At 67.4% G+C, this 115,343-nt stretch carries 101 protein-coding genes and 4 tRNA genes (2 of these 105 running past the window's edge); 51 read left to right on the top strand and 54 right to left on the bottom strand.

Annotated elements, in window-relative coordinates; all coding sequences use genetic code 11:
- Positions 1-1,861, bottom strand: the 5' portion of a protein-coding gene (locus tag OG921_RS06930) for an alpha-1,4-glucan--maltose-1-phosphate maltosyltransferase (protein WP_266111595.1). 137 nt of this gene lie to the left of the window's left edge; only the first 1,861 of its 1,998 coding nucleotides appear in the window; it begins with the start codon at positions 1,859-1,861; its stop codon lies off the left edge, out of view.
- Positions 1,862-2,072: 211 nt separating this feature from the next.
- Here OG921_RS06930 and glgP point away from each other — a divergent pair, with 211 nt between their 5' ends.
- The gene (glgP, locus tag OG921_RS06925; protein WP_266111661.1) at positions 2,073-4,655 is read left to right on the top strand and encodes an alpha-glucan family phosphorylase; all 2,583 of its coding nucleotides are present in this window, start codon (positions 2,073-2,075) and stop codon (positions 4,653-4,655) included.
- 346 nt (positions 4,656-5,001) lie between these two features.
- On the opposite strand, the gene OG921_RS06920 is transcribed toward glgP, so the two are convergent.
- A complete protein-coding gene (locus OG921_RS06920; protein ID WP_266111594.1) occupies positions 5,002-7,086 on the bottom strand; it encodes an ATP-dependent DNA helicase in 2,085 nt (694 codons plus the stop codon).
- 9 nt (positions 7,087-7,095) lie between these two features.
- Entirely contained in the window at positions 7,096-8,448 is a 1,353-nt protein-coding gene (locus tag OG921_RS06915; protein ID WP_266111593.1) for a nicotinate phosphoribosyltransferase, read from the bottom strand.
- 89 nt (positions 8,449-8,537) lie between these two features.
- On the opposite strand from OG921_RS06915, the gene clpS reads away from it, so the two are divergent.
- The 10 genes from clpS to rdgB all read left to right on the top strand — a co-directional run bounded on the left by clpS (position 8,538) and on the right by rdgB (position 15,531).
- Positions 8,538-8,840 carry an ATP-dependent Clp protease adapter ClpS gene (clpS, locus tag OG921_RS06910; RefSeq protein WP_266111660.1) on the top strand — a complete coding sequence of 101 codons (303 nt, stop codon included), beginning with the start codon at positions 8,538-8,540 and terminating at the stop codon, positions 8,838-8,840.
- Positions 8,841-8,937: 97 nt separating this feature from the next.
- Entirely contained in the window at positions 8,938-9,507 is a 570-nt protein-coding gene (locus OG921_RS06905) for a DUF2017 domain-containing protein (RefSeq protein WP_266111592.1), read from the top strand.
- Between the two features lie 9 nt (positions 9,508-9,516).
- Complete coding sequence (locus tag OG921_RS06900; RefSeq protein WP_266111591.1) at positions 9,517-10,662, top strand: P1 family peptidase; 1,146 nt, start codon at positions 9,517-9,519, stop codon at positions 10,660-10,662.
- A 41-nt stretch (positions 10,663-10,703) separates the two neighbouring features.
- Complete coding sequence (locus OG921_RS06895; protein ID WP_323182706.1) at positions 10,704-11,132, top strand: M67 family metallopeptidase; 429 nt, start codon at positions 10,704-10,706, stop codon at positions 11,130-11,132.
- 42 nt (positions 11,133-11,174) lie between these two features.
- Positions 11,175-11,453, top strand: coding sequence for a MoaD/ThiS family protein (locus tag OG921_RS06890; RefSeq protein ID WP_266111589.1), 279 nt, complete (start codon positions 11,175-11,177; stop codon positions 11,451-11,453).
- 2 nt (positions 11,454-11,455) lie between these two features.
- On the top strand, positions 11,456-12,418 hold the full coding sequence (locus OG921_RS06885) for a PLP-dependent cysteine synthase family protein (protein ID WP_266111588.1): 963 nt from the start codon (positions 11,456-11,458) through the stop codon (positions 12,416-12,418).
- Between the two features lie 255 nt (positions 12,419-12,673).
- Positions 12,674-13,249 carry a rhomboid family intramembrane serine protease gene (locus OG921_RS06880; RefSeq protein ID WP_266111659.1) on the top strand — a complete coding sequence of 192 codons (576 nt, stop codon included), beginning with the start codon at positions 12,674-12,676 and terminating at the stop codon, positions 13,247-13,249.
- 55 nt (positions 13,250-13,304) lie between these two features.
- Positions 13,305-14,066, top strand: a complete 762-nt coding sequence (locus OG921_RS06875; RefSeq protein ID WP_266111587.1) for a cyclic nucleotide-degrading phosphodiesterase — start codon at positions 13,305-13,307, stop codon at positions 14,064-14,066.
- A gap of 78 nt (positions 14,067-14,144) precedes the next feature.
- Positions 14,145-14,927 carry a ribonuclease PH gene (gene rph / locus OG921_RS06870; RefSeq protein ID WP_266111586.1) on the top strand — a complete coding sequence of 261 codons (783 nt, stop codon included), beginning with the start codon at positions 14,145-14,147 and terminating at the stop codon, positions 14,925-14,927.
- Positions 14,920-15,531, top strand: coding sequence for an RdgB/HAM1 family non-canonical purine NTP pyrophosphatase (rdgB, locus tag OG921_RS06865; RefSeq protein WP_266111585.1), 612 nt, complete (start codon positions 14,920-14,922; stop codon positions 15,529-15,531). The genes rph and rdgB overlap by 8 nt, the downstream gene beginning before the upstream one ends.
- Positions 15,532-15,541: 10 nt before the next feature.
- On the opposite strand, the gene OG921_RS06860 is transcribed toward rdgB, so the two are convergent.
- Both OG921_RS06860 and OG921_RS06855 read right to left on the bottom strand, forming a co-directional pair.
- Complete coding sequence (locus OG921_RS06860) at positions 15,542-15,895, bottom strand: DUF3817 domain-containing protein (protein WP_266111584.1); 354 nt, start codon at positions 15,893-15,895, stop codon at positions 15,542-15,544.
- Positions 15,892-16,305, bottom strand: coding sequence for a transcriptional regulator (locus tag OG921_RS06855; protein ID WP_266111583.1), 414 nt, complete (start codon positions 16,303-16,305; stop codon positions 15,892-15,894). Before OG921_RS06855 ends, OG921_RS06860 begins: the two co-directional genes overlap by 4 nt.
- Positions 16,306-16,411: 106 nt before the next feature.
- On the opposite strand from OG921_RS06855, the gene OG921_RS06850 reads away from it, so the two are divergent.
- Together OG921_RS06850 and OG921_RS06845 are read left to right on the top strand one after the other, a co-directional pair.
- Positions 16,412-16,765, top strand: coding sequence for a hypothetical protein (locus OG921_RS06850; protein WP_266111582.1), 354 nt, complete (start codon positions 16,412-16,414; stop codon positions 16,763-16,765).
- 64 nt (positions 16,766-16,829) lie between these two features.
- Positions 16,830-17,234, top strand: coding sequence for a nitroreductase family deazaflavin-dependent oxidoreductase (locus OG921_RS06845; protein WP_266111581.1), 405 nt, complete (start codon positions 16,830-16,832; stop codon positions 17,232-17,234).
- A 114-nt stretch (positions 17,235-17,348) separates the two neighbouring features.
- Here the strand turns inward: OG921_RS06845 and OG921_RS06840 are convergent, their stop codons facing one another.
- Together OG921_RS06840 and OG921_RS06835 are read right to left on the bottom strand one after the other, a co-directional pair.
- Positions 17,349-17,618 carry a hypothetical protein gene (locus tag OG921_RS06840; protein WP_266111580.1) on the bottom strand — a complete coding sequence of 90 codons (270 nt, stop codon included), beginning with the start codon at positions 17,616-17,618 and terminating at the stop codon, positions 17,349-17,351.
- Between the two features lie 577 nt (positions 17,619-18,195).
- Positions 18,196-18,277, bottom strand: a tRNA-Leu gene (locus OG921_RS06835).
- A 475-nt stretch (positions 18,278-18,752) separates the two neighbouring features.
- Here OG921_RS06835 and OG921_RS06830 point away from each other — a divergent pair.
- Positions 18,753-28,070 carry a polyketide synthase gene (locus OG921_RS06830; protein WP_323182709.1) on the top strand — a complete coding sequence of 3,106 codons (9,318 nt, stop codon included), beginning with the start codon at positions 18,753-18,755 and terminating at the stop codon, positions 28,068-28,070.
- Positions 28,067-28,498: a holo-ACP synthase gene (locus OG921_RS06825; protein ID WP_266111657.1), complete on the top strand. Its 432-nt coding sequence runs from the start codon at positions 28,067-28,069 to the stop codon at positions 28,496-28,498. Before OG921_RS06830 ends, OG921_RS06825 begins: the two co-directional genes overlap by 4 nt.
- Positions 28,499-28,656: 158 nt before the next feature.
- On the opposite strand, the gene OG921_RS06820 is transcribed toward OG921_RS06825, so the two are convergent.
- The 3 genes from OG921_RS06820 to OG921_RS06810 all read right to left on the bottom strand — a co-directional run bounded on the left by OG921_RS06820 (position 28,657) and on the right by OG921_RS06810 (position 31,191).
- Positions 28,657-29,268, bottom strand: a complete 612-nt coding sequence (locus tag OG921_RS06820; protein ID WP_266111656.1) for a TetR/AcrR family transcriptional regulator — start codon at positions 29,266-29,268, stop codon at positions 28,657-28,659.
- Between the two features lie 172 nt (positions 29,269-29,440).
- Positions 29,441-30,208 carry an ABC transporter permease gene (locus tag OG921_RS06815; RefSeq protein ID WP_266111579.1) on the bottom strand — a complete coding sequence of 256 codons (768 nt, stop codon included), beginning with the start codon at positions 30,206-30,208 and terminating at the stop codon, positions 29,441-29,443.
- Positions 30,205-31,191 (bottom strand): ATP-binding cassette domain-containing protein, encoded by a 987-nt coding sequence (locus OG921_RS06810; protein WP_266111578.1) that lies wholly within the window; start codon positions 31,189-31,191, stop codon positions 30,205-30,207. Before OG921_RS06810 ends, OG921_RS06815 begins: the two co-directional genes overlap by 4 nt.
- A gap of 108 nt (positions 31,192-31,299) precedes the next feature.
- Between OG921_RS06810 and OG921_RS06805 the strand changes: the two genes are divergently transcribed.
- Complete coding sequence (locus OG921_RS06805) at positions 31,300-32,055, top strand: TetR/AcrR family transcriptional regulator (RefSeq protein ID WP_266111577.1); 756 nt, start codon at positions 31,300-31,302, stop codon at positions 32,053-32,055.
- Positions 32,056-32,063: 8 nt separating this feature from the next.
- On the opposite strand, the gene OG921_RS06800 is transcribed toward OG921_RS06805, so the two are convergent.
- Together OG921_RS06800 and bcp are read right to left on the bottom strand one after the other, a co-directional pair.
- Positions 32,064-33,224 carry a crosslink repair DNA glycosylase YcaQ family protein gene (locus OG921_RS06800; RefSeq protein ID WP_266111576.1) on the bottom strand — a complete coding sequence of 387 codons (1,161 nt, stop codon included), beginning with the start codon at positions 33,222-33,224 and terminating at the stop codon, positions 32,064-32,066.
- An 11-nt stretch (positions 33,225-33,235) separates the two neighbouring features.
- Positions 33,236-33,706, bottom strand: a complete 471-nt coding sequence (gene bcp, locus OG921_RS06795; protein ID WP_266111575.1) for a thioredoxin-dependent thiol peroxidase — start codon at positions 33,704-33,706, stop codon at positions 33,236-33,238.
- 118 nt (positions 33,707-33,824) lie between these two features.
- Between bcp and OG921_RS06790 the strand changes: the two genes are divergently transcribed.
- Positions 33,825-34,046, top strand: a complete 222-nt coding sequence (locus OG921_RS06790; protein ID WP_266111574.1) for a DUF3618 domain-containing protein — start codon at positions 33,825-33,827, stop codon at positions 34,044-34,046.
- Positions 34,047-34,074: 28 nt separating this feature from the next.
- On the top strand, positions 34,075-35,022 hold the full coding sequence (locus OG921_RS06785; protein WP_323182705.1) for an L-lactate dehydrogenase: 948 nt from the start codon (positions 34,075-34,077) through the stop codon (positions 35,020-35,022).
- Here OG921_RS06785 and OG921_RS06780 read toward each other — a convergent pair.
- Positions 35,019-35,540, bottom strand: coding sequence for a MarR family winged helix-turn-helix transcriptional regulator (locus OG921_RS06780; RefSeq protein ID WP_266111572.1), 522 nt, complete (start codon positions 35,538-35,540; stop codon positions 35,019-35,021). The genes OG921_RS06785 and OG921_RS06780 overlap by 4 nt on opposite strands.
- A 71-nt stretch (positions 35,541-35,611) precedes the next feature.
- Here OG921_RS06780 and OG921_RS06775 point away from each other — a divergent pair, with 71 nt between their 5' ends.
- The gene (locus tag OG921_RS06775) at positions 35,612-36,766 is read left to right on the top strand and encodes an FUSC family protein (RefSeq protein ID WP_266111571.1); all 1,155 of its coding nucleotides are present in this window, start codon (positions 35,612-35,614) and stop codon (positions 36,764-36,766) included.
- Here the strand turns inward: OG921_RS06775 and nuoN are convergent.
- From nuoN to OG921_RS06690, 17 genes are all read right to left on the bottom strand, one after another.
- Positions 36,742-38,295: an NADH-quinone oxidoreductase subunit NuoN gene (gene nuoN / locus OG921_RS06770; RefSeq protein WP_266111655.1), complete on the bottom strand. Its 1,554-nt coding sequence runs from the start codon at positions 38,293-38,295 to the stop codon at positions 36,742-36,744. The genes OG921_RS06775 and nuoN overlap by 25 nt on opposite strands.
- A gap of 74 nt (positions 38,296-38,369) precedes the next feature.
- The gene (locus OG921_RS06765; RefSeq protein ID WP_266111570.1) at positions 38,370-39,926 is read right to left on the bottom strand and encodes an NADH-quinone oxidoreductase subunit M; all 1,557 of its coding nucleotides are present in this window, start codon (positions 39,924-39,926) and stop codon (positions 38,370-38,372) included.
- Positions 39,926-41,815 (bottom strand): NADH-quinone oxidoreductase subunit L, encoded by a 1,890-nt coding sequence (gene nuoL, locus OG921_RS06760; RefSeq protein ID WP_266111569.1) that lies wholly within the window; start codon positions 41,813-41,815, stop codon positions 39,926-39,928. Before nuoL ends, OG921_RS06765 begins: the two co-directional genes overlap by 1 nt.
- Positions 41,816-41,827: 12 nt before the next feature.
- Positions 41,828-42,127, bottom strand: coding sequence for an NADH-quinone oxidoreductase subunit NuoK (gene nuoK, locus OG921_RS06755; protein WP_266111568.1), 300 nt, complete (start codon positions 42,125-42,127; stop codon positions 41,828-41,830).
- Complete coding sequence (locus OG921_RS06750) at positions 42,124-43,026, bottom strand: NADH-quinone oxidoreductase subunit J (protein ID WP_266111567.1); 903 nt, start codon at positions 43,024-43,026, stop codon at positions 42,124-42,126. The genes nuoK and OG921_RS06750 overlap by 4 nt, the downstream gene beginning before the upstream one ends.
- Positions 43,023-43,553 (bottom strand): NADH-quinone oxidoreductase subunit NuoI, encoded by a 531-nt coding sequence (nuoI, locus tag OG921_RS06745; protein ID WP_266111654.1) that lies wholly within the window; start codon positions 43,551-43,553, stop codon positions 43,023-43,025. The genes OG921_RS06750 and nuoI overlap by 4 nt, the downstream gene beginning before the upstream one ends.
- A gap of 1 nt (position 43,554) precedes the next feature.
- Entirely contained in the window at positions 43,555-44,919 is a 1,365-nt protein-coding gene (nuoH, locus tag OG921_RS06740; RefSeq protein ID WP_266111566.1) for an NADH-quinone oxidoreductase subunit NuoH, read from the bottom strand.
- The gene (locus tag OG921_RS06735) at positions 44,916-47,264 is read right to left on the bottom strand and encodes an NADH-quinone oxidoreductase subunit G (RefSeq protein WP_266111653.1); all 2,349 of its coding nucleotides are present in this window, start codon (positions 47,262-47,264) and stop codon (positions 44,916-44,918) included. Before OG921_RS06735 ends, nuoH begins: the two co-directional genes overlap by 4 nt.
- Positions 47,265-47,311: 47 nt before the next feature.
- Positions 47,312-48,625, bottom strand: a complete 1,314-nt coding sequence (nuoF, locus tag OG921_RS06730) for an NADH-quinone oxidoreductase subunit NuoF (RefSeq protein ID WP_266111565.1) — start codon at positions 48,623-48,625, stop codon at positions 47,312-47,314.
- 1 nt (position 48,626) lies between these two features.
- Positions 48,627-49,418: an NADH-quinone oxidoreductase subunit NuoE gene (nuoE, locus tag OG921_RS06725; protein WP_266111564.1), complete on the bottom strand. Its 792-nt coding sequence runs from the start codon at positions 49,416-49,418 to the stop codon at positions 48,627-48,629.
- Entirely contained in the window at positions 49,415-50,725 is a 1,311-nt protein-coding gene (nuoD, locus tag OG921_RS06720) for an NADH dehydrogenase (quinone) subunit D (RefSeq protein ID WP_266111563.1), read from the bottom strand. The genes nuoE and nuoD overlap by 4 nt, the downstream gene beginning before the upstream one ends.
- A complete protein-coding gene (locus tag OG921_RS06715) occupies positions 50,725-51,435 on the bottom strand; it encodes an NADH-quinone oxidoreductase subunit C (protein WP_266111652.1) in 711 nt (236 codons plus the stop codon). The genes nuoD and OG921_RS06715 overlap by 1 nt, the downstream gene beginning before the upstream one ends.
- 47 nt (positions 51,436-51,482) lie before the next feature.
- A complete protein-coding gene (locus OG921_RS06710) occupies positions 51,483-52,037 on the bottom strand; it encodes an NADH-quinone oxidoreductase subunit B family protein (RefSeq protein ID WP_266111562.1) in 555 nt (184 codons plus the stop codon).
- 81 nt (positions 52,038-52,118) lie between these two features.
- Positions 52,119-52,478, bottom strand: coding sequence for an NADH-quinone oxidoreductase subunit A (locus OG921_RS06705; protein WP_266111561.1), 360 nt, complete (start codon positions 52,476-52,478; stop codon positions 52,119-52,121).
- 191 nt (positions 52,479-52,669) lie between these two features.
- Positions 52,670-53,107, bottom strand: a complete 438-nt coding sequence (locus tag OG921_RS06700; RefSeq protein ID WP_266111560.1) for a hypothetical protein — start codon at positions 53,105-53,107, stop codon at positions 52,670-52,672.
- A 77-nt stretch (positions 53,108-53,184) separates the two neighbouring features.
- Positions 53,185-54,417 (bottom strand): DUF445 domain-containing protein, encoded by a 1,233-nt coding sequence (locus tag OG921_RS06695; RefSeq protein ID WP_266111559.1) that lies wholly within the window; start codon positions 54,415-54,417, stop codon positions 53,185-53,187.
- Between the two features lie 56 nt (positions 54,418-54,473).
- Positions 54,474-54,546: transfer RNA gene (locus tag OG921_RS06690), tRNA-Lys, on the bottom strand.
- A gap of 372 nt (positions 54,547-54,918) precedes the next feature.
- On the opposite strand from OG921_RS06690, the gene OG921_RS06685 reads away from it, so the two are divergent.
- The gene (locus tag OG921_RS06685) at positions 54,919-56,067 is read left to right on the top strand and encodes an Ig-like domain-containing protein (protein WP_266111651.1); all 1,149 of its coding nucleotides are present in this window, start codon (positions 54,919-54,921) and stop codon (positions 56,065-56,067) included.
- Positions 56,068-56,230: 163 nt separating this feature from the next.
- Here OG921_RS06685 and OG921_RS06680 read toward each other — a convergent pair whose 3' ends face one another.
- Genes OG921_RS06680 through OG921_RS06670 form a run of 3 tightly spaced genes read right to left on the bottom strand, consistent with a single transcriptional unit; the run spans position 56,231 to position 59,239 of the window.
- The gene (locus OG921_RS06680; RefSeq protein WP_266111558.1) at positions 56,231-57,460 is read right to left on the bottom strand and encodes an MFS transporter; all 1,230 of its coding nucleotides are present in this window, start codon (positions 57,458-57,460) and stop codon (positions 56,231-56,233) included.
- A gap of 22 nt (positions 57,461-57,482) precedes the next feature.
- Positions 57,483-58,130, bottom strand: coding sequence for a response regulator transcription factor (locus tag OG921_RS06675; protein ID WP_266111557.1), 648 nt, complete (start codon positions 58,128-58,130; stop codon positions 57,483-57,485).
- A complete protein-coding gene (locus tag OG921_RS06670; protein ID WP_266111556.1) occupies positions 58,127-59,239 on the bottom strand; it encodes a sensor histidine kinase in 1,113 nt (370 codons plus the stop codon). Before OG921_RS06670 ends, OG921_RS06675 begins: the two co-directional genes overlap by 4 nt.
- 177 nt (positions 59,240-59,416) lie before the next feature.
- On the opposite strand from OG921_RS06670, the gene OG921_RS06665 reads away from it, so the two are divergent.
- A complete protein-coding gene (locus OG921_RS06665) occupies positions 59,417-60,127 on the top strand; it encodes a hypothetical protein (protein WP_266111555.1) in 711 nt (236 codons plus the stop codon).
- 28 nt (positions 60,128-60,155) lie between these two features.
- Complete coding sequence (locus tag OG921_RS06660; protein WP_266111554.1) at positions 60,156-60,878, top strand: hemerythrin domain-containing protein; 723 nt, start codon at positions 60,156-60,158, stop codon at positions 60,876-60,878.
- Between the two features lie 63 nt (positions 60,879-60,941).
- Here OG921_RS06660 and OG921_RS06655 read toward each other — a convergent pair.
- The 7 genes from OG921_RS06655 to OG921_RS06625 all read right to left on the bottom strand — a co-directional run bounded on the left by OG921_RS06655 (position 60,942) and on the right by OG921_RS06625 (position 66,489).
- Positions 60,942-61,017: transfer RNA gene (locus OG921_RS06655), tRNA-His, on the bottom strand.
- Between the two features lie 78 nt (positions 61,018-61,095).
- A complete protein-coding gene (gene orn / locus OG921_RS06650) occupies positions 61,096-61,746 on the bottom strand; it encodes an oligoribonuclease (RefSeq protein ID WP_266111553.1) in 651 nt (216 codons plus the stop codon).
- 57 nt (positions 61,747-61,803) lie between these two features.
- Positions 61,804-62,607: a mycolate reductase gene (gene cmrA, locus OG921_RS06645; RefSeq protein WP_266111552.1), complete on the bottom strand. Its 804-nt coding sequence runs from the start codon at positions 62,605-62,607 to the stop codon at positions 61,804-61,806.
- Between the two features lie 26 nt (positions 62,608-62,633).
- Positions 62,634-64,661, bottom strand: coding sequence for an NADPH-dependent 2,4-dienoyl-CoA reductase (locus tag OG921_RS06640; RefSeq protein WP_266111551.1), 2,028 nt, complete (start codon positions 64,659-64,661; stop codon positions 62,634-62,636).
- Entirely contained in the window at positions 64,658-65,218 is a 561-nt protein-coding gene (locus tag OG921_RS06635; RefSeq protein WP_266111550.1) for a PadR family transcriptional regulator, read from the bottom strand. Before OG921_RS06635 ends, OG921_RS06640 begins: the two co-directional genes overlap by 4 nt.
- A 28-nt stretch (positions 65,219-65,246) precedes the next feature.
- Positions 65,247-65,732, bottom strand: coding sequence for a hypothetical protein (locus tag OG921_RS06630; protein ID WP_266111549.1), 486 nt, complete (start codon positions 65,730-65,732; stop codon positions 65,247-65,249).
- Between the two features lie 82 nt (positions 65,733-65,814).
- Positions 65,815-66,489, bottom strand: coding sequence for a TetR family transcriptional regulator (locus OG921_RS06625; protein ID WP_266111548.1), 675 nt, complete (start codon positions 66,487-66,489; stop codon positions 65,815-65,817).
- Positions 66,490-66,659: 170 nt separating this feature from the next.
- Between OG921_RS06625 and OG921_RS06620 the strand changes: the two genes are divergently transcribed.
- Genes OG921_RS06620 through OG921_RS06610 form a run of 3 tightly spaced genes read left to right on the top strand, consistent with a single transcriptional unit; the run spans position 66,660 to position 69,273 of the window.
- Positions 66,660-67,766, top strand: a complete 1,107-nt coding sequence (locus OG921_RS06620; RefSeq protein ID WP_266111547.1) for a ferredoxin reductase — start codon at positions 66,660-66,662, stop codon at positions 67,764-67,766.
- Positions 67,767-67,810: 44 nt separating this feature from the next.
- The gene (locus OG921_RS06615; protein WP_266111546.1) at positions 67,811-68,989 is read left to right on the top strand and encodes an acyl-CoA desaturase; all 1,179 of its coding nucleotides are present in this window, start codon (positions 67,811-67,813) and stop codon (positions 68,987-68,989) included.
- 11 nt (positions 68,990-69,000) lie between these two features.
- Positions 69,001-69,273 (top strand): hypothetical protein, encoded by a 273-nt coding sequence (locus tag OG921_RS06610; protein WP_266111545.1) that lies wholly within the window; start codon positions 69,001-69,003, stop codon positions 69,271-69,273.
- 10 nt (positions 69,274-69,283) lie between these two features.
- Here the strand turns inward: OG921_RS06610 and OG921_RS06605 are convergent, their stop codons facing one another.
- Together OG921_RS06605 and OG921_RS06600 are read right to left on the bottom strand one after the other, a co-directional pair.
- On the bottom strand, positions 69,284-70,537 hold the full coding sequence (locus tag OG921_RS06605) for an APC family permease (protein ID WP_266111650.1): 1,254 nt from the start codon (positions 70,535-70,537) through the stop codon (positions 69,284-69,286).
- Between the two features lie 612 nt (positions 70,538-71,149).
- On the bottom strand, positions 71,150-72,172 hold the full coding sequence (locus OG921_RS06600; RefSeq protein WP_266111544.1) for a DUF1524 domain-containing protein: 1,023 nt from the start codon (positions 72,170-72,172) through the stop codon (positions 71,150-71,152).
- Between the two features lie 219 nt (positions 72,173-72,391).
- Between OG921_RS06600 and OG921_RS06595 the strand changes: the two genes are divergently transcribed.
- Entirely contained in the window at positions 72,392-73,594 is a 1,203-nt protein-coding gene (locus OG921_RS06595) for a cation:proton antiporter (RefSeq protein ID WP_266111543.1), read from the top strand.
- Between the two features lie 97 nt (positions 73,595-73,691).
- Entirely contained in the window at positions 73,692-76,886 is a 3,195-nt protein-coding gene (locus OG921_RS06590; RefSeq protein WP_266111542.1) for a hypothetical protein, read from the top strand.
- On the opposite strand, the gene OG921_RS06585 is transcribed toward OG921_RS06590, so the two are convergent.
- Positions 76,887-77,675, bottom strand: coding sequence for an alpha/beta fold hydrolase (locus OG921_RS06585; RefSeq protein WP_266111541.1), 789 nt, complete (start codon positions 77,673-77,675; stop codon positions 76,887-76,889).
- A gap of 86 nt (positions 77,676-77,761) precedes the next feature.
- Here OG921_RS06585 and OG921_RS06580 point away from each other — a divergent pair, with 86 nt between their 5' ends.
- Entirely contained in the window at positions 77,762-78,406 is a 645-nt protein-coding gene (locus OG921_RS06580; protein WP_266111540.1) for a PadR family transcriptional regulator, read from the top strand.
- Positions 78,407-78,561: 155 nt separating this feature from the next.
- The gene (locus OG921_RS06575; protein WP_266111539.1) at positions 78,562-80,181 is read left to right on the top strand and encodes an alpha/beta-hydrolase family protein; all 1,620 of its coding nucleotides are present in this window, start codon (positions 78,562-78,564) and stop codon (positions 80,179-80,181) included.
- Between the two features lie 108 nt (positions 80,182-80,289).
- Here the strand turns inward: OG921_RS06575 and OG921_RS06570 are convergent, their stop codons facing one another.
- A complete protein-coding gene (locus OG921_RS06570) occupies positions 80,290-81,087 on the bottom strand; it encodes a PIG-L deacetylase family protein (protein WP_266111538.1) in 798 nt (265 codons plus the stop codon).
- Positions 81,088-81,285: 198 nt separating this feature from the next.
- Between OG921_RS06570 and OG921_RS06565 the strand changes: the two genes are divergently transcribed.
- Entirely contained in the window at positions 81,286-81,681 is a 396-nt protein-coding gene (locus OG921_RS06565) for a hypothetical protein (protein ID WP_266111537.1), read from the top strand.
- Between the two features lie 42 nt (positions 81,682-81,723).
- Positions 81,724-82,155, top strand: coding sequence for a cupin domain-containing protein (locus OG921_RS06560; RefSeq protein WP_266111536.1), 432 nt, complete (start codon positions 81,724-81,726; stop codon positions 82,153-82,155).
- Positions 82,156-82,164: 9 nt separating this feature from the next.
- On the opposite strand, the gene OG921_RS06555 is transcribed toward OG921_RS06560, so the two are convergent.
- Positions 82,165-82,238 (bottom strand) — tRNA-Arg (locus OG921_RS06555).
- Positions 82,239-82,341: 103 nt separating this feature from the next.
- Between OG921_RS06555 and OG921_RS06550 the strand changes: the two genes are divergently transcribed.
- The 14 genes from OG921_RS06550 to OG921_RS06485 all read left to right on the top strand — a co-directional run bounded on the left by OG921_RS06550 (position 82,342) and on the right by OG921_RS06485 (position 101,458).
- Positions 82,342-83,493, top strand: a complete 1,152-nt coding sequence (locus OG921_RS06550) for an XdhC family protein (RefSeq protein ID WP_266111535.1) — start codon at positions 82,342-82,344, stop codon at positions 83,491-83,493.
- A gap of 105 nt (positions 83,494-83,598) precedes the next feature.
- Entirely contained in the window at positions 83,599-84,486 is an 888-nt protein-coding gene (locus OG921_RS06545; RefSeq protein WP_266111534.1) for a xanthine dehydrogenase family protein subunit M, read from the top strand.
- 4 nt (positions 84,487-84,490) lie between these two features.
- Positions 84,491-84,976, top strand: coding sequence for a (2Fe-2S)-binding protein (locus OG921_RS06540; RefSeq protein WP_266111533.1), 486 nt, complete (start codon positions 84,491-84,493; stop codon positions 84,974-84,976).
- A complete protein-coding gene (locus tag OG921_RS06535) occupies positions 84,973-87,381 on the top strand; it encodes an aerobic carbon-monoxide dehydrogenase large subunit (RefSeq protein ID WP_266111532.1) in 2,409 nt (802 codons plus the stop codon). The genes OG921_RS06540 and OG921_RS06535 overlap by 4 nt, the downstream gene beginning before the upstream one ends.
- Before the next feature lie 17 nt (positions 87,382-87,398).
- Complete coding sequence (locus OG921_RS06530) at positions 87,399-88,295, top strand: XdhC family protein (RefSeq protein WP_266111531.1); 897 nt, start codon at positions 87,399-87,401, stop codon at positions 88,293-88,295.
- A 14-nt stretch (positions 88,296-88,309) separates the two neighbouring features.
- Entirely contained in the window at positions 88,310-89,188 is an 879-nt protein-coding gene (locus OG921_RS06525) for a MoxR family ATPase (protein WP_266111649.1), read from the top strand.
- Between the two features lie 15 nt (positions 89,189-89,203).
- Entirely contained in the window at positions 89,204-90,382 is a 1,179-nt protein-coding gene (locus OG921_RS06520; RefSeq protein WP_266111530.1) for a VWA domain-containing protein, read from the top strand.
- A 48-nt stretch (positions 90,383-90,430) separates the two neighbouring features.
- On the top strand, positions 90,431-92,461 hold the full coding sequence (locus tag OG921_RS06515) for a cytochrome c oxidase assembly protein (protein WP_266111529.1): 2,031 nt from the start codon (positions 90,431-90,433) through the stop codon (positions 92,459-92,461).
- 295 nt (positions 92,462-92,756) lie between these two features.
- Complete coding sequence (locus tag OG921_RS06510; protein ID WP_266111528.1) at positions 92,757-93,206, top strand: single-stranded DNA-binding protein; 450 nt, start codon at positions 92,757-92,759, stop codon at positions 93,204-93,206.
- Between the two features lie 71 nt (positions 93,207-93,277).
- A complete protein-coding gene (ettA, locus tag OG921_RS06505; RefSeq protein WP_266111527.1) occupies positions 93,278-94,951 on the top strand; it encodes an energy-dependent translational throttle protein EttA in 1,674 nt (557 codons plus the stop codon).
- A gap of 26 nt (positions 94,952-94,977) precedes the next feature.
- Positions 94,978-95,400 carry a thioesterase family protein gene (locus OG921_RS06500; protein ID WP_266111526.1) on the top strand — a complete coding sequence of 141 codons (423 nt, stop codon included), beginning with the start codon at positions 94,978-94,980 and terminating at the stop codon, positions 95,398-95,400.
- Positions 95,401-95,446: 46 nt separating this feature from the next.
- Positions 95,447-100,330 (top strand): NAD-glutamate dehydrogenase, encoded by a 4,884-nt coding sequence (locus tag OG921_RS06495; protein ID WP_266111525.1) that lies wholly within the window; start codon positions 95,447-95,449, stop codon positions 100,328-100,330.
- Entirely contained in the window at positions 100,327-100,779 is a 453-nt protein-coding gene (locus tag OG921_RS06490) for a thioesterase family protein (protein WP_266111524.1), read from the top strand. Before OG921_RS06495 ends, OG921_RS06490 begins: the two co-directional genes overlap by 4 nt.
- Positions 100,772-101,458, top strand: coding sequence for a hypothetical protein (locus OG921_RS06485; protein WP_266111523.1), 687 nt, complete (start codon positions 100,772-100,774; stop codon positions 101,456-101,458). The genes OG921_RS06490 and OG921_RS06485 overlap by 8 nt, the downstream gene beginning before the upstream one ends.
- A gap of 22 nt (positions 101,459-101,480) precedes the next feature.
- Here the strand turns inward: OG921_RS06485 and OG921_RS06480 are convergent, their stop codons facing one another.
- The 3 genes from OG921_RS06480 to OG921_RS06470 are packed head-to-tail and all read right to left on the bottom strand — an operon-like array spanning position 101,481 to position 104,455.
- A complete protein-coding gene (locus OG921_RS06480; RefSeq protein ID WP_266111522.1) occupies positions 101,481-102,545 on the bottom strand; it encodes an ABC transporter substrate-binding protein in 1,065 nt (354 codons plus the stop codon).
- A gap of 6 nt (positions 102,546-102,551) precedes the next feature.
- On the bottom strand, positions 102,552-103,496 hold the full coding sequence (locus OG921_RS06475; protein WP_266111521.1) for a TauD/TfdA family dioxygenase: 945 nt from the start codon (positions 103,494-103,496) through the stop codon (positions 102,552-102,554).
- Between the two features lie 32 nt (positions 103,497-103,528).
- Entirely contained in the window at positions 103,529-104,455 is a 927-nt protein-coding gene (locus OG921_RS06470) for a TauD/TfdA family dioxygenase (RefSeq protein ID WP_266111520.1), read from the bottom strand.
- A gap of 327 nt (positions 104,456-104,782) precedes the next feature.
- Between OG921_RS06470 and OG921_RS06465 the strand changes: the two genes are divergently transcribed.
- Positions 104,783-105,358 (top strand): cysteine hydrolase, encoded by a 576-nt coding sequence (locus OG921_RS06465; protein ID WP_266111519.1) that lies wholly within the window; start codon positions 104,783-104,785, stop codon positions 105,356-105,358.
- 95 nt (positions 105,359-105,453) lie between these two features.
- On the opposite strand, the gene OG921_RS06460 is transcribed toward OG921_RS06465, so the two are convergent.
- Complete coding sequence (locus tag OG921_RS06460) at positions 105,454-107,058, bottom strand: glycoside hydrolase family 13 protein (protein WP_266111518.1); 1,605 nt, start codon at positions 107,056-107,058, stop codon at positions 105,454-105,456.
- 94 nt (positions 107,059-107,152) lie between these two features.
- Complete coding sequence (locus tag OG921_RS06455; RefSeq protein WP_266111517.1) at positions 107,153-107,545, bottom strand: globin; 393 nt, start codon at positions 107,543-107,545, stop codon at positions 107,153-107,155.
- A 222-nt stretch (positions 107,546-107,767) separates the two neighbouring features.
- Here OG921_RS06455 and OG921_RS06450 point away from each other — a divergent pair, with 222 nt between their 5' ends.
- The 3 genes from OG921_RS06450 to OG921_RS06440 all read left to right on the top strand — a co-directional run bounded on the left by OG921_RS06450 (position 107,768) and on the right by OG921_RS06440 (position 109,262).
- Positions 107,768-108,460 (top strand): HNH endonuclease, encoded by a 693-nt coding sequence (locus OG921_RS06450; RefSeq protein WP_266111516.1) that lies wholly within the window; start codon positions 107,768-107,770, stop codon positions 108,458-108,460.
- A gap of 84 nt (positions 108,461-108,544) precedes the next feature.
- A complete protein-coding gene (locus tag OG921_RS06445; RefSeq protein WP_266111515.1) occupies positions 108,545-108,805 on the top strand; it encodes a hypothetical protein in 261 nt (86 codons plus the stop codon).
- On the top strand, positions 108,792-109,262 hold the full coding sequence (locus OG921_RS06440) for a DUF5130 domain-containing protein (RefSeq protein WP_266111514.1): 471 nt from the start codon (positions 108,792-108,794) through the stop codon (positions 109,260-109,262). Before OG921_RS06445 ends, OG921_RS06440 begins: the two co-directional genes overlap by 14 nt.
- Before the next feature lie 72 nt (positions 109,263-109,334).
- Here OG921_RS06440 and pepN read toward each other — a convergent pair whose 3' ends face one another.
- From pepN to OG921_RS06425, 3 genes are all read right to left on the bottom strand, one after another.
- The gene (gene pepN, locus OG921_RS06435; protein ID WP_266111513.1) at positions 109,335-111,917 is read right to left on the bottom strand and encodes an aminopeptidase N; all 2,583 of its coding nucleotides are present in this window, start codon (positions 111,915-111,917) and stop codon (positions 109,335-109,337) included.
- A gap of 92 nt (positions 111,918-112,009) precedes the next feature.
- Positions 112,010-113,233, bottom strand: a complete 1,224-nt coding sequence (locus OG921_RS06430) for an NAD(P)/FAD-dependent oxidoreductase (protein ID WP_266111512.1) — start codon at positions 113,231-113,233, stop codon at positions 112,010-112,012.
- Between the two features lie 12 nt (positions 113,234-113,245).
- A complete protein-coding gene (locus OG921_RS06425) occupies positions 113,246-113,380 on the bottom strand; it encodes a hypothetical protein (protein ID WP_266111511.1) in 135 nt (44 codons plus the stop codon).
- Between the two features lie 87 nt (positions 113,381-113,467).
- On the opposite strand from OG921_RS06425, the gene OG921_RS06420 reads away from it, so the two are divergent.
- Positions 113,468-114,109, top strand: coding sequence for a DsbA family protein (locus tag OG921_RS06420; RefSeq protein WP_266111510.1), 642 nt, complete (start codon positions 113,468-113,470; stop codon positions 114,107-114,109).
- Between the two features lie 12 nt (positions 114,110-114,121).
- Here OG921_RS06420 and OG921_RS06415 read toward each other — a convergent pair whose 3' ends face one another.
- On the bottom strand, positions 114,122-115,075 hold the full coding sequence (locus tag OG921_RS06415) for a M48 family metallopeptidase (RefSeq protein ID WP_266111509.1): 954 nt from the start codon (positions 115,073-115,075) through the stop codon (positions 114,122-114,124).
- Between the two features lie 120 nt (positions 115,076-115,195).
- Here OG921_RS06415 and OG921_RS06410 point away from each other — a divergent pair, with 120 nt between their 5' ends.
- A protein-coding gene (locus OG921_RS06410) for a ribose-5-phosphate isomerase (protein WP_266111508.1) crosses the window boundary here: on the top strand, positions 115,196-115,343 show its start. 326 nt of this gene lie beyond the right edge of the window; only the first 148 of its 474 coding nucleotides appear in the window; the start codon lies at positions 115,196-115,198; the stop codon falls past the right edge of the window.

The following is a 115,343-nucleotide window of genomic DNA, read 5'->3' as shown; positions in this document are numbered from 1 at the left end:
CGTCACGCACGTCGATGCGTTCGTTCCAGTCGCGGCCGATCGCGGGCATGTCGAGCCAGACCGTGCTTTCCTCCGCGGCATAGGGGTTCAGATTCATCACCACGAGCACGGCGTCGCCGGTGCTCGGGTCGATCTTGGAATAGGCGATGATCGCGTCGTTGTCGACATGGTGGAACGCGATCATGCGCAATTGCTGCAGCGCCGGGTGGGCGCGCCGAATCTCGTTGAGCCTGGTGATCCACGGCTCGAGCGACGCGCCGTGCGCGAGCGCCTCGGCGAAGCGGCGTGGGCGCAGCTCGTACTTCTCCGAGTCGAGATACTCCTCGCTGCCCGGTCGCACCGCGACGTGCTCGTAGAGCTCGAAGCCCGAATACACCCCCCACGTGGGCGACAACGTCGCCGCGAGTGTGGCCCGGATCGCGAACATGCCGGGACCGCCGTGCTGCAGGCTCTCGTGCAGGATGTCCGGGGTGTTGGTGAACAGGTTCGGCCGCGACTCGTCCGCCTTCGCCGCGATCTCGGTCCCGAACTCGGTCAGCTCCCACTTGGCGACGCGCCAGGTGAAATACGTGTAGCTCTGGGTGAATCCGCGGCGCGCCAGACCGTAGAGGCGGGCGGGCACGGTGAACGCCTCGGCGAGGAACAGCACATCCGGTTCGGTTCTGTGCACCTCGCGAATCAGCCACTCCCAGAAGTCCGGCGGCTTGGTGTGCGGATTGTCCACGCGGAATATTCGGACGCCGAGCCCCGTCCAGTGCCGCACCACGCGCAGCACTTCCTGGTAGATGCCGTTCGGGTCGAGGTCGAAATTGACCGGATAGATGTCCTGGTACTTCTTCGGCGGGTTCTCCGCATAGGCGATCGTGCCGTCGGGCAGGACGGTGAACCACTCGGGATGGTCCTTTGCCCAGGGATGGTCCGGCGCGCACTGCAGCGCAAGATCGAGCGCGACTTCGAGCCCGAGTGAGCCTGCTTTGGCGACGAAGTCTTTGAAATCGAGCTCGCTACCGAGTTGCGGATGGATCGCGTCGTGCCCGCCCTCCTCCGAGCCGATCGCCCAGGGGGAGCCCACGTCGTCGGGGCCCGGGTCGAGGGTGTTGTTGCGGCCCTTGCGGTTGATCTTGCCGATCGGATGGATCGGCGGGAGGTAGACCACGTCGAAGCCCATCGCCGCGATCCGGGGCAGTTCGGCGGCGGCCGTGGTGAAGGTGCCGTGCACGGGGACCCCGTGCTCGTCCCAGCCGCCGGTGGAGCGCGGGAACAGCTCGTACCAGGAGCCGAACAGCGCCCGCCGCCGCGACACCTCCACGGTGTAGAGCCTGCTGCGGGTGACGAGCTCGCGCAGCGGATACATGTGCAGGAGCGCGGTGACTTCCGCGGAGAAGGCCGGTGCGACGCGTGCGGACAGCTGCGCGTCGCTGCGCAACGCGGTGACCACCGCGGCCAGCCGGCGTTGCTCGTCGCGGGTGAGCTTCTTGGCGGCCCGCTCGAAGAGTCGGGCGCCGGTCTCGAGGTCGTTGGCCAGTTCCTCCGGGCTCTGCCCGACCGCGAGCTTGGCTTCCACATGGGCGCGCCAGGTGGCGATCGGATCGCCCCAGCCCTCGATCCGGTACGTCCACGCCCCTTCCGAGGTCGGCGAGAAGGCGCCGTTGTAGACGTTCGGCTCGACCGCCGGCGTCATGCGGATGCGCTCGATCTTGTTCGTGCTCGGATCGCGCACCATCAGGGTGGCGGCGACCGCGTCGTGGCCCTCGCGCCAGACCACGGTGCGCACCGGGAAGACCTCACCGACGACGGCTTTCGCCGGCCTGCCGCCGCTGATGTCGGGGGTGGTGTCGTCGATGGCAATGCGGCCCGGCATGCGATGACTCCGTTCCGTGTGGGCAGTTCGTCCTCGCGGCGGGCCATCCGCTCCGGGGGAGCGGTGAACCCGACAGCGGCTGCGTCGCCAACCGTAATCGAGGCGCCCTGCGTTCGCCCGTTCGTTCGACGTTTCCACATCGCGTGCATCGGTAAACACCGTTTTGCTGCACGGCATGTCGAATCGTGTCCAAGTCGGTAGTGTTCCCGGCGTGAAGGCGTTGCGTCGATTCAACGTTCGTGCCCACCTCCCCGACCGACTGAGCGCGCTGGGCACGCTGTCCACCAACCTCCGCTGGTCCTGGCACCCACCAACCCAGGACCTGTTTGCCTCGCTCGATGAGCAACTGTGGGTCGAGGTGGGCCGGGATCCGGTCCAACTGCTCGGTGAGATTTCGCCGGCGCGACTCGATGCACTGGCCGAGGACGCCGGCTTCCGCGCGCGGCTCGACGCACTCGATGCGGAACTTCGCGAGTACCTCGAACGGCCGCACTGGTTCCAGCGGCAGGCCGGGTACGGCGCCGAACTGCCGAATGGAATCGGTTACTTCTCAATGGAATTCGGCGTCACCGAGGTGCTGCCGAACTATTCCGGCGGGCTCGGCATTCTCGCAGGCGACCACCTGAAGGCCGCCTCGGATCTCGGCCTGCCGCTGATCGGGGTCGGGCTGCTCTACCGATCCGGCTACTTCCGCCAGTCGCTCACCGCCGACGGTTGGCAGGCCGAACGCTATCCGTCCGTCGACCCGCAGGGTCTGCCGCTGAGCCTGTTCACCGACCCGGGCAACGGCGCACCGGTGCTGATCCACGTGGCGATGCCGGGCGGACGGGTGCTGCGGGCAAGGGTGTGGATCGCGCAGGTGGGCCGCGTTCCGCTGCTCCTGCTCGATTCCGACATCCCGGAGAACGATCCGGAGATGCGCGGCGTGACGGACCGGCTCTATGGCGGCGATCAGGATCACCGCATCAAGCAGGAGATCCTCGCCGGAATCGGTGGTGTTCGGGCGTTGCGTGCTTACACGCACGCGACCGGACGTCCCGACCCCGACGTGTTCCATATGAACGAGGGACATGCCGGCTTTCTCGGTGCCGAGCGGATCAGGGAGTTCATCTCCGATCCCGGTCTCGACTACGACAGCGCACTCGCGGCCGTCCGGGCCAGCACGGTGTTCACCACGCACACCCCGGTGCCCGCCGGTATCGACCGGTTCCCGGCCGATCTCGTCCGGCGGTACTTCGGCGGTGCGAACGGGGAGAACGCCTCGGCGATGCTGCCCGGGCTCACTGTCGATCGGATCGTTGCGCTCGGACGCGAGGGGGACCCGGGCGTATTCAACATGGCGCACATGGGCCTGCGGCTCGGCCAGCGGGCCAACGGCGTGTCCAAACTGCACGGCGCGGTGAGCCGGGAGATGTTCGCCGCGCTCTGGTCCGGTTTCGATTCGGCCGAGGTGCCCATCGGCTCGGTGACCAACGGTGTGCACGCTCCGACCTGGGCCGCGCGTGAGTGGTTCGAGAAGGCCCGTGAACTCGTCGGCCCCGAGTTGGTCGAGGAGGCCCGCGGTTGGGAGCGTCTGCAGGAGGTCGACCCCGCCGAGATCTGGGGGCTTCGTAACCTGCTGCGCGGCCGGTTGGTCGAGGAGGTCCGCCGGCGCGTGCACGCGTCGTGGCTGGAGCGTGGCGCGGCCGAAGCGGAACTGGGCTGGGTGGCAAACGTTTTCGATCCGGACGTGCTCACCATCGGATTCGCGCGCCGGGTGCCGACCTACAAGCGGTTGACGCTGATGCTGCGTGATCCGGAGCGGCTGCGCGCCGCACTGCTCAACCCGGATCGGCCGGTGCAACTCGTGGTGGCGGGCAAGAGCCATCCCGCCGACGATGGCGGCAAGGCACTGATCCAGCAGGTCGTCCGGTTCGCGGATCAGGCACAGGTGCGGCACCGAATCGCGTTCCTGCCCGACTACGACATGTCGATGGCGCGCTACCTCTACTGGGGTTGCGACGTGTGGCTGAACAACCCGCTGCGCCCGCTCGAGGCGTGCGGCACGTCGGGGATGAAGTCGGCGCTCAACGGCGGTCTCAACCTGTCCATCCGCGACGGCTGGTGGGACGAGATGTACGACGGCGAGAACGGTTGGGCGATCCCCACGGCGGACGGTGTCGTAGACGAGCAGCGGCGCGACGATCTGGAGGCCGGTGCGCTCTACGAGCTGATCGAGCGGTCCGTGGTGCCGCGCTTCTACGACCGCGGCTCGGACGGGGTACCCACGCGCTGGGTCGAGATGGTCCGGCACACGCTGCAGAGTCTCGGACCGAAGGTGCTGGCGTCGCGGATGGTGCACGACTACGCGATGCAGTACTACACGCCCGCCGCCGCGTCGTGTCGCAAGGCGCTGGCCGACGATTTCGCCGGTGCGCGCGCGGTGGCCGACTACCGCCGGAAGGTGGAGACGGCCTGGCCGAACGTGAAGGTCGCCAACGTGGACAGCTCCGGCCTGCCGGACACGCCGGAGATCGACAACAAATTGTCGTTGCGGGCGCACGTACAGCTGGCCGGCCTGAGCCCGGACGATGTCGAGGTGCAGGCCGTGCTGGGCCGGGTCTCGCCGAGCGACGATCTGTCCGAGGTGACGACGGTGCCGATGAGCCACGAGGGGTCCGAACCGGGCGGCGAGGTGTTCTCGGTGGAGACGCCGGTACCGCTGTCGGGAGCCGTGGGCTACACCGTTCGGGTGCTGCCACGCAGCCAATGGCTGGCGTCGCCGGCAGAGCTGGGACTGGTCAGCCTGCCGTAGCTCTGCGGCACCGAAGATTTATCTGGACACGCGTCCAAAATTCCCGTAATAATGAGCAGCGTTTTGCCGTGTAAAAGAAGGGAACCCCACTTGTCCAGCGAACTGTCCGCCGACCTCAATACCGCCATCTCGATTCTCCAGGCCATTGCCGTGATCGGAAACGGCGTCGATGCGCTGTCCGGCCTCCTCGGGTCGTCGTAACATCCGACCTCTGATTTCCAACCCCTGATCGCTCCGCCGAGTTCGGAGCGGTAAATCCTGCTCCGACGTGTCGCCCACTTCCGTTCGCGGGTGCGCGACACGTCGGCACAGGTCGAGTCATATGTCTTTGCCGCAACTATGCGAATCAGTCAGTGGCCGAATCGGTTTCGCCGTGCAACCGGCGCAGTGCCGCGGTCACCACCGTCGGATCGGACGTGGTCCAGTACGGCGGCAGCGAGGCGCGCAGGTAGCCGCCATACCGCGCGGTCGCGAACCGTGAATCCAGTATTGCCACCACGCCACGATCGTCGACCGAGCGCAGGAGCCGGCCGGTGCCCTGTGCGAGTAGCAGCGCCGCATGATTCGCGGCGACCGCCATGAAACCATTGCCGCCACGGGATTCGACCGCGCGCTGCCGCGCGATGAGCAGTGGATCGTCGGGGCGCGGGAACGGGATACGGTCCAGGATCACCAGACTCAGCGACGGGCCGGGCACATCGACGCCCTGCCACAGCGACAGTGTGCCGAACAGCGAAACCCCTTCATCCGCAGCGAATTTCGCGACCAGAGCGCCGGTGGCGTCCTCGCCCTGACACAGCACCGGCGTGTCGAGTCGCTCGCGCATCGCCTCGGCGGCCGCCTTCGCCGCACGCATCGAGGAGAACAGCCCCAGGGTACGGCCGCCTGCCGCTTCGACGAGTCGCTCGATTTCGTCGAGGTACTCGGCGGCGAGGCCGTCGCGTCCGGGTGCCGGCAGATGCCGGGCAACGTAGAGGATTCCGGAGCGGGCATGGTCGAACGGCGAACCCACGTCGAGTCCGGTCCAGGCGAAATGGGATTCGTCGGCGGGCGGCTCGGCGCCGTTCGCCATCGCGGCCAGTCCGCGAGCCGCCGACTGTTGTACCGGCAGACCCCAATTCGCCGCGAGCCCGTCGAACGATCCACCGAGTTGCAGGGTCGCCGAGGTGAGCACCACGGTGGCAGTATCGAACAGCCGCGCGCGCAGCAGCCCGCCCACCGACAGCGGTGCCATGCGCAGCACCCGGCGCGGCGACGACCGCTGCGCGGGGCCGGACTCCGCCAGCCACACCACGTCGCGCTGCTTGGCCGGGTCGGGCTCTTCGAAGACGGTGAGCGCGCGAACCGCGTTGTCGTGCACCTCGTCCACGGCGGCCACCGCGGCCGAGCGAGCGGCCGCGGCTGCGGGATCCGCGCCTGCCCCGCCGGGGCGGTTCGGCGAGATCGCACTGCGCACCGTCCACGCCGCGTCCCGAATGAGTGCGAGCACCTGATCCGCGCCCGCAGGCAGGCGTTCCCATCGCCCGAGGCGCAGCTCGCCGATCAGGTCGTCCCAGGCCTCCGCGGCGCCCTCGAGCCGGTCGACCTCGGTCTCCTCGACGAGCTTGACGCAGCGGCGTGCGGCAGCGCTGACCGCGGCGGCGGACAACTCCGCAGTTGCCACCCCGGTCACCCGGTCGACGAGGTCGTGCGCCTCGTCCACGATCACCACATCGTGCTCCGGGAGCACCGAGATACCGGTGATGGCGTCGATCGCCAGCAGCGCGTGGTTGGTGACGACGACATCGGCTGCGCCGGAGCGCGAGCGGGCCAGCTCGGCGAAGCATTCCTCGCCGTGCTGGCAACGCGTGCGGCCCAGGCACTCGCGAGCCGACACACTCAGCTGCCGCCAGGCGCGGTCGCCGACACCGGGCACCACCTCGTCACGGTCGCCGGTCGCGGTGTTCTCGGCCCAGGCGTGCAGGCGTTGCACCTCGCGGCCGAGCCGGGAGACGGCGAACGCATCGAACAATTCGGGCTCCGCGGGGTCCTCGGGCACCGTTCCGTGCAGCTTGTTCAAGCACAGATAGTTGTTGCGGCCCTTGAGGATCGCGAACTTCGGCGCGCGGCCGAGCACCGGCTCGAGCGCATCGGCCAGGCGCGGCAGGTCGCGTTCGACGAGCTGGCGCTGCAGCGCAATGGTCGCGGTCGACACGACCACGGTCCGGCCGGTGCGGACCGCGTGCCGGATGGCGGGCACGAGGTAGGCCAGCGACTTGCCGGTTCCGGTGCCGGCCTGGACGGCGAGATGCTCACCGGTGTCGATCGCGTGCTCCACCGCGGCGGCCATGGTGAGCTGGCCGGTGCGCTCCACCCCACCGAGTGCCTCGACCGCGTGCGCGAGGAGATCGCGCACGGGCGGCAGCTCCGAGTTCGGAACGACGGAAGACACCCGAGCAGGTTACTGGGTTGTCGGGCGGGTGCCTGCCAACCGCACCGCGGCGGGGTCGACGAATGTGGTCGGGATCGCGGGCTCACCGTGCGACAGCTTCAGACCTTCCCACGGGAGCGTTGCGTGCCCCGCCGCGACGAGTTCGCGGGCCTGAGCCAGGCCCGGCACTTCCGGCACCGCGGCGCCCGCCCGTACCAGCGGAATGCCGAGTTCGCGTGCGTGCGTGCCCGGCTCACCCGCGGGCGGCGCGGCGTCGGCGGGGTAGACGACCTCCTCGGTCATCGTCCCCGAGCCGCGGTAGCGCCGCAGGGCGCGCTTCGCGCCGCCGCGGGACTCCTTGTGGCTGCTGCGCTTGGCCACCGGCATGCCATCGACCTCGACGAGCTTGTAGACCATGCCGGCCGTGGGCGCCCCCGAGCCGGTGACCACCGACGTGCCGACCCCGTAGGCGTCGACGGGCTCGGCGCGCAGCGCCGCGATCGCGTACTCGTCGAGGTCGCCGGACAGCACGATTTTGGTCTGGGGCGCGCCGAGCTCGTCGAGCTGGCCGCGGACCTGCCGGGCCAGCACACCGAGATCGCCCGAATCGATCCGCACCGCGCCGAGTTCGGTGCCGGCGACCGCAATCGCGTTCTCGACGCCGGCGGTGATGTCGTAGGTGTCCACCAGCAGAGTGGTTCCGATGCCGAGCACGTCGAGCTGCCCGCGGAACGCCGATGCCTCGTCCGGCCGGCCGTCACGATCGGTGTGCACCAGCGTGTAGGCGTGCGCACTGGTGCCTGCGCTCGGAATGCCGAACTCGCGCGCAGCGGCGAGATTCGAGGTGGTCGCGAAACCGGCGAGGTAGGCCGCACGCGAGCAGGCCGGGGCGGCGAGTTCGTGCGTGCGACGGGTGCCCATCTCGATCAACGGCCGTCCGTCGGCGGCGGCGACCATGCGCGCGGCCGCCGACGCGATGGCGGAGTCGTGATTGAGGACCGACAGCACGAGCGTTTCCAGCAGCACGCATTCGGCGAAGGTGCCGCGCACCGACAGAATGGGCGAACCGGGGAAATACAGTTCGCCCTCGCGGTAGCCGTCGATATCCCCCGAGAAGCGGTAGTCGCGCAGCCAGTCGACGGTCTGCTGATTGAGCAGCGGTGCCACGATCGCGAGTTCGGCATCGCCGAACCGGAACCGGGACAACGCATCGAGCAACCGTCCGGTGCCGGCAACCACGCCGTAGCGGCGCCCGTCGGGAAGTCGGCGGGCGAACACTTCGAAGGTGCACAGGCGCTGCGCCGTGCCGTCGGCGAGGGCGGCGGCGAGCATCGTCAGTTCGTACTGGTCGGTGAGCAGCGCGGTGCTCACGGGGCTCGACACCGCTCCACCCTACGAGCAACGCCGGGTGTTGTGGTTCACCGAGCACGTCGTACTCTGGATATATGGCCTGGTCTTCCGCGCCCGATCTGATGCCGCGCCTGGCGGCACCGCAGGCCACGCCCGAATCGGTGGAGGTCACCGACACCCTCGAGGCGGAGGATCGCCCGTGGGTGACCGTCGTCTGGGACGACCCGGTGAACCTCATGCACTACGTGACCTACATATTCCAGAAGCTGTTCGGGTACAGCAAAGCCAAGGCCACCGAGCTGATGCTCAAGGTGCATCAGGAGGGCAAAGCGGTCGTGTCGTCGGGCTCCAGGGACAAGATGGAACACGATGTCCGTAGGCTGCACGCGGCCGGGCTGTGGGCGACCATGCAGCGAGATTCCTGACGGCGGGCGGCGCCGACTCCGGCCATGACACGTGCGCGACTGTGGCGGCGAGCGCCGGTCGCGGCGGGGCAATCATCGATCGACAGTAAGGGCGAATGTGCGGACGTGGACCCGGAAGAACTCGTTGATGGGGGTCACGCTCCGATCCGAGCTCGATGCCCGTGAGGCCAACGTGCTGCGATCGCTGGTCGAATCGGTGCTCGGTCTTCTCGACGAACGCACCAAGCAGGCGCCCACCGATGAACTCGCGGAGCTGACCGGCATGCAAACCGGCGACAGCACACCGCCCGAGGACGCGGCGCTGTCCCGGCTGCTGCCCGATTTCCACCGCAGCGAGCCGGGAACCCCGGATGCCGACCGGGCCGATATCAACGGTGCGCTGCGCAGCCTGCACGAGCCGGAGATCATCGCGGACAAGGTGGCCGCCGGCTCGGTGATCCTCGATACCGTCCCGCACCGCGGCGGCAAAGTGGTGCTGTCCCCGGAGCAGGCCGACGCGTGGCTGACCGGGCTGAACGATGTTCGGCTCGCCCTCGGCGCAACGCTCGGCGTGGACGCCGACACCCCCGATCACCTCGACGAGAGCGACCCCAGGGCACCGCATCTCGACGTCTACCACTGGCTCACCTGGATGCAGGATTCGCTGATCCAGGCCCTCGCCCCATGAGCGCCATGGATGCAGCGCCATGAGCCTCATGAGTGCAGCACCGTGAAGCCAGGCCCGCGTAACGCACTCACCGACGTGGCGGGCCTGCTCGTCGGGCACCGCCACGCGCTCGACCGTGACGTGACGGTGCGGGCGCCCGGCGCGCCGGGGAGTGGCGCCGCGACCGGGTGCACGGTGGTCCGCGCGCCGGGCGGAGCGACCGCCGCGGTGGACGTGCGCGGCGGCGGCCCGGGAACACGGGAAACCGATCTACTCGATCCGAGCAACTCGGTCCAGCGGGTGCACGCGGTGCTGCTCACCGGCGGCAGTGCCTACGGGCTGGCCGCGGCCGACGGGGTGATGCGCTGGCTGGAGGAACACGACGAGGGCATCGACATGACCACCCCGGAAGAACGTGCCACGGCAACCGCGGCGGTGCGGGTGCCGATCGTCCCCGCAGCGGTCATCTTCGATCTGCCGGTGGGGGATTGGGCCGTCCGCCCGACCGCGGAGTACGGGTACGGCGCGGCCGGCGCGGCCGACGTCGACTTCGCCCGCGGTTGTGTCGGTGCGGGGGTCGGTGCCCGCGCAGGCGCGCTCAAGGGCGGGCTCGGCACCGCGAGCGTGGTGTTCGCCGACGGCCCGGCCACGGGCGTCACCGTAGGAGCGTTGGTGGTGGCCAACCCGGTCGGTTCGGTGATCGACCCGCGAACCGGGCTGCCCTGGGGGGTCGGCTCGGACGGTGCCGAATTCTTCGGTCTGCAGACGCCGAGTGCCGAGCAGCTCGCCGCAGCGAATGCGCTTGCCGAGAAGGGCACCGTGCTCAATACGACGATCGGCTTGGTCGCGACCGACGCCGCCCTGCCCGCTGCGGCCTGCCGCCGGATGGCCACGGCAGCGCACGACGGGCTGGCCAGGGCGGTGCGCCCGGCACATTCCCCGCTGGACGGCGACACCATGTTCGCGCTGGCCACCGGCCGGGTCGCGGTAGGTCGGCCGGATCCCGCGCCGCCACCGGAGTTTCCCCACGAACTGGCGGTGACCAGCGCGGTGTGTGCTGCGGCGGCGCTGTGCGTGGAGCGGGCGATCGTGGACGCGATCCTGGCCGCCGAATCGGTCGCGGGAATACCGGCATATCGTGAACTGTTGTCGTCGGCTGTGCTCGCCCGGAGGTAATGCGGGCACCGCGACCCCCGAAGTCGGAAGGACAGCGAGCGTTGCTGGTGATCAGAGCGGACCTTGTCGAGGCGATGGTGGCGCATGCGCGCGCCGATCATCCCGATGAAGCGTGCGGCGTGATCGCCGGCCCGGAGGGCTCGGATCGGCCGGAGCGGCATGTCGCGATGATCAATGCCGAGCGCTCGCCCACGTTCTACCGATTCGACTCCGGCGAGCAGTTGCGGTTGTGGCGCGCGATGGACGACGCCGATGAGGCACCGGTCGTCATCTACCACTCGCACACCGGCACCGAGGCGTATCCGAGTCGCACAGACATTTCCTACGCTTCCGAGCCGGACGCGCATTACGTGCTCATCTCCACCCGCGACCCCGACGTGCACGAGCTGCGCAGCTACCGGATTGTCGATGGCGTCGTCACCGAAGAACCGGTGGACGTGGTCGACAGCTACGAAACCGTCGTCAACTAGTACCAATTCGCCACTGCACCAATCAGCCGAAGAGGAGCACCGATGTCCGTCACCGTGTCGATCCCGACCATCCTGCGCACCCATACCGGGGGTGAAAAGCGGGTCGAGGCAACGGGATCCACACTGTCTGCCGTGATCGACGATCTCGAGTCCAACTATGTGGGCCTCAAGGACCGGCTGATCAAGGACGGGAAGCTGCACCGTTTCGTCAATGTCTACGTCGATGACGAGGACGTGCGCTTCTCCGGCGGGCTGGAGACCGAGGTGTCCGATGGTGCGAGCGTGACGATCCTGCCTGCCGTTGCGGGCGGTGCCGGGTAGCAGTGGCACGCTACGAATCGCTCGTCGCGACGCTCGGCAATACGCCACTCGTCGGTCTGCAGCGACTGTCCCCGAAATGGGACGGTGCGGACCACGTCCGGTTGTGGGCGAAGCTGGAAGACCGCAACCCCACCGGCTCGATCAAGGACCGGCCGGCGTTGCGCATGATCGAACAGGCCGAGCGCGAGGGCCGGATCGCGCCCGGCGCGACGATCCTGGAACCGACCAGTGGCAACACCGGCATCTCGCTGGCCATGGCGGCAAAACTCAAGGGCTACAAGCTGATCTGCGTGATGCCCGAGAACACCTCGGTGGAGCGGCGGCAGCTGCTTACGATGTTCGGCGCCGAGATCATCGATTCGCCCGCGGCCGGTGGTTCCAATCAGGCGGTGGCGCTGGCCAAGCAGATTGCCGCGGAAAACCCCGACTGGGTGATGCTCTACCAGTACGGCAACCCGGCGAACTCGCTCGCGCACTACGAGGGCACCGGTCCGGAGATCTTCGCCGATCTGCCCGAGATCACCCATTTCGTCGCCGGTCTCGGCACCACGGGCACGCTCATGGGTGCCGGCCGTTACCTGCGCGAACAGGTACCCGAAGTGAAGGTCGTCGCCGCGGAGCCGCGCTACGGCGAACTCGTCTACGGGCTGCGCAATCTCGACGAGGGCTTCGTTCCCGAGTTGTACGACGAGTCGGTGCTCACCGGCCGGTTCTCGGTGGGCCCGTTCGATGCGGTCCGCCGCACCCGCGAACTCGTCGGGGAGGAAGGCATTTTCGCCGGTATTTCCACGGGGGCAATCCTGCATGCCGCACTGGGCGTCGCCGCGAAGGAATTGAAGGCCGGCCGTCGTGCCGACATCGCGTTCGTGGTGGCCGACGGCGGTTGGAAGTATCTGTCGACCGGTGCGTACACCGGTACGCTCGAGGAAGCAGAGGACGCGCTCGAGGGCCAGCTCTGGGCGTAGCACCGGGAGCGTGGGCGAGCGAGAAGGGACGGCGACGTGACGAACAGTCAGGGCGGTTCGGCACCCTTCGCCGATCCGGGCAAGCCCGCCTTCGACCAGTCCCGGCTCGACGCGATCCGCGCCCAGTTGGCGAATCCCGGTGCGACGGCGTCGGCGAATCGTCCGGCGCCGGCGCCGAAGTCCGCGGCGCCGAAGTCCGGCAAACCCACGGTCCCGAGCCCTGCAAGTGCGGAGAAGGCGCGACCGCAGTGGCAGGTGGCGGCCGCGATCATCGGCGCCTTCGCCGTGCTGCTGTACGTCATCGAGTTCGTCGATGCGCTCATGGATCACCAGCTCGACCGCTGGGGAATCGAGCCGTTATCGGTCGACGGACTGTTCGGGATCCTCTTCGCGCCGCTGCTGCACGCCAACTGGGAGCACCTGGCGGCCAACACGCTGCCGCTGCTCATTCTCGGGTTTCTGGTGCTGATGTCCGGGATCGCCCGTGGGCTCGCGGCGACCGGCATCATCTGGCTGATTTGTGGCGCGGGAACCTGGCTCTTCGGCGGTCAGGGCACCCTGCACATCGGTGCGTCCGGGGTGATCTTCGGCTGGTTGGCCTACCTGCTCGTGCGGGGCTTCTTCAGTCGCCGATTCGGCCAGATCCTGATCGGCATCGCGGTGTTCCTCGTCTACGGCAGCCTGCTGTGGGGCGTATTGCCGGGCACTCCCGGGGTGTCCTGGCAGTCCCACCTGTTCGGCGCGGTCGGGGGAATAGTGGCCGGGTGGGTGATCGCCCGGCCCGAGCGGGACGCGCGCCGCGCCCGCGCACAACGATCGGGAATCAGCTGACCTCTGGGTTTCGCCGAACGTTTTGTGATTGCACTGTTCGTGGCATCCTGACCGTATGCGGTTGACCGTCCTCGGGTGCTCGGGCAGCGTGTCCGGGCCGGATTCTCCGGCGTCGGGCTACCTGTTGACCGCCGCGGGAACGAGTCCGGCCGTCATCGATTTCGGGCCCGGTGTGCTCGGCGCGCTGCAGCGCTACGCCGACCCGGGTGAGGTGTCGATTTTCCTGTCCCACCTGCACGCCGATCACTGTCTGGACCTGCCCAGCCTCCTGGTCTGGCGGCGCTACCATCCGAACTCGCCCGGTGGGCGCGCGGTGGTGTACGGCCCGACCGACACCGCGCGGCGGATCGGCGTCGCCTCCGCCGAAGTCGCCGGCTGCTGTGACGACTGGTCCGACACCATCGACATGCGGCCGTGGGAGGCCACGGTGCCGGTGCAGTTCGGCGCGAACACGGTGACCCCGTGGCGGGTGAGCCATCCGCCCGAGTCCTACGGCCTGACGCTGCGCAGCGAGACGGGCGGCACACTGTGTTTCACCGGTGACACGGCGCTGTGCCCGAGCGTCATCGACATGGCCCGCGGCGCCGACATCCTGCTCGCCGAGGCCTCGTGGACGCACGATCCGCCCAATCGACCGCCCGACCTGCACATGTCCGGAACCGAGGCGGGGCGTCTCGCCGCCGGCGCCGGGGTGCAGGAATTGCTGCTCACCCATATCCCGCCCTGGACCGCCCGCGAGGATGTCATCGCCGAGGCGAAGGCGGAGTTCGCCGGCCCGGTGCATGCGGTATCGCCGGGCGAGGTCTACGAGTTCTGAACGCTCCGCCCGTCGGGTGAGCGGCCATTTCGGCAGGCGCCCCACCGATGTTTCGGGGTGGCCGATAGGCTTTCGCCCGTGTCGAGACGAGCCGATGGAAGAGCGGACGACGAACTCCGCGAGGTCCGCATCACCCGTGGATTCACCAGCCACCCTGCGGGGTCGGTCCTGGTGGAGTTCGGCAGCACCAGAGTGATGTGCACGGCGAGCGTGACCGAGGGGGTGCCCGGCTGGCGTAGGGGCTCGGGGCTCGGCTGGGTCACCGCCGAATACGCGATGCTGCCCGCCGCCACGCACACCCGCAGTGGTCGCGAGTCGGTCAAGGGCAAGATCGGTGGCCGCACCCAGGAGATCAGCCGACTGGTCGGCCGGTCATTGCGTGCCTGCATCGACCTCGCAGCAATCGGCGAGAACACCATCGCGATCGACTGCGACGTCCTGCAGGCCGACGGCGGTACCCGTACGGCCGCGATCACCGGCGCGTACGTCGCGCTGCACGATGCCATCACCTATCTGCGCGCCGCCGGACAGTTGGCCGATCCGCAGCCGCTCTCGTGCGCGATCGCCGCGGTGAGCGTCGGCGTCGTCGACGGCCGGGTTCGGCTCGACCTGCCCTATGAAGAGGACTCGCGTGCCGAGGTGGACATGAACGTCGTCGCCACCGACACCGGCACGCTGGTCGAGGTGCAAGGCACCGGCGAAGGGGCGACGTTCCCGCGGTCCACCCTGGACAAGATGCTCGATCTCGCCGTGATCGGTTGCGACCAACTGTTCGCGGCGCAGCAGGCCGCGCTGGCCGCGCCCTACCCCGGTGTGCTGCCCGAGCCGGCGGAAACGCCGAAGAAGAAGTTCGGTGGCTGACACGCGCCTGCTGGTCGCGAGCCGGAACGCGAAGAAGCTCGCCGAATTGCGGCGGGTGCTCGCCGACCACGACGTCGCCGGGATTGAAATCGTCGGTCTGGACGAGATCCCGCCGTTCCCCGAAACACCCGAGACCGGCGCGACCTTCGAGGAGAACGCGCTGCTGAAGGCCCGCGACGGTGCAGTGGCATCCGGATTGTCCTGTGTGGCCGATGATTCCGGCATCGCCGTGGATGCGCTCAATGGGATGCCCGGCGTGCTGTCCGCCCGTTGGTCCGGCAGCCATGGCGACGACGCCGCCAATACCGACCTGCTGCTCGGTCAACTCGCGGACGTGCCCGACGAGCGGCGAACGGCACGTTTCGTCTCGGTGTGCGCGCTCGTTGTGCCGGGCGGGACCGAGACCGTGGTCCGCGGTGAATGGCCGGGGGTGATCGTGCACGCGCCACGTGGCGAGGGTGGCTTCGGCTACGACCCGGTCTTCCTGCCCGCCGACGCCGATCGCACGGCGGCCGAGCTCACGCCCGCCGAGAAGGATGCCCGCTCACACCGGGGACGCGCGCTACGCCAACTCGTCCCCGCGCTGCGGGCCCTGGCGGGCTAGGGGAGCGGTATCAAATACCGAAGTCGCTCTTGACCTGTTGGGTGCGGCGATGTTCGACGAAGAACGACAGAAACGGAATAGTGCCGGCGAGCAACGTGCCGACCGTCCGCGGGGCCGCCCAGCGCACCTTCACCGCCAGATCGATGGTGACGATCAGGTAGACGAAGTAGACCCAGCCGTGCACGACCGCGATCCAGCTCGGCGTGTCCACGTCGAAGCCGTACTTCGCGACGAGATCCGCGGTCAGCACGAGCAGCCAGATGCCGGTCACCCACGCAAGCACGCGGTAGCGCAGCAGCGCGCCGGCAATCCTGGCGTTGCCCGTCGGCGCTGCGGTCTCGGTGCCTTCGGGGCTCGCGGTCACGTGGTGCTCCTGTCTGTCCGGTCGCGAGCGTTGAGCTCGGCAAGGTAGCGGTTGTATTCGGTCGTTTGCTCATCGAGTGCGTCCCGGGGGCGGGCAGTCGGGCGCGGCGGCAGCAGGTCCGCCGGGATCTCGGTCGGCTGCGTTTCCGTGCCCGTCGCCCGTACCGGTTGTGTCCCCGTGCCAGAACTCTTTCCGGTGTGCTCGTCCTCGAGTTGGACGAAGCGGCGGTAGGCGTAGACGACGAACCCCGCGAACAGCGGCCACTGCAGGGCGTACCCGAGATTTTGCCCGGTACCGCCGGCCGACTCGAATCTGGTCCACTGCCACCAGCCCAGCGCCAGGCAGCCCAGCGCGGCGACGACGACCAGCACGATCAGTGCAGGTCGATGCCGACGCGGGCGGGAACTCATACCCCAAACGGTACCGGGGTGCACGGCGAGCGATCCGGGCAGCCGCCGGCCGGAATCCACTGGTGTGAGCCGCGTCATGTCCTGTGCTGCGCTGAGAGTGCACGTCATGGAGGTGTACGCGGCAAACGTCGTGCTCGACCGGCCGGTCGCCCAGTCCGGGATCGAGGCCCCTGTCGGGGTGCCGCCGGGCGTGCTGGACTCGTACTTCGACGAGCTCGTGGCATCGGGTCACATCCGCCGCGAGGAGGATATGTTGTCGCTGACGGAAACCGGGATGCACGAGGCGACCTGGATGCGTGCGGCCTGGCGGGAATGGATCGTCGATCAGCTGCGCGAGTGGCTGCCGGCCGCGGACAGCGACGAGGCGCACGCGGCAAAGGTCGATGCCGCATTCGAGCGGATCGTCACCCGGGTGATCCGCGAGGTTCAGGCGGAGCGCGAACGGGCCGCGGTGCAGTAGCAGCGTTACGAAGGGGAGAAGTCGGCGGACGTGAAATCCGCTGCAGCACAGGGGGAGTGAACTGATGTCGAACAATGATGGAATCGACTTCGATCGGCGGGGACTGCCCCGCTTCGTCGCGCGGTTCAACCGCGCGATCGGTAACCGGATCCAGGGGTTGTGGGCACCGTACCTCGTGCCATGGGCGGTGGTCCTACATCGCGGCCGGAAATCCGGAACGTCTTATGCGACGCCGGTGCTGGCATTTCGACGCGGCGATCTGATCGCGATCGGGCTCGCCTACGGTCCGCAGACGCAGTGGCTGCACAACCTGATGGCGGCCGGCGAGGGATCGCTGCGTCGGCGCGGTCGTGTCGTCGGAATCGACGACCTGCGCATCGTGGACAGCCGGAACGCCGAGGTACCGCTGGGTGCGCGGGTGATCGGGCGGGGGACCGATCGGGTGTTGCTGGGCCGGTTGGCGCGCTGAGCGGAGGTTCGAATCCGCGCGTCAGCCCGGGGGCGGCGCGGCGGAGATCACTCGCAGCCGATGCCGTTGTGGTCGGCGTCGGGCGCGAACGGTTCGGGTAGACGCAGGGGCCACCTAAGCCGAGCGGATCTCGGCAGGGAACGTTAAGCGCCGAGCGTGGAACTCCTCGGTCCGGCCATTGCCATGGTCGATGACGACCGGCTCGGTATGAGCTGCGAGGTACCCGAGCGATTCCAGGATCTTGATGCCGATTCGCTGCCATTGGTCCGGTTCGCGTCCGGATGCCACGACAATTGCTGCCTCGAGCCCGACGACGGAGCAGCGAGGGTCACCCTGGATCGTGGTTAGCCAATCACCGACGTTGATGCCGTTATCGCTGTGCATGTCCTCTCCTTCACCGGCCCAGCCGTGCCCGGTAAAACGGGTTATCGGTCGTTAGACCAGTAGCCGTTACCCGGCGGGTGTCGGGGTTGCGGTGGGACCTGGCACGCGTCCAATTCGGTTGCCTGCGCGGAGCGAGCCCTCGTGCGGCACCGCGCACAAGTGTTTGCCCCTACGTCGTCGGGCCTGGACGGCGGGAAGTTTGCCGACCGATTCGGTAGCCGGGCGATCGTCAACCACGATGGATCTGCGCAGGACGTCGATGAACGCGTCGCCCACCTGCACGCCGCCCGAGAAAGCCGTCACTGTCATGGTGCGGCCTCTGCCGACCGCGATCGTCACCGCTGTCCCTTCGTGACCGTGTTGAACGCCCACGATGAGCCCGGCAACAACGCCGGCGGTGACACCAGGCCGGGCGTCCGGCGACATGCAGATATATCGGTGGATGTGTGACGCGTTGAGGTCTGCGACGGCTACGGCTTGCGATGACATGCACGGCAAGCTACCGGCGCACACGGGCGAAGTTGGGCGTTTGACCAGATTGTGCCGCGGGTCACTATTTTGCTGCTGACCTGCATTGTGCGCGAGGGGGGACTTGAACCCCCACGTCCTAGGACACCAGAACCTAAATCTGGCGCGTCTGCCAATTCCGCCACTCGCGCGCAGGCACAGCGTACGTCACGGCCGGCGTGGGACTGGGCCCGGACGGGCTCACACTTTCGCGTCACGCGCCGTGTGGGGCCGCCGACCCAGCGGTCGCTCGCCAGGGATCGGAGCCGACGTCGGGCGACGGTCGTGTTCGCTACCCGCGAGTAACCCGACCTGCGAATATAACAACTCAATAACGATCAACATGAGGATTTCCTCATATTATTGGAGGTCCACGTATGTGTCGTAGCCAGCGCGGAAGCCATGGAATGAGAGTGATCGGCGGCGAAATTCTGGGACGTCTGTCCCGCAAAATCGCCGTTTTCGGCGTCAGTCGTAGATCAAACGTGAGGATTTCCTCATGATTCTGTGCCACTCTTGGCACCACTCGACGAGGAGAGCCCGAGCCACATCCGCGCCCCGGTGCCCGGCGTCATCACGACGCCGCGCTTCTGTGCACCCCGGCGCAAACGAGAGGACTACACACCCGTGACCATCAATGAAAGCGCGGCATCCGGCCGAGGACGCGACGCTTACTCGGCCACGAGCCCGCGCGCGAAAGGTTCGTCCGCATTCGATCGCCTTCCGCTGGTCGACCGCTTCCTCGCCGGCGAGCCCTACGCTCTCGCGTTCGGTGGACAGGGCGCGTCCTGGCTGGGCGCACTCGAGGAGATCAGTCGAGACAGCGCGCTCGAGCCGGAACTGACCGCCCTGGTCAACGAAGCCGCCGCGATCCTCACGCCGCTGGCCGGCAAACTGCTCGTCGTGCGACCGGTCGGCTTCGACCCGATCGGCTGGATCCTCGAAGAGGACATCGTCGACGAAGAGAGTGACGAGCCCTCCGCCGCGCCTTCGGAGGCGACGCTGCGTTCGGCGGCCGTGTCGCTGCCCGGTGTTTTCCTGACCCAGATCGCCGCGCTCCGGTCGCTGAAACTGCAGGGTCTCGACCCAGCCGCGAACCCGCCGGTCGCGGTAATCGGACACTCGCAGGGTCTGATCGGTGTGGCCGCTGTCGAGCGCCAGGGTTCTGCCGACGCTCAGTTGCTCGCCCTCGCTCAGCTGATCGGCGCGGCGGCGGGCCTCGTCGGTCGCCGCCGTGGTCTGATCGCGGTCGGTGACCGCGCGCCGATGATGGCCGTCTCCAACGCCGATCGCGCGCAGCTCGAGCAGGCCGTCGCCGCGGTCGCAGCCACCACCGATGCGTCGATCGCGCCGTCCCTGTCGATCCGCAACGGTCGGCGCCGTTTCGTCATCTCCGGTGCGCCCGCCTCGATCGAGCGGGTCAAGGAGTACTGCGAGCAGATCACCACCGAGCAGACCCACGAGCGGGACGCGAAGAAGCGCGGCGGTGCCGTGTTCGCGCCCGTATTCGAGCCGCTCGCCGTCGAGATCGGTTTCCATCACCCCGCGCTCGACGAGACCATCGAACTCGTCGCGAGCTGGGCAGGACTGTGCGGCCTCGATGTCGACCTGGCCCGTGAACTCACCGCCGGCGTCCTCGTGGAGCCCGTCGACTGGGTCACCGCCATCGACACCGCGGTCGGTGCCGGTGCAGATTGGCTCCTGGACCTCGGCCCGGGGGACCTGCTGACCCGGATGAGCGTCTCCACGCTGCGCGGGACCGGCTCGGGCATCGTCGCCGCCGCGACCCGCGACGGCCAGCGGCAGCTGCTCACGCCCGGTGCCACCCCCGAAATCCCGCCGGCCTGGTCGAGCTTCGCGCCGGCGCCGGTCACGCTGCCCGACGGCCGCGTCGTCGTCGAAACCGCGTTCACCCGTCTCACCGGGCGGTCCCCGATCCTGCTCGCCGGCATGACCCCCACCACCGTCGACGCCAAGATCGTCGCCGCGGCCGCGAACGCCGGCCACTGGGCCGAGCTCGCCGGCGGCGGACAGGTCACCGAACAAATCTTCGCCGACCGCGTCGCCGAGCTGCGCACGCTGCTCGACCCGGGCCGCGAGGTGCAGTTCAACTCGCTGTTCCTCGATCCCTACCTGTGGAAGCTGCAGCTCGGTGGCAAGCGTCTGGTGCAGAAGGCCCGCGCCGCGGGAGCACCGTTCGACGGTGTCGTCGTTACCGCAGGCATCCCCGAGCTCGAGGAAGCCGTCGCGCTGATCGAGGAGCTGTCCGAGGCCGGCATCAGCCACGTCGCCTTCAAGCCGGGCACCGTCGCGCAGATCCGTTCCGTGATCCGGATCGCCAACGAGGTGCCCAACTACCCGGTGATCATGCATATCGAGGGCGGCCGGGCCGGGGGTCACCACTCCTGGGAAGACCTCGACGACCTGCTGCTCGACACCTACGCCGAACTGCGCACCCGGTCGAACATCGTGGTCTGCGTCGGCGGTGGCATCGGCACGCCCGAGCGTGCGGCCGAGTACCTGACCGGCTCCTGGTCGACGCCTTACGGTTTCCCGGCGATGCCGCTGGACGGCATTCTGGTCGGCACCGCCGCGATGGCGGCCCTGGAGGCCACCACCGCGCCCGAGGTCAAGCAACTGCTGGTCGCCACCCCCGGTACCCCCGACTGGGTCGGCGCGGGCAACGCCGTCGGCGGCATGGCTTCCGGCCGCAGCCAGCTCGGCGCGGATATTCACGAGATCGACAACGCTGCTTCCCGTACCGGACGCCTGCTCGACGAGGTGGCCGGCGACGCGGACGCGGTCGCGCAGCGGCGCGAGGAGATCATCGCCGCGCTCAACGGCACCGCGAAGCCGTACTTCGGTGACGTCGCCACGATGACCTACACCCAGTGGCTCAATCGCTATGTCGAGCTGGCCATCGGCCCCGACGCGCTCACCGCGTTCGACACCGGATCCGATGTTGCCGAGGCGATTTCGGACGCGACCAGCTCGCTCTGGCTGGATATCACCTGGCGCGAGCGGTTCGCCGAGATGCTGCAGCGGGCCGAGGCCCGACTGCACCCCGCCGACCGCGGCCCGATCGCGACCCTGTTCGAGGATTCCGCGTTGCTCGAGCGCCCCGCGCAAGCGCTTGCCGCGCTGCACGAGGCCTACGCCGACGCCGACACCGCGGTGCTGCACCCGGCCGACGTCCCGTTCTTCGTCGCCCTGTGCAAGACGCCGGGCAAGCCGGTGAACTTCGTGCCGGTCGTCGACGGCGACGTCCGCCGCTGGTGGCGGTCGGACTCGCTGTGGCAGGCGCACGATCCGCGCTACTCCGCAGACCAGGTCTGCGTCATCCCGGGCACCGTCGCCGTCGCGGGCATCACCCGCGTCGACGAGCCGGTGGGTGAACTGCTCGACCGGTTCGAGAAGGCCGGCGCGGACGCGCTGGTCGCCGCTGGCGTCAAGCCGGTCGCCATCGCCAGCCGCAGACATGCCGGTGTCGCACCGGGCCCGGTCGACATCGTGCTCGGCTCGCCCGACGTCACGTGGGCCGGCCGGGTCACCAAGAACCCGGTGCGCCGGCTCGGCGAGGTCGCGGAATGGCTCGTCGACGGCCACAACGCCGCACACCCCGGCTCCGGTGCCTCGTTGACCGAACTCGACGCCGAACACGTCGAGCTCACCGTCCCGCTGCTCGCGGGCAACGCGGTCCGCATCCGCATCACCGTCCCCGCGTCGACCTACACCGGCGGTGCGCCGGTCGTCACCGCCGAGGACGCGGAGGCTTCGATGTCGGCGCTGCTCGCCGTGGCTGCCGGGCAGGAGCTGCCGACAGTCAAGGGCAATGTCGCGCGGGTCAACCTGGCCTGGACGCCGGATCTGATCGCCGACCACGCCGGTGTCACGTCCTCGGGCATGCCGGATTCGCTCAGTTCGGTCGGCAACGCCGTACCCGACGTGCTGGTCGGCGCCTGCTGGCCCGCCGTGTTCGCGGTGCTCGGTGCCGCCCGCATCCCGGAAGCGGGCAGCGTCATCGAGGGCATGCTCGACCTGGTTCACCTCGATCATCAGGTGCGCCTGGGCACAGAGTTGCCGCAGGACACCAGCATCCTGACGGTGCGTGCCGAGTCCACCTCGGTCATCGACACCGACCTCGGCCGCGTCGTCGAGGTGCACGTCACCATCACCAGCATGGAGCGCGAGCAGGGGCTCGAAGCACTGCCGCTCGCAACGCTTGTCGAGCGCTTCGCGATCCGCGGTCGGACCGGTGCCGGCGAGCTGACCGACCCGCCGCGTGCGGGTGGGGCAGGCGAGTCCGGCCTGGACACCCCGCGTCGCCGTCGTCGGGACGTCACCATCGTCGCGCCGACCAATATGGGCGCCTTTGCCCAGGTGTCCGGCGACCACAACCCGATTCACACCTCCGACGGCGCGGCGCTGCTCGCCGGCCTCGGCCGCCCGATCGTGCACGGCATGTGGCTTTCGGCCGCGGCTCAGCACGCGGTTGCCGCCGTCGATCCGGAGTCGAATATCCCGGCTCGCCGGCTCACCGCCTGGACCACCCGGTTCCTCGGCATGGTCCGGCCCGGCGCGCGAATCGACATTCAGATCAACCGAGTTGCGATCGATTCGGGCGCGGAGATCGTGGAGGTCTCCTGCCGCGTCGGCAGCGACCTGGTGATGGTCGCGACCGGCCGCACGGAGGCGCCGAAGACCGTCTACGCGTTCCCCGGCCAGGGCATTCAGGCCAAGGGCATGGGTCTGGACGCGCGGACGCGCTCCAAGGCGGCGAAGGAGATCTGGGACCGTGCCGACAAGCACACCCGATCCGCGCTCGGTTTCTCCATTCTCGCCGTCGTCCGGGACAACCCGACCTATCTCAAGGCTCGCGGTGTCGAGCACAAGCACCCGGACGGCGTGCTGCACCTGACGCAGTTCACCCAGGTCGCGATGGCCGTGCTCGGCTGCGCGCAGGTCGCCGAGCTGCGTGAGGCCGGCGCCTTCGTGGAGGACGCGATCCTGGCCGGTCACTCGGTCGGCGAGTACAACGCGCTCGCCGCCGTCGCCGGGGTGCTGCCGCTCGAGGCCGTGCTCGAGGTCGTGTTCCAGCGTGGTTCGGCCATGCACGAGCTCGTGCCGCGCGACGCCGACGGCCGCTCGAACTACCGGATGGCCGCGATCCGGCCGTCGCAGTTCGGGCTGCGCGACGAAGACGTGGAGGAGTTCATCGCCTCGATCGGTGCGGCAACCGGTGAGTTCGTGCAGGTGGTGAACCTGAACCTGCGTGGTTCGCAGTACGCCATCGCGGGCACCGTCGCCGGCCTCGATGCGCTGGAGACCGAGATCGACCGCCGCGTCGCCGACTTCGGTGGCAAGCGCGCCTTCATCCTGGTGCCCGGTATCGACGTGCCGTTCCACTCGGCCGTGCTGCGTGACGGCGTGCCCGAGTTCCGGCACAAGCTCGAAGACCTGCTGCCTGCCGATCTGCATCCGGAGATCCTGATCGGGCGCTACATCCCGAACCTGGTGCCGAGGCCGTTCTCGCTCAACCGCGACTTCATCCAGGAGATCGCCGACCTGGTCCCGTCGGAGCCGCTGACCGCGGTGCTGGCCGACTTCGACAGCTGGGCCGACCGCCAGGGCGAACTGTGCCGCGTGGTGCTGATCGAGCTGCTGGCCTGGCAGTTCGCCAGCCCGGTGCGCTGGATCGAAACCCAGGACCTGCTGTTCACCGACGAGTTGCACGGCGGCCTCGGCGTGGAGCGGTTCGTCGAGATCGGCCTGGCCGCAACACCGACGGTGGCCAACCTGGCGAGCAACACGCTCAAGCTGCCCGGCCGCATCGGTGGCCCGGTCGAGGTGGTCAACATCGAGCGCGAGCGTGCGGTCGTGTTCGCCACCGACGTCGACCCGGAACCGGTCGAGGAGGAAATCCCCGCAGCGGCTTCCGAAGCCGCTGCTCCCGCTCCGGCTGCCGCGGCGGCGCCGGCACCCGCTCCAGCGGCGGCACCCTCGGGTGGGCCGCGTCCGGACGACATCGCCTTCACCGCCTCGGATGCGACCAAGGTGCTGATCGCGCTGTGGACCAAGCTGCGGCTCGACCAGATCGGTCCGGTGGACACCATCGAGGCGCTGTGCGACGGCGTCTCCTCGCGGCGCAACCAGCTGCTCGTCGACCTCGGCTCCGAGCTCTCGCTCGGCGCGATCGACGGCGCCGCGGACGCCGACATGGTGGCGCTGGCCGGCACGGTCGACAAGCTCGCCCGTACCTACAAGCCGTTCGGTTCGGTGTTGTCCGACTCGATGGGTGATCACCTGCGCAAGGTGTTCGGCCCGACCGGCAAGCGTCCGGCCGCCATCGCCGAGCGCGTGACGAAGGTCTGGGAGCTCGGCGACGGCTGGGCCAACCATGTCATGGCCGAGGTCGCACTCGGCACCCGTGACGGCGCCAGTGTGCGCGGCGGCGACCTCGGCGGTCTGGTCGGCAGTGCGCTGTCCGATGCCGCTTCGGTCGATGCCGCGATCGATGCGGGCGTGCAGGCTGTGGCCGGCCGGCGTGGTGTGGCGGTGTCGCTGCCTTCCACCGGTGGTGCCGGTGGCGGTGGCACCGTGGACGCGGCGGCGCTCGGCGAATTCACCGAGCACATCACCGGTCGTGACGGTGTCCTCGCCTCCGCTGCGCGGCTCGTGCTCGAGCAGCTGGGCCTCGACGACAAGGTCTCGGCGCCGGATGCGGCCGCCGACGGCGAACTCGTCGAACTCGTGTCCGCGGAACTCGGCACGGACTGGCCGCGTCTGGTCGCCCCGGCATTCGACGGCCGCAAGGCCGTGCTCATCGACGACCGGTGGGCCACCGCGCGTGAGGATCTCGCGCGGCTGTGGATCGCCGAGGATGCCGTTTCGACGGTGACCGTCGACGGCTTCACGGGTGCAGGCGCTTCCGTTGCTGCGCAGGCGGCATGGTGGCGGGCCAAGGCCCGTACCGCCGGGCGTTCGGTGCTCGCCGCCGCCTACGAGCAGATCGAGCAGGCCGCCAAGCAGAACACCGGCTCGGGCGTCTGGTCGGGCGAGATCGCCGTTGTCACCGGCGCGAGCAAGGGGTCGATCGCCGCGGCGATCACCGGCCAGCTGCTCGCCGGCGGTGCGACGGTCGTGGTGACCACCTCGCGCCTGGACGACGCGCGGCTCGGCTTCTACCGCACGCTCTACCGCGACTCGGCACAGGCTGGTGCGGAACTGTGGGTGGTGCCGGCCAATATGGCCTCCTACACCGACGTGGACGCGCTCATCGACTGGATCGGCAACGAGCAGATCGATTCCGCCGGTGGCGCGAAGACCGTCACCAAGGGCGCGATGACGCCGACGCTGCTCTTCCCGTTCGCCGCGCCGCGCGTAGCCGGCGACCTCTCCGACGCGGGGGCCCGCGCCGAGATGGAAATGCGGGTGCTGCTGTGGTCGGTCGAACGCCTCATCGCGGGGCTGTCCGCACTCGGACGCGACCACGATGTCGACGCACGGCTGCACACGGTGCTGCCCGGTTCGCCGAACCGCGGCATGTTCGGTGGTGACGGTGCCTACGGCGAGTCGAAGGCTGCCCTGGACGCACTGGTCGCCCGCTGGAACGCGGAACGGTCCTGGGCCGACCGGGTTACCTTGGCGCACGCTCTGATCGGCTGGGTGCGCGGCACCGGGCTGATGGGTCACAACGACCCGATCGTCGACGCGGTCGAGCAGGCCGGCGTGTCCACCTGGTCCACCCAGGAAATGGCGGCCGAGCTGCTGAAGCTGTCCACCGTCGAGGTACGGGAGCAGGCGGCGACCAAGCCGGTGCAGGCCGACCTCACCGGTGGGCTTGCCACCGTCGATCTGGATCTGGCGTCGCTGGCAAAGGAGGCCCGTGAGGCAGCCGAGGCCGAGACGCCGGAGGAGGCGGTGGAAGACATCGCGGGGACGATCCTCGCGCTGCCCGCGCCGCCGACCCAGGTCGCCGCGGTCGCCGAGTACGCCTGGCCGGAGCTGAACATCGACCCGGCCGACATGGTCGTCATCGTCGGCGCGGGCGAGCTCGGGCCGTACGGCTCGGCGCGCACCCGCTTCGAGATGGAGGTCGACGAACAGCTTTCGGCCGCAGGCGTTCTCGAACTGGCCTGGAGCACGGGACTCGTCACGTGGGAGAACGATCCCAAGGCGGGCTGGTACGACGCCGAATCCGGTGATCTGGTGCCGGAGGAGGAGATCGCCGAGCGCTACCACGACGAGGTCGTCTCCCGCTGCGGTATCCGCCGCTACGTGGACGACGGTGCGATGGTGGACAACACGGCCCCGCTGATGACGTCGGTCTTCCTCGACAAGGACCTCACCTTCGTGGTGACCAGCGAGACGGAAGCCCGCGCGTTCGCCGCCGCCGACCCGGAGCACACGATCGTCACGCCGGTCGCGGACTCGGGGGACTGGCAGGTGACCCGGCAGGCGGGCACCGAGATTCGCGTGCCGCGCAAGATGAAGCTGACCCGCTTCGTTGGCGGCCAGATCCCCACCGGCTTCGACCCGACCCGCTGGGGCATCTCGCCGGATATGGCGAGCTCGGTGGACCGGGTGGCGCTGTGGAACATCGTCTGCACCGTGGATGCATTCATCAGCTCGGGCTTCACGCCCTCGGAACTGATGCGCTGGGTGCACCCGAGCCTGGTGGCCAACACCCAGGGCACCGGCATGGGCGGCATGACGTCGATGCGCTCGCTCTACATCGACACGCTGCTCGGTGAGGCGCGCGCCAACGACATCCTGCAGGAGGCGCTGCCCAACGTTGTTGCGGCACATGTGGTGCAGTCCTACGTCGGCAGCTACGGCGCGATGGTGCACCCGGTCGCGGCGTGCGCCACGGCTGCGGTGTCGGTCGAGGAAGGCGTCGACAAGATCAAGCTCGGCAAGGCCGATCTTGTCGTGGCCGGCGGCTTCGACGATCTGTCCACCGAGGGCATCATCGGCTTCGGCGACATGTCGGCCACGGCGGACTCGGCGGCCATGCGCGCCAAGGGAATCGACGATCGCCGCTTCTCCAGGGCGAACGATCGCCGGCGCGGCGGCTTCGTCGAGTCGATGGGCGGCGGCACGATCCTGCTCGCCCGTGGTGATCTCGCGGTCCGGATGGGCCTGCCGGTGCTCGGTGTGGTGGCGTACGCGCAGTCGTTCGGCGACGGTGTGCACACCTCGATTCCGGCGCCCGGTCTCGGTGCACTCGGCGCCGGGCGTGGCGGCTCGAAGTCGCGCCTGGCCAAGGGACTCGCCGAACTGGGTGTCGGCGCCGACGAGGTGGCGGTGGTCTCCAAGCACGACACCTCCACGGCCGCAAACGATCCGAACGAGGCGGAGCTGCACACGCGGCTCGCCGCGTCGATCGGCCGCTCGGCGGGCAACCCGCTGTTCGTGGTGTCGCAGAAGAGCCTGACCGGCCATTCGAAGGGCGGCGCGGCGGCGTTCCAGCTGATCGGCCTGTGCCAGGTGCTCAGCCAGGGCGTCATTCCGCCGAACCGCAGCCTGGACTGCGTCGATCCGAAGATGGCGGAATTCCCGCATCTGGTGTGGCCGCGGGAGGCGCTGCGCTTCGGTGACGCGCTGCCGCTCAAGGCGGGTCTGCTGACCAGCCTCGGCTTCGGCCACGTGTCCGGTCTGATCGCAGTGGTGCACCCGCAGGCGTTCGTCACCGCGATCGACCCGGCGGACCGTGCGGACTACCTCGCGCGGGCCAACGAGCGGCTCGCCGCGGGCCGGCAGCGGCTCGCGCAGGCGATGTGCGGTGGCGCCGATCTCTACGAGCGGCCGGGGGACCGGCGACTCGGCGAGGACGACGCGGCGCACAAGGCGATTCGCGAACTCGAGGCCGACGTGCTGCTGTCCGAGGGCGCGCGGCTCGGTGCGGACGACGTCTACACCAGCGGGAAGCCCGGATGCCAGTGAGCATCATCGGTATCGGCCTGGATTTGGTGACGGTGTCCGAGTTTGCCGAGCAGATCGAACGCTCGGGCACCACCATGCTGCGGGAGAGCTTCACGGCCGGGGAACGGCGCTACTGCGAGAGCAAGGGCTCCGATCCCGCCAGGAGTTACGCGGTGCGCTGGGCGGCGAAGGAGGCGGTGCTCAAAGCCTGGGCGACGTCCCGGTTCGCCCGGCGCCCGCAGGTGGGTGACAACCCGTATCTGCTCATCGAGGTCGTCAACGACGCCTGGGGCAGGCCCTCGATCAAGCTGCACGGTCTCGCGGCGGAGTTTCTGCCGCGGGTCCGGGTGCACCTATCGTTGACCCACGACGGGGACACCGCGGCCGCGGTCGTGGTGCTCGAGGATCCGGGTGAGTTGGCCGACCTGGTGGAGCCGCCCAAGAGCTGATCCATAAACGAGACACGTAATCGCCGCGCATTTCCGAGCGCGGCGATTACGTGTGTTCGGGTGTACTTCCGGTCGGCGCCGCGTCGGTATTGGTTGTGCCGCGCCGCGTCAGTAACCGGTGGGCCGCGCCGCGCCGGTAATCGGTGTGCCGCACCGCGTCAGCGGGTGCGCGATTCCTTTTCCGTGACAAGCAGATACGCGACCATCAGCCGTTTGAGTTCGGCGACGGCGTCGTCGTGGCTCTGGTCATCCTGCACGGAGAAGTTGAGCATCGAATAGACGACGTGCACGAGCACTTCGGCCATCATCTTGCGGCGCGGACGCGGAGTGCGCGGGGTCAACGGCCGCAACATGTTCGAGACGACCTCGGCGAATTCTTTCTCGTGGATCGCGCCGGTCGCCCGCGTCGAGGGCGTGGACTGCATGGCCAGCCAGACCTCGCGGCGCGACGGGTCGGAGGTCCACAACTGAGCCATGTGGTCGACGAAGTTGTTCATGTAGCGCAGCCAGTCCAGCGATGGGATCTCGCCGTTGAATTCCTCGAGTTCCTGCGAAACTGCTACCAGGTCTTGGCGATTCAGCTCGCACACGATGACGTACTTGTTGGCGAAGAACTGGTAGAGCGTGCCGATCGGCACTTCCGCCCTGGCCGCAACCTCTTCGCAGGTGAACGATTCGAAGCCGACTTCGACGAGCAGCTTGCGGGAGGCAGTGAGCAATGCGTCGAACTTGCGCCGGCTGCGCTCCTGCGTGGGGCGCTTGCGCGGCATCAACTCCTGCGGATCGTTGTGAATCTCCAGCGCAGGATCGGGGCGCCGTCGTTGGACGCTGGTGCTGGCTGCCGATTCCACAGGTCCAGGCTAGTCGGTTCGGCACGCACGTACCGACCGGATTGTTCCGGTCGGTACGCGTGTTGGCCGCCGCTTGGACACAACCGCCTGGTCAGCGTGCGGTTTTGCGGCGGAAGGCCCAAACCGCCCAGAGATACCCGCCGACGGCGATTCCTGCGCACCAGGCGATCGCGAGCGCCCCGCTGTCCCCGATCGGCGTGCCCATCAGCAGGCCGCGCAGGGTCTCGATCACCGAAGTGACCGGCTGATTGTCGGCGAACCACTGCAGCCACGCGGGCATCGAGGAGGTCGGCACGAAAGCACTCGACACGTAGGGCAGGAACAGCAGGAAGAAGGTGAATCCGTTGGCCGCCTCGGGGTTGGCCGCAACCAGGCCGAGCGCGGCGCACAGCCAGGAGATCGCCAGCACGAACAGCGCTATCAGCCCGACCGCGGCCACCCATTCCAGTGCAGTCGCATTCGGCCGGAAGCCGATCGCCAGGGCGACCGCGAGGACGAGCACAGCGGTGAGCAGGTTGCGCACCAGGCTGCCCGCGACGTGACCGGTGAGTACCGCCGAGCGGGAGATCGCCATGGTCCGGAACCGGTCCACGATGCCCTCGGTCATATCGACAGAGACGCTCGTTGCCGTGGTCGCGGCGCCGAAACTGGCGCATAGCAGGATGATTCCGGGGACCACGTAGTCGATGTACTCGCCGCCGACGTCCATCGCGCCGCCGAAGACGTACACGAACATCAGCATCAGAATGACCGGTAGCGCGATGGCCAACAGCATGGTGTCCGGCGTGCGCAGTGTGTGGCGCATGCTGCGCCGGAACATGGTGCCGGAATCGGCCGCGGCGTTGGTGAGTGTGGTCATTGGGCATCGACCTCCAGATTCGTGGTTGGCGCGTGTTCGGTGCCAGTGAGCGCGAAGAACACGTCGTCGAGATCGGGCGTGTGAATGGACAGGTCCGCGATGGCGATATCGCGCTCGTCCAGGTCGGCCAGCAGACCGCGCAGGGCGCGCACGCTGCCGTCCGAGGGCACCTGCAGGGTGAGCGCATCGTGGTCGCGAGTGGTGCCTGCGACGACTCGGCTCGCTGCATCGAGTCCACTGTGGTCGGTGAAGCGCAGCGCGATATGGCCGCCGGGGACGAGCCGCTTCAATTCGTCGGCGGTGCCCTCGGCGACGAGCCGTCCGCAGTCGAGGACGGCGATCCGGTCGGCGAGCTGGTCGGCTTCCTCGAGGTACTGGGTGGTGAGCAAGATCGTGACGCCGTCGCCGGCGAGTTCCACGATCACCTGCCACATCGCCCGTCGGCTGCGCGGGTCGAGTCCGGTGGTCGGCTCGTCGAGGAACACCACGCGTGGCCGGCCCACCAGGCTCATGGCCAGGTCGAGGCGTCGCCGCACGCCGCCGGAGTAGTCGCGGGCGCGCTGGCCTGCGGCAGCGACGAGATCGAACCGGTCGAGCAGTTCGTGCACTCGGGCACGGGATTCGCGCCGACCGAGCCGATGTAGGTCCGCCATCAGCTGCAGGTTCTCCGCGCCGGTGAGCAGGCCGTCCACGGCGGAGTACTGGCCGGTGACGCCGATTGTGGCGCGCACCCCGTCCGGATTGCGGCCGACGTCGTGGCCGGCCACGAATGCCTGCCCGGCGTCGGGGGCGAGCAGCGTGGACAGGATCTGCACGGTCGTGGTCTTGCCCGCTCCATTGGGACCGAGCAGCGCGTAGATCGAGCCGGCGCGGACCTCGAGGTCGAGTCCGTCGAGCACGGTCTGGGTGCCGAACCGTTTGGTGAGTCCGCGAACCGAGATGGCCGATTGGTTCGGTGAAACGGCGGGTGGTGCAGAAGTCATGGTGTCGGTCCTCCGATCGAGAAGAGCCTAAACTGTGTATGTAATACACTCTGTGTACACGGTACACAGTTTTAGGATCGACGCAATACCGGCGACAGGAGAATTTCGATGGCAGCGCAGCCACCCGCCCCGGAACCCACCGGCCTACCGCGGGCCGTAGAACTGGCCTGGGGACTGGGAGCGGGCGGAACGCGTGGCCCACGCCGCGGGCTGTCGCTCGAACAGGTCGTCGACGCCGCAGTGGAGGTCGCGGAGGCCGAGGGGTTCGGGGCCGTGTCGATGAGCCGGGTCGCCAAACAGGTCGGCTACACGACGATGTCGCTGTATCGCTATGTCGACAGCAAGGACACCTTGGTCGCGCTGATGTCGGACCGCGTGATCGGCGATGCGCCGACGCTGGATCCCGCGCTCGGCTGGCGCGATGCGTTGTTCGCTTGGGGGATGGCCGAATTCGAATCGATAATGCGCCATCCATGGTGGCTCGACGTTCCGCTCGGCGCACCGCCCACCGGGCCGAACAACATGGCCTGGCTCGAGGTGGGGCTGGCCGCAATGGCCCCGAGCGGGCTACCGGAACCGGTCAAGTTCCAGCTGGTCATGAATGTGTCCTTCTTCGTCATCGGCCGCACCCGCCTCGTGCGTGAACTCTCCGCCTCGGATCCGAACGTCGATGCCGATTTCGGCCGGATCATGGCCCAGGTGCTCGACCCGGAGCGCTTCCCCGCCATCACCCGCGCGCTGCGTGCGCAGTCGTTCGACCAGGACGATCCGAACGATTGGGAGGTCGCCGATTTCAGGTTCGGGTTCGAGCGACTGCTCGATGGCTACGAGCGGTTCGTGGAAACATTCGGCCGCGAGCAGTGATCGGCGAGTCAGTTCTCGACGGTGATCTTTCCCATCGTCGAACCTCGGCAAGCCGCGAGCGCCTCGGCCTGCTCGTGCACCGCGTCGGTCACCTTCCGCGGCCAGGTCGACCACGGCGCGACGAGGAGGTTCAGTGTGCCGCCCGCCGACCGCGGCCGCCACGTGCCGATCACCTCGCCGTCGCGGACGACCGGGCCCGGCCGGCCGAGCGTGCGCCACAGATCTTTTGCGCGCGCCGGGTCGGAGACCAGCAATTCCCGATCGCGCAATTGCAGCCACGGATCGAACGCGCCGAGCAGGCGCACCCGGCCCGAGTCCGCGGGCCCGGCAGCGGCGGCATCGGCATCCTCGGCGAGAAGCTGGGCTTCACCGGCCTTGCCACCCGCGGCGCCGTCGATCCGCACGGCCACCGTGTCGGCCGGCCAGTGCGCCGCCACCGAGGCCGGCGGAGCGTCGAGGTAGGCGGCCACGTCCTTCGGTCGGGCGGGGCCGAAGAACCGAAGGTAGCCGCGCACGACGTCGAAGCGCGGCGCGGCAGCCGTGCCGGGCTTGCCGAACATCGGTGCGCGCAGCCGCGGGATCCGGCGCAGCACCGGCGGCGAAGTAGCGGGTTCCAGCTCCAGGCCGGCCTGCAGCGCCGCGATCCGGAACGGCTGCTCGTAGCTGTGCGTGGTGTTGCACGGGCGGCAGAAACGCAGCTGCTCGGCGGGAAGGCGAGCGGTCAGGGCCGAGGACATCGCGCCCTTCACCGTCGGCGCGGTCACGATGTCGCGCTCCGTCTTCGCGACCCGCGTCAACGCCTCGAGGAACGGAATTCCTTTGTCGCGCAGGGGTTTGGCGGCGTCGAAGATCCGCTTGCCGGCATCGCGATCGTCCAATGGCGCGGTCGCGACGGCAATCGCGGCGGCATCCGCGCGGCGGTAGGCATGTGGCGCTCCGCGCAGCGTCCACGCGTAGAACAGCTCGGCGTGGAACGACTCGGCAGGCTCGGCCTCGGCGAGTCCCCGATTGTGCAGCGCCCAACGGGCACCCTCGCCGGTGTCCTGAATGCCGAGGTCGAGGATGTCGATCGACTCGATCGTCGCGCGCCCGGGGTCGGTATCAAGACCGTGCGCGCGCCAACGAAACCCGAGCACCTCGGCGCGGCTCAGCGTACGAGTGCCCGTCATGCCCGCAATCCTCAGACCGAGAGGTCCCGGCGCAGCTTGGCGACGTGCCCGGTGGCGCGCACGTTGTACTGCGCGAGTTCGATGGAACCGGCTGCGTCGACGAGGAAGGTCGAGCGGATCACGCCCTGTACTTTCTTGCCGTACATCGTCTTCTCGCCGAAGGCGCCCCACGCGGTCAACGTGGTCTTGTCCGGGTCGGAGAGCAGCGGGAAAGTGAGCTGCTCGTTGTCGCGGAACTTGGCGAGCTTGGCGGGCTTGTCGGGTGAGATGCCGATGACATCGATTCCCGCGCCGCCGAGTTCGCCGAGGTTGTCGCGAAAGTCGCAGGCCTGTTTGGTGCACCCGGGCGTGCTCGCGGCGGGATAGAAGTACACGATCACCTTGCGCCCGCGGTAATCGGACAACGACACGTCGTTGCCGTCGGCATCGGGCAGGGTGAAATCCGGGGCCGCGTCACCGGGGCTGAGCCTGTTGTCGGTCACGAAATGTCACGTTACCGAATGCCCGATATCAGCCACCGGTTACGGCACCCCGGTACTGTCATCGGCGAAGCGCCCGAGGAGTCGAGCGCACGTTTCCGTTACCGGTTTTGGAGGACATGTGGCCAGGGACACCGAGAGCATCGAGCGGGAGATCGAAGCCGCCCGCAATCAGCTCGCCGGCACGCTCGACGAGCTGAGTGTCCGGGCCAATCCCAAGAACATCGTGGCGAATACGAAAGCGCAGCTGTTCGCAAAGCTTGGCGAGCCCAAGGTCAAGTACACCTTGATCGGGGCGGGTGCAGCGGTGGTCGCCATCGTCCTGATCAGGACATTCAGGTAGCTCCGGGATGGCCGCGGCGGGGTCCCACGTGGCAGTGGTCGGTGCCGGCAGCGTCGGCACGACGATCGCCTACGCCTGCATGCTTCGAGGCGCCGCCGCGCGGTTGTCGATCTACGACATCGCCGCGGCGAAGGCCGACGCCGAGGTGCTGGATCTGCGGCACGGTCTCGAGTTCGTGCCCTCCGCATCGGTCGACGGCGGTGGTGACATCGAGGTGTGCCGCGGAGCGGACGTCATCGTCGTCACCGCGGGCGCCAAGCAGAAGCCCGGGCAGAGCCGCCTCGACCTCGCCGCCACCAACGCGGCAATCTGCCGCTCGATGATCCCGAAGCTGGTGGAGGTCGCGCCCGAGGCGGTGATCCTGCTGGTCACCAATCCCGTCGACGTGCTGACCTCGATCGCGATCGAGGTCGCGGAGCTGCCGCCGGGTCGCGTGTTCGGGTCCGGCACTGTGCTCGACAGTTCCCGGCTGCGGGTCCTGCTCGCGCACCATTGCGGGGTGGCGGTGCCGAACGTGCACGTGCACATCGTCGGCGAGCACGGTGACAGTGAACTCGCGCTGTGGAGCGGTGCGACGCTCGGCGGGATCGCCGTCCACGACTGGATGAGCTCGGACGGCACCACGGTGTCGAACGCGTTGCGCGATGCGCTGGTCGATGACGTGCGCACCTCGGCGCAGCAGATCATCGCCGGCAAGGGCGCAACGAACTGGGCCGTCGGGCTGGCGGCCACGCGCATCATCGAGGCGGTGCTGCACGATCAGCATCGTGTTCTTCCGGTGTCCGCGCCGATGGATGGCTACGCGGGAATCACCGGCCCGATCTGCCTGTCGATGCCGCGGATTGTCGGGCGAGCAGGCGCGGGTGCGCCGCTTCCCACCTACATCGACGCCGGCGAACGTGCGGCACTCGTGTCGAGCGCGAAGGCGGTCGGCGGTGTGCTGACGTCGGTGGGCGCGGACCGGCCCAGCGACTAGCGCCGATCAGCGGCGTTCACCCGTTCGGACAGCCTGCGCAGCAGCTCGGTCAGCGCCCGGATTTCATCGGCGGAGAAGCCGTCGAGCAGCTGCCATTCCCGGTCCAGCCTGAGCGGGAGTTCACGCTCGACCAGGTCGCGCCCGGCAGCGGTGGGCGCGAGCAGCACCACGCGACCGTCCCGTTCGAATTTCTGTCGTTCCAACAGGCCGGCACCGGCCAGTCGATCGGCAAGCTTGGTGATCGAGGCGCCCGACAGCATCGTCGTCGAGATGACCTCGCTTGCCCGCAGCGGCCGCGGGCTGCGCACCAGGGCGGAGAGGACCTCCAGTTCCGCCCGGGAAATTCCGGTGGGTGCCAGCGCCCGGTCGACGAGGTGGCTCATCTGCGCGCCGATCCGGGAGATCCGGCCGAATACCTCGATCGAGGCGGTATCGAGATCGGGGTAGACCACGCGGAAGTCGTCACGTAGGCGGTCGACGTAGTCGTCGTCCTGCCGATTGTCGACGGCCCGTTCCATGTGCCGATCCTAGACTCGCGAATGTATCTCACTAGTATTTTATCAATGAAATAGTTTGGTAGAGTCGATTCATGCCGGTTGCCACGCTCGTCGACTCGCCGTCGCCCGCAGCCCGCCGTGGGCGGGCCCTCGCGCACGCCGTCTCGCCTCAGGTGTGGCGACAGGCGTTGTCGGTGACGCGGCCCGCGGGCGTGGTCGGCCCGGCGACTCGGGTTGGCCTTGCCGTCGCGGTGATCCTCATCGGTGCGGGTCTTTTCGATATGACCGAGCTCGCCGGGTTCGCGGCGCTCGGGGCCGTCGCCTCGGCATTCGGCCGCTCGCAGGTGCATCGCGAACGTGCGGTGAAGGTGGCGTTCGCCGGTTTTGCATTGCTGCTCGTCGCGTTCTTCGGCGGACTCCTCGGTGCGGTCGGCACGACGGCGGCGGTGTTGATCGTCGTCTTGGCGGTGCTGGTCGGGGTTTGTGCAATCGTGCTGAACGCCTTCGGAGTCGCCGGGCCCGGCGCGGTGGTGATGTCGTTCGCCGCTGCGGCCGCGGCCGGCTACGCGCACGACTGGTCCGATCTGGTCACGGTCACCGTCGCTACCGCCATCGGTGCCGTGATCGGCTGGCTGTGCGCGATGAGCACGGTCGTCGTCGGCCTGAGCCGCGACGCGCATTCGGCGGACTCGACCGCGTCCATGTTCCTCCGCACGGGGTTGCGCCGGCTGCGGTCGCGCTCGCTCTACGTCGCTGCGGCACGGATCGCGATCGCGGCCACCGTGGCGGGCTGGGTCGCGCTGGGGGTGGGATTCGAGCATCCGCTCTGGGCGTCGATGGGCGCGATCGCCGCACTGCAGGGCGTCGCGTACGAGCACACCGTGCGGCGCGGTATTCAGCGGTTGCTCGGAAATGTCGTCGGTGCGGTGATCGCCGCCGGCCTGATCGCCCTCTCGCTCGGCTATTGGCAGGCGGCGGTCCTCATCGTGTTGCTGCAGATCACCGCCGAGCTCACCGTGATGTCCAACTACGCCATCACCTCCGCCGCGATCGCGCCGATGTCACTGTTGATCATCGGCCTCGTGTCGCCGGTCGACGCCGGTGATGCGCTGGCACGCGCCGGTGACACGCTGATCGGCGTGGTGATCGGTGTGGTGATCGCCGCGCTGACCCTCGATCGCACCGATCGCACTCATCTCACGGTGGCGCGCGGGCACATCGCTCAGGCCACGAACTGCGCGGCCTGAATCGCGAGGTCGAGCACCGGCTGCGGAAGGACGCCGAGCAGCACGGTGAGAATCGCGGCGGCCGCGATGACCGCCTCCGTCGCGAGGTTGGGTGCCACGATCGCGGGAGCGTCGGGCGGCGGGTCGGCGAAGAACATCAGCACGATCACCCGCACGTAGAAGTACGCCGCGATCGCGCTGCAGACGACGCCGACCAAGACCAGATACACCGCGCCGCCGTCGGCCGCCGCCGCGAACACGGTGAACTTGCTGACGAATCCGCTCGTCAGCGGAATGCCCGCGAAGGCGAGCAGGAACAGCGCGAAGATCGTCCCGACCAGGGGTGAGCGCCGGCCGAGGCCGGCCCACCGCGACAGCTCGGTGGCTTCGGTATCGCCGTCGCGCACGAGGCTCACGACCGCGAACGCGCCGAGCGTACTGAACCCGTAGGCGAGCAGATAGAACATTGTCGCGGCCAAGCCGGCCTCGTTGAGCGCGACGACCCCGATGAGGATGAACCCGGCGTGGGCGATCGCGGAGTACGCCAGCATCCGCTTCACGTCCGACTGGGTGATCGCGACGATCGACCCGACGAGCATCGTGAGCACCGCGATCGCGCCGAGCACCGGGCGCCAGTCGTCTCCGGAACCGGGCAGCGCGACGTAGAAGATCCGCAGCATCGCCCCGAACGCGGCCACCTTCGTCGCCGCGGCCATGAACCCGGTCACCGGGGTCGGCGCGCCCTGATAGACGTCCGGAATCCAGGAGTGGAACGGTACGGCGCCGACCTTGAACAACAGCCCGACCGCGAGCAGCGCGGTGCCGATCAGCAGCATCGCGGCGTCGCTGTCCCCGGTCTCGACGGCGCGCGCGATCCCGGCGAGTTCGACGGTGCCGGCATAGCCGTAGAGCAGGGCGATCCCGTAGAGGAAGAACGCGGAGGAGAACGCGCCGAGCAGGAAGTACTTGAGCGCCGCCTCCTGCGACAGCAGGCGACGGCGGCGGGCGAGACCGCACAGCAGATAGAGCGGCAACGACAGCACTTCGAGCGCGACGAACATCGTCAACAGGTCGTTGGCGGACGGGAAGGCGAGCATTCCGCCCACCGCGAGCATGGTCAGCGGAAAGACCTCGGTCGCGACGATGCCCCGCCGCGTCGCCTCGAGTTCGGCGACGCTCCCCGGCGGCGACGACGCCTGTGCGGCAAAGGCATCCGACACCCGCGCACGGTCGGCGGTGGGCGTCTGTTCGTCCGGCACCCCGTCTCGTCGTGCCGCGAGCAGCACCATCGCGATCACGCCGATCAGCAGGATCGTGCCCTGCAGAAACAGTGTCGGCCCGTCCAGGGCGACCGCCCCGGCGATCAGCAGTTCACCGGACACGTGCTCGGCGCCGGGCGTGTGCAGTTCGCCGGTGATGACGACGACAGCGACGAACGCCGCCACGAGACCGCCGATGCCGAGCACGAGTTGGCTGGCGTACCTCGCCCTGGCCGGTACGAACGCCTCGACGAGCACCCCGACGACAGCAACGCCGAACACGATCAGCATCGGCGAGAGCTTGCCGTACTCGATACTCGGCGCGGGCAGGCTCGCCGCGAGCACGGCAGACCCGATATCGCTGGTCACCTGTTACCTCCCTCGCCGACGATGGCCGGTGCCGGGTCGTGTTCCCCGATGATCGTGAGGGTCTGCTGCACGGCCGGAGTCACGATGTCCAGCATCGGTTTCGGGTACACGCCGAGGAAGAGCACGAGCGCGAGCAGCGAACCGACCACCGCCAATTCGCGAGGCACCAGATCGGTGATCTTCTCGTTGTCCTGGCGCAGCGGACCGGTCATCGTGCGCTGATAGAGCCAGAGCACATAGATCGCGGAGAGCACCAAGGCACTCGCCGCGACCACCGCCGCCGCCTGGTAGCGCGTGTAAGTGCCGATCAGGACAAGGAATTCGCTGATGAACGGGGCCAGCCCGGGCAGTGACAGGGTGGCGAGCCCGGCGATCAGGAAGGTGCCGGCCAGCAGCGGCGCCACCTTGCGCACCCCGCCGAACGCCGCGATCGCGCGGGACCCGCGCCGGGACACCAGGAATCCGGCGGTCAGGAACAGCGCCGCGGTCGCGATGCCGTGGTTGACCATGTAGAGCGTCGAGCCGGACTGGCCCTGGCTGGTTAGCGCGAAGATGCCGAGGATGATGAAGCCGAAATGCGAGATCGAGGTGTAGGCGATCAGGCGCATCACGTCGGTCTGGCCGATCGCCAGCACCGCGCCGTAGACGATGCCGATCACCGCGAGCGTGACCACCAGCGGCGCGAAATACCGTGTCGCGTCGGGAAACAGCTGCAGGCAGAAACGCAGCATCGCGAACGTACCTACCTTGTCGACCACGGCCATCATCAGCACTGCAGTGGCGGGTGTCGATTCGACTGCCGCGCCGGGCAGCCAGGTGTGCAGCGGCCACAGCGGTGCCTTCACGGCGAAGGCGAACATGAACCCGAGGAACAATGCCTTGGCCACCGTCGGATCGATATCGAGGGCACCGGAGGAGACCGCATCGGCGATGGTGGGCAGATCGAATGTGCCCGATCCCGCGTCGGCGGTGACGACGAACAGCCCGACCACCGCGGCAAGCATGACCAGGCCCCCGACGAGGTTGTAGAGCAGGAACTTCACCGCTGCTTGCGCGCGGTTGGCGCCGGTGCCGAAACCGCCGATCAGGAAGTACATCGGTATCAGCATCGCCTCGAAGAACACGTAGAACAGCAGCACGTCGAGTGCGACGAAGGACATCAGCACCATCGACTCGACGATCAGGAACAGCGCGAAATACGTGTGCGCGCCGCGGTGGGTGCGATCGGCCGCGTGCGTGTCGTCGCGCCACCCGGCGAGCATCAACAGCGGCACCAGCGCGGCGGTGAGTAGGACCAGCGCCAGTCCGATTCCGTCCAGGCCCAGTTCGTAGCGGGTGCCAAGGGCCGGGATCCACTGATGCGATTCGACGAACTGATACTGCTCGCCGGTCGGGTCGAAACCGATGGCGAGACCGACCGCGAGCACCAAAACGGCCACCGACACCAGCAACGCAAAGGTTTTCGCCCCCGCGCCGATCCGCGCCGGCAATGCCATCGTCACGATCGCGCCGCCGAGGGGGAGCAGCCACAGTACCGACAGCCAGGCGTTCATCAGCGCACCGCCAAGAACATCGCCACCGCGACGAACACGGCACCGGCAAGCATGGTCAGCGCGTACGAACGAACGAATCCCGTTTGCACGCGGCGCAATTGGCCCGACACCGCCCCGATCAGCCGGGGGATCCCGGTCACCACCCCGTCGACGCCCCGCTCGTCGACTTCGACGAGCACTCGGGTCGCCTCCTGGCCGGGACGCATGAACGCGGCTTCGTTGAACGCGTCGCCGTAGAGGTCGCGGCGAGCGGCGAAGGTGAGGGCCGAAACATCGTCGGGCGCCTGCGCCGGTATCTCCCGGATGGCGTACTGCCGGTAGGCGATCGCGACGCCGACTAGCACCACCGCCAGGGTCACCACGGTGAGCACCCAGACCGGAACACCCAATTCGTCGTGGGCCTCTCCGGTGACGGGTTCGAGCCAGTTCTGCAGGGACGAACCGACGGTCAACAGCGCGCCCGAGGTCACCGAACCGACCGCGAGCAGGATCATCGGCCACGCCATGACGCTGGGCGACTCGTGCGGATGGACGTCGTCCGCGGGGTCCCACCGTCTGCGGCCGAAGAAGGTCATCAGCATCACCCGGGTCATGTAGAACGCGGTGATGCCCGCGCCGAGCAGCGTGACCAGACCGAAGACGAAATTGTCCGCGAAGGCCGCCTCGATGATCTTGTCCTTGGAGAAGAAACCCGCGAATGGTGGAATGCCGATGATGGCGAGGTAGCCGAGACCGAAGGTGACGAAGGTGATCGGCATGACGGTGCGCAGTCCGCCGTAGCGACGCATGTTCACCTCGTCGTTCATGCCGTGCATCACCGAGCCCGCGCCGAGAAACAGTCCGGCCTTGAAGAATCCGTGCGTCAGCAGGTGCATGATTGCGAACGCGTACCCGGCCGGCCCGAGACCAGCGGCGAGGATCATGTAGCCGATCTGGCTCATGGTCGAGGCGGCCAGCGCCTTCTTGATGTCGTCCTTCGCGCAGCCGATGATCGCCCCGAAAAGCAGTGTCACCGCACCGACGATCGCGACGGCGAGCCGGGCGTCCGGGGTGAGGTCGAAGATCGGGTTGGACCGCACGATCAGGTATACGCCTGCGGTGACCATGGTCGCGGCGTGGATCAGCGCGGACACCGGGGTCGGGCCCGCCATCGCGTCGCCGAGCCAGGACTGCAGCGGGACCTGCGCAGATTTGCCGCATGCCGCGAGCAGCAGCATCAACCCGATCGCGGTGAGTACGCCTGCACTGGCGCCGTCCGCGGTGCCGAATACGTCGGCGAACGAGATGGAGCCGAAGGTCGCGAACATAATCATCATGGCGATCGCGAGCCCGGTGTCGCCGACCCGGTTGACCACGAATGCCTTTTTCGCCGCCGTTGCGGCCGTCGGCTTTTCCTGCCAGAACCCAATGAGCAGGTACGACGCCAGGCCGACGCCCTCCCAGCCGAGGTACAGGCCGAGATAGTTGTCGGCCAGGACCAGGATCAGCATCGCCGCAACGAACAGGTTGAGATAGCCGAAGAAGAGCCGCTTTTCGGGATCGGCCTTCATGTAGCCCACCGAATAGATGTGGATGAGCGACCCGACACCGGTGATCAACAGCACGAAACACATGGATAGCTGGTCGAGTTGGAGCCCGAAGTCGAGTTCGAGGCCGGGTACCGGGACCCAGCTGAACAGTTCCTGGTGCACCGAGCGTTCCGCGTCGTCGCGACCGAGCATCTGCACGAACAGCGCCAACCCGAGCACGAACGACGCCAATGCCGTTGCGCAGCCGAGCAAGTGACCCCACGTATTGCTGCGCCGACCGGTCAGCAGCAGCACGGCGGCGCCGGCCAGCGGCAGCACGGGGAGCAGCCAGACGGCGGCGGCGATTCCGTCGGTATTCACCTTGGCCGCCCGTCAGTTCCGCAGCAAGTTCGCGTCGTCGACGGATGCCGATCGTCGAGTTCGGAAGATGGTCATGATGATCGCGAGCCCCACCACGACCTCGGTGGCGGCGACGACCATCGTGAAGAAGGCGAACAGCTGCCCGTCCAGATTGCCGTGCATCCTGGCGAACGTCACGAAGGTGAGGTTCGCGGCGTTGAGCATCAGCTCGACGCACATGAACACGACGACCGCGTTGCGGCGCAGCAGTACTCCGGCGGCGCCGATGGTGAACAGGAGTGCGGACAGGTACAGATAGTTCGCCGGGTTCACCTGGTCTCCTCACCCTCGACCGAGGCGCGCTTGGTGTGGTTCGGTGGACCGCTCTCGCGCCCGGTGCCGGTCGCCTCCGCGATCGCGCGGGCGCGGTCGCGCGCACCGGGCCAGGATCGCAGCGTTGCGTTGACCGAGAGCTCCGATAGCGACCCGTCCGGTAGCCGCGCAGGCATGTCGACCGCGTTGTGTCGCGCGTACACGCCCGGGCTCGGCAGCGGGGTGACACGTTCCGTCGCACCGGGTTCGCCCCAGCGCCGGAACCGGTCCTGCGACATCTCGCGCTGCGAACGGCGTTCGCCGAGCCGTTCCCGGTGCGCGAGAATCATCGCGCCCACCGTCGCCGCGATGAGCAGGGCGCCGGTGAGCTCGAACGCCCAGACATACCGCAGGAAGATCAGGTCGGCCAGACCCTCGACATTGCCGATGGGAACGGTGCCGCCGACCGCGGAACTGTTGGCTTCCTGCAATCCGGCGAAACCGGGCAGGCCCGCCTGGGCCGTCGCATTGCCGATACCGGCGATCAGCAGGATCCCGAAGCCGATCCCGGCGATCGCCGCCGCGACCCGTTGCCCACGCAGCGTTTCGACGAGCGCGTCGGAGGAGTCGACGCCGACGAGCATGAGCACGAAGAGGAACAGCATCATCACCGCGCCGGTGTAGACGACGATCTGCACGACGCCGAGGAACATCGCGCCCTGGGCAAGGTAGAACACCGCGAGGATGATCATCGTCACCGCAAGGAAGATCGCCGAGTACACCGCCTTCGGTGACAACACCACGCCGAGTGCGCCGATCACCGCCACGGCGCCGAGGATCCAGAACTGCACGGCCTCACCGGTGGACGTACGCACGATCGGTTCGGCGGCCAGCAGCACAGTGCCGGCGAGCGCGCTCACTCCTGCGCTCCCTCGGCGGATTCGCCGGTCACCCTGCCCAGGTAGTAGTCCTCCGCGCTCGTGCCCGGGGCCATCGGGTGCGGCGCGGATGCCATGCCGGGCTCCATCGGGGCAAGCAGCCGATCCTTCTCGTAGATCAGGTCGGCGCGGTTGTCGTCGGCGAGTTCGTATTCGTTGGTCATGGTGAGGGCGCGAGTGGGGCAGGCCTCGATGCACAGGCCGCAGCCGATGCAGCGCAGATAGTTGATCTGGTAGACGCGCCCATACCGTTCGCCCGGCGAATAGCGTTCGTCCTCGGTGTTGTCCGCGCCCTCGACGTAGATCGCATCGGCCGGGCAGGCCCATGCGCACAGCTCGCACCCGATGCATTTCTCGAGTCCGTCCGGATAGCGGTTGAGTTGGTGGCGACCGTGGTAACGCGGCGCGGTCGGCACCTTCTCCTCTGGGTAGGACTCGGTGTGCGGCTTCTTGAACATCGTCGCGAAGGTGACGCCGAAACCGCCGACGGGATCGAGGAACTTGGGCATCTCAGGCATTGCTGTCCTCCTCGGTGGGACGTGCGGGTACGACGCCGACCGGCTCGCGGGCCAACCGCGACGGTGCGCGCTGGGATAGTTGCTGCCCCGGCATCGGCGGCACTGGGAAGCCGCCCGCGGTCGGGTCGAACGTTGCCGGGGCGGAGCCTGCGGAGCGACCGACAATGCCGCCCGGGACCGCCGGGACCCCGCCCGGCTTGGCGCCGCTCCGGCGTCCCAGCCGCCACACGAGCGCGGCGACGACCGCCACCACGACGATGCCGCCGATGACCAGGGCGATGGTGCGGGTGTCGTGGCCCTCGTTGTGCAGCACTCGCACGGTGGCCACCACCATCACCCAGGCCAGCGCGATCGGAATGAGCACCTGCCAGCCGAGTTTCATGAACTGGTCGTAGCGCAGCCGGGGTAGCGCGGCGCGCAGCCAGAAGAAGACGAACAGGAAGATCCAGACCTTGATGGTGAACCACAGCAACGGCCACCAGCCGCTGTTCGCGCCGTCCCACAGGCTGATCGGCCACGGTGCGCGCCAGCCACCGAGAAACAGCGTGTTGGCCAGCGCCGAGACGGTGCCCATGTTCACGTACTCGGCGAGCATGAACATGGCGAACATCAGCGACGAATACTCGGTGTGGAAACCGCCGACGAGCTCGCCCTCGGCCTCGGGCAGATCGAAAGGCGCCCGGTTGGTTTCACCGACCATGGCGATGCAGTAGATGAGGAACGCCGGCAGCAGCGCGAACACGAACCAGGTGTCTTCCTGCGCACCGACGATGCCGGAAGTCGACATGGTGCCCGCCAGCAGAAACACCGAGGCGAAACACAGCCCCATCGCGATCTCGTAGGAAATCACCTGGGCCGACGAACGCAGCCCGCCGAGCAGCGGATACGTCGAACCGGACGCCCAGCCGGCCAGCACGATGCCGTACACCCCGATGGAGGTGACGGCGAGAATGTAGAGCACCGCGACCGGCATATCGGTGAGCTGCAGCGCGGTGCGATGCCCGAAGATCGACACCTCCGGCCCGAACGGGATCACCGCAAACGCCATGAACGCCGGCACCGCCGAGATGATCGGCGCCAGAAGGTAGATCGGCTTGTCCACGCCGGAGGGGATGATGCCCTCCTTGAGCGCCATCTTGATCCCGTCGACGGCGCTCTGGAACATTCCGCGCGGACCGACCCGGTTCGGCCCGATCCGCATCTGCATCTTGGCGAACAGTTTTCGCTCGAGATAGACCCCGATGAGCGGAATCGTCAGCAGGAAGACGAAGACCACAAGCGCCTTGGCGAGGATCAGCCACCACGGGTCGTATCCGAACAGCGTGGGGTCGTATCCGGTGGCGAGCTGCACGGTCATTGCGCCACCTCCGCGCGGATCGCGACCGTGCGCCCGAGCGCGTCGCCGAGCTGCCGATACACCTGGGCAGGTGGTGAATTCAGCGGCAGCCACACCACCCGGTCGGGTAGATCGGCAACCTCGAGCGGCAGTGTCACCGCGCCACGATCGGTCGACACTGTGACCGCCGCGCCCGCGGTCGCGCCGATCTCGGCCGCCGTGGTGGCCGACAGCCGTACCACCGGTGCACGTGCGGTGCCGGCGAGATGCGGCTCACCGTCCTGCAGTCGGCCCGCGTCGAGCAGCATCCGCCACCCGCCGAGCACTGCCTCGCCCACGCCGGGTTCGGGGGCCGCCGCCGCGGCCACGTTAGGTTCGGGGGACCGGTCGCCGTGCCATGCGCCGAGCGTGGCGAGTTCGGCCCGCACCGCGGCCGGGTCGGATACCCCGAGGAACTCGCCCATTTCGGCGGCGAGCACATCGAGTACCCGGGCATCGGGCAGGGCGCCGGTGGCGTGCAGGGCCGCCCCGAAAGGCCGAGGCCGTCCCTCCCAGTCGATGAAGGTGCCCGGTTTTTCGGCCACCGGAGCCACCGGGAACACGACATCCGCGAGTTCGGTGACCGCGCTGCGCCGGATCTCCAGGCTGACCACGAAACCGGCGGCCTCGATCGCGGCGTGCGCTGCGGCGGGGTCGGGCAGATCATCGATGTCGACCGCCCCGCAGACCAGCGCTGCGAGCGTGCCGTCGGCCGCGGCGGCGAGAATTCCGGCGCTGTCCCTGCCCGGTTCGGTGGGTAGGTCGGTGCGCCACAGCGCCGCCAGTTCGGCCCGTGCCGCGTCGTCGTCGATTGGCCGCCCACCGGGCAACAGCCCGGGCAGGGCCCCGGCCTCGATCGCGGCCCGCTCCCCTGCGCGGCGCGGCACCCACACCAGGCGTGCCCCGGTGGCCTCGGCCAACCGCAGCGCCGCGGACAATCCACCCGGTATCGCGCCGAGCCGCTCACCGGCCATGATCACCGCGCCCGGCTGATGTAACTCCGATGAATCCTGCAGTGCAGCAAGCGCTTCGGGCTCGTGTCCCGGGACGGTCGGCAGCAGTCGCCCGCCCATCTTGGTCAGCCCGCGCGAGGTGAACGGCGCGAGCGCCGACACCGCGAGCCCCCGATTGCGCGCCGCCTTGCGCAACCGGAGGAACACAATCGGCGATTCCTCCTCCGGCTCGAACGCGACCAGCAGCACCGTCGATGCCTGCTCCAGATCGGCGTAGGTCACCTCGACGCCGCGGCCGGCGACCTGCGTGGCAAGGAAGTGTTCCTCTTCGGCCGAGTGCGCGCGCACCCGAAAATCGATGTCGTTGCTGTGCAACGTCGCCCGGGTGAACTTGGCCCATGCATAGGCGTCTTCGAGGGTGGCCCGACCGCCGACCAGTGCCCCGGCACTCCCGCGTGCCCGCACCAGTCCGCGCGCGGCCACCGCGAGCGCCTCCGACCACGACGCGGCCACCAACTCGCCGGATTCGTCGCGCAGCAGGGGAGTGGTGATCCGGTCGGGCTGGGTGGCGTAGGCGAAGGCCCAGCGCCCCTTGTCGCAGTTCCATTCCTCGTTCACCTCGGGATCGTCGCCGGCCAGGCGACGCAGCACGGCACCGCGGCGATGGTCGGTGCGCTGTGCGCAGCCGCTCGCGCAGTGCTCGCATACCGACGGACTCGACACCAGGTCGAACGGCCGGGCACGGAAGCGATACGCGGTACCGGTGAGCGCGCCGACCGGGCACACCTGGATGGTGTTGCCGGAGAAGTAGGAGTCGAATGGCTCGTTCTCGTAGATGCCGACCTGCTGCAACGCCCCGCGTTCGATCATGTCGATGAACGGGTCGCCCGCGATCTGCTGCGAGAACCGGGTGCAGCGGGCGCAGAGTACGCAGCGCTCCCGGTCGAGCAGCACTTCCGACGACAACGGAATCGGTTTGGGGAAGGTGCGTTTGTGTTCGGTGAAGCGGGATTCCGCGCGGCCGTTGGACATCGCCTGGTTCTGCAGCGGGCACTCGCCGCCCTTGTCGCAAACCGGGCAGTCCAGCGGGTGGTTGATCAGCAGCAGTTCCATCACGCCCTGCTGTGCCTTGTCCGCGATCTCGGAGCTCAGCTGGGTGTGCACCACCATGTCGTCGGCGACCGGGGTGGTGCAGGACGCCAGCGGTTTACGCTGCCCCTCCACTTCCACCAGGCACTGCCGGCAGGCGCCGACCGGGTCGAGCAGCGGATGGTCGCAGAACCGGGGGATCTGCACGCCCATCAACTCGGCGGCCCGAATCACCAAGGTGCCCTTGGGAACGCTGATTTCGGTCCCGTCGATGGTCAACGTCACCAGGTCCGCGGGCAGCAGCGCTCCGGTGTCGGTGCCGGTCGTCTGGGTCACTGCGCGACCACCTCCTCGAAGACGGTGGACCGGTGCGGATCGAACGGGCAGCCACCGTGCGTCGCGTGCGCGAGGTATTCCTCGCGGAAGTACTTCAGCGACGAGATGATCGGGCTCGCGGCGCCGTCGCCGAGGGCGCAGAACGACTTGCCCAGGATCGCCTCGGAGATGTCGAGCAGGCGGTCGAGATCCTCGGCTTGCCCGGAACCGGCTTCGATGTTGCGCAGGATCTGCACGAGCCAGTACGTGCCCTCGCGGCATGGAGTGCACTTGCCGCACGACTCGTGTGCGTAGAACTCGGTCCAGCGCAAGACCGCCCGGACCACGCAGGTGGTTTCGTCGAAGATCTGCAGTGCCTTCGTGCCCAGCATCGAGCCGGCTGCGCCGACGCCCTCGTAGTCGAGCGCGACGTCGAGATGTTCGGCGGTGAAGATCGGGGTCGACGAGCCGCCCGGGGTCCAGAATTTCAGCTCGTGGCCCGCGCGCACACCACCGGCGTAGCCGAGGAGCTCGCGCAGCGTGACGCCGAGCGCCGCCTCGTACTGCCCGGGCCGGGTCACATGCCCGGACAGCGAATACAACGTGAAGCCGGGCGATTTCTCGGTGCCCATCGAACGGAACCAGTCCACGCCGTTGCGCAGGATCGACGGCACACTCGCGATCGACTCGACATTGTTGACCACGGTGGGGCAGGCGTAGAGACCCGCGACGGCGGGGAACGGCGGCCGCAGCCGCGGCTGACCCCGCCGGCCCTCGAGCGAATCGAGCAGCGCGGTCTCTTCACCGCAGATGTAGGCACCGGCACCGGCGTGCACGACGAGATCGAGATCGAAGCCCGAGCCGAGGATGTCGCGGCCCAAATATCCCGCGGCATAGGCTTCCGCGACCGCGGTGTGCAGCCGGCGCAGCACCGAAACCACCTCGCCGCGAACGTAGATGAACGCCCGGCTCGACCGGATTGCGTACGCCGCGATGATCACGCCCTCGACGAGTGCGTGTGGTGTCGCGAGCATGAGCGGCATGTCCTTGCAGGTGCCGGGCTCGGACTCGTCGGCGTTGACCACGAGGTAATGCGGTTTCACCGGAGCACCGTTCGACTCCTGCGGAATGAAGCCCCATTTCATCCCGGTCGGGAAGCCCGCGCCGCCCCGGCCGCGCAGGCCGGCGTCCTTGACGAGCGTGATCACCTCGTCCGGGCTCATCCGCATTGCCGCGGTCAGTCCCGCGTAGCCGTCGTGTCGACGGTAGGTTTCCAGCGTCCACGACTCCGGCTCGTCCCAGTAGCTGCTCAATACGGGCGTGAGTGGCACGTCAGCGGCCCTCCCCATCCGGTTCGACGGGCATCGCGTCGATCTGCTCGCGGGCGACCCGGAGCCCGGCGAGCGTCGCATCACCGGGTTGCGCTGCCGCAACGGCATCTGCCCGCTCGTCCGGGAATCCGGCCAGCACACGCGCGGTTTCGCGGAATGTGCACGGCGACGCTCCGCGCGCTGGGGTCAGCCGCTCGCCGGAGCGCAGCGCATCGACGAGTTCCCGCGCGGACTGCGGCGTCTGGTTGTCGAAGAACTCCCAGTTGACCATCACCACGGGTGCGTAATCGCAGGCCGCGTTGCACTCGACGTGTTCGAGCGTGATCGCGCCGTCCGCGGTGGTCTCCCCGGCTGCGATATCGAGGTGCGCCGCGAGAGTTTCCAGGATCGCGTCGCCACCCATCACCGCGCACAACGTGTTGGTGCACACGCCGACGTGGTAGTCGCCGGTGGGGCTGCGGCGGTACATCGAGTAGAAGGTCGCCACGGCGGACACTTCCGCCGCGGTCAGCCCGAGTTGCGCTGCGCAGAACTCGATTCCGGCGGGCGAGACGTAGCCGTCCTCGGACTGCGTCAGGTGCAGCAGCGGCAGCAGCGCCGACCGCGACGTCTGCCGTCGTTGCTCCCCGTCGCCGACGGCATAGCGCGAGATGATCTGGGCGGCATCGGCATCGAGACGCTCGAGTACGTCGGCCGGATAGCTCGCGCGGGCGCCCGGATGCATCAGCGTGCCCGGCTCGTCGCGGCGCCGGCCGAACTCGATGAAGACCGGGGCGTTTCCGTTCGTCGTCATCGATCCACCCCGCCCATCACCGGGTCGATGCTGGCCACCGCGGCGATGATGTCGGCCACCATGCCGCCCTCGCTCATCGCCGCGACCGCCTGCAGATTCGTGAACGACGGGTCGCGGTAGTGCACCCGGTAGGGCCGCGTGCCGCCGTCGCTGACCATGTGCACACCCAGCTCGCCGCGCGGTGACTCGACCGCGATGTACACCTGCCCAGCAGGCACCCGTAGGCCCTCGGTGACGAGCTTGAAATGGTGGATCAGCGCTTCCATCGAGGTGCCCATGATCTTGGCGATGTGCTCGGGCGAGTTGCCGAGCCCGTCGGGGCCGAGGCGCAATTGCGCCGGCCATGCAATCTTCTTGTCGTCCACCATGACCGGGCCGGGTCGCAACTTGTCCAGGCACTGTTCGACGATCTTGATCGATTCGGCCATCTCCTTGACCCGGATCACGTAGCGGCCGTAACAGTCGCACCCGGTGTCGGTGATGACGTCGAATTCGTAGTTCTCGTAGCCGCAGTACGGTTGCGACTTGCGCAGGTCGTGCGGCAGTCCGGTGGAGCGCAGCACCGGGCCGGTGATGCCGAGCGCCATGCAACCGGTGAGATCGAGGTAACCGACGTCTTTGGTGCGCGCCTTCCAGATCGCGTTCTCCCGCAACATCAATTCCAGCTCGCGCAGCCGCTTCGGCAGCAGCACGAGCAGATCCCGGATCTTGCGTTCCGCGTCGTCGGGCAGGTCCTGAATCAACCCGCCCGGGCGGATGTAGGCGTGGTTCATTCGCAGGCCGGTGATGTTCTCGAAGACGTCGAGAATCAGTTCCCGCTCGCGGAATCCGAAGAACATCGCCGTCATCGCGCCGAGTTCGAGTCCGCCGGTGGCCAATGCGACGAGGTGGCTCGAGATGCGGTTGAGTTCCATCAGCAGCACACGCACGATCGTGGCGCGCTCGGGAACCAGGTCGGTGATGTCGAGCAGTTTCTCCACACCGAGGCAGTAGGCGGTCTCGTTGAAGAACGGCGACAGGTAGTCCATCCGGGTCACGAACGTGACGCCCTGCATCCAGTTGCGGTACTCGAGATTCTTCTCGATCCCGGTGTGCAGGTAACCGATTCCGCAGCGGGCCTCGGTGACGGTTTCGCCCTCGATCTCGAGGATGAGCCGCAGCACGCCGTGCGTCGACGGATGCTGCGGACCCATGTTGACGACGATGCGTTCCTCGCCGCGCTCCGCCGCGGCGACGACCTCGTCCCAGTCCTGCCCGGCAACGGTGAACGTCGCGGCGCCTGCGTCCGGGTTGGTGTCGGTGCTCATCAGCTGTAGGCCCTCCGCTCATCGGGTGGCGGAATCTGTGCGCCCTTGTACTCGACCGGGATGCCGCCGAGCGGATAGTCCTTGCGCTGCGGATGCCCCACCCAGTCGTCGGGCATCTCGATCCGGGTGAGCGATGGGTGGCCGTCGAAGACGATGCCGAAGAAGTCGAACGTCTCGCGCTCGTGCCAGTCGGTGGTCGGATACACCCCGTAGAGCGAGGGGATGTGCGGGTCGTCGTCGGCGGCGGCGACCTCGAGCCGGACGCGGCGATTGTGGGTGATGGACAGCAGCGGGTAGACGGCGTGCAGTTCGCGCCCGGTGTCCTTCGGGTAGTGCACGCCGCTCACGCCCAGGCACAGTTCGAAGCGCAGTTCGGGATCGTCGCGCAACACCCGGGCGACGGTGGGCAGGTGCGCGCGGTGCACATGGAAAGTCAGCTCGTCGCGGAACACGACGGTCTGCTCGATGGTGTCGTGGAAGCCGAAGCCCAAGTCGGCAAGCACGGTTTCGAGCCGATCGGCGAGTTCGTCGAAATAGCCCCCGTAGGGCCGCGGCGTCCCGCTGGGCAGCGTGACGGGGCGTACCAGGCGTCCGTAGCCGGAGGTGTCGCCGCTGCCGCGCGCACCGAACATGCCGTGACGCACGTCGATCACCTCGGCCGGTCCCTGCCCCACGGTGCCCTCGGGGCCTGCGGTGGCGGCGGCGTCGATGTCGGTGTCGTTCGGGGAGTTGCCGTTTCGAGGTTCGTCCGGTGAGCTCACCGCAACAGCCCCTTGAATTCGATGGTGGGCCGCACGGCGAGGGCGGCCTGCTCGGCGGCCCGCACCGCCTCCTCGCGATTGACGCCGATCGGTGCCGCGGCGATTTTGTTGTGCAGTTCGATGATCGCGTGCAGCAACATCTCCGGCCGCGGCGGGCAGCCGGGCAGGTAGATGTCGACGGGCACTACGTGGTCGACGCCCTGCACGATCGCGTAGTTGTTGAACATGCCACCCGAGGACGCGCACACGCCCATGGACAGCACCCACTTGGGTTCGACCATCTGGTCGTAGACCTGCCGCAGTACCGGCGCCATCTTCTGGCTGACCCGACCGGCCACGATCATCAGGTCCGCCTGCCGGGGCGAGGCGCGGAACGCCTCCATCCCGAACCGGGCCAGATCGTATCGGCCGGTGCCGGTCGCCATCATCTCGATCGCACAGCAGGCCAGCCCGAACGTCGCGGGCCACAGCGAGCCCTTGCGGGCGTACCCTGCGACCTCCTCGAGCGTGGTCAGCAGGAAGCCGCTCGGCAGCTTCTCCTCGAGGCCCATTTCGCGGCCCTCCTTAGCTCCACTTACCGTCGAGTTGGCTTGGCGGACAGTGCAAGCACGGCCGTCGCGCCAGCTTCGCTTTCAGTCCCAGCGCAGCCCCTCGCGACGCCATTCGTAGGCGTAGGCCACCGAGACGTTGAAGATGAACAGCGCCATCGCGCCGAGACCGAATACGCCGAGGGCGTCGAAGTGGACAGCCCACGGATAGAGGAAGACGATCTCGATATCGAAGATGATGAACAGCATCGCCGTCAGGTAGTACTTCACCGGGAATCGGCCGCCGCCGGGGGGCTGTGGCGTCGGTTCGATTCCGCACTCGTAGGCGTCCAGCTTCGCGCGGTTGTACCGGCGCGGACCGACCATCGACGCCAGGATCACCGAGAAGCCGGCGAAGGCGAAGGCGATGGCGCCGAGTACGAGAATCGGTGCGTACACGTTCACGCGCCACGACCTCCTCTCGCGAGCCTGGTCATCCGGCACCGGACGGCACCTGCGTTGGGTACGGCCACACGACCGTCGATTTCGAAGATAATCCTCGTTCGCCGATCGTGTGAGCTCAGACACACCCTACCGGCGTTGGGTCTGCGCGAATCGTTTTTGAGCCTTGCGAATTGATCGTCGATCGAGCGTGTTCAACGCCCCGTTTCGGGGGCCTCGATCGGGCTGCGCAGCAGTGCGACAACGGCGGTGGTGAGTTCGAACGGGTCGATCGGATGCGCGACCGTGGCCTCGGCGCGCGACCAGTTCGCGAGCCACGCGTCGTCGGCGCGCCCGATCAGCACCAGGATCGGCGGCGGTGCGTCGATCTCGTCCTTGATCTGTTTGGCGATCCCGAGTCCGCCCGCCGGGCTGGCTTCCCCGTCCAGGATCGCCAAGTCGAGACCGCCGGCGTCGAACAGGGCGATGACGGCGGGCGGGGTGGCCGCTTCGATGTACTCGAACGGGGCCAGATCGGGATGCGGACGCTTGCCGAGCGCGAGGCGCACCCGCTCGCGAGTGGCGGCGTTGCTGCTGTAAACGAGCACCCGCAGGACGACCTGTGCGGTGCCGTCGGCGGTGGCGTCGATCACGTCGGGAGACTCTACCGGCCGCGTCCGGTCGGCCGCGGGGATCGACGCGCGCAGCAGCGCGACCAGTCCGACGAAGATCAGCTGAAGAACAGGTGCAGCTGCAGCTCGCCGACGAGGAATCCGAGCGCCGCGCCGACGACGACCAACTTCCACTCGTCCTGTTTGAACGCGGGCCGCAGCAGGCCTTCGAACTCCTCGTTCGTCATCAGGCGCATGCGAGAGGCCAGCAGCGTGGGCAAGTCCATCGCTTGTGCGGCGAGACCACCGAACTCGTCGCGGCGGTCGAGGATACGGTTCACCACCGTGCGCGAGACCGTGGCGCGCATTCGCTCGTAGCGCTCGTTCCCGACGGTGAACTTCACCAGCGGGCCCACGGCGGCGGTCTGGGTGTCGACCGCGCGCTGGATCTCGGTGTCGATCATCGAGAGGAAGATGTCCGAGCGCGGCCCGGTGAGCAGAGCTTCGAAGATGTTCGCCGGGCTGAGGATCTCCTCGGCGATCAGCTTGGTGTAGTCCTTGGTGACTTCCTCGCGCCGCTTGATGAACAACCCTTGCCAGGTAAACAAACCGAACCGCTTCGGGTGGATCGGGCGGAAGATCATCTGCAGCGCGAGCCAGTCGGTGACGAGACCGGTGACCGCACCGAACAGCGGCATGATCAGCGGCGAATGCGTCAGTGCCCACACGAGGGCCTGCACGATGCCGAGGACGAACCCGAACGGGATACCGACGCGGACGATGAAACGCATCTCGGTTTTGCCGATGGTGCGGATCATCTTGACCGTGAGGGCCTTGTCACGGGTGAGCGCGTCCACGGCGAGCATCCGGATGTCGAGTACGTGGTCGACATTGGTCTTCATGGCATCGAGGAAGTTGCCCATGATCCGCGGCACCGATTGTTCGACGCGGGCGATGACGGCGGTCTGCACCGCCTCCGGCATCGCCTTCCAGACGGTCGGCTGGATCTCCGTCATCATCTCGCGCGTGAGTTCCTCGACGAAGTCGTGCATCGGCTTGCCGAGCTTGACCATCAGGTCGTCGAGGTCGATCTCGTCGATGATGTCCTGCGGCTGCAAAATCCGGCGCATCAGTAGATCCACCGATGACGAGGCCATCCGGGGCGCGCTGCGGGGAATGACGCCCTGCCAGCCGAGATAGGGGGGAATGCCCTTGAACTCCAGCGGCCGGAACATCATCTCGACCGCGACGAGCTTGGTGACGTAGCCGATGGCCGCGGCGACGAGCGGCATCATGGCGTAGATCCACCAGTTGTCGCGAATGTCTGCGAGTACGTCGGTCAGGTAGGTCACGCGGAGACCCCGATTGGGTAAAGGCTCATTTGCGTTATCTCCCCGCGAATGAAATGTGCGCCATCAGGGACTCGAACCCCGAACCCGCTGATTAAGAGTCAGCTGCTCTGCCAATTGAGCTAATGGCGCGTACACCGTGTCCGTCTTGGTGGGTCCCACCGTGTTGTTTGGTGCGGCAGAACTTTAACAGGCAGATGTGCCCGGAGTGAAATCCGGTGCCGCCGGGTGCGGGCGCTGCGCCTGTAACAACTGCGCAACGAAGCCTGTCCGTGTCGGCGAATCTGCAGGAGAGCGTGTTCCCCGTCATGGAAGGGTCACCGGGGGCACGGCATAATGTGCTGATTCCCGCCCGATTTGCCCATCCCAAACCGTGATTCGAGTCACACTCGCTCGAGCGTTCTCGAACGGTTGGGACCGCCGAAGTGGAGTTGCCGTATGAACGATCGCGCTTTCCGGCGACATTCGGTGTGGGCACGGATCCTCGTGGGGGTATCCGTGCTGATGCTGGGCTTGTCGGCGTGCTCGTTCGGAGACTCCGCCGAGCAGTCCGCGCCTGCCGTGCCGATCGATTCGAACCCGCTTACCGAGTTGATGAAGCCGAAGCTGACCGCCACCGTCAACAACGGCGACATCGGCATCTCCCCGAGCGTGCCGGTCACCGTGACGGTGGTCGACGGGAAGCTCGGCTCGGTGAACTTGACCACACCGGACAATGTGCCGGTCGCGGGGGCGATGGCACCGGACGGATTGTCGTGGCGCAGCACCGAATCATTGGGCTACAACCGGCAGTACCAGCTGCACGCCGAGGCGTTCGGGCTCAGCGGCGTTGCAGTCAACGATGCATCGTTCACCACCAGCGTGCCGGACAACCTGACCAAGCCGTATCTGATGCCGGGCGACGGGGCGATCGTCGGCATCGGCCAGCCGGTCGCCGTGCAGTTCGACGAGGCCATCCCGGACCGGATCGCCGCACAGAATGCGATCAAGGTCGTGACCGATCCGCCGGTCGAGGGGGCGTTCTACTGGATCAGCTCGAAGGAGGTGCGCTGGCGGCCCGAGCACTTCTGGGCACCCGGCACACGGGTCGACGTGAACGTGAACGTGTACGGCATCGACCTCGGCCAGGGCCTCTACGGTTCCGAGGACGCACACATGAACTTCGGCATCGGTGACCCGGTCATCCTCACCGCCGACGACAACACGCTGCAGGTCACCGTCGAGCGCAACGGCGTGGTCGAACGGACGATGCCGACCTCGATGGGCAAGTCCGACACGCCGACCGACAACGGCGTGTACATCATCGCCGAGCGGCACGACCGGATCATCATGGACTCGTCCACCTACGGCGTGCCGGTCGATTCGCCGGGCGGCTACAAAACGCCCGTCGACTATGCGACCCGGATGTCCTACAACGGGGTCTTCCTGCACTCCGCGCCCTGGTCGGTGGGTCAGCAGGGCTCATCCGACACCAGCCACGGGTGTCTCAACCTGAGCCCCGAGAACGCGATCTGGGTCTACGACAACATCAAGCGCGGCGACATCGTGATCGTGAAGAACACGGTCGGCGGCACGTTGTCCGGGCTCGACGGCCTCGGTGACTGGAACATTCCGTGGGCGGATTGGCGAGCGGGGAACGCGAACCAGAGCTAGGGGACGCTGCGTAACCGCTCGACGAGCGAGCTGCCGGGATCCCGTCGCCAGCGGTGACGAGCGGTTGCGCATCCTCCGGTGCCGACGGGCAACTCGTGCTGATCACCTGTTCGGCGGTACCCGCGGGCCAGCAGGGCCAGTTCGTGCACGGCTTGGTCCCGGGCTACCCCTGGAGATCCACCGCCGCCGGCTCCGCATCCAGCGCGACGTCGACCGTCTGGAGCGCCATCACGAGGGCAGCGCCCGCTGCAGTCACCGCGACGAGGACACCGATTCCGTAGAGCACGGCGGGAATGCCGATAGCGGATGCCAGCGGAAACGCGATGGCTATGCCGATCGGATTCATGACGCCGATCAGTCCCGATTCCAGGGCGCCGACCCGGGCGAGGAAGCGCTCGGGGACGGCGGCTTGGACGTAGGCGTCGAAAGCGATACCGGCGATCTCGGTGACGAAGGTCGTCGCCAACACGGTGACCACAATGGGAACGAGGTCGAGTGGCACGGCGATCGACGCCAGTTCCAGAGGGGTCAGTACGCCGAAGGCGATGAGGGTGAACGGTACCGTCCGACGCACCCGCACCCGGGTGGCGACGATGCTACCCAGAAGCGCAGCGACGGCCATCGCGGTGACGATCGACGACCATGCTTCGATTCCGCCGAGGTGCTCCTTGGCAACCACTGGCCCCAGCACGGCGACCGCCGCCGACCCGAGTTGAACTCCCGCGTACACCGCCATCACGGCGAACACGCCGGGGATGTCGGGGATGATGCGGAGGGTGTCGCGGAATCGGATCCGGCCGTCGTCGTGCTCCTTCGTGTGCTGTTCATCGACGATGCGTCGGCGCAGCAGGGCGAGGGTCGCAACACTGACGAACAACGTTGCGACGTCGAAGAACAACGCGAGCGCAACCCCGCCCCACACCACGAGGGTCGCACCCAATGCCGGCCCCAGTACCAGGCCAACATTCGAGGCCATGCCCAATAGCGCGTTCGCGCGTTGCAGCTCGTCCCGCGGCACCAGTTTGGGCATCAGCGCGATGCTCGACGGTACGAAGAATGCGGTGCCCGCACCGTAGATTGCTGCGGACGCCACCATGTACCCGGACCTTGCATCACCGAGCGCGAACGGGATCGCAACCAGGAGTTGGGCACCCAATCGGGCCACGTCGGCGCCGACCATGACCGCAGCCTTGTTGTGCTTCTCCGCAAAGGTGGAAGCGAACGGCAGCAAGAGGATCCGAGCCAGCCACAGTGCGAGGAGCACAAGCGGAATCAGACCACCGGATGGTGCGACCTCGAGAGCCGCGAACGCAAACACGATCGGAACGAAGCCGTTCGCGATGGCCGACGTTGCCTGGCCTGCGTAGTAGAGCCCGAAGTTGGCGTTGATCACGGGTTTCATCGTGCCCCCCGCATCACCCCGGTTCGAGGCCCGCGTCGCGCGCGACCACCACCGCCTGCGCCCGATCGCGAAGGTCGAGCTTCGCGAACACGTGGCGAATGTGGGTCTTGACGGTCGCCATACTGATGAACAGCTCCTCGGCGATCTCGGTGTTCGAGCGGCCGGCGCCGATGAGCGCCAGAATCTCCCGTTCGCGCTCGCTCAGGTCGGCGAAACCGGGTGGCGTGCGCGCCTCGGTCGGCGGTTGCGCGGAGAAGTGGTCCATCATCCGTGCGAGGACCGCGGGTGCGATCACCGGTTGCCCCGATGCCGTGCGTTCTACGGCGTCGATCAGGCCCTCGGCGGTGACGTCCTTCAACAGAAATCCCGATGCCCCCGCGCGGAGTGCGTCCACCACATGCTGATCGAGATCGAAGGTCGTGAGGACGACGACCCGGGCGCCGTTGTCGAGACCCACGATGCGGCGCGTCGCTTCGACGCCGTCGACACCGGGCATCCGTAGATCCATCAACACGATGTCGGGGTGCAATTCGGCGGCGGCCGCCACACCCGCCTCGCCGTCGGCCGCTTCGCCCACTACGTCGACGCCGCCGAGTTCGAGAATGGTGCGTAACCCCTGACGGACGAGGGCCTGGTCGTCCACCACGAGCACCCGGGTCATGACGCGCCCGCACCGAACGGGATGGCGACCCGGACGTCGAATCGTCCACGGTCGACGCGGGATTCGAACGTGCCGCCCAACAACTCTGCTCGGTGCCGGATCCCGGACAGGCCCCGCCCGGGCCGCAGTGGTGCCGAGCGTGTCGTGCGATTGGTCGAACACAACTGCACGCGATCGGGCAGCCAGTCGACAACGATGTCGACTCGTTCCCCCGGCGCATGCCGGCCGGCATTGGTGAGGCATTCCCGCACAATCCGATTGACCGCGAACACGGTCCGCGAACGCTCCGGCGGTGGTGCGCCGGTGACCGTCAGCGTGTTCGCGATCCCGACAGAACGGGCATGATCGGCGAGGTTCGCGAGGTCTCGATCATCGGGTCCCTCCTCTTCATGCAGTGGCGCGAGCATGTCGAGGACTTGCCGGATCTGCACCATCGTTTCGTGGGCAGTGCTGCGGATCGCCTCGACCGGCGCGACCGCCTTGTCCGGCGACCGCTGTAATGCCGCCGCCGCGGCTTCTGCTTGAATCGCGATCAGGGTCACCTCGTGGCCGACCACATCGTGCAATTCCCTTGCGATGCGGGCACGTTCGGATAGCACGGCGGCTTCTTCCGCACGCAGCCGCTCATTCCTGAGCTCGCGGGTGAGCGCACTGATCTCCTCGGTCCGGCGGCGCTGGTAGAGCATCAGACGGCCGGCCACGACCGGTGCCACCACGACGAGAACCGCGCCGATTGCTGCCACCGGGAGTTCGGGGCCGAGCAATGTACCGACCGCCGATGTGATTGCCGCCCACGCGGTAACGGCGAGCACCAGTCGATCCGGGCGGCCCCGCGAGCCCAACGCATAGAACTGCAGGACGACCGCCACGAACCCGAGCAGGGGAAACCCGGTGAGCGGGATCAGCCAGAACAACGACGAGACGAACGCGGACATCACCGGGTACGTCCGACGCCAGGCCAGCGGCAGCATCGAACCGACCACGTACACCGGTCCGGCACCGTGATCTGCGATCGGGACGAGCGCGACCTGGACCAGGCCGGTCACCACGAACACCACGGCGAGCACCGCGTCCACAGGCGTGGTGTGCAACCGGTCGGATATCGCCACGTGGTGAGCGTAGGAGAGTCGGCGACGTCGCGTCATCATCCCGCGGGATGAGCGGTCAGCAGCCCCTGGGCCGAGGCGAAATCCGGCCTGCGGTCGATGTGTCACCCGTGCCGAAATTCCTACCGTTTATTCGACGCCGCTCGCTCCGAGCAGACACTCGACGCACTGGAGAGACCCATGCACGCAACATATCTCGACCCGACGCCGGTTCGTGGCGGTCCGCACCGATCCCCGGCCGACACTAGGCTGCTACGGATCAGCGCCCGGTTCGGACTGGCGTTCACCACCTGCCAGCTCGCGGTCATGGCCGCAATGGCGCTCGTCGTACTTCCCCGTGGTGGCTCGCCGAGCGATCCCGCGGTCGAGCGCGGCACCGACGTTTTCGCGGCGGAATACCTGTACCGCCTCGGGAACTTCGCCTTCATGGTCGCCGGGATGCTGATGCTCGGCTTCCTCGGCGTGGTTGCGGCCCGGCTGCGCGCGGCGGACAGCTCGGGAGTCCTTGCGACGGTGGCAGTGGCGTCCGGCGCGCTGCTCGCACTGATCTGGCCGATGACCGGGATGCTGCACGACGTCGCACTCGAGGCCGCGGGTGCGGGCAGCGACCCGCGGATTCTGGCCGGCTGGGACTCGGTGGCGCCCTTCGGCCTGGCGTTCTCGGTGCTGCCGCGGCTGTTCTTCGTCGGCGCAATCGTGGCGAGCCTGTACCGAACCGGGCGCGCGCCGTGGCTGCGCCGGACCGGTGTCGCGCTGCTGCCGCTGGGCCTGGTCGGCAGCGCCACCCTCGTCTTCGCCGGACTGTTCCCGGTGCTGGCCGTCAGCACGCTCGGCTACGAGCTCTGGATCGGCGCCCTCGCATGGCACTGGCTGCGCACCACCGACCGCTGATCGAACACCGAAACCCAAGGAGATCCGAATGAACACCACTTTCACCACACAGGTCGAACTTCCCGGGCAGTGCTGTGTCGCGGAGGGCCCGATCGATCACACCGGCATGTACGTCATGCATCACGCGATCCGGCGCGACCTGGCAAACCTGGTCGCCGCGACCGCGCAGACCCCACCCGGTGACCGCACCACGTGGGAGAACCTCGCGCACTATTGGCACCTTTTCGCCGAACTGCTGCACCACCATCACACCGCCGAGGACGACCACTACTGGCCGGTGCTCGCCGACGCCGCGAACCGGCGCGGGACCGAGTCGGACCGTAGCGTCGTCGCGGCGATGGCCGCCGAGCACTGCGCGATCGATCCGGTCCTCGCGGCTTGCCGCGCGGGATTCCAGGATGTGCAGGCCCAACCGAGTCGCGAACGGGTCGATGTGCTGCATCAGCGGCTCGAAGTCGCACGCGGCGTCATTTCCGACCACATGGCACACGAGGAACGGGACGCACTCACCCTGGTGCAGCGGGTGGTGAGCCCGCAGGAGTACGCGCAAATCGAGCGCGGGATCGGCAAGTCGTACCCGTTGCGGGTGGTGCGCACGCTCGTGCCCTGGGCGTTCCATGGGCTGCCGGAAACCGTTGGCGACGACCTGTTGGCGAAGGCCGGGCTGCCCGAACGAATGCTGTTGCGGCTCGGCCGTCGGAGCTTCGAGCGGCGGCACGCGGCAGCGTTCCGGTACGTGTCCGACTGCTGATTGCGCGGCTGTGATCGCGCCCAAAACGACGAAGGCCCCGGCGGGCAGCCGGGGCCTTCGTGCTGGGGTGAGTGACGGGACTCGAACCCGCGACAGCCAGGATCACAACCTGGTGCTCTACCAACTGAACTACACTCACCATCGCTCGACGCTCCGCGAGGAACGACCAGCGCGCTCGATAGTAGCGTGCCGACTACCTCGCGTGCCAATCGCCCGCTCAGCCGGCGCCGATGTGTCCACCCTCGGTCGGGGCCGGCACGGCCGCGTTGGCGGTGCCGGAAATCTCGGCCGCAATCGCGGCGATATCGGCCGTCGAGGGCCCCGGATCGGGCACGAACACCGTCCGCCGGTAGTACTGCAATTCGCGAATCGACTCCTGGATATCGGCGAGCGCGCGGTGCGCGAGCCCCTTCTCCGGCTGGCCGAAGTAGATGCGCGGATACCAGCGCCGGCACAGCTCTTTGATCGAACTGACGTCGATCATGCGGTAGTGCAGGTACGCGTCGAGGTCGGGCATGTCGCGGGCAATGAAGCCCCGGTCGGTGGCGATCGAGTTTCCGGCCAGCGGCACGGTCCCGGCGGCGGGAATGTGCTCACGGATATAGGCAAGAACCCGTTCCTGCGCTTGTTCGAGGGTCACGGTGGACCGGCGCACCTCCTCGGTCAGCCCGGAACGCCGATGCATCTCGGTGACGACGTCGGGCATCGAATCGAGCGCCGTGTCGTCGGCGTGGATCACAATGTCCACGCCGTCTCCGAGGATGTTCAGGTCTGCGTCCGTGACGAGCGCCGCAACCTCGATCAGCTTGTCACTGTCGAGGCGCAGTCCGGTCATCTCACAGTCGATCCACACGAGTTTGTCCTGCACCCGACACAGCGTAGTCAGATGCCGACCGCGTCCGTGCGAGACATGGCCCGTGCGCTGCTATCCGCCCAGCTTCTTGTAGAAGCTGCCGACGATCGGCGCCGTGATCGCGCGTGGGCTGTACTGCCCCGCAACGGACATGCCCTTGCTCAGCAGGCCGGGCACGACGCGCATCTTGTTGCGACCGAGCGCGTCCAGAGCGGCCTTCGCGGTGTATTCGGTGTCGACCCAGAGGAAGTCCGGGACCAGGCGGTCCACGATCGACGCCTCGGCCGGATCGGGCGCGGTGGTCCGCACCGGGCCGGGCGCGAGCAGCGTGACGTGGACGCCGCAGCCTTTCAGCTCCGAACGCAACGACTCGGAGAACGAGTTCACGAACGCCTTCGTGGCGGCATAGGTCGTGTTGTTCGGGATCGGCATGTTGCCCGCGGCGGAGCCGACGATCAGGATCGCGCCCGACTTGCGCGCGACCATGCCCGGCAGCACCGCGAGGGTGAGGTCGTGCACCGCGACGGCATTGAGTTCGACCTGCGCGCGTTCGTAACCCGGGTCCAGGTCCGCGACCGGGCCGAACGTCGCGATGCCCGCGTTGTTGCACAGGATCGTGATCTCGCGCTCGGCAAGTTCGGCGACGAGACCGGCGCGCGCGTCGCGGGCGGAAAGGTCGACGGCACGAACCTCGGCGGTGACGCCGTGCGCTGCGTGCAGCCGCTGGGCAAGCGCATCGAGCAGTTCGCCGCGGCGGGCGACGAGGATCAGCGAGTGCCCCCGCGCGGCAAGCTCGGCCGCCAGCGCCTCGCCGATACCGGACGACGCTCCGGTGACGACGGCGCGGCCATGTTCGGTGGGGTTCGGCAAGCTCACGTCACGCACCCTATCGAGAGCCGTGCCTACAACCGCGCGGCGAGGCGGGTGCCCTGCGCGATGGCGCGCTTGGCGTCGAGTTCGGCCGCGACGTCCGCGCCGCCGATCAGGTGCACCCGCACCTTCGCCGCAGCGAGCTCGTCGGCGAGTTCGCGCACCGACTCCTGCCCGGCGCACACGACGACGTTGTCCACCTCGACGACCCGCGGACGCTCACGCCGCGGCCCGAACGAGATGTGCAACCCGGCGTCGTCGATCCGCTCGTAATTGACTCCGCCGAGCTGCTCGATGCCTTTGGCTTTCAACGCTGCGCGATGCACCCAGCCGGTCGTCTTGCCGAGGCCCTTGCCGAACGGTGTCGACTTACGTTGCAGCAGAACCACTTCGCGGGCCGGGGGAGCGGACTGTGGAGTGCTGAGCGCCCCGCGTGCGACCTCCGGTTCGGTGACGCCCCATTCCTGTTTCCAGTCGTCGACCTTCAGGCTCGGCGACCCGTCGACGGTGAGGAACTCGCTGACGTCGAAACCGATTCCGCCAGCGCCGATCACGGCAACACGCTTGCCGACGGGCCGCTCCTCGCGGACCAACTCCGGGTACGTGAGCACCATCGGATGATCGATGCCGGGAATGTTCGGCACCCGCGGACGCACGCCGGTCGCGAGCACGACATCGTCGTAATCGCCCTCGATCAGCTCCGCCGCTGTCACCCGGGTGCCGAGCCGCAGCTGTACACCGGTGACGTCGACGCGGCGGGTGAAATATCGGATGGACTCGGCGAACTCCTCCTTGCCGGGAATCCGCCGGGCCAGGTCGAACTGGCCACCGATCCGTTGGTCGGCTTCGAAGAGGTCGACGTGATGGCCGCGCTCGGCGGCTGCCGTTGCCGCCGCGAGCCCAGCCGGCCCTGCCCCCACGACGGCAATCCGTTTGGTGCGTCGCGTCGGCAGCAGGCGTAGCTGCGTTTCGTGCCCCGCCCGCGGATTGAGCAGGCAGGACACCGTTTTGTTGGCGAACGCGTGGTCGAGGCAGGCCTGGTTGCACGCGATGCAGGTGTTGATGTCCGCCACCAGATCGAGGTCTGCCTTGTTTACCCACTGTGGGTCGGCGAGCAGCGGGCGCGCCATCGAGATCAGGTCCGCGTCGCCGCGGGTGAGGATTTCCTCGCCGGTCTCGGGCATGTTGATCCGATTCGACGCGCATACCGGAATCCCCACGTGAACTTTGAGTTTGGCGGTGAAGTTCACGAAGGCGGCACGAGGCACCGAGGTGACGATGGTCGGCACCCGCGACTCGTGCCAGCCGATATCGGTGTTGAGGATGTCCACGCCGGCAGCTTCGAGTTCTTTGGCGAGCGAGATGATCTCGTCCCAGCTCTGGCCGTTCTCGACGAGGTCCGCCATCGACAGCCGAAAGAGGATCACGAAACCGCGGCCGACCTTCGCTCGGATGCGGTGCACGATCTCGGTCGCGATCCGGCGCCGATTCGCCGGGCTGCCGCCCCACTGGTCGGTGCGTTTGTTGGTCCGCGGGGCGAGGAACTGGTTGATGAAATAGCCTTCGCCGCCCATGATCTCGACTCCGTCGTAGCCGGCGAAGCGAGCGAGTTCGGCACACCGGGCGTAGTCGTCGATGGTTTGCTCGATACCCTTGGCGGACAGCGCGCGAGGGCGGAACGGGTTGATGGGTGCCTTGATCGATGATGCCGACACGCTGCCCGGCATGTACGAGTAGCGCCCGGCGTGCAGGATCTGCAGGGCGATCTTGCCGCCTTCGGCGTGCACCGCGTCGGTGATGATTCGGTGTCGGTAGGCCTCGGTGCGATTGGTCAGCTTGGCGCCGAACGGAAGGAGCCAGCCGGCCCGATTCGGGGCGTATCCGCCGGTGACGATAAGGCCGACGCCGCCGCGGGCGCGCTCGGCGTAGAACGCGGCGAGCCGCCGCGCATTCCAGGCGCGGTCCTCCAACCCGGTATGCATCGATCCCATCACGACGCGGTTGCGCAGCGTGGTGGACCCGAGGTCGAGCGGACTGAGCAAGTGCGGATAGGACGTCATGGCGCCGTGGCCCTTTCGTGATCGGAACGGTCGAGCGCGTCGAGCACCTCGGAGCACCACTCGGTGAAACCTTCTTCGACGCGGATACCGCCGCGCAGCACGAGATATTGGTGCAATGCCGTGCCGGACAGTGCAGCTGGATCGGGAAAGTCGCGTTTCTCCATGTAGCGGAAGACATCGAGCCGTTCGGCGTGCCGGTCGCGGTGGCGGGTCACTTCGGCGCACAACGCGGACAGGTCGCCATGGACGGCTGCGCGGATCTTGAGCGCGAGTTCCTCGCGGAGCGGACCCGGTGGACTGGACGTGGCAATCCAGTCGGCGAGTTCGGCGCGGCCGACGGCGGTCACTCGGTACATTTTTTTGTCCGGACGGCCGGACTGCGCGATGTTGTCGTTTTCGACCCAGCCGAGGTCGTCCATGCGCTTGAGCACGCGGTAGATCTGCTGGTGCGTGGCAGCCCAGAAGAAGCCGATCGACTTGTCGAACCGGCGTGCCAGCTCGTAGCCCGAGCCCGAGTGTTCGCTCAGGGCGACCAGGATCGCGTGTTCGAGTGCCACGGGCCGTAGCTTATGTGCAACGAGTTGCCTATGCAACCAGGTGCATATCGCGTTGCTCGATGTCGCGGTTGCGTGATCTCGCCCGACACCAGTCGGGCACCGTCGCCTGCACGCTCTCGCGAAGCTGCGCAAGCTGCTGATCGACCTCCGCGAGGCGATCTATCCGTGCGTCCCGACTTGCCACGAGCAGGGCTTCGTAGCGGGTTTTGAACCCGCAGTATGCGCTTTGCAGGCGCAGGCATTCGGCCTGATGCGCCTCGCATTTCAGCCCCTTGTGGACCGCCGTGAGAAGGCCGCCGAGCAGTGCTGCGATTCCGGCGACGGTAGTCGTCGACGTTCCGAGCAGATCGCCGAGGATGGCAGCGCCGGCGATCATGGACAGTGTCACGGGCAGCAGGACGGTGATCAAGTTGGTCCGCTTCAGGCGCGCGAGCCAGAATCCGTACGCTCGGCCTTCGCGTTCGCATTCATCGATTCGCGCCTTCACGAACGCAAGAACATCGACCTCGCTCATGTGCCCTCCCGCGTGGACTTGGTCGAACAAGTGTGTCGTCGACCGTCAACGCCGTCGCGAGTAGTGCGCTACGCGGACTTGCTCAACGACCCCCGCGGGTCGGACGCCAGCCGCCCATCCCGAGCATGACCAGCCGTAGCTGCCGCACGGTCCGCTCGACGATCGCTTTCTCCGAGGGTGTGTAGGCATCGAGGTGGGCGTCGGGGCCGCCCGCGGCGATGAACTCGGCGATCGCGTCCTGAACTACCGCGACGAACAGCCCGGCGGTCATGTCCAAGTCGTCGTCGGTCCAGCTGTCCAGCGCGGGCACCCGGGACAGGTCGGTGGCGAGTTCGCGAACGATCAGCCGCAGCTCGGCCGCAATCGCTGTGGTGACCTCGCGCGATCCGCCGTAGCGCTCGCGGAACAGGAAGCGGAACAGTTCCCGCTTGGTGCGGACGTGCGCGAAGAGTACGTCCATCGAGCGTGCCGCGTCACCGGGCACGGGGTTGCGCCGAACTGCGCGCAGTGTCACCCGTAATTCCCTGATTCCCTCGTCGACGAGCGCGAGGCCGAGTTCGTCGACGGTCGCGAAGTGGCGATAGAATGCGGTCGGCACGATGCCGGCCGCGCGGGCAACCTCGCGCAGGCTGACAGCGGCGAATCCGCGGGCGCGGCTCAGTTCGAGCGCCGCGTCGAGAAGGAGCTGTCGCGTCTGCTCCTTGCGCTGCGCGCGTGTCCCGGTCGGTTCTGAGTCGGCAGTATTGGCCCTGGTCACACACGGGAGTCTACAACGGTGTACACCCGTTTTCGGATATCTCTGTAAGCGGCGTCACGCGTTTCTGCTGTTGACAAGCATGTCCTCGCCGATGGCACACTTGAGTCAGTGTACGAACGTGCACTGAAATTGCTTCGACCTCCGGAGCGACCGGATCCGAGGAGCACTACATGACGACGACCATCCCGAAACCACCGCTACCGAGCGGAAGCCGGCTGATGCGGCTCGCTGAGGCCATGGCAACGCCGCACAGCCTCGATCGTTACCTCGAACTGGTGAACCCGATGATGTCGGCCCGCGAACTTCGCGCCGAGGTCACCGAAGTGTGGCGACAGACCGACGACACCGTCACGCTGACCCTGCGGCCGACCCGGCAGTGGCGCGGTTTCACCGCCGGACAGTTCGTCAACGTCGGTGTGGTCGTCGACGGCATCCGCCACACCCGCTGCTACTCGCCGGCCTGTTCGCAGTACCGACGCGACGGGCGGTTCGAGTTGACCGTGAAGGCGCAGGAGGGTGGCGTCGTCTCGCCGTACCTCTTCGGTGCGGCCGAGCCCGGCCTGGTGGTGCACCTGTCGCAGGCGGCGGGGGAGTTCGTTCTCCCCCAGACCCGACCGGACCGCATCCTGCTGATCAGCGGCGGTAGCGGCATCACGCCGGTGCTGTCCATGCTGCGCACGCTGTGCGACGAAAACTACGACGGGACAGTCACTTTCCTGCACTACGCCTACACCGACCGGGACGTGGCCTACGCCGCGGAACTACGTCAACTTGCGGCCGCACATGCGAATGTCGATGTCGTACTCGCCTACACCGACCAGGACAACGGCGGCGATCTACACGGCTTCTTCGGCACCGAGCATCTCGACACCGTGGCGCCGTGGTTCCGTGACGCGCAGACCTACCTGTGCGGACCGCCCGGGTTGATGCGCGCGGTGCGGACCGAGTTCCGCGAGCACGACATCGAGTCCCGGCTGCACACCGAGGAATTCGCACCGGTTGTCGCGATTGCCGACGACGATGCGACCGGCACCGTGCGATTTGTGAGCAGCGGGGTGCAGGCCGAAAACTCCGGTGCCAGCCTGCTCGAGCAAGCCGAGGAAGCCGGGCTTTCGCCGACCTACGGCTGCCGGATGGGGATCTGCTTCTCCTGCACCGCGGTCAAGACTTCCGGCTGCACGCGCAACCTGCGCACCGGCGAGACGGACTCCGATCCCGACCAACCCATTCAGCTCTGTATCTCGGCGCCGGTCGGCGATGTCGAGATCCAGGTCTGACACCCCAAACCACATTTTCCAGCCCAAAACCCAAGGAGCGCGACATGTTCGGTTCGGCTCTCTCGATACTTCCCTTCGTCGGGTCCGGCGGCGACAAGACCGCCGATCCGGCGCCCGTGGTTCTCACCCCCGAGCAGGTCGATGAACTCGGTCGTGAGCTCGACGCACTACGGGACCGCGTGGTCGCGGATCTCGGCGCCGAGGACCGCGAATACATCTATCGGATCATCAAGGCGCAGCGAGGCTTCGAGGTCGCCGGCCGCGGCCTGATGTACCTCGGCTTCCTGCCGCCGTTCTGGCTCGCCGCGGTGGGCGCGTTGTCGGTCTCGAAGATCCTGGACAACATGGAGATCGGGCACAATGTCATGCACGGTCAGTACGACTGGATGCGTGAGCCCGAGCTCAACTCCCGGGAGTTCGAGTGGGACACGGTCTGCCCCGCGGACCAGTGGAAGCACTCGCACAACTACATGCACCACACCTACACGAACATCGTCGGCCGCGACCGCGATATCGGATACGGCGTCCTTCGGATGGACGAAGGACAGAAATGGAATCCCTACTACCTGGGCAACCCGGCGTACGCGTTCCTGCTGATGGTGCTCTTCGAGTGGGGCGTGATGCTGCACGACCTGGAAGCCGAGAATGTCATCCAGGGCAAGCGCAAATGGCACGACGTCAAGCCGCTGCTGCAGGGCTGGTGGCGCAAGGCCGGCCGCCAGGTAGTCAAGGATTACGTGATCTTCCCGGCGCTGACGGGCCCGCTGTTCGTGAGCACGCTGCTCGGCAATGCGAGTGCGAACCTGGTGCGCAACCTGTGGGCGTACTCGATCATCTTCTGCGGACACTTCCCGACTGGCGTGCAGACCTTCACCGAGGAAGAGACCGCGAACGAGACCCGAGGCGAGTGGTACGTGCGCCAGATGCTCGGCTCGGCGAACATCAGCGGCAGTCCGCTGTTCCACATCATGTCGGGCAACCTGTCGCACCAGATCGAGCACCACCTGTACCCGGACATTCCGGCACACCGGTACCCGCAGATCGCGCCCGAGGTGCGCGCGCTGTGCGAGAAGTACGGACTGCCGTACAACACGGGCGGGTTCTTCACGCAGGTCGGCTCGGTGTGGGGCAAGATCTTCAAGCTCGCGCTGCCGCCCGGACTCGTCAAGCCGAGCACCGGACCCGGTGTTATCGTTGCCCGGCGCAACGAAGTAGCAGCTTGAGGGGTGGCCACATGGTCGGCAAATTCGAACGCAACAAGGACATCGTGCAGGAGCTGACGGAGTCGGCGGCGCAGCACGTCGGCTCCATCGCGACCATCATCACCGGCGCGGTCCGTGACATCACCCGCGAGATCGGCGATCTCATCTCCGACGGAATCGAGATGCGCGAGGCGGCGAAACTGGCCCGGGAAGACTCGGGCGAGTGGGAGCAGGCCGACGCGGGCGCGAGCGGTGCGGGCGAGCCGGATACCTCGTCAAAGGATTCTGGGACCACCTCGCGCTGATGCCACGGGTTCACGTCTCCGGCGACCTTGTCGGGCGCGATACGGCAAGCAGGCGCCGGACGCCGTAGCCGATTGCCCCGGCCGCCAACACCGCAGCACCGGCGGCTACCGAGGTTGCCGGAAGCGTGAATGCCAGTGTCCCGCAGCCGATCACGCCGAGAATGGGGATCGCGCGGATCGGCCGGCCCTCGCTCGCAGCGAGCGTCGACGCGGCGACGTTGGCGATGGCGTAGTACACCAGCACTCCCAACGAGGAAAATCCGATCGCTGCTCGGATGTCCGCTGTCGCCGCCACCGCCGCGACGACCACCGCAACGGCGATTTCGGCACGATGCGGCACCCCGAACCGCGGATGCACCGCAGCCAATGCACTCGGCAAGTGTCGGTCCCGTGCCATCGCCAATGTCGTCCGGGACACGCCTAGCACCAGCGCCAGCAGCGAACCGACCGCCGCGACACAGGCGCCGATCCGCACCACGGGTTCGAGGAAGTCGGCCCCGGCTACGGCCACGGCCTCCGACAGTGGCGCGGCCGACTCCGCCAGGCGCTGCGGTCCAAGGACCAGCAGCGCCGCGAGCGCCACGACCGTGTACACGATGAGCGTGATGCCGAGTGCCAGCGGAACGGCGCGCGGAATCGTCCGCGCCGGATCGCGAACCTCTTCGCCGAGCGTGGCGATGCGCGCGTATCCCGCGAACGCGAAGAACAGGAATCCGGCAGCCTGCAGCACACCGCGTGTGGTGATCTCGGGACCGGATTCCAGTCGCGCGATTTGGGCCGTTCCGGAGAAGTATGCGGCTACCACGACAGCAGCCAGCACTGCCAAGGTAATGACCACGATCGCGCGCGTCACCCACGCCGACTTCTGCACTCCCGCATAGTCGACCGCCGCCACCGCGACCACCGCGGCAACCGCCACCGCGTGCGCATGTTCCGGCCACGCGTACGTTCCGACGGTGAGTGCCATCGCCGCGCACGAGGCGGTCTTGCCGACCACGAACGCCCAGCCCGCGAGGTATCCCCAGAAGACGCCCAGTCGTTCGCGCCCGTACACGTACGTCCCACCAGAGGTGGGATAGAGCGCTGCCAGTCGCGCCGACGATGTCGCGTTGCAGTAGGCCACGACCGCCGCCACGCCCAGCGCGATCAACAACCCGGACCCGGCTGCCTGTGCTGCGGGGGCGAGTGCGGTAAAGATTCCGGCGCCGATCATTGCGCCAAGTCCGATCACCACGGCGTCGGTGAGACCGAGCCGCCGACGCAGTCGGGTGCTCCCTTCGGGGGCCGTGCCGGACTGCTCGTCGCTTGCTCCCACTCGCTTTCCCGTCGTCGACCACCGATGACTCACTTTTGGGATACATCAAATCAAATCGATGGAGTATCGGCTGGTCTGTGTGCGTGGATACGGTCGGCCCGATCCCGCGGCGTCGCGCACCATCGGTCCGGTTGTCGGCGATCCACTGGGCTACGGCGCGGGCATTGCGCAGTGACGCGCCGATGCACGCGTCGGACTCGGATGACAGCGCGTGGGCAATCGTCGAGCCGTTCGGCGAGGGGAGGACGAGGCGTTGCAATCCGTCGGCCGCCCGGACCGTCTGCGGCGAGAGGCTGACCGCGCCCGGTTGAGCCGCGCGGCGCCCGACCGCGAGTGTGGCGTTCTGTGCCACGGCGAATTCGGCTGCCGTGCTGTCGTTCCACCGGAAGGGGAGTACCGACACGCCGCGGTCCGCGGCCACCGAGATCGCGGAGGCTCCGGAGAGCTGCCAGGTCGCGGGGTGCAGGCGTGGACGGCTCGGCTCAGGGTGCTGAGTGACCGCTCGAAGTGCGAGAGGGACGGGATCCCGTCGCGGGTCGTCATGAGCGGTTGCGCAGCGTCCTACTCGCAGGCGACTCCATCACCGTCGCGATCGAGCTTGCTGCTGTAACCGGGCGAGCCCGCGTAGATCGGCGCGGCGCCGGCGGCGCGGACGGCCGAGCAGTTCGCGTAGTAGGTCGCAGCGGGTGCAGTCGGAGCGACCGGTGCAGGTGCAGGTGCCGGCGCGGGTGCGGGTGCCGGCGCCGGGGCGGGCGCGGGTACCGGGGCGGGGGCAGGCGCAGGTCGGGTTGTCGGCTCGGGTGCCGGTGCGACCGCGGCGGGAACGGATGCCGTTGCGCCGCAATCGTTCAGCACGCGCGTGATCGCGTCGTGTTCGGCCTGCGTGACCCACAACTGGTAGGCCGCCTTGACGTCAACCTGGCGAGAGACGTAGGTGCAGCGGTAGGCCTTGTTCGGCGGCAGCCATGTCGCGGCGTCGCCGTCGCTCTTCTGCTGGTTGGTGGGACCGTCGGTGGCCTGCAGGTTCAGCGGATCGTTGGCGAGGTCCTGCCGAGTGGCGGCGTCGAGTTGCTGCGCGCCGGTCTGCCAGGCATCGGAGAGTGCGACGACGTGGTCGATCTGCACGTCCGACGACGTGTCGACCCCGCGCGCAAAGGAAATCGTTGCGCCCGTGTAGGGATCGGCCAAGGAGCCGGACAGCACGACGCAGTCGTTCGAACCGGGCTTCACGGTGGTGGCGGCGAGATCGCGGTGCAGGATGTCGTTACGGGTGTCGCAGCCGTTGTGCCCGCCGGCCACCCGGACGTCATCGGTCCAGGACTGCCCGAACTCGTCGCGGCTGTAGCCCGTCTTCGGCGCCCGGCCTTTGATCGGAAGGGTGGCGAGCTTGCCGAGCGTGGCGTTCGCGGCAGCGGGATCGTCGACCGGATCGGAAATCGGCAGCACGACAGGCGCCGCTGCCGGCGGTGTGGTCGAGGTGCTCGTCGCCGCCGAGATGGTGGTCGACGGTGCTGCGGAGGGTGCCTGACCGGTGTTCTCGGTGCTCGCCGAGCAGGATGCGAGTGCAACGGTGAGGACGGACATGCCGACCGTGCAAGCCCAGATGCGGGCGCGCGAAACGGCGGGCGCTGATGACGACGGTGGCATGGAGATTCTCTTCGACGCTTGGATGGGGGAGAGGTGCGAACACCCGCACTCGTATCGATCGGTCCGTCCGGCACGTTACGGCAGTGAACGGTGTGACGAGCGCCGGGCGGCGATGTCTGCCCGCTCAAGCCCAAGTCGGTGGCCTACTGTCTGGCCATGACCGCGAGCGTCGCCGAGTCGTTGTTCTGGATCGTGTTGGCTTCCGTTCTTGCGCCGCTCGTCGCGGGCGCGGTGCCGGACAAACTCGTGCCGGAGGTCGTGTTGCTGCTGGGTGCAGGCATTGCCCTCGGCCCGCACGCACTCGACCTCGCGCAGAGCAGTCCCGAGATCGACGTGCTGCACGAACTCGGCCTCGGTGCGTTGTTTCTACTGGCGGGGTACGAACTCGACCCGAAGGAGCTGAGTGGAAGGGGAGGACGCCGCGCGCTCGTCACCTGGCTGTGCTGCTTGGGTCTCGCGTTCGCAGTGTTGGGACTGCTGGGCTTGGGCACCCAGATCAACGCCGAGATCGCAGTGGCGATCGCCCTCACCTCGACGGCGCTCGGCACCCTGTTGCCGATTCTCAAGGACCGCGGGCTCGTCGATACCGCTCTTGGGCGCACCGTGCTCAACCACGGGGCGTTCGGTGAACTCGGGCCGATCGTCGCGATGGCGCTCCTGCTCGGTGCCCGCGGCCCCGGTGCATCACTCGTCGTGTTGCTACTGTTCGCGGTCGCCGCGATCGTCGCGACCGCCATTCCGCGGCGGTTGCTGCTGCGCGAGGAATCGCGTGTTTTCGGGATAATCCGGATGGGTGTCGACACCACCGCGCAGACCACGGTGCGGCTCACCATGGCACTGCTGATCGGCCTGATCGCGCTCGCTGCCGCGTTCAACCTCGACATCATCCTCGGCGCGTTCGCGGCGGGATTCATCCTGCGGCGCATGTTGCCCGCCGGGGACCGGCAGCTCGAGGCCAAACTCGACGGCCTCGCCTACGGCTTCCTCGTTCCCATCTTCTTCGTCACCTCCGGGATGGGCATCGATATGGCCGAGGTCATCGATGCACCGGGGATTCTCGTGGTGTTCTTCGCACTGCTGCTTCTCGTGCGCGGTGGGACGGTCTTCGCGTCGACTCGGTTCGAGCGGGACGCGGGTGGGCAGCCGCTGTTCGACCTGCGTGAGCGCGGACAGATCGCGCTGTATTCCACCACCGGACTTCCGATCATCGTCGCCGTGACCGGGGTGGCGGTCGAGGCCGGCCAGATGACATCGGCGAACGGCTCCATCCTCGTCACCGCGGGGGCGATCACCGTGCTGCTGATGCCGCTCTCGGCGATGCTGCTCGGGCGAGGACGCGCACCCAGCGTTGCTGGTTGATACCGCCCCGATCACCGGGCGCCGCAGCTAGGCTTCGGGTAGGTCGGGCCGCTTTCATGTGCTGTCGGTTTCCTCGCCACCCGGATGCGAGCAGCGGATGTCGTTCGTCAATCGAGTTCGGGACCTGTTCGATCAGGTCTCCGATCATCTGCCGTGCCGGACCTTGCCAACGGCCGTCGTCTGGTCGGGCGTGACGATCGGTGGACTGATCGCACTGGCCGAGGTTGATCGGATGATCGGCCGAGCGGTTTCGGCGGGCGAAAATTCCACTGTCGCCACCATTGTCGGGCCGGGATCAATCGGCGCGCGGGATCGATGGGACGACTGGACCGAAGCCGTGGGTGCCCCGACAACACCCGATCCGGGGGTGCTGAGCCGTCTCATCGGTTGGCATATCGTCTTCGACGTCATCTTCTTCGTCGGTTATGGCATGCTGCTGTGGCGGCTGATCGACGTCACCTTCGACGCTCATCCGCCCCGGCGGCTCGGTGGATACGTTGCCAAAGCATGCCTTTCGGTACTGCTGCTCGCCGAAGTGGTCGAGGCAGGATTCCTGGCAGCCTGTGCCGCACTCGTGCAACGCGGTGTGGGTGACGTGCTGCCCTGGCCACTCGCGGTCGCGGCGTTGGTCAAGTGGTTGGCGCTGGTCGCGCTCCTCGTCACCGCCGTGCGCGACGAAAGCGTTCGCGTCGCGACCGTGCGAGCGGTGCGCAACTTCGCACGTCCGGTCTGGGTGCAGCGACTTTCACTCGTCGTCGTGGTGCTCCTCGTTGCGCTGACGCTGATCCCACTACCCGGTGCGCTGGACCAGATTCCGGACGCCGCGCGCAGGTGGATCTCCTCCGGCGCCGAGGGATACCTGCACCTGGCGCTGGCCGCGATCGTCTATGTACTGACCGCACTCGGACTGTTTACGGTGGGACGTCGCCGTTGGGATCACGCGGTCCGCCGGTGGGTCGATGGCCGATCGGACCGGCCGGAAGCGGTTGTCTGGCCATGGATCCTCGTGCCCGGCGGCGTCGCAGCCGCCGCGGTCGTGCTGAATCTGACCGGCCATGACGATCTCGTCGACCCGTTCGTGGTGGGCCTGTTCATCGCAATTCCGTGGACCGTCGCCGCTGCCACTCTCGCGGTTCGTCGGACGGCGGAGGGCACCGAACTGCCGACACCGAAAATGCTTGGCAGCATTGGACTTGTCGCGCTGCTCTTCGCAGCAATGCTGGTTATCGTCTGGGGCGACCCGGGGCGGTGGTGGCTGATGATTGCGCCGTTGACGGCCGTCGCCGTCACGGCATTGGCCGCGAACATCATCAAGGCCGCGAGTGGGATGGACTACTCCGCCGACACCGCCCCACCAACCGATCCCGCAATGGCCGAGCGCGTTCGGCGGGTCGGCGACGCCCTTGCGCTGTCCGTGCTGATCGCCGGCGCGGCCGCCTACGTGCGCACCTTTGCCGCGCCGTTCAGCCTCGCTGCCGCGAACGGACGCGGTGAGAACCTGGCATCGACGATTGGGCTGGCGACCGGATGGGCGCTCTTCATCGTGATCGGCCTCCTCGTGATCCCGCTGATGCAGCGATTGGGAGATCGGCTCGACGCGATGCGTACGACGCACACGGTCCGGGTCGACTACATCGTCCTCACCGGCTGCGTTGCAGCCTTGCTGGCCTTTGCCGCGGCACCCAGAATTGCCTCCGGCACTGCGGGCGTCGTCGCTACCGCCATCATCGCGCTGAGCGCATGGACGCTGCTGCTCGGTGTGGTGATCGTGCGGCTGCAAGAGCGACGACCACTCGACGTATTCCGGATGCTCGAGATGGAAGCAACGCCCGTACTGACCCTCGCCGTCGCGCTGGTGGTCGGCGTCAGCCTGTCCGGCGGAGATCCGGATCTGCACCGGATCCGCACGATCGATGACGAAAACGTGGCGGTGCAGCGACATGGCCTCGCCGCGGAGTTCGACGACTGGCTCGTCCGCAGCAGCGGCTGCGACCGCGGCATCGACGGCAGGACCGTGCGCCCGATGGTGCTGATCGCGGCGAGCGGTGGCGGGATCCGCGCTGCGGTGTGGACGGCCGATACGCTTGCGCAGCTGGCGGATACGGGTGAATGTGGCCGGCAAGTAGCCTTGGCCGCCAGCGGCGTCAGCGGTGGCTCGGTCGGACTCGCCATTGTGCGGCAGACGATTCCGGCAAGTTCGACCGGAGAAGAGTCGAATAACTCCAGCGATGTCGTCCGGGCGGCGGCCCGCCGCCTCGCCGGTCCGGATGCGTTGTCGGTCGGGCTCGCGGGAACGTTGATCGGTGATCAGGTCGCGGCGGCGACCGGATTGCGCGCGCAGCTGCACGGCGGCCTCGACACCTGGCGGGATCGGGCCGGCCTGATCGAGGAGGTCTGGGACGACGAGATCCCCGAACTTGCCGATGAATACAGCACTGGGGTCGACGGCCCGACCGGGTTCATCGTGTTCAATTCGACGGCGGCCGAGGTGAAGTGTCGGGTGCTGATCAGCCAAGTCGAATTGGGCCCGGAGCAATCGGGTAAGGGGCCGAACTGTCGGGATGTGGATGGGGCACCGCCGTCCTCGATCGACCTCGCGGACTCCGCGAAGGACTGTTTCCCGAAGATGAGCTGGTCCACCGCCGCCATGCTGTCCGCGCGGTTCCCGTTGGTGACACCGTCGGGTCGCATTGTGCCCGAGCACGCCGAAGGACAGTGCGATGTGCGGTCGCTGCAGATGATCGATGGCGGCTACTCGGACGGCGAGGGTCTGGCGACGATCGCCGACATCGCCCCCGCCCTTGCCGAAGTGGTTCGGGTGCATAATGACGCCGCGCGACAAGAGGGAGGCGTTGTCGTCGTTCCGCTGGTGATCTATCTCAACGACGAGCCGGGCATCGACACCGTGCCGCAACAAGGGAAGGCGGCACCCGAGCTACTTGTTCCGCTGATCGGTTCCGGTGCGAAGTCGCAACTCGTCGCTCGCGAAGCATGGATGCAGCGGATCGGCAATTCCCTTGCTGCCAATACAATCTGCACCGGCGATGCGGGATGCGAACAGGCTGTCGAGACCGTGTGGACGGGCAAGGTTCGGCAGGGCCCGGTGGTGACCGTCGCGCCGCCGGTGGGTCCCAATGTCGAGGTGCCGCTGGGCTGGACGCTCTCGAAGGCGAGCCTCGACCATCTCGAGGGCGCGGTCGGTCCTGCTGGGGAGCCGTGCCGGACCGGCGAGGCCGGGGCCGCGGTCAGTACCGGCATGGTGGAACTCGCCGAATTGCTGTGTCCTCGGTGATCAGATCGTGCGCAGGAACTCCTCGATGGCGTGGGCGATGTCGCCCGGCACCTCGAATGTCGGGAAGTGGCTGTGGGCGGCGAGTCGGCGAACGCGGAACCAGGGATGGTGCTGGGCGTAGGTCTGCTGGGCAGCGAGCAGGGCGTCGTCGGCGGGCTGCGCGTAGAGATGCAGTGTGGGGCAGGGCATGTCCAACTGCTCGAGTGCGGCGGCCGGCGTGCCGTTCGTCGCGAACGCCGTCGCGATTTCACGCCCGGCGCGATTCCAGTGCCGGTACCCGTAGCCGCCCATGTCGGCGACGTATTCGTGCACGGCCGTCGCGTCGACGCTCGTCGTCCACATGTCGAACAATCCCGCACGCACCTGCTGCCAAGACTCTTCGTTCTGCAGACCCGCCAATGCGTCGACGAATCCGGGCGGTGGTCCGAGCACCATCCAGTCGAGCAACACGATCGCCTGGACGCGGTCCGGGCCGAGCCGGCGGCGCAGCTCGATCGCCGGCCAGCCCGCGTGTGACAGGGCAAGGGGCACGACGGTTTCGAGTTCACGCTGCTCGATCAGTGTGATCATGTCGTCCACCACGTCGGTGGCGGTGAAGTCGATGTCGGTGCGGGTGGAGCCACCGTGATCGCGCAGGTCCGCGGTGACGATACGGCGACTGCGGGCCGCGATCGGCAGGAGTGGCTCGAACACGGTTCGGTCGCCGCACCATCCCGGGAGGCAGAGCAGGGCTGGGGCGCCGCTCCCCAGGTCGTCGTGGCCGATTTCGATTGCGGAGGCGGTGGTCATCGGAGCTCCTCGGTTGAATACTGCCCTGTGCAGTATGTGATGAGATCGAGTAGACACTGCCCTGGGCAGTATGTCAACGTTGTTTCGTGCCGGAAAAGAGAACGACCACCGCCTATGCGCTGCTCGGACTGCTGTCGGTCCGGTCGTGGACGACCTACGAGCTGGCCAAGCAGGTGCAGCGCAGCCTGAACTGGTTCTGGCCGCGAGCCGAACGCAAGCTCTACGACGAGCCGAAACGGCTGGTCGCCGGGGGGCTTGCGACCGCGGTGCAGGAGCAGCAGGGCAAACGGCCGCGCACCGTTTACCAGATCACCCCGGAGGGACGTGCCGCGCTGGGCGACTGGCTCGGTGAGCCACCCGCGCCGCGCACCCTCGAATTCGAGGGCATGGTCAAAATCTTCTTCGCCGACGGCGGCTCGCTCGACCAGCTCGTCGGCACGCTCGACGCGATCGAGGAAGAGGCGATCGAGCGGATGTCGGCGCTCGCCGAGATGGCGGCAGCGCCGCCGGTGTTCCCCGAGCGCGCCCATATCTCGGCGCTGACCATGAAGCTGCACTTCGCTCAAGAGGATGCGGTGCTGCAGTGGGCTCGGTGGGCGAAGGAGCAAGTAACGCAGTGGGAGAGTGCGCGGGACGCGGGGGAGTGGGATTGGGCCGGGGAATTGGCACGGTTGGTGGCCGCTGTGCGGACCTCCGCGCACACTCGGTCATCCGGCGCTGTCTGCGGCTAGTATTCGAAGCCGGTCGCCGCTAAGAGGGGGTTGCATTGGTGCAAGAGTCGGTGGATACGGACGAGCCCGCCACCGCCAAAGCGGAACCGACGCGCCACGCGCAGAAATCGGAACCCGTGGTCGAACGCGGTCGCGTGTCGGTGTGGCATCGGCAATTGAACCGATACGCCTTCGGCGGTCTGACCGTCGCGTTGGTGTTCCTGTGGTTCTCGGCGACGCCCTCCCTGCTACCGCGCGACCCGTTCTTCCAAGGATTGGTCGCTGGGGCCTCGGCCGCGATCGGCTACGGCGTCGGCGTGTTCCTCACCTGGCTCGCCCGGTACCTCGTATCGCGGGAGGACCCGTGGCCCCGACCCCCGCGGTGGGCGTGGCTGACCCTCGGCGTGGTGGCGCTCGCGGGTACCGCGTTCATGATCTATTGGTTCGCGCAGTGGCAGAACGAGGTTCGCGATCTGATGGGGGTCGATCGGCTGCCGTGGACGGCGTATCTCGAGGTCGCGGTCTTCACAGCGCTGGTGTTCATCCTATTGATGACGATCGGACAGCTCTGGGGCGCAGGCGTCCGGCGGCTGAGCCGATGGCTCGGCCGGTACGTACCGCCGCGGATCTCCGGCGTCGTGGGTGCCGCCGTCATCATTTTGCTGACCGTGTTCATCCTCAACGGCGTCATCGTGGACAAGGGAATGTCCGCCCTCAACGCCTCCTTTGCCGCGGCGAACAATGAGACCAAGGCCGATTCGGTGCCCCCGACCTCGCCGTTGCGGTCCGGTGGTCCCGGGTCTTTGGTCACCTGGGATTCGCTGGGGCGCGAAGGCCGAGTCATCATCTCCAAGGGCCCGACCCAAGCCGAACTCGAGCAGTTCAACGGCACGCCCGCGCTCGAACCGATCCGGGTGTACGCCGGTCTGGACTCGAGCGATTCGATCCGGGAGCGTGCGGATCTCGTTGCGCGCGAACTCGAACGAACGGGCGGCCTGCAGCGGGCGGTCGTTGCGGTCGGATCGTCGACCGGCAGCGGCTGGGTCAACAAGGCCACCCTCGACTCGCTCGAGTACATGTACAACGGCGACACCGCGATCGCGAGCATGCAGTACTCGTACCTGCCGAGTTGGTTGTCGTTCCTCGTCGACAAGGAACGGGCCCGGCAGGCCGGTCAGGCGCTGTTCGAGGCGATCTCCGAACGGGTGCAGGCGCTGCCCGAAGCGGAGCGGCCCAAGCTGGTCGTATTCGGCGAAAGCCTCGGCTCGTTCGGCGGCGAGGCCGCCTTCGGCACCATTCCGGATATCGCCGCCCGCACCGACGGGGCGCTGTTTTCCGGCCCGACATTCAACAACTCGCTCTGGCAGGACACCACCAACCAGCGTGACCCGGGCACACCCCAGGTTCTGCCGGTCTACGACAACGGTGCCACGGTGCGCTTCATCGCCGACCCGTCCGACCTTTCCACCCCCACGGCGGCGTGGGAGGGGAGCCGGATCGTCTACCTGCAGCATGCGAGCGACCCGATCACGTGGTGGTCACCGCGACTGATGCTGAACAAGCCGGAGTGGCTCGACGAACCGCCCGGCCGGGACGTGCTCGATGCGATGACGTGGATGCCGTTCGTCACCTTCCTGCAAGTGTCGGCAGACATGGCGGTGTCGACGGGTGTGCCGGACGGACACGGGCATGACTATCTTTCGGCGATTCCCTACGCATGGGGGCAGATTCTGCAGCCGCCGGGTTGGACGGACGCGAAGACGGAGGCGTTGCTGCCGCTGTTGAGTCGCGACTAGATCGCGGGTGCGCCCGCCCTCGGCGGGCAGCAGGGCGGACAACGCCCTCAGGAGTCGGAGAGGAGCATCCTCGTTGACGGAGGGTGCCGATAGGCTGAGCGTGCTCGGCTACACAGGCCGCACCGCCCGCGGCGTGAAGATGTCCGTCTCCCGCTGCCCGCCGGTCCACGGTGGGACCACCCGCTGCATCCGATCCGCTATGAGGAATTCACGCCGCATGTCGGCGGGCAGTTGATCGAACGGCGAGACCTGGGATGCGTGCGCGGCGATCGCGGACTCACGGGCGGCGAGGTGAGTCGTCGTGTCCACCACTGTCGTGATGAGCTCGTCCGGCGTCCCGGGTGCCTCGATGTAGGACTGCGCGGAGTCCGGATTGTGTTGTCCCACATAGTCGAGCCAGCGCTGCATCAGCGACTTGGGTAGGCATTGCAGGTAGACGCGGTCGACTCGCCACTGCGCGTCGCGCACCGCGACGACCGTCGCGTCGCGCATCTTGAGGTGGTCGCGATGACCGTCGCCGGCGTCGAGGGTCACGACCACGGTCGGCCGGAAGGTCTCGATATGCGCGCGGACCTGCCTGCACACGTCGTCGAACGGTGCGCCCTCAAGCGTCGCGACATCGGCGTCGCCGTCCATTCCGGAGTCGAGGTAGTCGAGGAGGTGAACCTCGGACACTCCGAGCATGCCTGCGGCCGTGCGTAATTCCGCCTCTCGTATGCGGCCGAGGTCGGCGGCGTCGATACCGCTGCCCGGTGCGGGCTGACCAGCCTCGCCGCGGGTCGCGCACAGGACCGCGGTGGTGGCACCGGCCGCCCGCGCATGCAGGAGGAGCGACCCGCACCCAAACGTCTCGTCGTCTGGGTGCGCGACCACGACGAGGAGACGCTGGACCCCTTCGATCGCCATAGGCACAGTGTGCCCCGCGGCGCGAGGTGAGTACGACCGGTTAACTTGCAGCTAAGGTCCCGCGTGCCTAGACTGTGATGCGCGTCACATTCGGATGGCCCACGTGGCCGTGTGCTACCGCACCGCGGGCAGGGGTGTCGCACCGAGCGTCGGCGTCGCGGACACGTCCACTCCGTCGAGTGGACCTCGAGAGCGGTGATGTCCGTTGACTCAAACGGCGAGTCACGGCTGATGGCGCAACTCCTCGGCTTCTTCTTCGCGCTCTACCTGATCATGATGATCGTCGGTGTGGTCGTCATGATCGCGGCGGTGATTGGCGCTCTCGTCCTCCTGTTCTTTCTGTTCGTGGCCATCGCGAAGACGTGTGAGGCGATCTACGAGAACCATCAGGAGCGCCGCCGGGACCGCGAGATCAAGGAATACGAGCACAGGGCCGCGCTGCGCCGGATCGCCAACCGGGCCGAGCGTCAGCATCAGCTCTATCTGCAGGGCGACCCGCGTGGCCTGTATGGCATGTACACGCCGTTCGATCTGAGCGAGCCGATGCCCCCGATGCCGAAGGTGCACAACAAGAGCAAGAAGAAGCGTAAATGACCTATCGCACATCGCGATCGATCGCACAGGAGAGGAACGGAGTTGGCAATCGCCGGCGGGCGCCATGTCCATTGGTGGCTTGCCGGCGACGGATTCGAAGAGAGAAACGACATGTCTGGATTGGTACGCAAGAGTTTCGATTCGCCCGAGGAGACCCGTCCCTTCGAAGACGGCAAAGGAAAGCTGGATTTGGTCAACCTGGAGCACGGCGGTGTGGGCAGGGCGGTCTTCGAGCCCGGCTGGAAGTGGTCGCTGCACGTCAAGCCGATCGCCCAGACGGACAGCTGCCAGGCAGCGCACATGGGCTACTGCATTTCGGGACGGATGGTGGTCAAGATGGATGACGGCGAAGAGGCGGAAATCGGGCCTGGCGACTTCATGACGGCCGAACCCGGCCACGACGCATGGGTCGTCGGCGACGAAGCCTGCGTGATGATCGATTGGCAGGGCTTCGCCGACTACGCCAAGCGCTGAGCGGGTAAGTGCCCCCGGCAGGACTCGAACCTGCGACCTAGAGATTAGAAGGCTCTTGCTCTATCCACCTGAGCTACGGAGGCGCGCGCACATCTTATCCGCTCCGCGCATCGCCCTACCGCAACCGGCTCAGGACTTCTCCCGATTCCCGACCTAGTATCGAGGCGAGTGTTGGGAAGGTCACTAATGCGCGACGTGCTCGAAGATCTACTGGCGGTGTGGCGGTCCGGCGGGACCGCGGGTGTTGGCACGGTGGTTCGCACATTCCGTTCCGCGCCGCGGCCGGCGGGCGCCTCGATGGTGGTTGCGCCGGACGGCACCGTGAGCGGATCGGTGTCCGGCGGGTGTGTCGAGGGCGCCGTCTACGACCTGGCGACCGAGGTGGTCGCGAACGGCGCTCCCGCACTGCAGCGCTACGGCGTGAGTGACGACGACGCGTTCTCGGTCGGGCTGACCTGCGGCGGCATCCTCGATGTCTTCGTCGAACCGGTGTCGCGGGAGACCTTCCCCGAACTCGACGCGGTCGCCGCCGACATCACCGACCATCGGCCGGTCGCCGTCGCCACGGTGATTGCCCACCCCGACGAGAGCTGGATCGGCCGGCGGATGGTGCTGCGCCCGGACGAAGGGTTTGGATCGGTGGGTTCGTTGCGCGCCGATGACGCCATCGCCGACGACGCGCGCGGACTGCTCGCGGCCGGCCGTAACGCGGTGCTCACCTACGGCCCTGATGGTCAGCGCCGCGGCGAGGGCATGAATGTTTTCGTGTCCAGTTACGCACCGCGGCCACGCATGCTGGTGTTCGGTGCGATCGACTTCGCTGCCGCGGTCGCGCAGCAAGGCTCGTTCATGGGATACCGGGTCACGGTGTGCGATGCGCGCCCGGTGTTCGCCACCGCGGCCAGGTTCCCCGGCGCCGACGAAGTCATCGTGGACTGGCCGCATCGCTATCTCGCCGCGCAGGCCGAGGCGGACGCGATCGACTCGCGCACGGTGATCTGTGTGCTCACGCACGACCCCAAGTTCGATGTGCCGCTGCTCGAGGTCGCGTTGCGGCTCCCGCAGGTGGCCTACGTGGGGGCGATGGGTTCGCGGCGCACCCACCTCGATCGGCTCGATCGGTTGCGCGAAGCAGGACTGCTCGACAGCGAGCTCGAACGACTGTCCAGTCCCATCGGGTTGGACCTCGGCGCGCGGACGCCGGAGGAAACGGCGGTCTCGATCGCAGCGGAGATCATCGCGCAGCGTTGGGGCGGAACCGGGGTGCGGCTCACCGGCGCCGAGGGCCGTATTCATCGGCACGAGCTGCACGAGGACGCCGGCGTCGAAATCGCCTGATCAAATCCAGCCAACGACGCCGCGGGGGCGCCACTCGGCGCACGGAACTTGACGTGCGACTAGTTGAATGCGCAAGCTGTAATCCCGAGGTGTGAGGTGTATCACATGCAAGTTCCTGGGCCTTTCGAATACGAGCGCGCAACCGGCGTCGATCACGCCATAGATCTGTTGGACCGGCTCGGGGAGGAGGCTCGGATCGTCGCCGGCGGGCACAGCCTGCTGCCGATGATGAAACTCCGCCTCGCCAACCCCGAGTACCTCATCGACATCAACGACCTGACCGGGGAACTCGGCAATCTCACCGTCGAACCAACCCTCGTCCGCATCGGCGCCATGGTGCGACATCGGCAGCTGCTCGAGTCCGAACCGCTCGCCCGCGATTGCCCGATCTTCCGGGATGCGGAACGGGTCATCGCCGACCCGGTCGTTCGCAATCGCGGCACCATCGGCGGCTCGCTGTGCCAGGCGGACCCGGCCGAGGACCTGACCACTGTGTGCCTGGTGCTCGGCGCGACCTGCGTGGCGCGCGGCCCGGGCGGTGAGCGCGAGGTCCACATAGCAGACCTGATCACCGGCCCGTTCGAGACCTCGTTGGCGCACAACGAGATCCTCACCGAGGTTCGGGTGCCGCTGCGGCTCGGCGCGTCGAGCGCCTACGCCAAAGTCGAACGGCGCGCCGGCGATTGGGCAATCGCGGCTGCAGGTGCATCGGTCACTCTGTCCGGCGGCGCGATCGGCTCTGCCCGTATCGGGCTCACCGCGATCAATCCCAATGCCGAAGCTGTCGCGGCGATCGGCGAGTACCTCGCAGGCAACGCGCCGACAGCAGACGTGTTCGCCGAGGCCGGTCGCCGCGCTTCGCAGGCATGCGAACCGGTCACCGATACCCGCGGCACCTCCGACTACAAGCGGCATCTCGCCTCGGAGTTGACGATTCGCACGTTGACGACAGCTGTCGACCGTGCCCAGCGGCATCTCGACGGAAAGGACTAGCGACATGCAGGTATCCATGACCGTGAATGGCAAAGAGGTCAGTGGCGATGTCGAGCCGCGCATGCTGCTGGTGCACTTCCTGCGCGACGAATTGCGCATGACCGGCACGCACTGGGGTTGCGACACGAGCAACTGCGGCGCGTGCGTGGTCACCATGGACGGTGAACCGGTGAAATCGTGCACGGTACTCGCGGCGATGGCCGCCGGGCACGAGATCCGCACGGTCGAAGGACTCGAGGTCGACGGCGAACTCGACCCGGTGCAAGAAGGCTTCATGCAGTGCCACGGACTCCAATGCGGGTTCTGCACGCCGGGAATGATGTTGACCGCGCGGGCACTGCTCGATCGCGTCCCGGACCCGGATGAGGAAACCATCCGTGAGGCGATCTCCGGGCAAATCTGCCGCTGCACCGGCTACACCACCATCGTCCGCTCCGTGCAATGGGCGGCGGCGCATCCCAAGGGCGCCGAGATCGGAAGTTCGTCATGACGACAATGGAGAACCGGCCGCAATCCGGTAGCCGAAAGATCGACAGCGTTGACAACGATCACAAGCCCTGCGGCCACGGCAAAATGCTCCGCAAGGAGGATCCCCGGTTCATCCGCGGGCACGGCAACTACGTCGACGATGTAGTCCTGCCGGGCATGGTGCACATGGCGGTGCTGCGCTCACCGCTCGCGCACGCCAAGCTCGTCTCCATCGATACCAGTGCCGCACTGGCGCATCCGAAGGTCATCGCTGTGATCACCGGGGCCGACCTGGCCGCCAAGGGCCTGGCCTGGATGCCGACGCTGTCCAACGATGTGCAGGCCGTCCTCGCCACCGACAAGGTCCGGTTCCAGGGCCAGGAGGTCGCCTTCGTCATTGCCGAGGACCGCTATTCGGCACGGGACGGGCTCGAACTCGTCGATGTCGAGTACGAGCCGATCGATCCGGTGATCGACGTGCGCCATGCGCTAGCGCCGAATGTGCCGGTGATCCGAACCGATCTCGAGGGCAAGAACGACAACCACTGCTTCGACTGGGAAACCGGCGATGCCGCCGCCACCGATGCCGCGTTCGCCAAGGCGGATGTGGTGGTGACGCAGGAAATCGTTTATCCACGAACGCATCCCGCACCGATGGAGACCTGCGGCGCGGTGGCCGATCTGGACCGCATCACCGGCAAGCTCACGCTCTGGACCACGAGCCAGGCGCCGCATGCGCACCGCACGGTGTACGCGCTCGTCTCCGGAATTCCCGAGCACAAGATCCGCATTATTTCGCCCGATATCGGCGGCGGATTCGGCAACAAGGTGCCGATCTATCCCGGCTATGTGGGCGCGATCGTGGCATCGCTCGTGCTCGGGGTGCCGGTGAAATGGATGGAGGACCGCAGCGAGAACCTGATGAGCACCGGGTTCGCGCGTGACTACGTCATGCTCGGCGAGATCGCCGCGACCAAGGATGGGAAGATCCTCGCGATCCGTTCCAAGGTCCTCGCCGATCATGGCGCGTTCAACGGCACCGCTGCCCCGATCAAGTACCCGGCCGGCTTCTTCGGCGTGTTCACCGGCAGCTACGACATCGAGGCCGCGTACTGCTCGATGACGGCCGTCTACACCAACAAAGCCCCGGGTGGGGTGGCGTACGCGTGCTCGTTCCGGATCACCGAGGCCGTGTACTTCGTCGAGCGGCTTGTCGATTGCCTCGCCTACGAGATGAAGCTGGATCCTGCCGAACTGAGGTTGCGAAACCTGTTGAAGCCGGACCAGTTCCCGTACAAGAGCAAGACCGGCTGGGTGTACGACTCCGGCGACTACGAGACGACCATGCGCAAGGCCATGGAGATGATCGGCTACGACAAACTCCGTCGCGAACAGGCCGAGAAGCGGGAACGTGGCGAGCTGATGGGCATCGGCATGGCGTTCTTCACCGAGGCGGTCGGGGCCGGTCCACGCAAGGACATGGACATCCTCGGCCTCGGCATGGCCGACGGCTGCGAACTGCGGGTGCATCCGACGGGCAAAGCGGTGGTACGCCTCTCTGTGCAAACCCAGGGGCAGGGCCACGAGACGACGTTCGCGCAGATCGTCGCCGAGGAACTCGGCATCCCACCGGACGACATCGACGTGGTGCACGGCGACACCGATCAGACTCCGTTCGGGCTCGGCACCTATGGCAGCCGGTCCACGCCGGTGTCCGGCGCGGCCGCCGCACTCGTCGCGCGCAAGGTCAGGGACAAGGCGAAGATCATCGCCTCCGGAATGCTCGAGGTGTCCGTGGCCGATCTGGAATGGGAGAAGGGCTCGTTCCACGTCGCAGGCGACCCATCCGCGTCGGTGACGATTCAGGACATCGCCATGCGCGCACACGGCGCGGGGGATCTGCCCGAAGGAATCGAGGGTGGGCTCGAAGCCCAGATCTGTTACAACCCAGAGAATCTCACCTATCCCTACGGTGCGTACTTCTGTGTGGTCGACGTCGATCCGGGCACGGCGGTCGTGAAGGTTCGGCGGTTCCTCGCCGTCGACGACTGCGGCACCCGGATCAATCCGATGATCATCGAGGGTCAGGTGCACGGCGGCATCGTCGACGGCATTGGCATGGCGTTGATGCAGTTCATCGAGTTCGACGAGTTGGGCAACTGCCTCAGCGGATCGTTCATGGATTACCTGATTCCGACGGCGCTCGAGGTGCCCCATCTCGAAACCGGTTTCACCGTGACGCCGTCGCCGCATCATCCGATCGGTGCCAAGGGAATCGGTGAGTCGGCCACCGTCGGGTCGCCGCCCGCCGTGGTCAATGCCGTGATCGACGCGCTCGCGCCCTACAACATCCGGCACGCGGATATGCCGCTGACACCCTCGCGGGTGTGGGAGGCGATGCAGGGCAGGGCAGTTCCGCCCATCTGAGGAGATCAGGAGTGCTCGTGAACATGTCCGCGCGTGCTGCGCAGTTGGCCGAACAACGGCGGCCATTCGTCCACGCCCGGGTGGTGCGCGCGCAGCCACCTACCTCCGCGCACCCGGGGGATGAGGCGATTCTGTTGCAGGACGGCACGCTCGAGGGTTTCGTGGGCGGGCAGTGCGCGCAGAATTCGGTTCGCACGGTCGGGCTCGACGCGTTGCAGAGCAACGAAAGTGTGCTGCTGCGCGTCCTTCCCGATGGCGCGGTCGACTTCCCCGATGCGCCGGGAGCGTCGGTCGTGGTGAACCCATGTCTGTCCGGCGGGGCGATGGAAATTTTCCTCGAACCGCAGGTGCCGGCACCGCTGCTACTGCTCTCCGGCGGAACCCCGATCGCAGACGCACTGGCCGACGTCATGGGTCTGCTCGGATTCGCGGTGCAGCGCAACGATGCCACCGAAGTCGCCGATCCCGAGACGCTGAGCGGTGTGACGGCCATGGTGATTGCCAGTCACGGTGGCGCGGAATCGGAGTCGATCCGCGCCGCCCTCGACGCGGGTGTGGGCTATATCGGGCTGGTGGCCAGTCGCACACGCGGCGCCGCAGTGCTCGCGGAACTCACCCTCGACGACGCGGAGCGCGCGCGGGTGCACACTCCGGTCGGACTGTGGATCGGTGCGCGGACGGCGCCGGAAATCGCGGTATCGATCGCGGCGGAGTTGGTCAAAGCCATTCGCCTCGAAGGACTTCCGGTCGATCGTGACGCCGAGCCCGAGACACCCACGCAGGCGATCGATCCGGTGTGCGGCATGACCGTCGTCATCGGTAGTGATACACCACATTTGGAGCTGTCGGGCGAGCAGTTCTGGTTCTGCTCGACGGGCTGTCGCGCTGCCTACGCGCGCGACGGCGGCACGTGACCCCCGCCCGGTCGCTGTTCGCCGACGTGGCGGACGTGACGCGGCGGTTCGACGCGGCCGATCATTTGCTCGACACCGGAACCGCGGCGGCCATCCATCTGGCCACCGCGCTCGGCCGCCCGCTGTTGCTCGAAGGCGAGCCGGGTGTGGGTAAGACGTCGGCGGCGAAGACGCTCGCTGCCGTGCTCGACGTGCCGCTGGTGCGGTTGCAGTGCTACGAGGGACTTGCCGCGAACGAGGCGCTCTACGACTGGAACTATCAGCGTCAGTTGCTCTCGATCCGGCTCGCCGAAGCGCGCGGAGACCAGATCACCGAATCCGACCTGTTCACCGACGAGTTCCTCGTCGAACGGCCGATCCTGCGGTGTGTCCGGTACCGAGGTGAGCGCCCCCCGGTGCTGCTGATCGACGAAATCGACCGTGCGGACGACGAATTCGAGGCGCTGCTGCTCGAGTTTCTCGGCGAGTCGTCGGTCACCGTCCCGGAACTGGGCACCTTTGCCGCGCAGCATCCCCCGGTCGTTGTGCTCACCTCCAACCGCAGTCGCGACCTGCACGACGCGCTGCGCCGCCGCTGTATGTATCACTGGATCGATTACCCGTCGCCGCATCGCGCGGTGGCGATCGTCCGCCGCACCGTGCCCGGGGCCGGCGCGGCGCTCATCGAGCAGGCCACGACGTTCGTCGGCCGGGCTCGCGATCTCGACCTCGACAAACCACCCGGGGTCGCCGAGACGATCGACTGGGTTGCTGCACTCGCGGTACTTGGCGTGGGTGATCTGGTGCGCGACGACGCGGTGGTGAGCCTGGGGGCGCTGGCCAAGACCCCCGACGACCGGAACACGATCGGACTCGCCTTCGGTGAGTTCACCGCCGGTCGCGCCGCGGGCTGACGAGCCGGACACGCCGTGCTGGCCGGTGTCGATCTCGCTGCCTTCGCCGTCGCGCTCGTCGCGCGGCTGCGCGATGGGGGAGTCGTGGTGCCCGCCGACGGGCCCGCCGTGTTCGTCGCCGCGCTGGCTCTGACGCGCCCGGGGGGACGGACCGAGCTGTACTGGATCACCCGGCTGGCCCTGGTGAACCGCGCCGAGGACCTCGCGGCGTTCGACGCGACATTCGCGGCAGTCTTCGACGACGCGGTTCTCGCGGTGGATCCGGTCGCGCGGGGATCCGCATCCGGTCGCGCCGATGCGGCGCAGCGCGCGGACGACGCCGCCTCGAACGACCCGGACGCGGCAACGGTCGGCTGGGTGACGCTCTCGACGACCACCGGCCGGCCCGACCAGTTCGAACCGACCGCCCCGCCGATCGGGCTTTTGCCGAGCCGGCTGGCCGGCCGAGCGGACGAGCCGTTCGCAGACTTCGACCCAGCCGATCTGCGACTGCTCGGATCGTGGCTCGAGCATGCCGCGGCGAACTGGCCCCGGCGGCGCACCCGCCGCCGGGAACCGCATCCACACGGGACGCTCGTCGATCTGCGCGCGACGATGCGTGCCTCGCGCACGACGGGGTGGGAACCCGTGCGCCTGACCCGGACACGACCGCGCCGACGGCCGCGACGGATCGTGCTCGTCTGCGACGTCAGTCGATCGATGCAGCCCTACGCCGCGATGTATCTGCATCTGATGCGGGCCGCGGTCGCACGCCCGGGTGCGGACCGAGCCGAGGTTTTCGCGTTCGCCACCACTCTGACCCGGCTCACCGCGGTGCTTTCCCATCGCAGCGCAGACGTCGCGCTGGCCCGGGCCAACGCGCGCGTCGTCGATCGCTACGGCGGAACACACATCGGCTCGAGTTTGACCGAATTGTTTGCCTCGCCGCACGGAAACGCACTGCGCGGAGCCATCGTGCTGATCGCTTCCGACGGCTGGGACACCGACGACCCAGCGGTTCTCGCCAAGGCGATGAACCGGATCCGCGGCCGTGCGCACCGGGTGGTGTGGCTCAATCCGCGCGCGAGCGAACCGGCATTCGAACCGCGCACCCGGTCCATGACGGCGGCACTGCCGTTTTGCGACGCTCTCCTACCGGCACACTCGCTTACCGCGGTGCGCGACCTGCTCGGCGAGGCCGGTCCGTTTGGGTGAACCGCGCCCGTTTGGGTGCGTTTCCGCAGGCCACCTATCCTTGGAGCTATGGCATCACCCGAAGTTGCGTCTTCACCGAGCGCCACGAGGACCGCCGAATCGGGTTCGGGCCCGCTGTTCGTGGTCGTCGCCGCCGTTGCCGGTGTCGTGGCCGCTCTGGTCGTCGCGTTGTCCGCAGCGCAGGCACTCGTACTGCTCGGCATTCCCGATCCCGGCCCCCTGACCACCTACGGGCTGCCCGCGGTGCGGGCTGTCGGGGAAATCGCCGCGGTCATCGCGATCGGGTCGACACTGCTCGCCGCATTCCTCGTACCGCCACAGCGCAGCGGGCTGCTCGACGTCGACGGCTACCGCGCGATCCGCGTCGCGGGCGGTGCGGCAATGACATGGGCCGCGTGCGCGTTGCTGCTCGTCCCGATGTCCATCTCCGACGCGTCCGGGCAACCGCTGCGCGAGGTGCTCGTCCCGTCGAACCTGTGGAACGCCTACAGCCAGGTGCAGGCCGCGTCGGTGTGGATGTGGACTGCGGTCCTCGCGCTGCTGCTCGCGATTGGCTGCCGCTCGGTGCTGCGTTGGGGATGGACCCCGGTACTGCTCGCGCTCGGGCTGGGCACGCTCATGCCGCTTGCGTTGAACGGGCATTCGTCCGCCGGTGGAGCGCACGACGTTGCGACCAACAGCCTGATCCTGCACCTCGTCGCGGCCTCACTGTGGGCCGGCGGACTGTTCGCGCTGCTCGCGCACGCCCGGCGCGGCGGCGCGCACACCGATGTCGCCGCCCGGCGATTCTCGAAGGTCGCCACCGTTGCGCTCGTCGTGATGGCGCTCAGCGGAGTGATCAACGGCCTGGTGCGTATCCCGATGTCGGACCTGTTCACGACCACCTACGGACGGCTGGTGATCGCCAAGGCCGTCGCGCTGGTCGCGATCGGGCTCGTCGGCCTGGCGCAGCGCCGCCGCGCACTGCCCGCGCTGGCCGCCGATCCGACGTCGCGCGCTGCGCTGATCCGGTTCGCCGGTGTGGAGGCGATGCTGTTCGCCGCGACCATCGGGCTCGCCGTGGGACTCGGCCGGACCCCGCCGCCCGCGGACGTGAATCTGGACCTGAGCCTGACCGAGGCGGAACTCGGCTACAACCTCGATGCCCCGCCGACGCTCGCCCGGCTCATGTTCGACTGGCGCTTCGACCTCATCTTCGGAACCGCGGCGATCGTGTTGGCCGTCGTCTACCTGCTCGGAGTTCGGCGCCTGCACAAGCGCGGGGACAGCTGGCCCGTCGGGCGCACCGTGGCGTGGGTGCTCGGCTGCGCCACGCTGCTGTTCGCCACCTCGTCGGGCGTGGGTCGCTACGCCCCGGCGATGTTCAGCGTGCACATGGGTTCGCATATGGCGCTGTCGATGCTGGCGCCGGTGCTGCTCGTGCTGGGCGGGCCGATCACGCTCGCGCTGCGCGCGCTGCCGCCCGCCGGACGAGAGGGGATCCCCGGCGCGCGCGAGTGGTTGCTCGCCGCGGTGCACAGCCCGGTGTCGCGCTTCCTGACCCATCCGATCGTGGCCTCGGTGTTGTTCGTCGGGGGCTTCTACGCGCTGTACCTGGGCGGCATCTTCGGCGCGAACGTCGACTCGCACGCCGCGCACCTGCTGATGACCGGGCACTTCCTGCTCAGCGGTTATCTGTTCTATTGGGTCGTGATCGGCATCGACCCGGCGCCGCGGCGGCTCGAACCGATCACCAAGCTCGCGATGGTCTTCGGCTCGCTGCCGTTCCACGCGTTCTTCGGCGTCGTGCTGATGGGCATGGACACCGTGATGGGCGGCTGGTTCTACCGCAGTCTTAATCTGAGCTGGAACTCCGACCTGCTCGCCGACCAGCGACTCGGCGGCGGCATTGCCTGGGCCACCGGCGAGTTGCCGCTGGTGCTGGTGATGCTGGCGCTGCTGATCCAGTGGTCGCGCACCGACGAACGCGCGGCGCGGCGGATCGACCGTGCTGCCGATCGCGACGACGACGCCGACCTCGCGGCGCACAACGCGATGTTCAGAGAACTCGCGCGGCGGGATCACGAGCAGGGGCTGTAGCTCGCTGCTCGTGCTCGGGTCCGCGGTGATCACGAGCGAATGGCCCCGAGCTGCGGCGTGTCGGAGGCCATTTGTTCTTGATCGACGGGGCGGGGTGCACCAGGTGCCGGCGCCGGAGCCCAAGCACAAGCCACCGACAGAATCGCCGCTCGCGGGTGTCGAATCGTGGATCTGTGGATAAGTCCGGATTCATCCCCAATCCGCGATCGGGGTCCCGAACGGCTCCCGGCCACGGCAGGCTCATCGGTGCGGGCACGGTCAGTGCCCGGGGACCGACGAATCACCTGGGGGCGAAATGTACGAGGCACATGCGGCGGTGGTGGGGACCGTGATCACCGATCCGGTTCGGCGCAGGATGCGTAACGACGAAGAGGTGCTCAGTTTCCGGATGGCCAGCAACGCTCGCCGACAGGACCGCGTGAGCGGCGAGTGGGTGGACAGCGGGACGCTCTATCTGAGCGTGAGCTGCTTCCGGCGGCTGGTTGACAACACGGATGCCTCGATCGGGCGTGGCGATCCGATCATCGCTTACGGCCAGTTGCGGACGAACCGGTACACCACCCGCGACGGTATCGAGCGAACCGATCTCGAGATGCGGGCCAACGCGATTGGACCCGACCTGGCCCGCTGTGTGGCTGTGGTCCGGCGGCACGAGGCGAAGGTGACGAGTATCTCCGCGGAACCCGCGGAGGAACCCGCCACGGACTCGGATCCGACGCCGTTGCAGGAAGCGGTGGGTGCCTGACGGTGCGGATGACGGCGCGCGCCGGGATGCGGTGGCTACCGGCGCTCGTCGGCACCGATAGGCTGTGACGCATGGCGGAGTTCATTTACACGATGAAAAAAGTGCGCAAGGCGCACGGTGACAAGGTCATCCTCGACGACGTCACAATGAGCTTCTACCCGGGGGCCAAGATCGGTGTCGTCGGCCCCAACGGTGCAGGTAAGTCCAGCATCCTCAAGATCATGGCCGGCATCGACCAGCCCAGCAACGGTGAAGCATTCCTCGACCCCGCGGCTACCGTCGGCATCCTGATGCAGGAGCCGTCGCTCAACGAGGAAAAAACGGTCCGCGGAAACGTCGAGGAAGGCCTCGGCGAGATCAAGGTCAAGCTCGACCGCTACAACGAGATCGCCGAACTCATGGCCACCGACTACTCCGACGAGCTGATGGAGGAGATGGGCACCCTGCAGGAGGCCCTCGACCACGCCGACGCGTGGGACGTCGACTCGCAGCTCGAGCAGGCGATGGACGCGCTGCGCTGCCCGCCGCCGGACGAGCCGGTCACGCACCTGTCCGGTGGCGAGAAGCGTCGCGTCGCGCTGTGCAAGCTGCTGCTGAGCAAGCCCGACCTGCTGCTGCTCGACGAGCCGACCAACCACCTCGATGCCGAGTCGGTGCTGTGGCTCGAGCAGCATCTCGCCGCCTACCCGGGCGCGGTGCTCGCCGTGACGCACGACCGGTACTTCCTCGACCACGTCGCGGGCTGGATCTGCGAGGTGGACCGGGGCAAGTTGCACCCGTACGAGGGCAACTACTCGACCTATCTGGAGAAGAAGGCCGAGCGGCTCGAGGTTCAGGGCAAGAAGGACCAGAAGCTGCAGAAGCGGCTCAAGGAAGAACTCGAATGGGTGCGCTCCGGCGCCAAGGCCCGCCAGACCAAGAGCAAGTCCCGCCTGGCGCGCTACGACGAGATGGCGGCGGAGGCCGAGAAGCACCGCAAGCTCGACTTCGATGAAATCCAGATCCCGACGCCGCCGCGCTTGGGCAACGTTGTGGTCGAGGTCGATCACCTCGACAAGGGCTTCGACGGTCGAGTACTGATCAAGGACCTGTCGTTCACGTTGCCGCGCAACGGAATTGTCGGTGTGATCGGCCCCAACGGCGTCGGAAAGACCACGCTGTTCAAGACCATCGTCGGCCTCGAGGAACCGGATTCGGGCATCGTCAAGGTCGGCGACACCGTCAAGCTGAGCTACGTCGACCAGGCACGCGAGCAACTCGACCCGAAAAAGTCGGTGTGGCAGATCGTCTCCGACGGGCTCGACTTCATCGAGGTCGGCCAGAACGAGATGCCGTCGCGTGCCTATGTCAGCGCGTTCGGATTCAAGGGACCTGACCAGCAGAAGCCGTCCGGCGTGCTGTCCGGCGGTGAGCGCAACCGGCTGAACCTCGCGCTCACGCTGAAAAAGGGTGGCAACCTGATCCTGCTCGACGAGCCGACCAACGACCTCGACGTCGAGACGCTGAGTTCGCTGGAGAACGCCCTGACCGAGTTCCCCGGCTGCGCTGTGGTCATCTCGCACGACCGCTGGTTCCTCGACCGCACTTGTACGCACATCCTGGCGTGGGAGGGCAATGTCGCCGAGGGCCAGTGGTTCTGGTTCGAAGGCAACTTCGAATCGTACGAGGCGAACAAGATCGATCGCCTCGGGGCCGACGCCGCTCGGCCGCACCGTGTTACGCATCGCAAGCTGACGCGTGACTGATCGAAAGGAGCTGCGAGGGAACTCGCATGGGTAAGACGTATACGTGCGAGATCGAGGTCCGATGGGCTGACTTCGACCAGTTGGGGCACGTCAACAACGTGAAGTACCTGGAGTACGCGCAAGAAGCGCGGATCAGGTTCTTCTCGGCGTGCCTGCACGAAGCATTCGGTCGACGCGAGTCGCGGATGGTCATTCGCAAGAACGAGATCGAGTATCTGCGTCCCTACGACGACCTGACCGAGCCGCTGTACATCGACATCGAATTGACCAACATCGGTCGCACCTCGTATACCGTCCGGCATCGCATGCACAGCGCCGCCGGCGTGGTCTTCGCGCAGGCGGAGGCGGTCATGGTGAACTTCGATCCGCGGACCGGTACGAGCATTCCGCTATCCGGCGGAGAACGGGCAGCGTTGCTGGACTATCTCGTGGAGGAATCGGTGAACTGACGCCCGCGTGCCCTGGCCGAGTCGACGGATTCGAGGTGACACCACGATGACCGTTTCGCAGGATCTCAACGCCACCGAATGGGCGGCGCGGCTGCCCGACACGCTGCGCGGCGATCTCGACAATCTCGAGACCGCCTATTTTCGGCATGTCGACAAGGGCGGGGCCGTGGACAGCGCGCCCACGCAAGTGTTCCGCGAACACGTCGAACTCGCGCTGCAGCGCGCGGGAGGCGGCACGGCCTGGCGGGTCTACCGGCCCGGCGACGGAGCCGGTATCGGGGCCGCGGTGCAGATCGTCATCGACGATATGCCGCTGCTCGTCAAATCGGTGACCTCGACACTTGCCCGGCTCGGCGCGAGCTTGAGCGAATTGATTCATCCGATCTTCGAGTCCGAACGCGACGACGCGGGACGGCTGTTGCATGTCGCGCCACACGAAGCCGACGGCACGGCAAGCGGGTTCGAACTGCGCGAGTCGTGGATGCATCTGCAACTGCATCCGTCGACCGAACCCGAACTGCTCGACCGGATCGAGGAGGTCGTGCCCGAACTGCTCGCCGAGGTGCGTCAGGTCGTCGACGACTCCGAGGAGCTGCGGGGCCGGACACGCGACGTGGCCGACGAGCTCGACCGGGTAGCCGCAGGCGGTGGTGAGCCGTTCGATCCCGCGCGGCTGAGCCGCTGCGCGGACCTGATGCGCTGGCTGTCGTCCGGGCACTTCACCTTGCTCGGGTACGCCCGGTATGCCGACGACGAAGATCCGATCCCGGGCACCGCGCTCGGCGTCCTGCGCGCCGGGGCCGGTCTGGCGACCGGTATCGAGGTTCCCGGACCGGTCGGCCGCGACGACGAATCGTTGCTCATGCTGACCCAGGGTTCGGAACCGGCGATGGTCTACCGCTCCGTGCACCCGTACTTCGTGGGACTGTCCGCCTTCGACGAGGCGGGAAAGGTGATCGGGCGGCACGTGTTCGTCGGCGTATTCACCGTGTCGGCGCTGCACGAGAACGTGCTCGACATCCCGGTGATCGAGCGACGCGTGCGCGACGTCATCGAGCGCGCCGGATTCGACATCGACTCGTTTTCCGGCCAGGCGATGCTCGAGGTCATCCAATCCTTTCCGCGCTCGGAATTGTTCTCCGCGAGCACGGATGCACTGTTCACGACCACGACCGCGGTCCTCGATGTCAACCTGCGCCGTGAACTGCGGTTGTTCCTGCGCGAGGACACCTATCGGCGATTCGTGTCGTGCCTGGTATATCTCCCGCGGGATCGCTACAACACACGGGTCCGCCTGAGCATCCAGGACATCCTCGTGCGCGAGTTGGGCGGCGAATCGATCGAATACTCGGCCCGGGTCACCGAAAGCGATTTCGCCAACCTGCATTTCACCGTGCGGCCCGGTGGCGACAGCGGGGTCCTCCGCGCCGATACTTCCGAGGCCAACCGCCTGCGCATCCAGGAACTGATCGCCGAGGCGAGCCGAAGCTGGGACGACCACCTCGGCGACGAGGTCGCGGCGACCGACGAGCTCGAGCCCGCGCGGGCGCAGCACTACGCCGACGCATTTCCCGAGGCGTACAAGGAAGACTTCGACCCGCGCCGAGCAGTGCGCGACATCCTTAGACTGGAACAATTGCAAACCGGCGCAATCGATTTGCGGCTGTATCGCAACGAAGGTGCCGAGCGGGGAAACTGGCGCCTCGGGCTCTACATCGGTGGCGGCGGCGTGTCGCTGAGCCATGTGCTCCCGGTCCTGCACAGCCTCGGCGTGGAGGTGCTCGACGAGCGCCCGTATAGCGTCGAGCTCGCCGACGGTTCCGAACGCTGGATCTACGACTTCGGACTCGTCGCCGGCCCGGAATTGCTGCGCGGCGCATTGGGTCCGGACTTCGAATCCGCGCTCGTGGAAACCGCGGACGCGGATGAGCAGGGCGCCGAGCGTATCCAGTCTCAATTCACCGCTGCGTTCGCCGCGATCTGGTTCGCAAAGGCCGATGCGGACAACTTCAACGAACTCGTGCTCCGGGCCGGATTGCACTGGCGCGAGGCGGCGGTGCTGCGGGCCTACGCGAAATACCTTCGGCAGGTTCAGTTTCCTTATGTTCCGAGCAACATCGCTCGGGTGCTGCTCGCGCACCCGGAAGCCGCGCAGTTGTTCGTCGAGCTGTTCACCGCGACGTTCGACCCGGACCGGGCTTCGGCGGAGCGGGCCGCAGAGGTGGAGGCCCGGCTGCGTCAGCTTATCGATGAGGTGGTCAGCCTCGACGTGGACCGGATCATGCGCGCGATCCTCGGCTTGATCAAGGCGACGCTGCGGACCAACTACTTCATCACCGACACCGACGGCGAGCCGCAGCCGTATCTGGCGTTCAAGCTCGAGCCGGACTCGCTCGACGAACTTCCGCGGCCCCGGCCGAAATACGAGGTGTTCGTGTATTCGCCGCGCGTCGAGGGCGTGCACCTACGTTTCGGTTCGGTCGCGCGGGGTGGGCTGCGCTGGTCGGACCGGCTCGAGGACTACCGCACCGAGATCCTCGGACTGGTCAAGGCGCAGGCGGTGAAGAACGCGGTGATCGTGCCCGTCGGCGCCAAAGGTGGCTTCGTGGTGAAGAATCCGCCGGTGCTGACCGATGACGAATCGGCATACCGGCAGGCGCTGCGCGAAGAGGGCATCGCGTGCTACCGACTGTTCATATCCGGTCTACTCGACCTCACGGACAATCTCGACCACAGCACCCGCGCCGTGGTCCCGCCCGATCGCGTGGTGCGCCGCGACGGCGACGACACCTATCTCGTCGTCGCTGCGGACAAGGGCACCGCCACCTTCTCCGATACCGCCAACGAGGTCGCCCACCGGTATGGCTACTGGCTGGGGGATGCGTTCGCCTCGGGTGGCTCCGTCGGCTACGACCACAAGGAAATGGGCATCACCGCGCGCGGTGCCTGGGAGAGCGTCAAACGGCACTTTCGCGAGATGGATCGCGACACCCAATCCGAGGATTTCACCGTCGTCGGTGTCGGCGACATGAGCGGCGACGTGTTCGGCAACGGGATGTTGCTGTCGGACCACATCCGCATTGTCGCGGCCTTCGACCATCGGCACATCTTTCTCGACCCCGATCCCGATGCAGCGCAATCGGTTGCGGAACGACGCCGACTGTTCGGCCTGCAGCGCTCGTCCTGGGCGGACTACGACACCGACGCGATCAGCACCGGTGGCGGCGTGTGGGAGCGCACCCGCAAATCGATTCCGGTGAGCCCGCAGGCGCGCACGGCGCTCGGCCTCGGCGACGACGTGAGCGCGCTGCCGCCGCCGGAAATAATCAAGGCAATTCTCCGGGCGCCGGTCGATTTGCTGTGGAACGGCGGGATCGGCACCTACATCAAGGCGAGCAGCGAGTCCAACGCCGATGCCGGAGACAAATCCAACGACGCGGTCCGGGTCGACGCAATCGAGTTGCGCGCGAAGGTTGTCGGCGAGGGTGGCAACCTCGGCGTCACCGCGCTCGGCCGAATCGAGTTCGCGCGCAACGGCGGTCGGATCAACACCGATGCCCTGGACAACTCTGCCGGTGTCGACTGCTCCGACCACGAGGTCAACATCAAGATCCTGCTCGATCGGCTCGTGATCGGCGGCCAGTTGCAGGAGGACGAGCGCAACTCGCTGCTGGTCAGCATGACCGACGAGGTCGGCCGGCTCGTGCTGGCGGACAACATCTCCCAGAACTATTTGCTCGGTCTGGCTCGCTTCGACGCCGTGGAGATGCTCAATGTCTATCGCCGGGTGATCGCGGACCTCGAACGAAACCGGGCACTCGACCGGGAGTTGGAAGCGCTGCCGAGCGAGCACGAGATCGGCCAACGACGCCAGGACGGTCAGGGACTGACCTCGCCCGAGCTCGCGACGCTGATGGCGCACGTCAAGATGAGCCTCAAAGCGGATCTGCTCGCCAGCGATCTGCCCGACAGCCGGGTGTTCGGTCGGCGCCTGCCCGGGTATTTCCCTGCGCCGCTGCGCGAACGGTTCGCGACGGCCATCGGTGAGCATCCGTTGAGCAGGCAGATCGTGGCGATGCTGCTCACGAACGAGGTGGTCGATCACGGTGGCATCAGTTACGCCTACCGGCTCGCCGAGGAGGCCGGTGCCAATACGACCGATGCGGTCCGTGCGTTCGATGCGGCGACCGAGGTCTTCGGCCTGCACGGCGTGTGGGACCGGATCCGCAGCGCGTCGGCGCCCACGTCAGTGCTCGATGATCTCGAACTCGAGTCCAAGCGCACGCTGGACCGGGCATCGCGCTGGTTCCTGACGAATCGTCCGCAGCCGCTCGCGGTCGGTGCCGAGATCAACCGGTATCGCACCCGGGTCGGCGAACTGGCATCGACGGTCCCGGAGTGGATGCGCGGCTGGCACGTCTCCGACACGGACAAGCGGGCACAGTCCTATGTGCAGCGCGGGGCGCCGGAGGAGCTCGCGAACGAGGTGACCGGGCTGCTCAACCGGTTCCCCCTGCTCGACATCGTCGACATCGCGGACATCACCGACCGCGACGGCGACGAGGTGGGATCGCTGTATTACGCGCTCTACGACCATCTCGGTATCGACTGGATGCTCGTCGCGGTCACCGACCTCGCTCGCGGCGACCGGTGGCATGCGCTGGCGCGGCTCGCGCTGCGCGACGATCTGTACGGTGCGATGCGGGCGTTGACGATGAACGTCCTCGTCGGAGGGGAGCCGGATGAGGACCCGAACGAGAAGATCGCATACTGGGAGTCCACGAATCAGTCCCGGCTCGCCCGCGCGCGCACCGCGCTCGCGGAGATCTTCGAGTCGGGCACCTCTGACCTGGCAACGCTCTCGGTCGCCGCACGCCAGGTCCGCAGCATGATCAGTGGCGTCGGTAGTCAATCGGAGGTTGCGCGTTGAACGAAGGTCGGCCCGGATTCCACACCAAGGTCGAAGTGCGCTGGTCGGACATGGATGCCTTCCAGCACATCAACCACGCCCGGATGGTGACGCTGCTCGAAGAGGCGCGGATTCCCTGGCTGTTCCGCGACGGCCTGCCGACGACGGCGCTGCGCGACGGCTGCGTACTGGCAGATCTGCACGTGCGCTACCGCGGCCAGTTGCGTCATGAGGATTCCCCGCTCGACATCGTGCTGTGGGTGGAGCAGTTGCGTGCCGTCGACTTCACCGTCGGGTACGAGGTACGCGGCGCCGGGGGTTCGCCCGAGATTCCCGCGGCGGTGGAGGCTACGACGCAACTGGCCGCATTCGACATCTCCACGCAACGGTTGCGCCGGCTGAGCCCGGAGGAGCGGGGCTACCTCGCGCAGTGGCAGCGCAGCGGTTCCGCCAAGCGGTCACGTGGCTGACCGGTCGCTGCTCGTCGCCGACCCGGCGGAACGGGAGAACCTGGTCTCGTTCCTGACCAACGCCGTCCGGCTCGACGAAGCCGCGGTCGTGCGGCTGCGCAGACGCCGTGATGGTCGCGTTGCCGCCTGGGTCGCAACGGGTTTCGATGTGCTGGCCCAACGCGCTGTCCAGGCGGTGCTGACACCTGATGACGCGACGGTGGCGGCCGACGAACTACTGGCCACGTTGTCCGGAAGCGCCGGTGGATCGATCGCGCTCGGCTTTCCGATGGATTCGGCGTGGCGAGGCGCGCTGCCGCCCGAGCGGGGGTTCGTGCATGTCGATGACGTACCCGCACGTGATCTTGTCGTCCTGGCCCGCCGTGGAACCGAACTGGCCCAGGAACATTCGAGCTCGCAGGGGCCACCCGCGTCGCTGCTCGATCAGGAGGTCGTCGAGGTCAGCGGAGCCGGGCAATCGGTGGGCGTGTCGATGCGGGTCGTGTTCGCCCTCGTCGGAATGGGGTTCGTCCCGCACTCCGGAGACCAGTCATCGGCCGCCGATCTCGATCTCGATCGAATCGACCCCGCCGAGATCGTGCGGGTGCGCTGCGAGCGCAACTGGGTCAGGCTCGACGCACGGTACGGCACGGTGAGCAAGCGGCGGGGCCAGGCCCCGCCGCTGCTCATCGGACCGTGAGTGGCCCTCCTTCCCGAGAGCGTTACCCGGCCGCCAGCGGCTCTCCGTCCGAGTTTGCCTCGGGTGGGAAGGTGCCGTTCGCGTAGGGATTGAACTCGTTGGTGAACAACTTGGTGACGTCGATGCCCGCGGGCAGTTCCCCGAGTCGCACCGCCTCGTCCACCCACAGGGTGTACTCGTCGGCGCCGATCACCCCGCCCGGCGCCGGTATACCGGCGCTCTTGAAGTGCTGGACGAAGTTGGTGTTCTCCGCCCGGCCGCGACCGTTGATGATCTCCTCGAACTTGGCGACCACCTCCGCACGCGGATGGGTTTGCGCCCACCGGATCGCCCGCGCGGTGCCCTGGACGAAGTCCTTGACATCGTCGGCGTTGCTGGCGATGAAATCGTCGCGGACCACGTAACTGGCGATGGCGAGGTTGCCGATGAGGTCGGTGTCGCGGAAGATCTCGTGCAACCCGCCGTGCTCGAGTGCCACGTCCTTGATTATCGTGCCCAGATTGCCGACATCGACCTGCTTCTGGCGCAGCGCTGTCTCCGTGTTGACCGGCGGGACGACGATGAACTCGACCTGCTTGATTTCATCGTCGGACAATCCCTGTCGGTGTAGCCACTCCTTGATCGCGTATTCGTGATACGCCCCGAGGGTGTTGATGCCGACCTTCTTGCCGATCAAGTCCCGCGCGGTGTTGATGCCGCTGCCTTCGAGGGAGTAGTACCCCTGGAAGGTGTCGGTGTCCGACCCGTTGGCCGAGACCACCGCGGTGATCTTCGAGCCGGCCTGCTGCAGCTTGGCCACCGAACCGTTGAATGCCCCGCCGATGTCGACCTGGTTGGTCGCCACCGACTGGATATCCTGCGGGCCGGAGGTGGTGTCGCCCTTCCATTCCAATGACACTCGCTCGAAGTAGCCGAGGTGGTCGGCGAGTTCGTACCAGGTCACCTGGCTCGGCGATCCCTGGTATCGCAGCACGGTTTTGCCCTCGGCTGTGGTTTGGGATTCCGTGCTGCTCGATCCGCAGCCGACCACCAGCGCCGCCACGGCACTGGCGACGACGGCGATCGTTGCAATTCTTCGGAAGTTCATCGCGGGTTACTTGCCGACGAACTTGTCACCCGAGATGGCGGTCGACGGGTTGCCGTCGATGCCAACCGGGACGTCACCCTCGAGCGTCGTGCGGTAGAGCACCCGGGTGATGTCGAGATGGTTGACGTCGCTGGGTGCCAGGTGCGCGGTGGCTCGGTTGTCCCAGACCGCGATGCTGCCGTCGAACCAGCGGAACCGCACCGTGTAGGCCGGGTTGGTCACCTCGTCGAACAGCAGGTCCAGCAGCGCGTCGCTCTGGCGTGCGCTCAATCCGACGATGCGCGTGGTGAATCCGGGATTCACGAACAGCACGCGCTCGCCGGTGGCCGGGTGCACGCGCACGACCGGGTGTTCTGTCACCAGCGGGTTGTCCTGGGTCTTGCGAGCGTAAGTGCTGCCCGCGTGCCAGACCGGTCGGCGTCCGCCGAAGCGGTGCTCGGCGCGCAGCCCGTTCACGAGGTCCTTGAGCGAGTCCGGCAGGTTTGCGTAGGCGGCCGCCAGATTGGTCCAACTGGTGTCGCCACCACGCTTCGGTGCGATGTGCGCGCGCAGCACCGTGATCGCGGGCGGGTTGATCAGCGCGGTGACATCGGTGTGCCACTCGTTGGTGTAGCTGGCGGCCTTGATGCCGAACTTCCGCTCGTAGTCACGGTTGTCGACCGTGAGGATCTCCGGGAACTCGGTCGGCGCTTCGTCGTCGTAGGGGTGCGACGACGTGACGCGGCCGAGTTGGCGGGAGAACGCGATGTGCTCCGCGTGCCCGATGTGCTGATCGCGGAAGAACAGCACCTTGTAGCGGTGCAGCGCGTCGGTGACGGCCTTCACCTGTTCGGGCGGAAGCGGTTGGGACAGATCGATATTGCGTACCTCGGCCCCGATATAGCCGGCGACCGGGCGGAACTCGAGGTCGGTATCGGCGGCGACGGGGGAGTGGGTGTCGATCACGGTCATGCGGAAAAGCCTTTCTAGGTATGAGGGTTGGATCAGGCGAGGAAGGGGTCGCCGGAAATCGAGCGGGAGCTACCACCGTCGGCACCGAGCGGAACGTCCCCCTCGATGGTGGTGCGGTACAGCACCCGCACCACGTCGAGGTGATCGAGGTCGGTCGGCGCGAGGTGGGCGGTTGCGCGGTTGTCCCAGACACCGAGGCTGTTCGGTGTCCAGTTGATTCGCACCGTGTACGCGGGATTGGCGATCTCGTCGAAGAGCAGATCGAGAATGCGGTCGCTCTGGCGCGCGTTGAGCCCGACGATGCGGCTGGTGAAACCGGGCGAGACGAACAGCGCCCTGGCCCCGGTCACCGGGTGCACACGCACCACCGGATGCTCGGAGATGATCGGGATCGTCTTGGCCTTGCGGTCGCTTTCGGAGCCCTCGACCCACCGCGGTGCCCGCCCGCCGAAGCGGTGCTCGGCGTAGCTGCCGTCGAGGAACTTCTGCAGTGAGGCGGGCAGGTTTGCATATGCCGCAGTGAGATCGGTCCACGTGGTGTCACCACCGATCTCGGGGACGAGTTCGGCGCGCAGCGTGGTCACCGCGGGTGGGTTGATCAGTGCGGTCACGTCGCTGTGCCAGAAATTGGCGTAGCTGTAGCTCTTCGTGCCGGCCTTGGCCGCGTACTTGCGGCTGTCGACCTCGAGAATTTCGGGGAAGCCCTCGGGTGCCTTGTCCTCGTAGGGATGTGCAGGCGTCACTTTGCCGAAGGTCCGCGAGAACCGGATGTGCTGGGTGTGGTCGAGTGGCTGATCGCGGAAGAACAGCACCTTGTACTCGAAAAGGGCGTTTCGCAGTTGTTCGGCGGTGTCGGGGGCAAGCTCATCGGCAAGCGTCACCCCCGACACCTCGGCGCCGAGATAACCGGCGATTGGCGCGATGTCGAGCGAGGTGGAGGTAGCGGTAGCAGTGGACATGACGGACTCCTGATTCGGGAATCGACCGCCGTCCGCCGATTCTTTGTTGGATCGACGGCACGGCATTGGCACACATGCCGACTCGATTCGAGGCATGCGCGTGAAAGTGATTGGGGCGCAGAACTATGCGCGTCAGGTGAGGCTGTGGTGGCAGCGACAGCTCACCCTGCTGAATGCGGTGCTCACGACTAGTAGTGTCGGCGCGTACGCGGCCGCAGACAACGATTTGGAGCAGCGGCGAATTTATTGCCGGGGTTTCCCACGACGGTACAGTTGGGCAACACCGGCGGGGTAGAGTCGGCAGCCGGGTCGAACCGAGGGGGTCGGGTGGAGCTTGCACGCGATCGGACTGCGCTGCTACTCATCGAGTTTCAGAAGCAATGGACCGGTCCCGGGCTGTACAACCGGTCGATCGCCAGGGAACTGAGACGGCGTGACGTCATCGGCAATAGTCTCGAACTCGTCGCAGCGTCACGCGCTGCCGGTGTGCCGGTGGTCCATGCCCCCTTGGTAATCGATCCCAAACAGCTGAACGGAACCTTCGCCCGGCTGACCCGCGGCCGGGTCTTCACCGCGGGCAGTAGCCGTGCGGAACTCACCAACGGTATCCATTCACCGGGTGACTCGGTGGTCCATGGCCGCACGGCATTCGACGCGTTCGTCGACAGCGACCTCGAGCAGGTCCTACGCGCTGCCGGTGCCGAGACTATCGTCATATGCGGATTCACCACCGATCAGTGCGTGGTGAAGACATTTCGCACGGCCCTCGCGCGCGGCTTCGATGCGTTCGTGGTACCCGACTGCACCGCGACCTTTTCGAGAATCATGCAGCGCAGAAGTGAGCGCACTTTCGGTCCGCGCGCGCTTTCCCTCGCCGAAGTGCGGACCGCCCTCGCCGGCTAGCTCATGCTCGACGAGCGACGTCTCGGATGGTTTCGCGATTGCGGATGCCCGCGGTCGAGACGGCCAAGTCCCAACGGGCACTGCTCTTCGTGAATTCAGACCAGCCAGGCGGCAGCGTTCGGCGCCAGCTTGCCGTCGATGAGGGGGGCACTCGCCAACACCAACGTGCCCGGCGGAAGCGAAATCGGCTCCGCGGAGGCGTTCAGCGCGCAGATGACGCCACCCGCGCGGCGGAACGCCAGGCATTCGGACGGGCTGCCGTACCACTCGATCTCCGCGCCGGAAAACTCCGGATGCTTGGCCCGCAGTTCCAACGCGGAACGGTAGAGCGTGAGCGTCGAATCGAGATCCTCGAGTTGGGATTCCACGGTGAGCCCGGACCAGTCCGTCGGGATGGGCAGCCACGGTGCGCTCTTGCCGTCGGTGAACCCGAACGGTGGTTCGGTTCCCTCCCACGGTAGCGGGATGCGGCAGGCGTCGCGGCCGCGTTCGGTGTGCCCGGAGCGTTCCCACATCGGATCGCGCAACGCCTCGTCGGGTAGGTCGGCGTTGGGCAGACCGAGTTCGCTGCCGTTGTAGAGAAAGGCGACACCTGGCAGCGCCAGCTTCACGAGCGCCATCGCGCGGGCCCGGTCCCGGCCTACCGCGCCGCCGCCGTACCGCGTGACCTCGCGGTCCACGTCGTGGTTGGACAGGGTCCACGTCGGGGTGGCGCCAACCCGGCCCACGGCGCGGATCGAGTGGTCGATCGCCTCTCGAATGGCGGTCGCATCGAAATCGGCCTGGACCAGCCGGAAATTGAACGCCAGGTGCAGCTCGTCGGGCCGGACGTAGTCGCCGAAGCGTTCGTCGTCGTCCACCCAGACCTCGCCCACCGCGACCGAGCCCGGGTACTCGTCGAGCACCTTGCGGATGTTGCGATGGATTTCGTGCACGCCGTCCTGATCGAATCGGGGGTCGCCCTCGGCGCTGTCGAGTAGTTCGGACTCGTCGTTGTGTGCCATGTCGGGCAACTGGTCGGGCTTGGCCAGGCCGTGCGCGACGTCGATCCGGAACCCGTCGATACCGCGGTCGAGCCAGAATCGCAGGGTACGGGCGAGATCGTCGGAGACTTCCGGATTATCCCAGTTCAGGTCGGGTTGCTCGGATGCGAACAGATGCAGGTACCACTGGCCGAGCGAGCCATCGGGCTCGGTGACCCTGGTCCATGCCGGTCCGCCGAACATGCTGCGCCAATTGTTCGGCGGTTCGGTGCCGCCCTCACCGCGACCGTCGCGGAAGTAGTAACGGGCGCGGGCCGGACTGCCCGGCGATGCGGCGAGCGCCTCGGCGAACCACGCGTGCTGATCGCTGGTGTGGTTGGGCACCAGGTCCATCGTGACCCGAATCTCGCGTTCGTGTGCCTCCGCAACGAGCGCGTCGAAGTCCGCGAGATCTCCGAACAGGGGATCGATATCGCGCGGGTCGGCGACGTCGTAACCGTGGTCGGCCATCGGCGAACGCATCACCGGGGACAGCCAAATCGCGTCGACACCGAGCAATTCGAGGTAGCCGAGTTTGTCGCGGATGCCCGCGAGGTCGCCAACACCGTCGCCGTCGGAATCGGCGAACGAACGCGGATAGACCTGATAGACCACCGCATCGCGCCACCAGGCGTCGGCGGAGTCTTCGGTCGGGTGTGCCAGGTCGACTTCGGTCACATAAGGCATAGTGCCAAACGGCCGCGACATTCTCGATTCGCACCGCGCCGCCCGAGGAAGCCCGCAGCTAGAGGCACTTGCGGCCGGTACCGCGTCACAGCGGCGCGTTCACCAACGAGTTCGCGGCCATCTCGAAGTAATCGACCAGTGCCTTGCGGTGCGCGTCGTCGAGTTCGGGTCCGATCGAGTCCACGGCGATATGCATGCACCGCAGCCACGCATCGCGTTCGAGGTAGCCGACGCGGAACGGCATATGGCGCATCCGCAGACGTGGGTGGCCGCGCTCGTCGGAGTAGGTGCGGGGGCCGCCCCAGTACTGCTCGAGGAACATCCGCAACCGTCGTTCGGCGGGACCGAGATCCTCCTCGGGATACAGCGGCCGCAGAATCTCGTCCTTGGCGACTTCCTCGTAGAACCGACCAACCAGGCGGTGGAACGTGTCGGCGCCGCCGATCGCTTCGTAGAAACTCGGCTCGGTGTCGGTCATCGGTGCGGAGTCATCCTCTCGAGTGCGGACAGCGACACCGCCATTGTGCCCGCTCGCCTGGACAGGCACGGCGGGGGACGGGTGCCTACCGCCGGAATCGCGAACGAACGGTGCTGCGGGTGTCATCGCATGTTCACTTGCTGTCCTGCGACTTTGTGCCAAATCGGCGTGCATCTGCCGCCTATCCGTGTTCCACTTTGGTGACGAACCTGCGGAGGCCGCATGACGCATCGACACCACGCTCGCGCCGACCACGCCCGAGCGGACCATGCCCGAGCGCACCGACAACTCGTGCCCACCGACGCCCATAAACAGGGGTCGGGGGCCAATACCCTCCACGTTTATTCCGAGACAACGTCTCCTCCGCTTCTCGCCGCCGACGAGAACGCGGTTCCTGCGTGGGTGAAGCGCCGGGTCCTGCTGCTGAACGCGACCTTCGAGCCGCTCACCGCTGTTCCCGTCCGACGCGCCGTCACCTTGCTCGTGTGCGACAAGGCCGACCCCGTGCACGAAGATCCGCAGGGCGCGGTCCTGCATTCCGCCGCACGCGCGGTTGCCGTGCCGTCGGTGATCCGACTTCGCACCTATGTGCGCGTGCCGTATCGCGCCCGCATCCCGATGACTCGCGCGGCCCTCATGCATCGCGACCGGTTCCGGTGCGCCTATTGCGGGGGCAAGGCGGAAACGATCGACCACGTCGTGCCGCGCAGCCGCGGGGGCGAGCATTCCTGGGAGAACTGCGTCGCCAGTTGCGCCTCGTGTAATCACCGCAAAGCCGACAAGTTGCTCAGCGAACTCGGCTGGACGCTGCGCGCGGCGCTGGTGCCGCCGAAGGGTCCGCATTGGCGGCTGCTCGCGTCCACGAAGGAGCTCGATCCGTCGTGGTTGCGCTATCTCGGCGAAGGTGCCGCCTGACCCGAGACGCGCGGATTCTGTCCGGTGCGGGCGAAGCGGCCGGGTAGCGCCGCGACATGCCGCACGGTCGACTACCGTAAGCGTGTGAGCCTTCTCGAAACAGTGCTGATATTCGTGGTCATTCCGGTCGCGGTGTGGGGGTTGCTGGGCGCGGCGTCGATGCTCGGCAAGAGGTACGCCGGCACCGCCCCCGCGCACTACGACCTTCGCGCCCACTGGACGCACGAGCCCGTTCTGTGGAGTGCGGTGGACGAAGTCACCACGCACGCCCACCACAGCGGACATGCGGCGATCGAAGCCGCGCCGGCAAATCTGATCGGAGGCACCGCAAGTGGCAAGTGGTAACCATTGGCCGGCGGTGATCGAGGCCGAGCTGCCGCTCGGCTCGGTAATCACCTCGAGCGGTCGCGTGTCGTCGGTGCATCGTGCCGGTGAGGAGTTCCCCGAACTCCCGTTCACTCAGCAGGAGCTGATCGCGCTCGATGTGGCGCTGACCGACGCGACCCGGTCCACCAAGATCCGCTTCAACGTCTACCTCGGTGATCTCGGCGACGATCCCGCCGCCGGCGTCCTGGCGCTGTTCCCGAGCACGCCCGAGGCGGAGCGCTCGACGCTGATCGCCGTGTCGCCGAACCAGCGCGCCATCGAGATCCGCTCCGGGCGCAGGGTTTCCAACCGCGTTACCGACAGCGTCGCGCAGCTCGGCGTCACCGCCGCGGTCGCCTCGTTCGGCCAGGGCGATCTGATCGACGGCATCGTGTCGGCGATCCGGGTGATGACCGCCGCGATCTCGAAGGCCTAGACGGAACTCCGAACGACGATCGGGTAGGGCGCGCGCACTTCGAGTGCGCGCGCCCTACCCGTCTGTGTCGGTCTAGCTCGCGTCGAATTTGCGGGCCGCGAGCGCCCGAACGACGCCCGCGCGGCCCTCGACCACGAGGCGACGCAGCGCGGCCGGGTGCTCGGCGGCAAGGAATTCGTCCGCCACTTCGAGTGCGTGCTCGTTGATCTCCCAGGACGGATACAGCCCGACCACGACCGTCTGGGCGACCTCGCTCGACCGGCGCTCCCACACGCCGGGGATGGCGTCGAAGTAGCGCTGCAGATACGGCGCGAGCAACTCACCCTGACCCTGCGGCGCGAACCCGGAAATGATCGAGCGTGCGGTGATGTTCGCGACCGAGTCATCCTCGATCACCGTGGCCCAGGCCTTTTCCTTGACCGCGGCCTGTGGTCGTGCGGCCGCAGCTGCTGCGGCCAGTCGCTTGCCGGCTGCCGTGTTGTCCCGCTCGAGCTCGGCGTCGATGAACGGCGTCTCGATGCCGTCTGCGTCGATCTCGCCGGCGGCAGCGAGTGCCGCGACGATCCGCCAGCGCAGGTCGGTGTCCACGACGAGTCCTGGCAGGCCGACCGTCGAGGGATCGGCATCGAGCAGTTCCTGCAGGACCTCGGTGTGCCAGGCCGACAACAGTGACGAGGCGAGCGCGTTCACGAACGCCAGCTGATGATCCGAACCCGGCTCCGCCTCGCGAGCGAGTTCGAGCACCCGGTCGGCGAAGCGCGGCCAGCCCTCGTCCTTCGCCCAGGCCGGCTCGGCGTAGCTGCCGAGCGATGCCTGGGCCTGCATCAGCAAGCGCTGTACGACACCGACTTCGGTCTCTGCGCCGACGCCGCGTTCGACCAGAGCGACGTAATCGCGCGCTTTGAACTCGGCTTGCCGGGTCATCTCCCAGGCCGCCGACCAGGCGAGGGTGCGGGGGAGAGCATCGGCGATATCGGCGACGCGCTCGATCAGCGTGTCCAACGACTCGGGATCCAGGCGCACCGAGCAGTAGGTCAGGTCGTCATCGTTGACCAACACGAATTTGCCGCGCCCGACACCGATCAGCTCGGGCACGTCGGTCTGCTCGGCCGCGTCGAGGTCGAGCTCGATCCGCTTGGTGCGCACCAGCTTTCCGTTGCCGTCATCGTCGTAGACGCCGATCGCGAGTCGATGCACGCGCCGCTCGCCCTTGCCCGGTTCGGCACCGTCCTGTATCACCGAGAACTTGGTGAACTTCCCGTCGGCATCGGTGTCGAAGGCGGGGCGCAGCGTGTTGAGCCCAGTGGTCCGCAGCCACTGCGCGCCCCAGTCGGACAGGTCGCGCCCCGACGCCTTCTCCAACGCCGCGAGCAGGTCGTCGAAGGTCGCGTTCCCGAATGCGTGTGCGGCGAAGTAGTCACGTAGACCCGCAAGGAACGACTCCAACCCGACATAGGCGACGAGCTGCTTGAGCACGCTCGCACCCTTGGCGTAGGTGATGCCGTCGAAGTTCACCTCGACCGCGTGCAGATCGGGGATGTCCGCGGCGATCGGATGGGTCGATGGCAGCTGATCCTGCCGGTAGGCCCACGACTTCTCGACGTTGGCGAATGTGGTCCAGGCGTTGACGTACTCGGTGGCCTCGGCCTGGCACAACACCGAGGCGAAGGTGGCGAACGACTCGTTGAGCCACAGGTCGTTCCACCACTGCATCGTGACGAGATCGCCGAACCACATATGCGCCATCTCGTGCAGTACGGTCTCGGCGCGGCGCTCGTAGGAGGCACGGGTGACTTTGGAGCGGAAGACGTAGTCCTCCAGGAAGGTCACCGCGCCGGCGTTCTCCATCGCACCCGCGTTGAACTCCGGCACGAACAACTGGTCGTACTTACCGAACGCATAAGGCACGCCGAAGTTCTTGTGGTAGAAGGCGAATCCCTGCTTGGTCTCGGTGAACAGCCGGTCTTCGTCCATGTGCTCGGCGAGCGACTTACGGCAGTAGATGCCGAGTGGGATGGTGCCGTGCTCGTCGGAGTACGAGTCGGTCCACTCCGAGTACGGGCCGGCGATCAGCGCGACGAGGTAGGTACTCATCCGCGGCGTCGTCCGGAAGACGTGCTTACCCGGCTCGTGCTTCACGTTTTCCACGTGGGCGGCATTCGAGATGACCTGCCAGTCCGCCGGTGCGGTCACTGTGAGGTCGAAGGTCGCCTTGAGGTCCGGCTGGTCGAAGCAGGCGAACATCCGCTTGGCGTCGGCCGTTTCGAATTGTGAGTACAGGTAGACCGAGTCATCCGATGGATCGACGAAGCGGTGCAGACCCTCCCCGGTGTTCATGAACCGGCAATCCGCCTCGACGACAAGTTCGTTTGATTCGGCGAGATCGGACAACGCGATGCCCTTGGACTCGTCGTAGCCCGACAGATCGAGGCTCGTCCCGTTCAGCACCGCGGAGCGGATGCCTGCGGCCACGATGTCGATGAAGGTGCTCGAACCGGCCTGCGCGCCGAAGGTCACCGTCGTGCGCGAAAGGAAGGTCTTCTCGCCCGGCGCGCCCGCACCGTCGGTGAGGTCGAGGTCGATCGCGTAGTTGTCGACGGTCACCAGGCGCGACCGCTCGATCGCCTGGTCGCGGGTGAGGTTGGGTGCTACCACAGCCTGTGTGCTCCTTCGTGGATACGTGATGAGTGCGCGGCCAATCTTTTTCAGAGGTCGTCACGGGTGATGCTATCGAGCGGGGTTGACGGTCAGACGCTGTCGAGTGGGACCGACGAATCGGTGAGCCTGGTCGGGTCGACCGGCCGGCCTGCGGTGATCATCTCCTTCACCGTATCGGTGACATCCCAAACGTTCACATTCATTCCGGCCAGCACGCGATTGTCGCCATCGAGCCAGAACGCGACGAACTCGCGCGCCCCGGTGTCGCCGCGCACCACCACGCGCGCGTCACCGGTGGCGTAGCCGACATACTCCATCCCGAGGTCGTACTGGTCGGTGAAGAAGTATGGAAGGTTCTCGTACGGTCGCGGGTGGCCGAGCATCGTGGCGGCGGCCGTCGCCGGCTGGTTGAGCGCATTGGCCCAATGCTCCACGCGGATTCGACGACCCAACACCGGATGCTGCTGGGCGGCGATGTCGCCGACGGCGACGATATCGGAATCGCTGGTCTGCAGGTTCTCGTCCACCAGCACCCCGCCGTCCACGTCGAGACCCGCCTCGCGCGCGAGTTCCACATTCGGCGCGGCGCCGACCGCGACGAGCACCGCGTCCGACTCGACGGTGCTGCCGTCGCCGAGCCGGAGGCCCGTCGCTCGACCGTCGGTGGTGGTGATCTCGGCGACCTGGCTCTCGAATCGCAAGTCGACGCCGTGCTCGCGGTGCAGGGCCGCGAACACCTCGCCCATCTCCGGTCCGAGCGCGCCGAGCAGTGGAAGTCGAGCACTTTCCACGACCGTGACCGCCACGTCGCGATTCCGGGCAGCGGCCGCGACTTCGAGCCCGATCCATCCGGCGCCGACGATCGCCAGACGGGTGCTCGCGCCCAGCATCGCGAGCAACGTGTCCGCGTCGTCGACGGTGCGCAGGTAGTGCACGCCGGCGGCATCCGCGCCCGGCAGGTCCGGTATCCGCGGGCGTGAGCCGGTGGCCAGCGCCAGCTTGGTGTAGCCGATCGTCGAGCCATCGGGCAGCGTCACCGTGTGTGCGGCCGGGTCCAGCGCGGTCACCGTGGTGCCGAGGCGCAGATCGATGTGATGGTCGCGATACCACTGCGCGGGCAGCGGGGTGGCGTCGGCGAGCGTCTGTTTGTCGGCGAGATAATCCTTCGACAACGGTGGGCGCTCGTAGGGCAGGTGCTCCTCGGCCGCGATCACGATGACGTCTCCGGGAAAGTCCTTGTCCCGCAGGGCCTGCGCGAGCTTGGCGGCGGCGAGCCCGCCGCCGACGATGACGAAGGTCGATGCTGCGGACATCTTCGGTGCTCCTCACGTCCCAGGGAGGCGGCCGGCGGCGACCGTGCCCACCCGTGCCGGGCTGCCGCGGCCGATCGTGCCGGTTTCGACACTACTGGGAATCGCTGCGGCTGCGGGAAGCATCGGGCGGGTGGTGGTGTTGTTCATGTTTGGAGTGTGTTTTGTTTCGATGAGCAACGACTGGAACGAGGTCGGCGCTCATCGCAAGTCCCCGAACCTCATGAGGAGATCGCATTGGCCGAGCAAACAAAGAAGGACGTCGTCGGATTCTGGTTCGATCCGCTGTGCCCGTGGTGCTGGATCACCTCGCGGTGGATTTTCGAGGTCGAGCAGGTCCGCGATATCGAAGTGGAATTGCACGTGATGAGCCTGGCCGTGCTCAACGAGGGCCGTGACCTGCCCGACAACTACCGCGAGATGATGAAGTCCGCGTGGGGCCCGGTCCGAGTGGCGATTGCCGCGGCGCAGCAGCACGGCGACAAGATCCTCGCGCCGCTGTACACCGCGATGGGCACCCGGATCCACGACCGCAAGGCCGAATACGAGCGCGAGTCGCGCGCGGAGACGTTCGCGGCCGTGATCGCCGACTCGCTCGCCGAGGTCGGTCTGCCCGCCGAGCTGGCCGAGGCAGCGAACACCGACGCCTATGACGAGGCCCTGCGCAAGAGCCATCACGAGGGCATGGACGTCGTCGGGGAGGACGTCGGCACCCCCACCATCCACATCAATGGCGTGGCATTCTTCGGGCCCGTGCTGTCCCGGATTCCGCGCGGCGAGGTCGCGGGCACGGTGTGGGACGGGGCGGTGGCGCTCGCGTCCTACCCGCACTTCTACGAGCTCAAGCGCACCCGCACGGAGGGCCCGCAGTTCGACTGACTACGCAGGCGGCTATCCGCCTCCCGGCCACGCCTGTGTCGCGGTGGCCGGGGGGCGATACCCGCCAGGCGGCATCCCGGCGGGCGGATTCGGTCGCCACCAAAGCTTTCCGTGCCGGCTGCGGTCGCGCAGCGCGTTGGCCCGCCAGGTCAGCACCGGATGGGTGGCGAGACCGTTGACCAGCCAGACGAAGAAGCCACGCTCCTGCCACGACCGGTCGGCGAACTCGTCCATACCGACGACTCGGTTGAGGTATTTGCCGGCAGCAAGCGTCGCCAATGCGCCGGCACTACCCTGCGGGCGGTGGCAGAACCCGTGATTGTCGGCGGTGTACTCCTGTGCGCGGTAGAGCGAATGCCCCAGAAACGGCAGGAACGGTGCCGCGAACATGCCGAGTTGGCGCCAATACGACGTGTGGCCCGCCGCGATGTGGCCCACCTCGTGGCCGATGATGAACGCCAGCGCCTCGGGGTCGCGCGCCTCGCCGCCGATTTCGAACAGATCGCTGTAGACCACGACGAACCGGCGCAGCCCGTGCCCGGACGCGAAAGCGTTGATCCGACCGTTGCCGAGGACGACGTAGGCGTCGGGCACCTCGGCCATGCCGAAACGCGCCGCCGCCTCGGCGACGAGTCGGTGGCCCTCCGGGAACTGCGTCGGTGACATCCGGACGCCGTTCACCCGCTGTGCCGCGAAGTTCCGGCCGCGGGCGAAATAGAGCGCCACGGGGGCGAGCAGAAACAGCAGCACGAACGCGTTGATCGTGCCGAGCAGCGCCGCGATGATCGCGCCGATGTAGATGAACCCGGTCGCGAGGACCACCAGCACGAGCATCGGCACCTCCCACGAATGCAGTGCGGGCCGGTCGAACGGGGAGAGTCCGCGCGGTGGGATGCCGAAGGGCGCACCGTAGCCGGTCGATCCGGCAGGTCCGGGCCGATGGTCCGGCGGCAGTTGAGGATCCATTCCCGCAGGGTATTCGGCGGGTCGGCGCGCGACCACAATTACGCGACCGCCTTGGCGCCGGCGGCACGCCGAACGGACCCGGTCACCGCGTTCGCACGGCGGCGCGGCAGACTTTCGGTCATGCGCGTATACCTCGGTGGCGACCACGCCGGCTTCGAACTGAAGGCCAAGATCATCGAACACCTCACCGGACTCGGACACGAGGCGGTGGACTGCGGAGCTCACACCTACGATGCGGTCGACGACTATCCGGCGTTCTGCGTCGAAG

This window comes from Aldersonia sp. NBC_00410, from assembly GCF_026342035.1.
Lineage (GTDB): Bacteria > Actinomycetota > Actinomycetes > Mycobacteriales > Mycobacteriaceae > Aldersonia.
The sequence above is the reverse complement of the archived record's forward strand: the minus strand, read 5'-3'. Positions and strand labels throughout refer to the sequence as shown.

What these genes read in the sequence shown, in the direction of transcription:
- clpS (WP_266111660.1), top strand. Translation starts at nt 8,538, where the DNA reads ATGCCGCGCCTGGCGGCACCGCAGGCCACGCCCGAATCGGTGGAGGTC.
- OG921_RS06900 (WP_266111591.1), top strand. Translation starts at nt 9,517, where the DNA reads ATGCAGCGCCATGAGCCTCATGAGTGCAGCACCGTGAAGCCAGGCCCG.
- OG921_RS06890 (WP_266111589.1), top strand. Translation starts at nt 11,175, where the DNA reads ATGTCCGTCACCGTGTCGATCCCGACCATCCTGCGCACCCATACCGGG.
- OG921_RS06875 (WP_266111587.1), top strand. Translation starts at nt 13,305, where the DNA reads ATGCGGTTGACCGTCCTCGGGTGCTCGGGCAGCGTGTCCGGGCCGGAT.
- OG921_RS06855 (WP_266111583.1), bottom strand. Translation starts at nt 16,305, where the DNA reads ATGAGTTCCCGCCCGCGTCGGCATCGACCTGCACTGATCGTGCTGGTC.
- OG921_RS06850 (WP_266111582.1), top strand. Translation starts at nt 16,412, where the DNA reads ATGGAGGTGTACGCGGCAAACGTCGTGCTCGACCGGCCGGTCGCCCAG.
- OG921_RS06845 (WP_266111581.1), top strand. Translation starts at nt 16,830, where the DNA reads ATGTCGAACAATGATGGAATCGACTTCGATCGGCGGGGACTGCCCCGC.
- OG921_RS06840 (WP_266111580.1), bottom strand. Translation starts at nt 17,618, where the DNA reads ATGCACAGCGATAACGGCATCAACGTCGGTGATTGGCTAACCACGATC.
- OG921_RS06820 (WP_266111656.1), bottom strand. Translation starts at nt 29,268, where the DNA reads ATGCCGCGCAAGCGCCCCACGCAGGAGCGCAGCCGGCGCAAGTTCGAC.
- OG921_RS06815 (WP_266111579.1), bottom strand. Translation starts at nt 30,208, where the DNA reads ATGACCACACTCACCAACGCCGCGGCCGATTCCGGCACCATGTTCCGG.
- OG921_RS06810 (WP_266111578.1), bottom strand. Translation starts at nt 31,191, where the DNA reads ATGACTTCTGCACCACCCGCCGTTTCACCGAACCAATCGGCCATCTCG.
- OG921_RS06805 (WP_266111577.1), top strand. Translation starts at nt 31,300, where the DNA reads ATGGCAGCGCAGCCACCCGCCCCGGAACCCACCGGCCTACCGCGGGCC.
- OG921_RS06800 (WP_266111576.1), bottom strand. Translation starts at nt 33,224, where the DNA reads ATGACGGGCACTCGTACGCTGAGCCGCGCCGAGGTGCTCGGGTTTCGT.
- OG921_RS06780 (WP_266111572.1), bottom strand. Translation starts at nt 35,540, where the DNA reads ATGGAACGGGCCGTCGACAATCGGCAGGACGACGACTACGTCGACCGC.
- OG921_RS06775 (WP_266111571.1), top strand. Translation starts at nt 35,612, where the DNA reads ATGCCGGTTGCCACGCTCGTCGACTCGCCGTCGCCCGCAGCCCGCCGT.
- nuoN (WP_266111655.1), bottom strand. Translation starts at nt 38,295, where the DNA reads ATGCTGATCGTGTTCGGCGTTGCTGTCGTCGGGGTGCTCGTCGAGGCG.
- OG921_RS06765 (WP_266111570.1), bottom strand. Translation starts at nt 39,926, where the DNA reads ATGAACGCCTGGCTGTCGGTACTGTGGCTGCTCCCCCTCGGCGGCGCG.
- nuoI (WP_266111654.1), bottom strand. Translation starts at nt 43,553, where the DNA reads ATGCCCAAGTTCCTCGATCCCGTCGGCGGTTTCGGCGTCACCTTCGCG.
- nuoH (WP_266111566.1), bottom strand. Translation starts at nt 44,919, where the DNA reads ATGACCGTGCAGCTCGCCACCGGATACGACCCCACGCTGTTCGGATAC.
- nuoE (WP_266111564.1), bottom strand. Translation starts at nt 49,418, where the DNA reads ATGACGACGAACGGAAACGCCCCGGTCTTCATCGAGTTCGGCCGGCGC.
- nuoD (WP_266111563.1), bottom strand. Translation starts at nt 50,725, where the DNA reads ATGAGCACCGACACCAACCCGGACGCAGGCGCCGCGACGTTCACCGTT.
- OG921_RS06710 (WP_266111562.1), bottom strand. Translation starts at nt 52,037, where the DNA reads ATGGGCCTCGAGGAGAAGCTGCCGAGCGGCTTCCTGCTGACCACGCTC.
- OG921_RS06685 (WP_266111651.1), top strand. Translation starts at nt 54,919, where the DNA reads ATGCTGGGCTTGTCGGCGTGCTCGTTCGGAGACTCCGCCGAGCAGTCC.
- OG921_RS06675 (WP_266111557.1), bottom strand. Translation starts at nt 58,130, where the DNA reads ATGACCCGGGTGCTCGTGGTGGACGACCAGGCCCTCGTCCGTCAGGGG.
- OG921_RS06665 (WP_266111555.1), top strand. Translation starts at nt 59,417, where the DNA reads ATGCACGCAACATATCTCGACCCGACGCCGGTTCGTGGCGGTCCGCAC.
- OG921_RS06660 (WP_266111554.1), top strand. Translation starts at nt 60,156, where the DNA reads ATGAACACCACTTTCACCACACAGGTCGAACTTCCCGGGCAGTGCTGT.
- OG921_RS06640 (WP_266111551.1), bottom strand. Translation starts at nt 64,661, where the DNA reads ATGACGTCCTATCCGCACTTGCTCAGTCCGCTCGACCTCGGGTCCACC.
- OG921_RS06630 (WP_266111549.1), bottom strand. Translation starts at nt 65,732, where the DNA reads ATGAGCGAGGTCGATGTTCTTGCGTTCGTGAAGGCGCGAATCGATGAA.
- OG921_RS06620 (WP_266111547.1), top strand. Translation starts at nt 66,660, where the DNA reads ATGACGACGACCATCCCGAAACCACCGCTACCGAGCGGAAGCCGGCTG.
- OG921_RS06615 (WP_266111546.1), top strand. Translation starts at nt 67,811, where the DNA reads ATGTTCGGTTCGGCTCTCTCGATACTTCCCTTCGTCGGGTCCGGCGGC.
- OG921_RS06610 (WP_266111545.1), top strand. Translation starts at nt 69,001, where the DNA reads ATGGTCGGCAAATTCGAACGCAACAAGGACATCGTGCAGGAGCTGACG.
- OG921_RS06600 (WP_266111544.1), bottom strand. Translation starts at nt 72,172, where the DNA reads ATGTCCGTCCTCACCGTTGCACTCGCATCCTGCTCGGCGAGCACCGAG.
- OG921_RS06595 (WP_266111543.1), top strand. Translation starts at nt 72,392, where the DNA reads ATGACCGCGAGCGTCGCCGAGTCGTTGTTCTGGATCGTGTTGGCTTCC.
- OG921_RS06590 (WP_266111542.1), top strand. Translation starts at nt 73,692, where the DNA reads ATGTCGTTCGTCAATCGAGTTCGGGACCTGTTCGATCAGGTCTCCGAT.
- OG921_RS06585 (WP_266111541.1), bottom strand. Translation starts at nt 77,675, where the DNA reads ATGACCACCGCCTCCGCAATCGAAATCGGCCACGACGACCTGGGGAGC.
- OG921_RS06570 (WP_266111538.1), bottom strand. Translation starts at nt 81,087, where the DNA reads ATGGCGATCGAAGGGGTCCAGCGTCTCCTCGTCGTGGTCGCGCACCCA.
- OG921_RS06565 (WP_266111537.1), top strand. Translation starts at nt 81,286, where the DNA reads ATGTCCGTTGACTCAAACGGCGAGTCACGGCTGATGGCGCAACTCCTC.
- OG921_RS06550 (WP_266111535.1), top strand. Translation starts at nt 82,342, where the DNA reads ATGCGCGACGTGCTCGAAGATCTACTGGCGGTGTGGCGGTCCGGCGGG.
- OG921_RS06545 (WP_266111534.1), top strand. Translation starts at nt 83,599, where the DNA reads ATGCAAGTTCCTGGGCCTTTCGAATACGAGCGCGCAACCGGCGTCGAT.
- OG921_RS06540 (WP_266111533.1), top strand. Translation starts at nt 84,491, where the DNA reads ATGCAGGTATCCATGACCGTGAATGGCAAAGAGGTCAGTGGCGATGTC.
- OG921_RS06535 (WP_266111532.1), top strand. Translation starts at nt 84,973, where the DNA reads ATGACGACAATGGAGAACCGGCCGCAATCCGGTAGCCGAAAGATCGAC.
- OG921_RS06515 (WP_266111529.1), top strand. Translation starts at nt 90,431, where the DNA reads ATGGCATCACCCGAAGTTGCGTCTTCACCGAGCGCCACGAGGACCGCC.
- OG921_RS06510 (WP_266111528.1), top strand. Translation starts at nt 92,757, where the DNA reads ATGTACGAGGCACATGCGGCGGTGGTGGGGACCGTGATCACCGATCCG.
- ettA (WP_266111527.1), top strand. Translation starts at nt 93,278, where the DNA reads ATGGCGGAGTTCATTTACACGATGAAAAAAGTGCGCAAGGCGCACGGT.
- OG921_RS06500 (WP_266111526.1), top strand. Translation starts at nt 94,978, where the DNA reads ATGGGTAAGACGTATACGTGCGAGATCGAGGTCCGATGGGCTGACTTC.
- OG921_RS06495 (WP_266111525.1), top strand. Translation starts at nt 95,447, where the DNA reads ATGACCGTTTCGCAGGATCTCAACGCCACCGAATGGGCGGCGCGGCTG.
- OG921_RS06480 (WP_266111522.1), bottom strand. Translation starts at nt 102,545, where the DNA reads ATGAACTTCCGAAGAATTGCAACGATCGCCGTCGTCGCCAGTGCCGTG.
- OG921_RS06475 (WP_266111521.1), bottom strand. Translation starts at nt 103,496, where the DNA reads ATGACCGTGATCGACACCCACTCCCCCGTCGCCGCCGATACCGACCTC.
- OG921_RS06470 (WP_266111520.1), bottom strand. Translation starts at nt 104,455, where the DNA reads ATGTCCACTGCTACCGCTACCTCCACCTCGCTCGACATCGCGCCAATC.
- OG921_RS06455 (WP_266111517.1), bottom strand. Translation starts at nt 107,545, where the DNA reads ATGACCGACACCGAGCCGAGTTTCTACGAAGCGATCGGCGGCGCCGAC.
- OG921_RS06450 (WP_266111516.1), top strand. Translation starts at nt 107,768, where the DNA reads ATGACGCATCGACACCACGCTCGCGCCGACCACGCCCGAGCGGACCAT.
- OG921_RS06430 (WP_266111512.1), bottom strand. Translation starts at nt 113,233, where the DNA reads ATGTCCGCAGCATCGACCTTCGTCATCGTCGGCGGCGGGCTCGCCGCC.
- OG921_RS06425 (WP_266111511.1), bottom strand. Translation starts at nt 113,380, where the DNA reads ATGAACAACACCACCACCCGCCCGATGCTTCCCGCAGCCGCAGCGATT.
- OG921_RS06415 (WP_266111509.1), bottom strand. Translation starts at nt 115,075, where the DNA reads ATGGATCCTCAACTGCCGCCGGACCATCGGCCCGGACCTGCCGGATCG.